This is a genomic window from Pseudomonas sp. Irchel 3H3, from assembly GCF_900187635.1.
Classification (GTDB): Bacteria; Pseudomonadota; Gammaproteobacteria; order Pseudomonadales; family Pseudomonadaceae; genus Aquipseudomonas.
Window position 1 is genome coordinate 111,958 of record NZ_FYEC01000007.1, and the last position, 112,647, is coordinate 224,604.

Sequence of the window (112,647 nt, forward strand, 5' to 3'; positions counted from 1 at the left end):
CCGGCATCTTCGCCTGGGGCCATTGGCGCAGGCTTTGCGGGTCGCGGATGTAGCGTTCGAGAAACTGCGCGCCAAAATATTCGGTAGGGCTGTAGGGGATGTTCAGGTCCGGTCCGAACTGCGCGTCACCCGCGCCGTTGAGGCGATGACAGGCCAGGCAGTTTTTCTGGAACAGGGCAAAGCCCAGGTTGATCGGGTCACGGGTGGGGAGGGCAGGGTCCGGCAGCAGGGCCGGGAAACGCTCGGCGACGGCGGCCAGGCGCTTGATGCTGGCGACCTGGAACGGCCATTGCTCAGGGCTGATCCCCGCGGCCTGGGGGTGAGTCCAGACCAGGTAGAACGGACCCGCGCTGGGTTTGCCAGGCGCCAGTGCCGGCCACGGATGCGCCGGGTCTTCAATGGCCAGCCAGGCCTGGGCGCCCTGTGTCGCGAGCAAGGGGGCCGCCGCCAGCTCTGCGGCGAAACCATCCAGGGCCACGGCCTGCAGGTGATGGTCGGCCTTGACGCCCGTCAGCAGCGCTGCCAGTGGCACCGCTCGGTAGTCCATGTCGCGTTTGTAGGAAACGTCGTCAGCAACACGGATGGTCTGTGCCAACGGATGGTGCAGCAGCTCCTCGGTCTGCCAGGTGCGGCTGTCGGCACCCAGGTCGAGCACCAGTTGTGCGGCATGCAAGGGCGTGCCGAGGAGCAAGGCTGCAAGCAGAATCAAAGCTTTCACGTGATAGCCATCCGGTCGTGGTCATGCCGCCAAGGTTGGCACAAGCACACGAGGGCGAACAGTAAGGTGTCGCAACACTTGGCGTTGGATCAGCCAATCACCTTGGTCAGGTTCGGCAGAATCAACAGCAGGGTGGTGGCGAAGAGAATGAGCCCGGCTTGACGCACTTTCGATTGTTTGAACATGGCTGACCGCCTTTTTTGTTATTTCCTGAGCGTCGAATGCTTGCCTGCAAATCTCCATCGGCAAAGCGCTGTAGGGTCCAGCTACCGGGTGCCTCGGCAAAACCCGACGACAACCTCGTAAGCTTTACCTTAGGGGCCACGCGGGCTGTGGCTTAGATCCATTTCATATCAGCTAAGCGCAAATGGCATCTAAAAAGGCATGAGGCCTATTGCCATCTGCGTGGTCGCCCTTTTGCTAGACAGTTCGCTGACCTGAAACGGTTAACCCAATTGCTGTCGACCGTTCGTCTGAGCATGAGCGTCAAGGCCATTGAGCGTATCGGTCATTGAATCCCTCACCCGTCGGCCTAAGGTGGACACTCATTGATCTTTTACCTGCCCGCCAGTACGAGGATGTCATGACCCAAGCTTTGATTTTCGATGCGATACGCACGCCCCGTGGTCGTGGCAAGGCCGATGGTGCCTTGCACAGCGTCAAGCCGGTGAACCTGCTGGCGGGCCTGCTGGGGGCGCTGCAACAACGTAGCCAGCTCGATACCAGCCAGGTTGATGACATCGTGCTCGGGTGTGTGACGCCGGTCGGCGACCAGGGCGCCGACATCGCCAAGACGGCCGCCCTGGTAGCCGATTGGGATGTCAGCGTCGCTGGCGTGCAGATCAATCGCTTCTGCGCCTCGGGTCTGGAGGCGGTGAACCTGGGGGCCATGAAAGTGCGCTCCGGGTTCGAGGACCTGGTGGTGGTCGGTGGTGTCGAGTCGATGTCGCGCGTGCCGATGGGCAGCGATGGCGGCGCCTGGGCGCTGGACCCGCAAACCAACCTGCACACTCACTTCACGCCACAGGGCGTGGGCGCCGACCTGATTGCCACGCTCGAAGGCTTCAGTCGCGAGGATGTCGACACGTTCGCCTTGCAGTCACAACTCAAGGCCGCCCGGGCGCGCGCAGCGGGGGCGTTCAACAAGTCGCTGATACCGGTGCAGGACCAGAATGGCATCGTGCTGCTCGAGCAGGATGAATTCATCCGTGCCGACACCACCCTTGAAGGCCTGGGCAAACTCAAGCCGAGCTTCGAGATGATCGGGCAGATGGGCTTCGACGCGACTGCGTTGCGGGTCTACAGCCATGTCGAGCGGATCCGTCACGTGCACACCCCGGGCAACAGTTCCGGCATCGTCGACGGGGCGGCGCTGATGCTGATCGGCTCCGAAGCCAAGGGCAAGGCGCTGGGCCTGCAGCCACGGGCACGGATCGTCGCCACCGCAGTCACCAGCACCGACCCGACCATCATGCTCACCGGCCCCGCACCGGCGACCCGCAAGGCCCTGGCCAAGGCCGGGTTGCGGGTCGAAGACATCGATCTGTTCGAGGTCAACGAAGCGTTTGCCTCGGTGGTGCTCAAGTTCATCAAGGACATGGCCATCGATCCGGGGAGGGTCAACGTCAATGGCGGCTCGATTGCCATGGGGCATCCGCTGGGCGCTACCGGCTGCGCGATTCTCGGCACCTTGCTTGATGAGCTGGAAGCGCGCCAGCAGCGTTATGGCCTGGCCACGCTCTGTGTCGGTGGCGGCATGGGTATCGCCACCATCATCGAACGCCTCTGAGCCCCCTGACTTCAAGGAAACATGTTCATGACTGATGCCATTCGTTACGAAAAAGGTCAGGACCAGATCGTGGTCCTGACCATCGATATGCCGGGCCAGAGCGCCAACACCATGAATGCGCTGTACCGCGAGGCCATGGCTGGCTGTGTCGCGCGGCTGCTCGCCGAGCAGGACAGCATCGCCGGGGTAATCATCACCTCGGCCAAGAAGACCTTTTTTGCCGGCGGCGACCTCAATGAATTGATCAAGGTCGGCAAACCCGAGGCCAAGGCGTTCTATGCCATGGTCCTGGAACTCAAAAGCCAGCTGCGCAGCCTGGAGACCCTGGGTAAACCAGTGGTCGCGGCGATCAATGGCGCGGCGCTGGGCGGTGGCTGGGAAATCTGCCTGGCCTGCCATTACCGTGTCGCCCTGGACCACAGTGCGGTGCAGATCGGCCTGCCAGAAGTCACCCTCGGCCTGTTGCCGGGCGGTGGCGGAGTGGTGCGCATGGTGCGCCTGCTGGGCCTGGAGAAAGCCCTGCCATACCTGCTCGAAGGCAAGAAAGTCCGCGCCCAGCAAGCATTGCAGGCCGGGCTGATCGATGAGTTGGCGCTGGATCACGCTGACATGCTGGCCAAGGCCCGCGCCTGGATCCTGGCCAATCCGGCGGCGGTGCAGCGCTGGGACGTCAAGGGTTACCAGATCCCCGGTGGCACGCCGGCCCATCCCAAGGTCGCGCAGATGCTGGCCATCGCCCCGTCGATTCTGCGCAGCAAGACCCAGGGTTGCCTGCCGGCACCGGAGAAAATCCTCTGCGCGGCCGTCGAGGGCGCCCAGGTGGATTTCGCTACGGCACAGTTGATCGAAACCCGTTACTTCACCGAGCTCACCACCGGCCAGGTGGCGAAGAACATGATTGGTACCTTCTGGTTCCAGCTCAATCAGATCAATGCCGGCGGTTCGCGGCCGGCGGGTTTTGCGCCGTACCAGACACGCAAGGTCGGGGTGCTCGGTGCGGGCATGATGGGCGCCGGCATTGCCTACGTCAGCGCGGTGGCGGGCATCGAGGTGGTGCTCAAGGACATCAACCTGGCGGCAGCCGAGAAGGGCAAGGCTCATTCGGCGACATTGCTCGAGCAGAAAGTCGCCCGCGGCCAGTTGAGCGCCGAGCAGCGCGACGCCACGCTGGCACGGATCACGCCCACCGAGCAGGATGCCGACCTGGCCGGTTGCGACCTGGTAATCGAAGCGGTGTTCGAAGACCGCGAACTCAAGGCCCGAGTTTCGGCGGCCGCCCAGGCAGTGGTCGGTGCCGACGCGGTGATCGCCTCCAACACCTCGACCCTGCCCATCGGCGGCCTGGCCCGGGCAGTGCCGGACCAGGGTAAATTCATTGGCCTGCACTTCTTCAGCCCGGTGGAAAAAATGCCCCTGGTGGAAATCATCAAGGGTGCTCACACCAGCGATGAAACCCTGGCCCGAGGCTTCGATTTTGTCCTGCAAATCAACAAGACCCCGATTGTGGTCAACGACAGCCGGGGGTTCTTCACTTCGCGGGTATTTGGCACCTTCACCAACGAAGGCATTGCCATGCTCGGCGAGGGTATCGCCGCGCCCATGATCGAAACCGAGGCCCGCAAGGCCGGGATGCCGATTGGCCCCCTGGCGATCTCCGACGAGGTCTCCCTGAGCCTGATGAGCCACATTCGCCAGCAGACCGCCAAGGACCTGCAAGCCGAAGGCAAGCCATTGCCAGAGCATCCGGCGTTTGCCGTGATCGATCTGTTGCTCAATGAGTACAAGCGGGCGGGCAAGGCTGCTGGCGGTGGTTTCTACGACTACCCGGCCGGCGCGCCAAAACATCTGTGGGCGCAATTGAAAACCCGCTTCGAGCAGACGGATGGGCAGATTTCGCCACAGGATGTGCGCGATCGCCTGTTGTTCGTGCAGGCCATCGAGACCGTGCGCTGTGTGGAAGAGGGCGTGTTGATGTCGACGGCCGACGCCAACATCGGTTCGATCTTCGGTATCGGCTTTGCCCCGTGGACGGGCGGGGCACTGCAGTTCATCAACCAGTATGGGCTCAAGGATTTTGTCGCCCGTGCTCGCTACCTGGCCGAGCAGTACGGTGAGCGCTTTGCGCCGCCGGCGCTGTTGCTGGAAAAAGCAGCCAAGGGCGAGCTGTTCTGAGGCGGTGAGGGCGCATCTCGGGGCTTGCCTTGCCAGGGTGTTTCAAGGCAGGCTCTGGGGTGTCAATTATTCCCATCATCGTGTCAGGTATTTTTTATGTCGCTACGCATCTGCATTCTGGAAACCGACATCCTGCGTCCAGAACTGGTCGATCAATACCAGGGTTACGGGCAGATGTTCCAGCGCCTGTTTTCCCAGCAACCGATCGCCGCCGAGTTCACCGTGTACAACGTAATGCAGGGCGAGTATCCGAGCGACGACCTGACATTCGACGCCTACCTTGTCACCGGCAGCAAGGCCGATTCGTTCGGCACCGACCCCTGGATCGAAACCCTCAGGACTTATCTGCTGGCGCGCTATGAGCGCGGCGACAAGCTGCTGGGCGTGTGCTTCGGCCATCAACTGCTGGCACTGTTGCTGGGTGGCAAGAGCGAGCGTGCGAGCCAGGGTTGGGGCGTGGGTATCCATAACTACAAAATGGCGGCCAAGGCCCCCTGGATGAGCCCGGTGCGCGAGGAGCTGACGCTGCTGATCAGCCACCAGGACCAGGTCACCGCGCTGCCGGAGAACGCCACGGTGATTGCTTCCAGCGATTTCTGCCCCTTTGCGGCGTATCACATCAACGATCAGGTGTTGTGTTTCCAGGGGCATCCCGAGTTCATCCACGACTACTCGCGGGCGTTGCTGGACATTCGCCAGCAGTTTCTCGGCGAACAGATCTACCAGCAAGGCGTTGCCAGCCTGGACCAGGACCACCATGGCAGCACCGTGGCCGAGTGGATGATGCGGTTTGTCGCGCACAAGCCTGACGCCCAGGCGTCCTGAGTACGACGTTAGTGCGGGGGTGGTTTAGTCCCACCCTCAGCCTGAATCGGTACTGAACGGCTGGGGAATCGCCCCGCATAATCGGCCATCAAGGTTTACCCTGCGCAACGCGAGGCGTAAGCTGCGCGCGTTTTCAACCTTTACGGAGACCCACAGTGGGTACTTGTTCGAGCGACAGTCGTCGGCCGGTTACGCTAACCGGCACCTTCTCGGCAAGATAACGCGCAGCCCGCTTGTGCCGTTGTCTCGCCGATAAACAGCGAGCAGCGGTTTCCTCCGGTCAAGGCCAGTCCTGGCCGACGTGTGACACCCCTCTCATCGACACTGAACAGCCTGTGTTGGCCACCTTGGGTGGACCAGACCCGCTGTCGACACGCCAGTCTTTTGCCCGGCGCGTCACCCCTGTCCCGGTTGGTTTGCGGGGCAGCGCTCGGTCGTACCGGCTTGAGGGTCTTCCTGCACTTGGCAACCCAGTCAGGAAATCTACCTATGCAAGCACTCAACAACATCAATCTCGACTCACTGGTCGACACCTTGGTCAGCCTCAGCGCCGCCTTCATCCTGGGTGGGCTGATCGGCTTCGAGCGCCAGTACCGCCAACGCACGGCGGGCCTGCGCACCAACGTACTGGTGGCCGTTGGCGCGGCGATATTTGTCGACATGGCCAACCGCCTGGCCGGCGCCGAGGGGGCCGTGCGGGTGGTGGCCTATGTGGTTTCCGGGATCGGCTTTCTCGGCGCCGGGGTGATCATGCGCGAGGAGGGCAATGTCCGCGGCCTGAATACCGCCGCTACCCTCTGGGCCTCGGCGGCAGTCGGCGCCTGTGCCGGCGCTGACCTGGTGCTCGAGGCGCTGCTGGGCACCTTGTTCGTGTTGGCGGCGAACACTTTGCTACGGCCGATCGTCAATAACATCAACCGCCAGCCGCTGGATGTGGTCTCGGCCGAAGTGACCAATATCGTCTATGTCATCGCCCAACGCTCTCGGCAAAAAGCCGTGTTGGCCCTGCTCGAAGCTGAGCTGGAACGCAGCAACTACCCGGCCAGCGACGTCGACGTGCACGCCTTTGGCAGCGATGAAGTGGAGATCGAAGCGACCCTGGCCACCACCTCGGTGGACGGCGACGAACTGGACGCCCTGGTGGCGCGCTTGAGCCTGTCGCCGCTGGTGCAACAAGCCTTCTGGAGCCCGAGCACCACCGAGTGATGGCGCCACCGCGTGCACTGGGCGGGGAATGTTGCGGCCAGACGGGATATCATGGCGTTTTGCTTGGTCTGCAGGGGTCCCCATGTACAAGGCACTGATCGTGGACGATCACCCGTTCATTCGGTCTTCAGTGAGGGTGCTGCTGGAGCAGGAACAATTTGCCGTGGTGGCCGAGGCGGGCAACGGTGCCGATGCCGTGCAACTGGCGCGCGAGCACGTGCCCGACCTGGTGTTGCTGGACATCGCCATGCCCAAGCTGGACGGCCTGGAGGTCATCAGCCGGATCAGCGCCCTGCGCCTGCCGATCAGAATCCTGGTGCTGACCTCCCAGGCCCCGCAGTTCTATGCCATGCGCTGCATGAAGGCCGGTGCTGCCGGCTACCTGTGCAAGACCGATGACGTCGGCGAACTGCGCAAGGCCATCGCCGCGGTGATGCACGGCTACACGTTTTTCCCCAACCTGGCCGACAGCTCGGTACGCCGCAGCGACGGCCAGACCAGCGAACTGGAGCTGATCCAGAGCCTGACCGACCGGGAACTGAGCATCCTCCAGCAACTGTCCAACGGCTTGAGCAACAAGCAGATCGCCGAGGCAATGCTGCTGAGCAGCAAGACCGTGAGCACCTACAAGACCCGCCTGATCGAGAAGCTCAACGTCAAGTCGGTGGTGTACCTGGCGGACTTCGCCAAACGTAACAACCTGCTGTAGATGAGGTCCATGGGAAGGTACCTGGGCGCGCTCGGCGTCGTGCTCCTGTCGCTCGCGAGCAGTCTGCTGGCGGCCGAGCCCTTGACCTACAAACTGCTGGGACGCTCCACGGTCGAGGGTTACCAGGTCGAACTCGACGACAGCGACCGGCAGTGGTTGCACAAGCAGGGCACGCTGGTGCTCGGGGCATCGGAGCCTGAGTACCCACCGTTCGGAATCACCAGCAATGGCCGCGATTATGAAGGCATCACCGCCGACTATGCGTACCTGCTCGGGCAATTGCTGGGAGTCGAGGTCAAGGTCCGCAGCTACGGCTCGCGGGGCGAAGTGATCGCGGCACTCAAGGCGCGCCAGATCGATTTTCTTGGCACCTCCAACGGCTTCGAGGTCGCCGACCCGCAGGTGGTGCTGTCCAACGCCTATGCCGATGACCAGCCGACCCTGGTCAGCCGGATCGATGCTCCCCGGGAAGTCACCCCGGACCTGGCGGGCAAGCGCCTGGCCATGGTCTATTACTACCTGCCTCCCGACCAGGTGCAGGCCTTCTACCCCAAGGCGCAGTTGCAGCTGTACCCCTCGACCCTGAGTGCGATAGGCGCGGTCGCGTTTGGCCAGGCGGATGTCTACATCGGCGACGCCATCGGCGCCAACTACCTGATTCTGAAAAACTACCTGAACAACGTGCAGTTGGTCGATTTCTCGCGCATGGAGGTCAACGATTTTTCCTTCGCCCTGGCCCGGAACAACCCGCGTTTGCTACGCCTGATCAATGCCGCATTGGCCGCCATACCCGCGGAAGAACGGCAGACCATCCTGCGGCGTTGGAATGCCGGCAGCGCCAGTCTCTCGGGGAAAAATCGCGTGCAATTCACGGCCAGCGAACAGCGCTGGATGGACGCTCATCCCCGGGTGCGGGTGGCCGTCGACAGCAGCTTTGTACCGCTGTCGTTCTACAGCAGCGAGGGTGAGTTTCGTGGGGTAACGGCTGATCTGCTGGCCAAGATCAGCCTGCGCAGCGGCTTGAAATTCGACATTCAACGAGGCTTTGCCGTGCCTGAGCTGGTCCAGCGGATCGAATCGGGCCAGGCCGATCTGCTGGTGTCCCTGACCGCGAGTGCCGAGCGAGAGGGCAAGCTGCGCTTCACCCGTCCTTATCTCAATACCCCCTACGTGCTGGTCAGCCGCACGACCGACAACGCGGCGGCGACCCTGGATGAACTGGATGGTCGGCGCTTGGTCCTGACCCAGGGCAGCGCCGTCAAGGACATGATCGCCGCGCGTTATCCGGGCATTCAGCTGCTCGAGGCAGACAACGCCCTGAAGGCCATGGCGATGGTGGCCAGCGGCGAAGTGGATGCTGCGGTCAGTGCGTTGATTACCGCGCGCTATATGATTTCCTGGCAGTACCGCGACCAATTGCAGATCACCAGTACCGTCGGCACGTCTGCGGCTTATATGGCCTTTGCCACCGGGCGCGAGGCGCGGGAGCTGCATTCGATCCTGGACAAGACCATGTTCAGCATCCCCCCGGAAGAAATGGACGAACTGACCAATCGCTGGCGCAGCGAGGTGGTGGTCGATGACAGTTACTGGCTGCGCTACCGTTCGACGATCATCCAGGGTTTTGCCATTGCCGGCCTGCTGTTGGTGGTGGCGCTGGTGTGGATCGGTTACCTGCGTCGCCTGATTCACAAACGCGAGCAGGCCGAACAGGCGCTCGGCGATCAACTGGAGTTCATGCGCGTGTTGATCGACGGTACGCCGCACCCGATCTATGTGCGCGATCGCCAGGGCTGCCTGATGGTCTGTAACAACGCCTATTTGCAGGTGTTCGGGGTTGAGCGCGAGTCGGTCGTCGGCAAGACCGTGATCACCGGCAAGCTCAAGAGCGTGGTCGAAGCCAGGGTTTTCCACGAAGAGTATCTGCAGGTGATGGCGCAGGGGTTGCCGCGAGTGCTCGATCGGCAGTTGACCCTGTCGGCCACGGATGTGCGCACCATCTATCACTGGATGCTGCCCTACCGGGGCAGCGCCGGCCAGGTCAAAGGCATTATCGGTGGCTGGATCGACGTCAGCGAGCGTCAGCAGTTGCTGGAACAGTTGCGCGAAGCCAAGGACGAGGCCGACGCGGCCAATCGGGCCAAGACCACCTTCCTGGCGACCATGAGCCACGAGATCCGCACCCCGATGAACGCGGTGATCGGCATGCTCGAACTGGCGATGAAAAAGGCCGAGCAAGGGATCATGGACCGCTTTGCCGTCGAGGTGGCCTCAGGCGCGGCGCGAGGCCTGCTGGAGTTGATCGGCGACATCCTCGACATCTCGCGTATCGAGTCCGGGCACCTGACGCTGGCGCCCGAGCGCGCCAATCTGCGCGCCCTGGTGGAGTCGGGTGCACGGATTTTCGAAGGACTGGCCCGTCAGAAGCAGTTGCACCTGCACCTGGAGGTGGATGCCGCCGCCAACCAGGATGTGCTGGTCGACCCGCTGCGCTTCAAGCAAATCATTTCCAACCTGCTGAGCAATGCCATCAAGTTCACTGAAAAGGGCCAGGTGCGCCTGCGGGTGCAGGTCACGCCGGGCGATGACGGCCAGGGGCTGACGGTGCTCGTACGGGTGGAAGATTCCGGCAGCGGGATTTGCCTGGCAGACCAGCAACGCCTGTTCAGTCCCTTCAGCCAGGCCAGCAACAACCTGCAGTCGGCGCGCAGCGGCTCCGGCCTGGGCTTGATGATCAGTCGCACGCTGTGCGAGATGATGGGCGGCACGCTGCAACTGTCCAGTGTGCTGGGCCAAGGCACGCAGATTGAGGTGGGCCTGCACTTGCCAGTTCTCGAACCCCTGGCTACCGCCCTTGAGGACAAGGAAGCGCCCGCGGCGCAGGGCCAGGAGCTGAATATCCTGGTGATTGATGACTACCCGGCCAATCGCCTGTTGTTGTCCCAGCAACTGACTTACCTGGGGCATCGGGTCAAGGAAGCGCAGGACGGCGCCCACGGCTTGTGTGTCTGGCGCAGTCAGCATTTCGATGTGGTCATCACCGACTGCAACATGCCACTGATGAACGGCTATGAACTGACCCAGGCGATTCGTGCCGAAGAGCGCGCCAGGGGCATTGAGCCCGGTCTGATCCTGGGCTTCACGGCCAACGCGCAGCCGGAGGAAAAAGTCCGTTGCCGCGAGGCCGGGATGGATGGCTGCCTGTTCAAGCCCATCAGCCTGCGGGACTTGAGTGCGTGCCTGGCGTCCGTGGCCCCGGATACCTTGCCCGTCCCGACCCTCGAGGAGCGTCGCGAGCCCACCGATGCCATCGACCTGGACAACCTCGAACAGCTGACCCGGGGTGACCGCACGGTTATCCGCAACCTGCTCGGGGACCTGGCCAGCAGCAACGAAGAGGACATGTCGCGGCTACTGAAGTTGTTCACCCGGCATGATGTCAACGGTTTGGCAGACCTGGCGCACCGGGTAAAGGGCGGGGCGCGGATCATCAAGGCGCAAGGGCTGATTCACTGTTGTGAACGTCTGGAGGCGGCCTGCGAGGGGTTCGATGAGGCGCAACTGACGGCTGCGGTAGATGCATTGCAGCAGGCCATGGAGCGCCTGGGCGAAACCCTGGAGCAACAGGTGGGCTGAGCGGCAAGGGGGGGCAGCGCGATTGCGAGGGCAAATGGGTAACTCTGGGAAATTTCCTACAAGTTTTAGGACGTTTCCTAATTAAGTTCAGGAAGCGGGCGGTGATAATCAGGTATCTTTTTTACGCAACGGGCCGCCCAAATGATACTGCCGATCAGGGTTCTGGTACTTGAGGATCACCCCTTTGTCCGCGCTGTAGCGGTCAAGATGCTCACGCAATTGGGCTGCGAGGCGGTATTCCAGGCCAGTGATGGCGAGCAGGCGCTGGCGGTCCTGGATGAAGTAGGTGCCGTGGACATTGCCCTGTGTGACCTGTGCATGGAGGGTATGGATGGCCTGGAGTTCTTCCGCCAAGTCGGGCAATCCGGGTTAGTCGGCTCGATCATCATCAGTAGTTCACTGTCGGCGGACCTGCGCCGCGCGGTGCGGCAGATCGTGGCGTTGTCGGGGCTCAGGCTGCTGGGGGATGTCGGTAAACCCTTGCATCCGCAGGCGCTGGGCCAGTTGCTGGAAAAACACCTGATCAGTCCCCGCGAAGAGCGAGTGCCGCAGCCAGCACCGCCGCCAGTCTGTGCCAACGAAGTGCGCCATGCCCTGCACGATGGTCAGTTCCAACCCTACTACCAGCCTAAAGTCGACCTGTTGAGCGGCGCGGTCTGTGGCGTGGAAGTGCTGGTGCGCTGGAATCACCCGTTTCGTGGGGTGCTGTCGCCCGTAGCGTTCCTGCCGGAGCTTGAGCGTGCCGGCTTGCTGGATTCGCTGTTGTTCACCCAGATCGACCAGGCCCTGACCCTGCAACGCCAGGCGCGTGAGCAGGGCTTTGCGGTCAACGTTGCGTTCAACCTGCACGCCCAGCAATTGGCCAATCCACAACTGGTCCCCACCATCCGCGGCATTCTTGCGCTGCAGGGCACGCCAGGCTCGAGCCTGACCTTCGAACTGACCGAAAGCGGCCTGCTGGAAGCCCCGGCTACCAGCCTTGAGAGTCTGGTGCGCTTGCGCATGATGGGCTGCCAGCTGTCGATCGATGACTTCGGTGCCGGCTTTTCCTCGTTGCAGCGCCTGTGCCAACTGCCGTTCAACGAGATCAAGCTGGACGCCGAGTTCGTCCGCACCTTTGAGGATCAGCCGCGTTGCCGGGCAGTGATCAGCAGCACCCTGGCCCTGGGGGAGGCCTTGGGCATGTCGGTGGTGATCGAAGGGGTCGAGACCGAGCAGCAGCGCCAGCAGTTGCTTGATTTGGGCTGTACCCAGGCCCAGGGCTATCTGTTTGCCCGCCCCATGAGCGGCCCCGATCTGTTGCGCTGGCTGCAGGCGTCTGCGCTCGGGCAACAAAAAACCTGATCGAGAATGGAACTGTTTCTTTAGGAATAGTCCTACAGAAACGTCGCGATGTTGCGCTTAGTCTTGCAGCCTCTTGAAAGGGCTGGTTAAAGACCGGTCGCATTGTCTTTGCAGAGTTAGTCACCATGCCAAATAAAGCCTTACGCATCCTGATCGCCGATGAGCAGCATTTTCATCGCATGAAAATCGAACGTGGCCTGAACCAGCTCGGTTACTACCGAATTGCTCCCGTGCACTCGCTCGAAGAACTGCTGATTGTGGTGGAGTACGGCTGCGAGCCCTTTGACCTGGTCATCCTCAATGCCAACCTGACCACCAGCGGCGGGCTGGACCCGTTGGGTTTGTGCCAGGACAACCTGCAGATCCGTCATGCCTTGATCTACGATGCCGAGCAGGCCGGGCTGCCCGCCCTGTATGCCGTTGCACAGCGCAAGGTGCGGCTCCACCAGGCCCGTCTACCCGACCAGGAAACCCTGGAGAGCCTGATGCGGCGGGTCGATACACCTATTCCAATGTCCGAGCGTGGACATGGCTGGCCGCGTGACAGTTTGCGCGCCTGAATAGCCTTGAACTGGACTACCGTTCGTCGGAACTGTCAGATCTGACAGGTAGTCCGGGCGTCATCCCCCGTGCAATAGTCTTGGCGCAGCCGTAGCGCCTGCGTTGGCGCACGCCGTGTACATCAGGAACTATCCATGAGCTCACTGTTGATCATCGATGATCATCCGGTAATTCGTGCCGCTCTGAAAATGATGCTTGGAGCCCTCAAGGACGCCCGCGACCGGCCGGTCTTCACGACCATCCTGGAGGCTTCCAGCGGGATTGAGGCCCTGCAGATGATTCATCAGCACGTGCCCTCGCTGCTGGTGCTCGACCTCAATATGCCAGGGCTCAGCGGGCTGGACTTTCTCAGCCGCCTGCAGCGTGAACAGATCCCTACGCGGGCGGTGGTGTTCACCGCCAACGAACCGCGGTTTTACATGGAGCGCTGCACCCGGGTCGGTGCCATGGGCTTCGTCGAAAAAACCAACGACCTGCAGGAGCTGCGCAAAGCTGTTCAAGCGCTGCTCAGTGGCTACACCTATTTCCCCCGGCTGGATACCAGCACGGTCAATCTCAGCAGCGTGCAACTCGACGAGCAGAAGATGATCGACACGCTCTCGGACCGCGAGCTGAGCATTTTCCAGGCGCTCGCCCGTGGTGTTAGCAACAAGGAAATCGCCGAGCGCCTGCACCTGAGCCACAAGACAGTCAGCACCTACAAGACCCGCCTGATCGATAAACTCAACGTGAAATCCCTGGTCCACTTGAGGGATTTTGCCCAGCGCAATCATCTGATCTGAAGGGCTATCGACATGCGCGCCTGGCTGCTGCTGTTGACGTTGCTCAACCTGTGGTGGTCGGCGAACAGCCCTGCCGCCGGACCGCAACCCTTGCAGTTGTTGGGGCGCTCGAGTGTCGAAGGTTATCGGGTCGAGCTCGCGGCAACCGACCGGCGCTGGCTGAGGACCCAGGGCCGTTTGCGGTTGGGCGCTTCGGCGCCGGATTACCCACCTTTCGAAAACACGATCAATGGGGATAATTTCGAGGGTATCACCGCCGATTTTGCCGGGTTGATCGGCCAGTTGCTGCATATCCGGGTGGAAGTCCAACGCTACGATTCGCGTCAGGCGGTGATTGCCGCGCTCAAACGGGGCGAGGTCGATCTACTGGGGGCGGCCAATGGTTTTGAAGCGGCCGACCCGCAGTTGGTGATGTCCCGCGCCTATGCCGAGGATGCGCCCATCCTGGTGACCCGCCGGGGCGACAATGCGCGCCTGGCCCCCGATCTGGCGAACCTGCGGGTGGCGATGCTCGACCATTACCTGCCGCCGCAGACTATCCGGGCCGCTTATCCCAAGGCGCACCTGGAGTTGTATCAGTCGACCTTGAACGCAGTCGGCGCGGTGGCGTTTGGCGGAGCGGATGTGTACCTGGGAGACTCCATCAGCGCCAGCTACCTGATCAACAACCACTACCTGAGCAACGTGCAACTGGCTCAATTCGCGCGGCTGGAAGTCAACCCGTTCGGCTTTGCCCTGAGTGTCGACAACCCGCGGTTGCGGCGCATCATCGACGCCGCGCTGGCGGCGATTCCCGAGCAGGAGCGCACCAGCATCCTGCGCCGCTGGAGCGCCGGCAGCAGTTTTGGCGACAACCAACAGGTGCAGTTGAGCGCGAGCGAGCAGCGATGGCTGGAGCAACACCCCCAGGTCAAGGTTGGCTTCCTGCGCAACTTCGCACCGCTATCGTATGAGGACGAAAATGCACAGTTTGCGGGGCTCGGCGCCCAGGTCCTGGACCGTATCAGCCTGCGCACCGGGCTGAAATTCCAGGCGCTGGCGGGTGACTCCCTCGGTGGCCAGATCGCCCGGCTCCAGGCCGGCGAGCTGGACGTACTGGCCGGAATCACCCCGACCCTCGAACGCCAGGCCTTGCTGCGGTTCACTCGACCTTATCTGATCAACCCTTATGTATTGGTCTGCGCGATCGGCAACCAGCCCCCGGTCACGCTCAAGGATCTGGCGGGCAAGCGGGTGGCGGTGGTCAGCCGCAACCCGCAACGCGAGCTGATCCGCAGCCAGGCCGCCAACGTGCGCTTCATCGAGGTCGACAGTCCCGCCCAGGCGATGGCGCTGGTGGCCAGCGGCGGGGCGGAGGCGGCGTTGAATACCTTGATCAGCGCGCGCTACATCATTGCCCGGCAATACCGTGACCAGCTCCAGGTGGCCAGTACCGTGGGCGCCGAACCGGTGCACATCAGCTTTGCCACGCAACGTGGGGCGGTTGAGCTGCAGTCGATCCTGAACAAGGCGTTGCTCAGTATTGCGCCGGAGGAAATGGACGAGTTGGCCAACCGCTGGCGCACTGGACAGCCGGTCAACGACAGCTATTGGGCGCGCTATCGCACCCCGATCATCCAAGGTTTTGTGGCCGCCAGCCTGTTGTTGCTGCTGGCGCTGGGCTGGATCACTTATCAGCGGCAGTTGATCCGCAAGCGGCAACTGTTGCTGGATCAAGTGCAGCAGGCCCGGGCCGACGCCGACGACGCCAACCGCGCCAAGAGCACCTTCCTGGCAACCATGAGCCATGAAATCCGCACGCCGATGAACGCGCTGATCGGCATGTTGGAGCTGGCGAGCAAAAGTGCCGAACAGGGGGTGACCGACCGCGTCGCGATCGAGGTCGCATCGAATGCCGCGCAGCACCTGCTGGAGCTGATTGGCGACATTCTCGACATCTCGCGGATCGAGTCCGGGTATTTGACCCTGGTGCCGGAGCGGACCAACCTGCGGCTGCTGGTGACATCGTTGAGTGCAGTTTTCGAAGGCCTGGCGCGGCAGAAAAACCTGGAGTGGCAGGTGGAACTGGACGTGCACTGCCAGCGTGATGTGTTGATCGACCCGATGCGTTTCAAACAGGTTCTGTCCAACCTGTTGAGCAACGCTATCAAGTTTACCCACGCCGGCTACATTCGCCTGAGGTTGCGGGTGGTACCAGGCAACATTGCCGGGCATGTGGCGGTCAAGGTGCTGATCGAGGACAGCGGAATCGGCATCAGCGCCACTGACCAACAACGCCTGTTCAGTCCCTTTGTGCAGGCAGCCCAGGGCTCGCAGCACGGGCGCAGTGGCTCGGGCCTGGGCCTGGTGATCAGCCGCTCCTTGTGCGAAATGATGGCGGGGCAACTGCAACTGAGCAGTGTGCTGGGCAGTGGTACCCGGGTCGAAGTCACCCTCGACCTACCCACGCTGCCATCCTTGAGCGAGTTGCCGCCCGGCAGCGACGTGCCGACAGCGGAACCAGGGTGCTCGTTGAATGTGCTGGTGGTGGATGACTACCCGGCCAATCGCCAGTTGCTCGCCCAACAACTGAGCCATCTGGGGCATCAGGTGCAGGTCGCCAACGATGGCGCGCAAGGGCTGCAAGCCTGGCGTGACCAGGCGTTCGACGTGGTCATCAGCGACTGCCACATGCCCGCGCTCAATGGTTATGAATTGGCGGCCGCGATCCGCGACGAAGAGCGCCGCCTGGGCTTGCCTTGCTGCCTGATCCTGGGCTTTACCGCCAACGCGCAGCCCGAGGAAAAGATCCGTTGCCTTGAGGCCGGGATGGATGATTGCCTGTTCAAGCCCATTGGCCTGCGCGACCTCGGTGCCGCCCTTGCGCGGGGCGCACTCAACCCCGACGGGCCGTTGTCGCCTGTGTCAGTCGGTGATGCCGCGGCTGGTATCGACCTCAGTGGGCTGCGGCAGATGAGCGGGGATGATCCAGCGATGATCGACGCTCTGCTGGTGCAATTGGCGGCCAGCAATGCCGAGGACATGGCGCGCCTGCAGGAACTGCATGCACGAGGCGATGTGCCAGGCTTGCTGGAACTGGCTCACCGCATCAAGGGCGGGGCAAACATGGTCAGGGCTTGGCAACTGATTCACGGTTGCGAGCTGCTCGAGTCCGCCTGCCAGGAATCCGCCGGCAGTGCGGCCCTGGAGCAGGCGGTGCAAGATCTGGGGTCGGCCATGCAACGGCTGGATCAGCACCTCAAAGGCTCAGCCACGTGAGTTAATCCCAGTCCGGAGCAATGCCTTTGGGCCAGCCTTGCTCCTACGCGATGTCGCTGTGGCTGAATTCTTCTCCCAGGAAGTCGATCAGGGCGCGCACCGACGGCAACAAACCGCGACGCGACGGGAAGATCGCATGGACAATCCCGCACTTGGGCGCCCAGCCCGGCACCAGTTCGATCAGGCGCCCGGCGGCCAGGTCGTCGCGCACCACCACGGCCGGCAGATGAGCAATTCCCAGGCCTTGCAGGACGGCCGTGCGCAGGGCGATCAAGTCGTCGGTTACCAGGCGCGGATGATGGCGGATCAGCGCAGTGGCGCCTTCCGGGCCGAACAGCTCCCACTGGTATTCCCGTTGCGCCGCGCCCCAGTGCAGGCTGGGCAGTCCGCTCAGGTCGGCGGGCAGGGCGGGCGCCGACAAGCGCTGGGCAAACGCCGGGCTGCCCACCAGCACCTGGGTGCTGTTGCCTAGCACTTTCATCACCAGGTCGGTGTTTTCCAAGGGCGGAAAACGCACGCGCAGGGCTATATCAAACCCCTCGTGGATCAAGTCGACGCGGCGGTTGGTGCTCTCGATGAACAACTCCACCAACGGGTACTTGAGCATGTAGCGAGTCAGCATTGGCCCGACCCAGGAGTTGAGCAGCGCGGTCGGACAACTGATGCGCACCAGGCCCTGGGGTTCGGAGCGATTGCGCTCGATCAGTTCGGCGGCGCTTTCCGCTTCCACGCGCATCGCCAGGCAGCGCTGGTAATAGGCCTGGCCGATTTCGGTGAGCGAGCAATGCCGGCTGGAGCGGTGGATCAGGCGCACGCCCAGGCGCTCTTCGAGCTGGGCGATACGCCGGCTGAGCTTGGATTTCGGCATGTCCAAGGCACGCCCGGCCGCGGCAAATCCGCCGTGTTCAACCACCTCGGTGAAGTAATACAGGGTGTTCAGGTCTTCCACTATCGTTCCTCAAATAGAACGCTAAGAGCGATTTTTGCAGTCTATCCCATCAAAGGTGGCGGATTTAAGCTTTGTCCATGTTCTGACTCAACCCATTCGGAGGCACCATGAAAAACATCATCGGTATCTACACCAGCCCAAAAACGCACTGGGTGGGCGATGGTTTCCCGGTTCGCACACTGTTTTCCTACGACAACCTGGGCAAGCACATCAGCCCATTCCTGCTGCTCGATCATGCCGGTCCTGCGCAATTTACCCCCACCAATGCCCGGCGCGGCGTTGGCCAGCACCCGCACCGCGGTTTTGAAACCGTGACCATCGTCTACGACGGCGAAGTGGAGCACCGCGACTCCACCGGCAGCGGCGGCAAGATCGGCCCTGGCGACGTGCAATGGATGACCGCGGCCTCCGGGATCCTGCACGAGGAGTACCACTCCGAGGCGTTCGCCAAGAAGGGCGGTACCCTGGAGATGGTCCAGCTGTGGGTCAACTTGCCCGCCAAGGACAAAATGGCCGAGGCCGGCTACCAGACGATCCTCGATGCAGACATCCCCAGCATCGCCCTGAAGAACAAGGCCGGCAGCCTGCGTCTGATTGCCGGTGAGTTCGACGGTCGCAAGGGGCCGGCGCGCACGTTCACCCCGATCGATGTCTGGGACATCCGCCTGAATGCCGACAAGGTGCTCAACCTGGACCTGCACGAAGGTCGCAACACCGCCCTGGTGGTGCTGCGCGGCACGGTTCAGGTCAACGGCCAGGAACTGGTGCGTCAAGGGCAGTTGGCGCTGTTCGAACGCAATGGCGACCAACTGAGCCTGGAGGCCAACGGCGATGCCGTGGTGCTGCTGCTCAGCGGTGAGCCAATCGACGAGCCGATCGTCGGTCACGGCCCGTTCGTGATGAACACCGAACAAGAGATTCACCAGGCGTTCGCCGACTTCCAGTCCGGACGCTTCGGCCAGATGCAGGGTTGACCCCTGCCGCGCCAGCCACTGCAACCGGCCACTGATCCGACAATTGACGGTTTGGCCCGGGTGCAGTGGTGCCGCTTCACATCATGACTACGCTCCTTGGGCTGTAAGGGTTCACAGGTAGCGAACGAACAGCCCGTGCTGGACTTCCAGCACGGGCCGGGTACCCAACGCCGACGCTCACTCGGCATCGATAACACGCGAGGACTACTGCAATGACTACTTCTTACAAGCGTCTGGACAAGGATAACGCCGCCGTTCTGTTGGTGGATCACCAGGCAGGCCTGCTGTCGCTGGTACGCGACATCGACCCCGATCGTTTCAAGAACAACGTGCTGGCCCTGGCCGACCTGGCCAAGTACTTCAAGCTGCCGACCATCCTGACCACCAGCTTTGAAACCGGCCCCAACGGTCCGCTGGTGCCCGAGCTCAAGGCACTGTTCCCGGATGCGCCGTACATTGCCCGTCCTGGCCAGATCAACGCCTGGGACAACGAAGACTTCGTCAAGGCAATCAAGGCCACTGGCAAGAAGCAACTGATCATCGCCGGTGTGGTGACTGAAGTCTGTGTGGCGTTCCCGGCTCTCTCGGCCCTGGCCGAAGGTTTTGAGGTGTTCGTGGTGACGGACGCGTCCGGCACCTTCAACGAATTGACCCGGCAATCGGCCTGGGATCGCATGTCGTCCTCAGGCGCCCAACTGATGACCTGGTTCGGCCTGGCCTGCGAGCTGCACCGCGACTGGCGCAACGATGTGGAAGGGCTGGGCACCTTGTTCTCCAACCACATCCCGGACTACCGCAACCTGATGACCAGCTACAACACCCTGACCAACAGCAAGTAACCTTGCCCGGGTGGCGTACCCCGATTCCGTACGCCATCCCTCACCCCCTGTAGGAGCAAGCTTGCTCCTACAGGTTTTTCTGCGGTCGCTTCTTTGCCTGCCCTCAATTGCTCCTACACTGTGCCCAATCCGTGCAGTCGTCACGGCATTGGCTTGGCTGGAGTGGTTCGATGCTGTCCTTTTTTACTGATCATCCGCTGATCTGCGCCTTGGCCCTGATTCTTCTCGACATGCTGTTGTGGCGGTTGCTCAGCGCCAGTAGCAGCTATTGGAAGCTGTTGGTGCGGGTGCTGATTTTCTCGCTGTTCAGCATGGTGCTGTTCAACGAAGGCCTGAACCCGCTGCAGACCGCGCCCTGGCCGGACAATGTGCCGTTGCACCTGGCGGCGACCGGCCTGCAGATCGGCTGGTGGCTGTTCGCTGCGAGAACCCTGACGGTGCTGATCGGCGCGCTGATGATGCAGCGCGTCGGGCATACCGGGCGATTGTTGCAGGACCTGCTCGGCGCGGTGATTTTCCTGATTGCGGTGATTGCCGCGCTGGCCTATGTCCTCGACCTGCCGGTCAAGGGGGTATTGGCCACCTCCGGGGCGGTGGCGATCATTGTCGGCCTGGCGCTGCAAAGTACCCTCAGTGACGTGTTCTCGGGGATCGTGCTCAACACCACTAAACCCTATCAACTCGATGACTGGATCTCCATCGACGGCATGGAAGGCCGGGTCATCGACATCGACTGGCGTGCCACGCGCCTGCAGACCTCCCAGGGCAGCATGGCGGTGATTCCCAACTCACTGGCGGCCAAGGCCAAGATCATCAACTTCAGCCGCCCGAGCGACATTTTCGGCATTGCGGTCAGCGTGCAGGTCAGCCCCCATGCCCGCCCGCAAACGGTGATCGAAGCATTGGAGCGGGCGATGCAGGGTTGCCGGCAATTGCTCGCGAAACCCGCCCCCAGCGTGGCCTTGAAAAGTGCCAGCAGCAGCGGCGTGGAGTACGAGATCAGCGCTTTTGTCAGCTCTATGCTGCACAAGCGTGAAGCGCGCAATGCCTTGTTCGACCTAGCCTTCCGGCACTTGCAGGCTTCGGGTGTGAGTCTTTTGTCCAGCGCGGAAAACCAGGCACCAGAAGGCTACTCGAGGCCGCGGGCACTGCTGGAAAGCTCGAGCATATTCTCCACCCTGCGCCCGGACGAAAAAGACACCTTCAGCCAGAACATGCAGCTCGTAACTTTGCGTGCCGGCGAGATGATCCTGCCCGCGGGCGAGGTCAGCGATCATTTGTTCATCATCGAATCGGGCGTGGTCTCGGTGAGCCTCACTCGCGACGGCAGCCCGTTCGAAGCCGGGCGCATGGGGCCGGGGGAGGTGATCGGCGAAGCCGGCATCCTTTCCGATGCCTCGCTGCCGGCGGACTTTTCGGCCAAGACCTTCTGCACCCTGTACCGCATCGAGAAGGCCTACCTCAAACCCTGCCTCGACGCCCGCCATGACATCAGCGAAGCAATCCAAGCTTTGCTCGACTACCGCTTGCACAGCGCCCAGACCCTGAGCCAGGAAGTGCCCAAGGTACTGGCGAAGAAAGGTTTTCTACAGTGGTTGCGTCGTCGCGGGTAGCCACCTTGTCAGTGGCCTTGAGTCGGGTCGTTGATCTTCCACCAGGCAGGGCAGCCATCGGTAAATGAGTGAGCCGTAGGGGCAAGCGCTGGCTGATCGGCCTGATCAAAACCGCCGAGTAACAGGGCGACAGTCGGGGCGTCGTCGAGCGCGCCGATGGAGCTGCCGCAGCGGGCGCAGAATGCCCGGCTGGAATAGTCCGATGAGCGGAAAGTAGCGGGCAGGCCACCGGGGCCCGTCCAGGTGACATTGGCGCGGGGGAACTCGACCCAGGTCGCGGTCAGCGCTCCGCTGTGCTGCTGGCAGTTCCTGCACGAACAGGTGTGGGGATTGTCCGCAGGACCCATGGCCGTGTAGCGAATCCAGCCACACAGGCACCCGCCTTGATAGCTGATGTTGGGCATGCGCACGCTCCGTGGTGAGGGTGTTCGTCAAGCAATCGGCGAGCAGAGTTCCACCAGCGTGCCGTCCGGGCAGCGCACGTAGGACACGGTTTGTCCCCAGGGTTTGTGCACCGGCACGGCGATCTCCTGGGCGCCGGCCTGCAATGCACGAGCATGGGCCGCCAGCACGTCGTCGGTGACCAGGGCGACTTCCATGCCCAGTGGTTTGGCGCTGGCGTGGGCCGAGACGTGGCCAGCGCTGAAATTCATCCCGGCCAGTTCATCGGCGGCGAAGGCCAGGGCGGTCTCGCCGGTTTCCAGTTCGCCGTAGGTGCCCGACTCATGGATGAATCGTGTGGCCAGGCCGAAGGCCGAGGAGAAGAACTCGAGGGACGCGCGAACATCGGGGACGTAGATAATCAGGTAGCCGAACTTCATCGGTGAACATTCCTTGTTGTCGTGCCGGTTGAAGCGCGAATCTAGCATGTTGCTCTGCGGGCCTGCGAGGTTCTTGCTGACGCCGTAGCGCTGCGGCAGGTCGCTGCCGGTATTTGCCGTTCTAGTGTGCAACTCCCGTTATCGGAAGTAGACGCCGGGTGTCGTACCGGTCATGGCTTTGAAAAATGCGATGAACGCGCTGTCGCTGGCAAACCCCAATTCGAAAGCGCTGTAGCTGATGTTGCGACCGGTGGCGAGCAGTTCGATGGCGCGCATCAGACGCCACTGCTGGCGCCATTGCTGATAGCCCATGCCCGTTTCCCGCTGGAATATCCGTCCAATGGTTTTGCTACTGGCACCCACTCTTGTGGCCAATACGTCTAACTGTGGCGGCAGGTCCTCGAGCGTGGTCAGCAAGGGCGCCAAACGATGATCCCAAGGCAGGGGCAATAGCATCGGCTGGAGGCTGGCCTCACGGATTTCACCCAGACACAATTGCAGCAGATGCATGAACTTGCCCTGTTGCCAGTCGGTATCGAACGGGGCCATGGCAATCGGTTCCAGCACCGCCTGCAGCAACGGGCTGACCTCGATCACGCAGACCTTGCGGGGTAACGATGCAGACAGCTGCGCAGTCAGGTAAACGGATCGGTAATCGACGCTGTGTTGCATGACTGCGCGATGGCTGACCCTTGGCGGGATCCATGCCGCGCGCGATGGGGGCAACAGGCACAGCTGTCCGGCCAGGGTGATCCGGGTGCAGCCCTGGCGGGTGAACAACAACTGCCCGCGTTCGTGCTCATGCAGGCCTGAGTCATGGTTGCCCAGGCAGGCTGCAATGCCAATGACCTCGGCGGGATATACGTCCGGGTCGAAAGATGCCTGGGCTTCAAGCCATGCCATACATTGTCCGATCTTAGTGGTTTTTTGTCCTGATCAAGATAATACGTCAACAACGCTACTTTAAAATCACCACCATTCCTTTAGGTGAGTGAGCCGTCATGGACACCAGTAATTTGCTACGCCTGGCCATTGCCCTGTTGATGTTTGGGCAGGTCGCACAAACCCTCTACAGTCCGGCGTTAACCGATATCGGACAAGTATTTCGGGTGACGCCTGCCGTCGCCGCCCAACTTCTATCAGTGTACTTTCTGGCATTCGCCGCCGGCGTGGTGGTGTGGGGGCGAGCCTGTGACCAGATCGGTCGACGACCCACGATGCTCGCGGGCCTGGCAGTGTATGCCGTCGCCTCGGTCATGGCCCTGGTGGCCAACACCTTCAGTGTTCTGCTGGCGGTGCAAGCACTGGCAGCCTTCGGTGCTGCGGTCGGTTCGGTGGGGACACAAACAGTGTTGCGGGACCTTTTCGAGGGGGCGGCGTTGGCGCGCGTGTTCTCTCTGGTCGGCATGGCCCTGGCAATCAGTCCGGCGCTGGGTCTCTTTGCCGGTATGACGCTGGTTAGCGAATTTGGCTATCGAGGTGTGCAGGTTTGTCTTTTGGTGTTGGCATTGGCCCTGGTCGCCTGGTGTGCCTGGACTTTGCCCGAGACGCGACCTGAGCGCCGTTGCGCACCCCCCCTGTTCGCAACCTTGTGGCTGATGCTCAAGGACATCGCGATCTGGCGTTCAGCATTGTTGGTGGCGGTATTCAACATTGCGCTTTTCAGCTACTACAGCCTCGCGCCCTTCGAGTTTCAACGCCTGGGACTGAGTCCGGAACTGTTTGGCTATAGCGGAGTGATTCTTGCCCTTGGATCGGGACTGGGAGCGGTGTTGAACACGCAGTTGCTCAAACGCTCTGTTAAGGGACAACACCTGATCGCGATGGCTGGGATGGTGGCGTTGCTGGGGGCGATAGGGGTACAAGGACTGCACGCCAGTGTCTGGTTCCTAGCGCCGATGTTGTTGGTGGTTATGGCGTTTGGCATGGCGATCCCCAATATCCTGGGTTCAGCACTGGCGGCTTATCGCGATCGCTTGGGGACTGCCGGCGCCTTGTTTGGATTGATGTATTACATGTTGATAGGCAGTGGCCTGATGCTCGCGGGCTGGAGTCAGAACCTGGGCGGCACGCTGCTGGCCTGCGCTGGGGTGGCGGTACTGTTGAGCTGGCAGGCCCAGCCGCTTGACCTGATCTACGACCGATAGCAGTTGTTTTTACTGGTTCGTGGGGGGATAGAAGCTGGAAGCACGCGAATGATCGTGATTGTCATATTTGCCGTGGACCTGGCTGACAAGCACCGTGAAATCCTCCCCCCGACCCTCCACAAAAAACCGCTGTGGCTTTAAAAACTCAAGATTTGAGCCAGACTTGCCGATGCAGTCCTTAACCCCCTAAGGAGCGTTGATCATGAACGGCAAGCAGATGTTGCTCGGAATCGGTTTGTACGCTGCATTCAATGGCCCGTGTATAGCTGCCAGCGCGCCTTCCCTGGGCGTTATCCACTTTCAGGGTGCGATTGTCGAACCCGCCTGCACCTCGAGCACGGGCGCGGGTGCCGTAGTGGCACTGACGGGGTGCCCGGCGCAGAGCCGGGGTACGACTATCGAGGCACGACGGGTGATGCCGGTGAGTCATGTCACGGCGCGTGACGCTTCGGCGGTCAAGGCCAAGTTGCTGTCCGATACTGGGCGGGACAGTCGGTATTTCGATCAGCAGTATCAGTTAGTGGACGAAACCGGCAAGCCGCTACGCTCGGGTAATTACCTGATCACCCTGATCATGCCTTGAGAGCGGGTACAACGAATGCAGGCAAGGGTTGAGAGGATGAGTGGTCTGGGCGGTGCATTGCCGGCATTAATAGGAAGCATTACTATTCACGCCCTCGCCACCACAGCACGCCGTGATGACCCCCAAGCTGCCCCGCAGACCCGGATTTTTCGAGCACTACGAAGAGTTGGTCGGAACCTGGACGCGCCGGTTGAGAAATCGCCAGCAAGCCGAGGACCTGGCCCACGACACCTTCGTGCGGGTGCTGGAATCCGACTCGAGCCAGGTGCAGCAGCCGCGGGCCTATTTGCACCAGACTGCGCGCAACATCGCGGTGGATGGTTATCGGCGTGAGGACCGGCGGGGCGCCATGGAGTCCGAGGCGCTGGATCCTCGTGGGTCGTCGAGCGATGACCCGGAGCACTACATGCACGCGATCCAGCTGGCAGACTGCATCGAGCGGGCGCTGTCCGAGTTGCCCGCCAACTGTCGCAAGGTGTTCATCTGGCAGAAGCTCGAAGGGCTGACCCAGGCGGAAATCGCCGAACGCCTGGGACTGTCTAAAAACATGGTGGAAAAGTATATGATCCGCACCCTGCGGCATCTACGTGAGCGCCTCGACGGGGCTGCGCCATGAACAGCCAGCCATTTCCAGCCACCGCCCGACAGGACCTTGCATGATGGATAACCATGATTGCGCGTGCGGACAGACCACGGTTCGCGACGAGGCGGCGCTGTGGTTTTCCCGTGTGCAGGATGCACCGCTGAACCCAGGCGACCAGCAACGGTTCAACGCCTGGCTGGCGCAACACCCGCAGCACCGCGACGAATATCAACTGCTGCAAGGCCTGTGGCGTGCCACCGAGCTGGTGCCCAAGGCGCGCTTGCAAGCCCTGTGCGCAACCCCACCCACGCAGCTCAAGCGCCGACCACTGCTGCAGTATGCGGTGGCAGCCAGTGTGCTGGTGGTGGCGGTGGGTTTCGGCCTGTTCAATGGCCTGGGTGGTCCGGCCAGTTACCGTGCAGAGTTTTCCACCGTCTTGGGCGAGCGACGCCAGGTGAGCTTGCCGGACGGCTCGCTGATCGAGCTGAACAGTCGCAGCCAGGTCCGGGTGAATTTCCAGGGCGACCAGCGGCGCATCGAACTGACCCAGGGCGAGGCCATGTTCAACGTCGCGCACGACAGCAGCCGGCCCTTTGTGGTGGCGGCGGGCACGGGCCAGGTGACGGTCACGGGCACTCGCTTTGATGTACGCCGCGACGCTCAGGAAACGCGGGTGGTGGTGGAGCAGGGCAGGGTCAAGGTGCAGGGGCGCGACAGTGAATTCGTCAGCCTCACGGCGGGACTGGCAACCCGGGTTGACGCTCAGGGTCGGGTCGCCCCGGCCCGGGCGGTCGATGCCCAGGCGCTGACCGCCTGGCGCAGCGGCAAGCTGGTGTTCAACGATGCCAGCCTCAGTGAAGTGGCAGCAGAAGTCTCGCGCTATCGGCAGCGGCCGTTGACCGTGGGCAGCGTAGCGGTGGGCAATCTACGCCTGAGCAGCGTGTTCAAGACTGACAACACCGAGGCCTTGCTCAAGGCCTTGCCGAGCATCCTGCCGGTGGCGATCCGGACCCGCGATGACGGCAGCCAGGAAATAATTGCGCGATAGATTCAGGTTTTTTTCGAGTTCTTCGTCTTCTTGTCCAACTGCAACTGGTTTGCATTAACAGCCGCACCTATTTGCGATCAACAGGACAAGGTTCGACGTGAAAAACCCCCGCGCGAAAAACAACAAACCCGCCACGCTTTCTTCCCGTTGGCTGCCCCTGGCGCTGGCACTGGCCGTCAATGCGGGCCTGCCGCTGGCGTATGCCGAGGCGGCTGGCGGCAATATCCAGATTCAAGCGCAACCCCTGGGGGCGGCCCTGAGCCAACTGGGTCAGCAGACCTCCCTGCAGGTGTTTTTCGATCCGCAACTGGTGGCCGGCAAGCAGGCGCCGGCGGTAGACGGCAACTTGTCGCCGGAGCAAGCCTTGCGCCAGTTGCTGCAGGGCAGCGGCCTGGAGTACTCGATCGACCAGGGTTCGGTGACCCTGAGCCCGGCCGCCACTTCGACATCCGCAGCGGGTCCGCTGGAACTGGGGGTGACCGACATCACCGTGGTCGGTGACTGGCTGGCTGACGCCAATGCGGCGGTGGTGCAGAACCACCCCGGTGCACGCACGGTGATCCGTCGTGAAGCCATGGTCGAGCAGGGTGCGATGACCGTCGGCGACGTGCTCAAGCGCGTACCCGGGGTGCAGGTCCAGGACGCCAACGGCACGGGTGGCAGTGACATCTCCCTGAACGTCGGCGTGCGCGGCCTGACCTCGCGCCTGTCACCGCGCTCCACGGTGTTGATCGACGGTGTCCCGGCCGCCTTCGCCCCTTACGGCCAGCCGCAATTGTCGATGGCGCCGATCTCTTCCGGCAACCTCGACAGCATCGACGTGGTACGGGGCGCAGGGTCGGTTCGTTATGGTCCGCAGAACGTCGGCGGGGTGATCAACTTCGTCACCCGGGCCATCCCGGAGAAAGCCACCGGGGAAATCGGCAGCACCCTGGAAACCTCCCAGCGCGGTGGCTGGAAGCACATCGACACGGCGTTTCTCGGCGGCACCGCGGACAACGGCATGGGCGTGGCACTGTTGTACTCCGGGGTCAACGGCAACGGCTATCGGCAGAGCAATAACGACAACGACATCGACGACGTGATCCTCAAGACTCACTGGGCGCCCACCGATGTCGACGATTTTTCGCTGAACTTCCACTACTACGACGCCAAGGCTGACATGCCCGGCGGGCTGACCCAGCAACAGTACGACGAAGATCCCTACCAGTCGGTGCGCGACCACGACAACTTCGCCGGTCGGCGCAAGGACGTGTCCTTCAAGTGGGCGCGGCTGATCGGCGATCGTACCCAGGCCGAAGTGCTGACCTACTACTCCGACAGTTTTCGCGGCAGCACCATCGCCGCCCGCGACCAGAAAACCCTGAGTTCCTACCCGCGCACCTACTACACCTTCGGCATCGAGCCACGGGTGTCCCATGTGTTCGATGTCGGTCCGACTTCCCAGGAAGTCAGCGTTGGTTATCGCTACCTCAAGGAGGGCATGCACGAACAGGCCAGCCGCCTGGCGCTGGTGAACAACCAGCCGGTGCAGACCCCGACCTCCGACGGCCACGTGTACCAGGACCGCACCGGCGGCACCGAAGCCAACGCGTTCTACGTCGACAACAAAATCGATGTCGGCAACTGGACCGTGACCCCGGGCATTCGTTTTGAAGACATCCGCACCGAGTGGCACGACCGCCCGGTGCTCGATACGTCGGGCAAACCGGTGCAGGAGAAACGCCGCAGCATCGACAGCCATGAACCGCTGCCGGCCTTGAGCGTGATGTATCACCTGTCCGATGCCTGGAAGCTGTTCGCCAACTACGAAACCTCGTTCGGCGCCTTGCAGTATTTCCAGCTGGGCCAGGGCGGTTCGGGTGACGAGACCGCCAGCGGCCTCAACCCGGAAAAGGCCAAGACCTACGAAATCGGTACGCGCTACAACGATGATGTGTGGGGCGCTGAAGTGACGCTGTTCTACATCGACTTCGACGAAGAGCTGCAATACATCAGCAACGATGCCGGCTGGACCAACCTGGGCGCCACCACCCACCAGGGCATTGAAGCCTCGGTGCACTACGACATGGCCGCGCTCGACCCACGGCTCGATGGCCTGACCGCCAATGCCGGGGTCACCTACACCCGCGCCGTGTATGAAGGCGAGATCCCGGGTTTCAAGGGCCGTGACCTGCCGTTCTACTCCCGTCAGGTAGCCACCGTCGGCCTGCGTTACGACGTCAACCGCTGGACCTACAACGTCGATGCGTTCGCCCAGTCCAAGCAGCACTCACCGGGCACGGCGGTGAATGCCGATGGCAGTTTCAGCGGCGACTACATCACCGAAGGCACTGCCGACGGACAGTACGGCGACATCCCGGGTTATGTGACCTGGAACGTGCGTGGCGGCTATGACTTTGGCGCGCAACTGTCGAACCTGAAGCTCGGCGCCGGGGTGAAAAACCTCTTCGACAAGCAGTACTTCACCCGCTCCAGCGACAACAATGCGGGGATGTACGTGGGTGCGCCACGGACCTTCTTCGTCCAGGCCAGCGTTGGTTTCTGATAGGCCGCAGTGCTTTCATCGCGAGCAGGCTCGCTCCCACAAACGAGCCAGCTCGCGATGCTGTCACACCTTCAACACTTTCCCGCCAATGGCCACTGCCACCAGCAACAGCGCCATCAAGCCAAAGGCAAAACTCAGGCTGCTGGCGTGGGCGACAAAACCGATCACTGCGGGCCCAACGAGGATGCCGGCATAACCCAGGGTGGTGATAGCCGGCACGGCAATGCTTTCGGGCATCACCGTCTGTTTGCCGACCGCGGTGTACAGCACCGGCACGATGTTCGAACAGCCCACGCCCAGTAGCGCATAGCCCACCAGGGCCGCTTCCCAGCTCGGGGCAAAGGTCGCCAGGAACAAGCCCGCGGCGGCGGTCAGGCCACCGAACACGATCACCCGGGTAGCGCCCAGTCGGCGGACAATCCGGTCGCCGGTCAGGCGTCCGATGGTCATGGTCAGGGCGAACGCCGCATACCCCAATCCCGCATACGCCGTGTCGATCCCACGCTCCTGGGCGAGGAATACCGCGCTCCAGTCCAGTGCCGCGCCTTCAGCCAGGAACACGATGAAGCACATGCCACCGATGAACAGCACGATCCCGTGGGGCACCGCAAACGCCGGCCCGGTGCTTTCGCTGCCGTAGGTCAGCAGATGGGGCGCGGCCTTGAACAGGGCCGCAAGGAGCATCAGGATCACCACGGCCATCGCCCCCAGCGGAGAAATGCCCAGGCCCAGCAGGGCGCTGACCCCCGCCGCGCCGACAATCCCACCGAGGCTGAACATGCCATGAAAACCCGACATCATGGTCTTGCCGCTGGCGCGCTCGACAATCACCGCCTGCAGGTTGGTCGTCGAGTCCACCGTACCCAGACCGGCACCGAACAGGAACAGCGCGCCAATCAGCAGGGGCACCGTGGACACCGTCGCCAGCAACGGCAGCGCCAGGCAGATCAGCAGCGTGCCGCCGGTCAGCACGCGCCGACAGCCGAAGCGCGTCGCCAGCACGCCGGCCAGCGGCATCGCCAGGATCGAGCCGACCCCCAGGCTCAGTAGCAGCAGGCCGAGGGTGCCTTCATCCAGCCCGGCCCGTGCCTTGGCGTAGGGCACCAGCGGCGCCCACGCGGCAATGCCAAAGCCGGCGATGAAGAATGCGATGCGGGTCGACATCTGCTCGAGGCGCCCAGGAATTACCTGGGCGGGTGACGTGATGGCGGTCATGGAAAATCCTTGGTCTTTCAATGGAAGCGACAAACAGGGGCACATCCTTGCACATCAGTGACCGTCAGACGACCTCGGGGTTCGTCACCAGGCGGTTCGTTGATCCGAGGAAATCGCCTACAGTGGGCAATCACTCCAGACTCAACCCAGGATCTGTTCATGACCTCGTTGTTTGATGCACGCGGGAACATCTATGCGGTGGTCAGCCCCCAGCAATTGCGCGAACTGGGGATCGACCTGCCTGACACCGCCGCCGAGGCGGCGCAACAACGAATGGCCTGGACTTCACGGGCGATCCTGGCCTGCTGCAGTTGGGCGACGGGCACGCGGCCAGACGGGGCCAAGGCCCATCGCAGCGATGGTTTGCTGGTCGGCCCATTTCAACAGGCCGCGCCCTTTGACCTGTTGATCGTCAACACCGACGGGACCCTGGCCGAGCGCAGCGGCAATGGCTTGACCATCTTCGCCCAGGCGCTGACCGAGCAGGGCTTGATGCTGGCCGAGGGCTGCAGTCTGCTCAAGGTCCATCATGACCAGGGCAACGCCCGGTCGCCCGTGCAAACCTCGGTACACGCGGCCGAAGTCGAGGCTGTGCAAGGGTTTTGGCTGGACCTGGGCAAGCCTCAGTTCGGCCCGCCGGCGGTGGCGGCTCAGGGAGTGTCAGCGGCGCAGTTGAATCAGCGACCACTGAGCCATGTGCCACAGCTGGCCCGGGTCAATCCTCAGTGGCAACACAGTCAATTCGTGCGCATCGGCAACCCCCATTGCGTGACGTTGGTGACCCAGGCGGACGGGCTGCCGAGCAACCTGCAGATGGCCGCTCCCGGCCTGGCGGACGACCTGACTCGCATTGCATTCGCCCCACCCAGCGGCGGGGGGCAGCCCTGTGCCGCCGGGGTCAATCTGCAATGGGCAATGCGCGAATCGGCCAACCGCCTCAGTGCCCGGGTGTTCGAACGCGGCGAAGGCCCGACCGCGTCCTCGGGCACCAGCGCCAGCGCGGTGGCCTGTGCCGCGTGGAGCGTCGGCTGGGTGACCGCGGGCACGGTAGCGGTGGTGATGCCCGGCGGCACGGCCCCAGTGTTGCTCGAAGAGCAAGACGGTGAGTTGAACCGGGTCAGCTTGTTCGGGACGGCGCGCTTGATCCGGTGAATTCAGATCCGCCATCGCGAGCAAGCTCGCACAAGGGTTAAGGCTGCCCACAAATCCCGCATACACCCAGCAAACCTTTGTAGGAGCGAGCCTGCTCGCGAAGAACCTGAGGGCGACGCGTTGTTTCAGGCAGCACGCGTTATCGTTGACGACCATCGCGAGCAGGCTCGCACAGGGTGATTTTTGCCATGCCTGGCCCCTTGTGGGAGCGAGCTTGCTCGCGATGAGGCCGATCGGATCAAGCCGAGCCAAACATCTCGACCACCGGCATCTGGCGTTTCATCAACACCTTGCCGCCGCGGATCGAGTACAGCGGCAATCCCTGGCTGCGGATCACTTCGTAGTCACTGTCGGCCGAGAGGATCAGCAGGTTGGCTGGCCGCCCCGGTTCCAGCCCGTAGCGGTCGCCCAGGGCCATGGCCTTGGCGCTGTTTTCGGTCACCAGGTCCAGCGAGCTTTGCAGGTTGCGGTAGCCGAGCATGTGGCAGATGTGCAGGCCGGCTTCCAGGACCCGCAAGATGTTGCCATTGCCCAGTGGGTACCACGGGTCGACGATCGAGTCCTGGCCAAAACACACGTTCATGCCGGCTTCGAGCAACTCGTTGACCCGGGTCACGCCCCGGCGTTTCGGGAAATTGTCGAAGCGCCCTTGCAAGTGAATGCTCTCGGTCGGGCAGGAGACAAAACTGATCCCCGAGTGCCCCAGCAGGCGAAACAGCTTGGCGCAGTAGGCGTTGTCGTAGGAGCCCATGGCCGTGGTGTGGCTGGCGGTCACCCGCGCACCCATGTCGCGGCTGCGGGCTTCTTCGGCCAGCACTTCGAGAAAGCGTGAGTGCGGGTCGTCGGTTTCGTCGCAATGCACGTCCACTAGGCAGCCGGTGCGCTCGGCCAGGTCCATCAGGAATTTCACCGAGCTGACGCCCTGGTCGCGGGTGTATTCAAAATGCGGAATGCCCCCCACCACGTCGGCGCCCAGGCGAATCGCTTCCTCCATCAGCTCGCGGCCATTGCGGTAGGACTCGATGCCTTCCTGGGGAAAGGCGACGATCTGCAGGTCGATCAGGTGCCGGCTCTCTTCGCGCACTTCGAGCATGGCCTTGAGCGCGGTCAGTTGCGGGTCGGTGACATCGACGTGGGTGCGCACATGCTGGATGCCATGGGCGGCGAGGGCGTTGATGGTCTTTTTCGCCCGGGTCTTGGTGTCTTCCTGGGTAATGGTCGCCTTACGCTCGCCCCAGCATTCGATGCCTTCGAACAGCGTGCCGCTCATGTTCCAGCGCGGCTCACCGGCGGTCAGCGTGGCGTCGAGGTGAATGTGCGGCTCGACGAAAGGCGGCACCACCAGGTTGCCGTTCGCGTCGAGGTCGTCGGGGCCCAGGGTCGGTGCCTCGGTCTGGCGGGCGATCCCGCTGATCAGGCCGTTTTCCAGGTGCAGCTCATGCAAGCCTTCACGGTTGCGCAGGCGGGCGTTGATGATGTGCATCAGGCGAATCCCTTTATAGATCTGGTAGTGCTGCGCTGGAGGTACGGGTCCCCAGGACGCAGGTCAATGCCACATACGTTAGCGCGGCAGCGCCGATCCCTACCAGCGGCGCGACCCACGGCGAGCCGAACGCGGCGAGGGTGCCGACTGCATAGGCGCCGAGTCCGGCCCAGTTGAAGGCCGGCAGCCGGGCATCGGCCAGGCGCGGATAGTGGCCACGATAACGGTAGAAGAAGTCCGCCATGATCACTCCACCAATCGGCGGAATCACCGTGCCCAACAGGATCAGGTAAGGGACCAGCATGTCGTACATGCCCAGCAGCGCCAGCAGAGTGCCGATCACGGCGCCGGCCAGGGTCACGGTTTTGCGCCGCCGGGTGCGCAACAGGTTGCAGCCGGCCACGGCGAAGTTGTAGATGGTGTTGTCCTGGGTGCTCCAGATGTTGAGCAGCAGCATGGCCATCGCAGCGATGGCGAACCCTTGCAACAGCAGGACCTCGACCACATCCGGTTGCTGATAGACGATGGCCCCATAGGCACCGATCAGGACCATCAGGCCGTTGCCAAGGAAAAACCCGATCAGGCTCGCCAGCACCGCGACCCGGGCGGAACGGGAAAAGCGGGTCCAGTTGGTGGCCTGGGTCGCACCGCTGACAAAGGTGCCGAACACCAGGGTGATGGCGGTCGACCAGTCCATGTGGCTGCTCGGCACCACTGCCAGCAGCGCGTCGAGGCCACCGATCTGCAGCGTGGAAACCCACATCGACAGCATCAGCAGCAGCATCATCGCCGGCACCGCGATGTAGGAGAGGATTTCCAGGCCGCGATAGCCGACATAGGCCGTGGCGCAGAACACCAGGCCGAACAGCACCATCAGCCCCAGCACCGTACCGTCGCTCAACTGCAAATATTTGCCCAGCACCACGGCAGCCGTGGCCGTGCCCCAGGCATACCAGCCAATCTGGGTGAAACCGAGGATCAGGTCGCTGAGCTTGCTGCCCAGTTCACCAAAGCAGAAACGTCCCATCAGCACCGAGTTGAGGCCGCTCTTGAAGGCGATGTAGCCCAGGCCTGCGGCATACATGCCCAGCAGCAAGTTGCCGAGGACAATCACCGTCATCATTTCGGCAAAACTGAATGCCACCCCGAGTTTGCCGCCGGCAAACATGGTCGCGGTAAAAAAAGTGAAGCCCAGCAGCACCATGGCAGTCGACATCAGGCCCTTGCGGGCATGCATCGGCACCTCACTGAGAGGGTAGTCATTGCCCGGATCGTTCTGCGTCATATGGCGTTCCTTGCGAGAGAGGAGGACGCGGGGGTGTTGCAGTGCTCATGCCAAAGCCGGTGATGGCCCTATTACTTATAGTCGAGCGCGGGTATTTGGCCCAAGGCGGGCTCGAAAGCGGTGCACCTGACCAAACACCGGACCCAAGTGGGAGCGCGTCTTCAGTCACAAGGAGCGCCAAACTACAGGCATAAAAAAACCACCGGGACGGTGGTTTTTTCGACTGCCTGGCTCACTCGCCGCGATAGATGCAACCGCTGGTGCAGGTCTCGTGGATGCGGATTGCACTGAGTTCCGGCAGCAGTGGCTTGAGTTCATTCCAGATGAACTTGGCCAGCACTTCACTGGTCGGGTTTTCCAGGCCAGGGATGTCGTTCAGGTAGTTGTGGTCGAGGCGCTCGTACAGCGGCTTGAAGATCGCCTTGATTTCCGAGAAGTCACGGATCCAGCCAGTGTGCGGGTCGAGGTCACCGCTCAGGTGGATCGCCACTTTGAACGAGTGGCCGTGCAGGCGCCCGCATTTGTGGCCGTCCGGAACGTGGGGCAGGCGGTGGGCGGACTCGAAGGTGAATTCTTTGAAAATTTCCACAGTGGTTTGAGCTCTGTCAGGTGGCTATCGCCCGCGGCGATGGGGCTGGCCGCGAGTTTAACAGCTTGAAATAACGCTTGCGGGAAAACACTGACTAAAGGGTCAGCAAGTGCTCGCCCAGGCGGCCGTTGGCGGCCAGTTCGAGGAACTCGTCGCCCAGGCGCTGGCTTTCCTGCATGGTGGTGCGCCAGTATTTCTGGCGGCCGGGGGCATCATCCATGAATCGCTTGAAGTCGTTGCGGTCCGGGAGTTTGCCGTAGGGCAGGCGGGCCAGGTAGTCCTTGGACGGTGCCAGCAACAGCACATCCTGCAAGCGCTGGGGGCAGGCGCGACGCCAGGGTAGGGTCTTGTCGAACCAGCCAGGAATTACCCGGTCGGTAAAGTGCGGATAAAGCACGATGTCGTCGCCGCTGTAGGGCAAATCGAGGTGGTAGTCCAGCAGGCCACCGTCGCGAAAGGTCCCGGCTCCGGCCCCCGGCAGGTCACGCACGCCCTCCATGACCATCGGGATCGAACCCGACGCGAGCAAGGCCTGGCGCAAGTTGCTGGCATTCAACGCGACATAACGCGAAGGGAAGTCGTGCAGGGCATTGAGCGGCGGCGCGAGGCGCGGATCATGGATGATCAGCCGTTCGAAATGTCGCGACAAGCGTGCGCGTCCCCGCAGGTTGTCGGCGATCACCGACGACAGCCCCAGGCCAAGGCGGCCGCGGTGATCGTCCGCCAGCAGGCCGTGGCTCCTGACCACCATGATGTTCAAACGGTAGTGGGGGTTGTCGAGGATCCGCGCATCGCGGCCATCGAGCAGTTCATCGAGCATGCGCCGCGAGCTCTGGCTGATCTGCGCCATGCTTACGCCTTTGCTGAAATGCTGTTCGGTGTAGAGCTGGCCCAGGCGCTGGATACCTTCGGCGGCGTCCGGCAAGCAAGCACTGGCGAAGCGCCAGGAACCCACCGAGGCGCCAATCAGCGAGCGCTCACGGGGCGCGGCCGGCAACCACTCGCCGAACAGCGCCAGGTCCAGGCCCTGGATGCCCAGGGCTTTGGGCCCACCGGCGGCACCGGGCAGCGTGCCCACGTGCATCGCGTTCAGGCCCTGTTGCCGAATCCGCGTGAAAGCCCGCGGTCCGGCCTTGAGGGTCAGGGCCGGGAATTTGATATGGATAGCGCTCATACAGCTCTCGCTTAGTGCAGCCAGGCTTGCGGGGCATCCTGGGGACGCCATCGCCGGCAAGCCGCGCTCCTGCTGGGTTGGTGTACGTCGTCCATCAATGATGGCGATTCAGTTTGAATTAAGTTGCTGCCGTTAGTCTGGGCCCATACCGATCTGGAGACCGCCCATGAAAACCCTGACCACCCTGTTCACCGCCAGCCTGATCGCCCTGACGGCCAGCCTGGCCCACGCCCGTGACTTGGGACCGGATGAGGCCCTGAGGTTGCGTGACGCTGGTACCATTGTGTCTTTCGAGAAGCTCAATGCCAGCGCACTGGCCAAACACCCCGGCGCGACCATCACTGAAACCGAACTGGAAGAAGAGTACGGCAAGTACATCTACCAGATCGAGTTGCGTGATCAACAAGGCATTCAGTGGGACCTGGAATTGGACGCTGTCAGCGGGCAGCTACTCAAGGATCATCAGGATACGTAATGAAGGTTAATCTGCGCGCTTATGGGCTTGGTGCCCTGGCGCTACTGGCGGTCTGCTCACTGGCAGTGGCCCGCGATCTCGATCAGGACGAAGCCCTGCGCCTGCGCCAGCAAGGGGTGATCCTGCCGCTGGAGCAACTGCTGCAGCAGGCGCTGGACCGCTACCCTGGCGCCAAGCTCCTGGAAGCGGAGCTGGAAGAGAAGCATGACGTCTACATTTATGAAGTCGAACTGCTGACCCCGCAGGGCGTGGTGCGTGAGCTGGACCTGGACGCCAGGACCGGCCGTTTACTCAAAGACAAGGAAGATTGATCGATGCGTTTGCTTCTGGTGGAAGACCACGTGCCGCTGGCCGACGAGTTGTTGGCCGGACTCAATCGCCAGGGTTACGCGGTGGACTGGCTGGCCGATGGACGCGATGCCGTGTACCAGGGCAGCAGCGAGCCCTATGACCTGATCGTCCTCGACCTCGGCTTGCCGGGCCTGCCGGGTCTGGAAGTGCTCAGCCAATGGCGCGCGGGTGGCCTGGCCACGCCGGTGCTGGTGCTGACCGCGCGCGACTCCTGGGCCGAACGCATCGAGGGGCTCAAGGCGGGCGCCGACGACTACCTGACTAAACCTTTTCACCCCGAAGAGCTGCACCTGCGGATTCAGGCGCTGCTGCGCCGTTCCCACGGCCAGGCCAATCAGCCGACGCTCAAGTCCGCCGGCCTGCACCTGGACGAGGGCCGGCAGTGCGTGGTTCGCGATGGCGCCGATATCCAGTTGACCGCCGCCGAATTCCGCCTGTTGCGCTACTTCATGCTGCACCCGCAGCAGATCCTGTCCAAAAGCCACCTGGCCGAACACCTCTACGACGGTGAAACCGAGCGCGACTCCAATGTCCTCGAAGTCCACGTCAACCACCTGCGGCGCAAGCTGGGGCGCAGCGTGATCGAAACCCGTCGAGGCCAGGGCTACCTGTTCGGTGGGCAGGCGCAGTGAGGTCGATCCAGCGGCGCTTGAGCCTGGGCCTGATCAGCGTGTTGCTGATCGTCGGCCTGGTGCTGGTGCAGACCAGCCTGTGGTTGTTCGAACAGGGGCTGCAACGCTACCTCGAAGCGGGCCTGCGCAACGACAGTGAAAACCTGCTGGTGGCCCTGGTGCGCGGCCCGCAAGGCGTGCAATTGGACGAGCGTCGCCTGTCGCCGGCCTATCAGCGGCCATTCTCCGGGCATTATTTCCGCATCGATTTTGCCGACACCCACTGGCGTTCGCGTTCGTTGTGGGACCAGGAACTGCCGTTGCTCGAGCAGCCGGGCCTGCACAGCAACCTGCAATTAGGGCCTGAGGGTCAACAGCTGCTGGTGTTGCGTTCGGACTACCGGCGTCTGGGCCAGTCGATCTCCATCAGCGTGGCCCAGGACTACACCCCGGTGCAGGAGAGCTTCCGGCGCATGCGTCAGATCGGCCTCGGCCTCGGCCTGGCCTGCCTGCTGCTGATTCTGCTGTTGCAGCGGATCACCGTGCGCCGCGCCCTGCGCCCGCTGGAAAGCGCGCGCGAGCAGATCGCCCAATTGCAACAGGGGCAACGCTCGCAACTGGACGCCCAGGTCCCCGAAGAACTGGAACCCCTGGTGGCGCAGATCAACCATCTGCTGGCGCACACCGAAGACAGCCTCAAGCGCTCGCGCAATGCCCTGGGCAACCTCGGCCATGCGCTGAAGACCCCGTTGGCGGTGTTGCTGAGCCTGGCTTCCAGCGACAAGCTGGATGCCCATCCCGAGCTGCGTAAAGTCCTGCAAACGCAACTGGAGCAGGTGCAGCAGCGCTTGAACCGTGAACTGAACCGCGCGCGACTGGCCGGTGACGCCTTACCCGGTGCGTTGTTTGATTGCGATGCCGAGCTGCCGGGGTTACTGGCTACCTTGAACATGATTCACGGCGAACACCTGGACCTCAGTTACGTCGCGCCGGCCGGTCTGCACCTGCCGTGGGATCGCGAGGACTTGCTGGAATTGCTCGGCAACTTGCTGGACAACGCCTGCAAATGGGCCGACGCCGAGGTGCGCCTGAGCGTGGCGCAGGCGCCCGAGGGCTTTGTGCTGGCGGTCGAAGACGATGGCCCGGGGATTCCCGAAGCCCAGCGCGACCAGGTATTCAGCCGCGGTACGCGCCTGGATGAACAGACCAACGGGCATGGCCTGGGCTTGGGCATCGTGCGCGATATCGTCGAGGCGTGGGGCGGGATATTGCGCTTGGAAGAAAGCCAGTGGGGCGGATTGCGGGTAGTGATCGAGTTACCCAGGATCTGATAGCCGATCAGGCCAGTGGGGCGCGTCTGTTCGCCCCACTGGCGCTGGATTACACCCGGAACTGATCCATCAGGCTCTGCTGCTGGTTGGCCAGAGTGTTGAGCGACTGGCTGACCCGCGCCGACTCATTGGCCTGGCCCGACAGCGACTCGGTCACGTCGCGGATGGTTGCCACGTTGTTATTGATCTCTTCGGCCACCGCGCTCTGTTCTTCGGCGGCACTGGCAATCTGCAGGTTCATGTCGGTAATCACCGTCACCGCGTCGCCGATCTGGCGCAGTGCGGTCACGGCCTGGCCAACCTGCTCGACGCTGCCCTGGGCCTGACGGTGGCTGTTGCCCATTGCGCCGACCACTTGTTGGGTGCCGCTTTGCAGTTGCTCGATCACCTGGCGGGTTTCCTCCACCGACTCTTGCGTGCGGCGGGCGAGGTTGCGCACCTCGTCGGCCACTACCGCAAAACCGCGCCCGGCTTCCCCGGCGCGCGCGGCCTCAATGGCGGCGTTGAGCGCCAGCAGGTTGGTCTGCTCGGCGATGGCGCGAATCACTTCCAGCACCGATCCGATTTTCTCGCTGTTGGCCGCCAGGCCTTCGACCTGGACCATGGCCGTGCTCATGTCGGCGGCCAGGCTGTCGATGCTGGCGGTGGTGCGGTCGATCACGGTCAGGCCCTGGCGGGTTGCCTGGTCCGCGTCGCGCGCCGCTTGTGCCGCCTGCGCTGCACTGCGGGCGACGTCCTGGGCGGTGGCGCTCATTTCGTGGGAGGCGGTGGCCACCTGATCGACCTGGCGATACTGCTGCTCCATCCCGGCGCTGGTCTGGGTGGCGATGGCCGAGGACTGGTCGGCGGTGCTGCGGGCGTCCTGCACCGAACGTTTGACCTCGGCGATGATCGGTTGCAGCTTGTCGAGGAAGCGGTTGAACCAGCCGGCCAGTTGCCCGAGTTCGTCCTGCTTGTCGTAGGCCAGGCGCCGGGTCAAGTCGCCTTCGCCGCTGGCGATGTCTTCGAGCATCTGGGCCACGCCGAGAATCGGCCGGGTCACGCTGCGGGCCATCAGCCACACCAGCAGCAGGCCGATGACCGCGGCTATCAGGCCCAGGCCCAACTCGATCAGGGTGCCGGTGGTGTTGGTGGCGTCGAGTTCGGCCTGCAGGGCTTGCGCCGGGCCGACCACGACCTGTTGCGGCACGTCGAGCAACACCCCCCAGGCCTTGCCGCCGGGAATCGGTTCGAACGGCGAGAGCACCTTGAGTTGCTGCTGGCTACGCAGGCTCTGGGTCTGGTTACTGGTGCCCAGCATGCGCAGCAGTTCGCTGCCGTCCTGGTCCACCGTGCCCAGGCGCTGGCTGAGTTTGCTGGCGTCCGGGCTGTAGCCGGCGAGCAGGCCGACGGGGCTGAGGATGCTGACGCTCGTCTGGCCGTCGTAGAGTTCGCGGCTCGCCTGCTGGCTGACGGCCTGCAGGCTGTTGAGGTTGATGTCCACCGACAGCGAGGCGATGACTTTGCCATCCGCCAGCAAGGGGAAGACGATGCTGGTCATCAGCACGTTCTGGCCATCGATCACATAGAAGTAGGGTTCGATCACGCAGGGCTTGAGGGTTGCGCGCGGGCAAGTGAACCAGGCATTGGCCGGTTCGCCGCTGGGGCCGGTGCTGGTGTCGGCCATGTCGCTTTCAGGCAGCGCCATTGAGTTCAACTTGCCGGCGGTCGGCTGCGACCAGTACAGGGCAAAGCGGCCCTTGTCGTTGCTGCCCAGTTCATCCTGGCCGGCAAACAGCTCATCCTTGCCATCCAGGGCGTTGGCTTCGAACACCAGCGACAGCCCGAGTAGTTGCGGGTTGGCCTGCAGCGCCGACTTGACCTGGCGGGTCAGGTCTTCGCGCAGGTCGAAGGCGTCGAGGAAACGTTTCTCGGCCTGTTCGCGCAGGAACAGTACCTGGCGCGAGAAGCCATGGCCATATTGATAGGCGTCCATGAACTGCTGGCGAATCCCCAGCGCCTGGACTTCGCCCTGGGCTTCGATGCGCGACTGGGCCGCTTCATTGAGCATGCTCATGCTCGACGCCTTGACCAGTTCGGAACTGTGCTCCATGCGATACAGCGACAGGCCCACCAGCAAGGTCACGATACCGGCCAGGCACAGCCCGGCCAGCAGGGTGATTTTCCATTGAATCGACAGCTGTCTGAGTGACATGGAGGCGCCCTTAATCGATAAATATCCAAGACCTGGACCTGTAACGGCCTCGTCAGCGCTTTCTTGAGTCCTGTACCAACTACCGCGTAGCTTTTGACAAGCGCGGCGGGCTGCGGCACAGTGCGCGCCCTCTAATAAAACCTCTATTCCATCCGGTGTCGGCCCTTGCAGCTGGCAGGCCGGACTCATCCCGTTTGCGCCGCGTTCAGCGGCGACTGTGCCTTGAGGTAACGATGATTAATGCAGTAATTGCCGCGGTCGGCATCATGCTGGTACTCAGCCTGTCCCGCGTGCATGTGGTGATCGCGCTGATCATTGGCGCCCTGGTGGGTGGCCTGACCGGCGGCCTGGGTATGGAAGCGACGCTCAAGGCCTTCAACAGTGGCCTGGGCGGCGGCGCGACCGTGGCGTTGTCCTACGCCTTGCTCGGCGCCTTTGCGGTGGCGATTGCCAAGTCTGGCCTGGCCCATGCACTGGCAGACAAGGCCCTGGCCCTGGTGGATCGGCAGGACGCCAACGGCGGCGGCCAGGTCAAGTGGTTGCTGATCGGTTTGCTCTGGGTGGTGGCGATCGCCTCGCAGAACATCCTGCCGATTCACATTGCCTTTATCCCGCTGCTGGTGCCACCGCTGCTGTATGTGCTGACCAAGTTGCAACTGGATCGCCGCTTGATCGCCTGCGTCATGACCTTCGGCTTGATCACGCCGTACATGTTCCTGCCGGTGGGGTTCGGCAATATCTTCCTTAATGAGATTCTGCTGGCCAACGTGGCCAAGAGCGGCGTCGACATCAGTGGCGTCAACGTCACCCACGCCATGGGTATTCCGGCGTTGGGCATGGTGTTCGGGTTGTTGCTGGCGTTTGTCAGCTACCGCAAGAAACGCGTGTATGACCTGGAGAAAATCGAGCGGGTCGAGCAGGTGGCAGTCCAGTACAACCCGCTGACCTTGATGGTGGCAGGGCTGGCGATTGCCGCCGCCTTCATCATCCAGTTGCTGCTGGATTCGATGATTATCGGCGCTTTGGCCGGGTTCCTGATTTTCTCGGTATCGGGTGTGGTGCGCTGGCGCGAGACCGACGATCTGTTCACCGAAGGCATGAAGATGATGGCGATGATTGGTTTCATCATGATCGCCGCCTCTGGGTTCGCCGAGGTCATGAAGGCCACCGGCGAGGTGCAGACCCTGGTTGAGACGTCGGCGGCGTGGATCGGCCACAGCAAGGGTGTCGGTGCGTTGCTGATGCTGCTGGTCGGGCTGCTGGTGACCATGGGCATCGGCTCGTCCTTTTCCACGGTGCCGATCCTGGCTGCGATCTTCGTGCCGCTGTGCGTGCAACTGGGCTTCAGTCCGTTGGCCATCGTCTGCATCGTCGGCACTGCTGGTGCGCTGGGCGACGCCGGTTCACCGGCTTCCGACTCGACCCTGGGGCCGACCTCGGGCCTGAACATCGACGGCCAGCATCACCATATCTGGGACACCGTGGTCCCGACGTTCCTGCACTACAACCTGCCGTTGCTGGCGTTTGGTTGGGTGGCGGCGATGGTGTTGTAACCCGGCAGTCAAGCTTGTTGCAGGGGCGGCGCTCGCTTGCGGCGCCCGCTTGCGGTGCTTGTATTCATCCTGGATGGGCGCGTTATCGTTGACGTTCTTCGCGAGCAAGCTCGCTCCTACAAGGGGGCTGGGTGTGTGCCTAGAGGGATTGTGTAGGCGCGAGGGCCACGATCAGCCCTTGTTCACGTCTCGCATCAACAGCCCATATTGCAAGTCCACCGCATCCGGAATCGGCAGGTAGACGATGTGGCCGTCCCCCGGTGCCACTTCCAGTGGCTCGCCTTTGGCGTTCTGCAACTGCTGCAGATCGAAGTGGAAATTGCCTTTGGGGGTCATCAGCTCCATGTGGTCGCCCAGGGCAAAGCGGTTTTTCACCTTGACCTCGGCCAGGCGTTCACGGCGCTCGCCGGTCAGCTCGCCGACGAACTGCTGGCGGTCACAGACCGAACTGCCGTTCTGGTAGTTCTGGTATTCGTCGTGGACGTGACGGCGCAGGAAACCTTCGGTGTAGCCGCGCTGGGCCAGGGATTCCAGGTCAGTCATCAGGCTGCGGTCGAACGGACGGCCGGCCACGGCGTCGTCGATTGCACGGCGGTAGACCTGGGTGGTGCGTGCGCAATAGAAGTGCGACTTGGTTCGGCCTTCGATCTTCAGCGAATGCACGCCCATGTGCGTCAGACGCTCCACGTGCTGCACGGCGCGCAGGTCCTTGGCGTTCATGATGTAGGTGCCGTGCTCATCTTCAAAGGCCGGCAGCAGTTCGTCCGGGCGATTGGCTTCCTGCAACAGGAACACCTGGTCGGTCGGTGTGCCGAGGCCCAGGGTCGGTTCCGGCGCAAACTGCTGGACGATCTGGCCCACGTGGTTTTCCGTTGCCGGCTGGGCTGCATACTTCCAGCGGCAGGCGTTGGTGCAGGAACCCTGGTTGGCATCGCGCTTGTTCATGTAGCCCGACAGCAGGCAGCGCCCGGAATAGGCCATGCACAGTGCGCCGTGGACAAACACTTCCAGCTCCATGGCCGGTACCTGCTGGCGGATCTCGGCGATTTCCTCCAGGGATAACTCGCGCGAGAGGATGATCCGGCTCAGCCCTTGCTGTTGCCAGAACTCGACACTGGCCCAGTTGACGGTATTGGCTTGCACCGAGAGGTGGATCGGCATCTGCGGGAAATGCCGGCGCACCAGCATGATCAAGCCCGGGTCGGACATGATCAGCGCGTCCGGGGCCATGGCAATCACCGGTTCGAGGTCCTTGAGAAAGGTCTTGAGCTTGGCGTTGTGCGGGGCGATGTTGATCACCACGTAAAAGCGCTTGCCCTGAGCCTGGGCCTCGCTGATCCCGAGGGCCAGGTTGGCGTGATCGAACTCATTGTTGCGCACCCGCAGGCTGTAGCGCGGCTGGCCGGCATACACCGCATCGGCACCATAGGCGAAGGCATAACGCATGTTTTTCAGGGTGCCGGCAGGGGCAAGCAGTTCGGGCGTGGCGAGAGTCATGGCAGCGTCGATCGCAAAAGGGCGCGAGGGTAGGGCAGGTGCGCCGGACGTTTATTGATCTGGATCTATGCTCGATGAAGAAATCACGGCACTCGCGCGTTGCGTGGCTGACTAACCTGTAAGGCGCAGTCGGCGTTTTTCAGACATGGATCGGACATGAACCACTCCTCGATACAGAACAAATCACTGATGGTCCTGCTGGTCCTGGTCACCCTGGCGTTTATCTGGATTCTCCTGCCGTTCTACGGTGCGGTGTTCTGGGCGGTGATCCTGGGCATCGTGTTTGCCCCGTTGCAGCATCGGCTGCAATTGAAGTTTGGCTGGCAACGTAACCTGGTCTCGCTGTTTACCCTTAGCGTGTGCCTGGTGATCGCGATCTTGCCGGTGATCATCATCAGCGCCTTGCTGGTGCAGGAGGGAGCCACGCTCTACAAGAACATCGAGAGCGGCGAACTGGACATTGCCGGCTATCTGGCGCAGTTCAAACACAGCCTGCCGCCGTATTTCCAGCACCTGCTGGATCGTTTCGGCATGGGCGACTTGAGTGGCTTGCGGGAAAAAATCGTCAAGGGGGCGATGCAGGGCAGCGAGTTTTTTGCCACCCAGGCGTTCAGCTTCGGTCAGGGCACGTTCGAGTTCCTGGTGAGTTTTTTCATCATGCTGTACCTGCTGTTCTTCTTTTTACGCGACGGCCCGGAACTGGCGCGCAAGCTGCGCACGGCAGTGCCTTTGGAAGAGCATCAAAAACGCCGCCTGCAGCTCAAGTTAAACCGCGTGGTGCGGGCCACGGTCAAAGGCAACCTGCTGGTGGCCGTCACGCAGGGCGCGCTGGGTGGGCTGATCTTCTGGTTCCTGGACATTCCCAGTGCGCTGCTCTGGGCGGTGTTGATGGCGTTTCTGTCGCTGTTGCCGGCGGTGGGGGCGGGGATTGTCTGGGCGCCCGTCGCAGCCTGGTTCCTGCTCAGTGGTGCGGTCTGGCAGGGGGTGGTCCTGGGGTTGTACGGGGTGTTCGTGATCGGCCTGGTGGATAACGTGTTGCGCCCGATCCTGGTAGGCAAGGACACCAAGATGCCGGATTACCTGATCCTGATCTCGACCCTGGGCGGCCTGGCGGTTTTCGGGCTCAATGGTTTTGTCATTGGTCCGTTGATCGCCGCACTGTTCATCTCCAGCTGGGCGCTGTACGTCGAAACCAAGCCGCGGGTGCAGTTGCCTTAAGCGCTCAGGGTAAAACTGCCGATGCGTTGCGACAGGGCCTGGGCGGCGGGCAGCGAGGTCAGCGGGCCACTGATGGCCTCGCCGTCCTGCACCACATACCAACAGGCGAGCAATCCCAGCTCTCTGAGGGGCGCGGGGACGGCGCTACCAATCACGGACATGATCTGAACCTTGGGCATAAGTACCTCCATCAATCGATGGAGCTACCTTACCGGCGCGCTGATTCCTGGGACAATCAACGCGCTCGATAGTGGACATTGACGGCGTTGGGGCGGTCAGTCGACGACCTGGTCGAGCATGTTCATGACTTCGTGTTCATTGAGCAGGCCTTTGCGCACCAGGTTCTCGGCCAGTAGCGAAAGAAACTTGGCACTGCGATGGCCCTCAAGGTGCTTGAGTTCGGTCAGTGCGCTATAGACCTTGCTGGAGGTGCAGAGTCCGACAATGCGGTGCGGGTTTTGCGTGGGCATAGAGGGTCGTCCTTGTTTTTATTAACCGTTTGTGACGGACAGAATAGAGATTGCGGTCCTGTCATGACATAAATATGACACCTGGGCGACGCAAGCCAGGCTATTCGTCGGATCCATCATGCGCCATCTTGCCGCAGGCATTGTCCCGGCAGCGACCTTGGCGAGATTTATTCAGACATGCAATCGGCTGCAAAACGGCAACAGGCCCCGCAGCGATGCGAGGCCTGGGGTTTTTATCGGCCAGCGCTTACCAGCGTGGACCGTAGTAGCGGGGCGGGCCGTAATAACCATGGGGCGGGCCGTAGTACACCGGTGCCGGGCGGTAGTAGACCGGTTGTTGCACATACACCGGCTGCGGCTGGTAGTAGACCGGCGGCGGTTGCTGGATGTACACCGGTTGCGGCTGGAGGTAGACCGGTTGCTGGACATACACGGGGCGTTGCGAGTTGGCGATCACCGAGCCTGCGACCACGGCACCGACAACCGCGCCGACTGCCGCCGGCGCACCCCATCCGTAGTAACCACCACCGTGGGCCTGGGCCTGTCCTGCGACAGCGAAGGCTCCGATCAGCAAGGCAATTGCAGGGAATTTACGGAGCATGATGGTTCCTCGTTGTGTCTCCCCGGCGCCTGGTTCTGCGATAGAGCCAGCAAGTGTCGCGGGGATATCTCTCAGACAGCGTTTTTTGGCGATTTCACGAGGCGCCTGGGTAAATTTTGTGTAAGGTCTGTAGCGCCGTCCGGACCCGGCTACGCCAACAGGGCCGGGCACCTTGTCATGATTGATCAACGTTTGCGGGCTGGCTAATCCCGTTGGTCTGAAAGTGCTTAGCGAAGGAGTTCCACATGCTGATGAACCCGAACAAAGACACCCAACTGTGCATGTCGTTGTCGGGGCGCCCCGGAAATTTCGGCCTGCGTTTCCACAACCATCTGTACGAGCAACTGGGCCTGAACTTCTACTACAAAGCGTTCAGCAGCCAGGACCTGCCGGGGGCGGTGGCGGGGATTCGCGCCCTGGGTATCCGCGGTTGTGGGGTGTCGATGCCGTTCAAGGAAGCCTGCATCGCCCTGGTCGATGAGCTGGACGCATCGGCGGCGGCCATCGCCTCGATCAACACCATCGTCAACACCAACGGTCATCTCAAGGCCTACAACACCGACTACATCGCGATCGCGCAATTACTCAAGAGCCACGCCGTGCCGCAGGCTTCAAGCTTCGCCTTGCGCGGCAGCGGTGGCATGGCCAAGGCGGTTGCCAGTGCCCTGCGCGATGGCGGCTACAGCAACGGCCTGATCGTGGCCCGCAATGCAAGTGCCGGACGCGCCCTGGCCGACTCGCTGGGGTATCGCTGGCAAGCGGAACTGGGCGAGGAGCGCCCGCAGATGCTGATCAACGTCACGCCCATTGGCATGGCCGGTGGCAGCGAGGCCGAGCAACTGGCGTTCCCGGCCGAGGTGATCGATCAGGCGCAGATCGTCTTCGATGTGGTGGCGATTCCCTCGCAAACTCCGCTGATCGTGCAGGCCCAGGCGGCTGGCAAGCAGGTGATCACCGGCCTTGAAGTCATCGCCATCCAGGCGCTGGAGCAGTTTGTGTTGTACACCGGCGTGCGCCCCAGCGAAGCGCAATTCCAGCAAGCGGTGGCGTTTGCCCGCGCCTGATCAGGCGGCGGGGCAGGGTAGACGGGCCCGGCAGGGTTACTCGAGTCGGGCCAGGCGCTCTTCAAGCGCGGCAATTCGCGCTTCCAGCTCTTCAATGCGCTCCAGGGACACACCGCTGGCGCTGCCGCGCTCCACCGGGTTCTGGCGCGCCGCGAGGATCGCTTCGATATCCGCCGGGTCGCCCAAGGCGTGCATGTAGCGGTCTTCGCGCTGGCCCGCCTGGCGCGGGATGAGCAGCGCCAGGTTACGGGCGATCAGGCGTTCCAGTTGATGCACGACTTGCTCGGCATCTTCGAAGTCGTGCATGCGGCCGCTGCGGGTCAGCAGTTCGTTGACCGTCTGCGGACCTCTTAAAAACAACAGCCCGGTCAGGATCACCTGCGCCGGCACCAACTCCAGCGCCTTGTCCAGGCGATGCTCCCAGCGATCGGCGCGGCTGCCCATCACCAATCGGGTAAAACCGCGCCCTTCAAGTGCGCGCAGGCTTTGCCCGACCTGACCCTGGCTCAGGTTCATCACCGGTTCGCGGCTGGTTTTCTGGTTGCAGGCGATAACCACGGCATTGAGGGTCAGCGGGTAGGTTTCCGGGCTGGTGGCCTGCTTCTCGATCAAGCAACCGAGGATGCGCAGCTCGGTGCTGCTCAGGCGCAAGTCTTCGGTGGAGGTCTCTTGTTCTGTGCTCATCGCGCTTTCCCTATGCAGTCGAAGCCGTCTAGCCTAATCCTTGCACAGTAAAAGACAAGCCGCACGGCGCCTCAGGCATGGCTATAATCGCGCCATCCTTCACAGCCCCCACTCTCCAGCGAGACTGCCATGACTATTTCTCTGTACGCTGCATCCGTTCCGGTCTTCAAGCAAATGCTCAACGCCCTGAGCGATGTGCTGAACAAGGCCGAGGCCCATGCCACGGCCAAGAACATCGACCCTAATGCCCTGCTGCAGGCGCGCCTGTTCCCGGACATGTTCCCGTTGGTACGTCAGGTGCAGATCGCTGTCGATTTCGCCAAGGGCGTTTCGGCCCGCCTGGCTGAAGTCGAGCTGCCGAAGTACGACGACAGCGAAGTGACCTTCGCCGAGCTGCAAGCGTTGATCGCCAAGGTCCTGGCCTTCATCGACGGCATCCAGCCTGCGCAGATCGATGGCAAGGAAGGCATCGAGATCGTTACTCGTCCAGGCACGCCTAAAGAGAAGCGCATCAGCGGCCAGTCCTACCTGCTGACCTACGGCCTGCCGCAGTTCTTCTTCCATGTCACCACCACCTACGCGATCCTGCGTCACAACGGTGTGGAAGTCGGCAAGCGCGATTACATGGGCGCGTTCTAAACCCCAGCGCAACAAAAAAGCCCGCCCCGGTGTGAACCTGGGCGGGCTTTTTGTTGAGGCGGATTTTACACGGTCTGCTCGCTGTTGGTTTCCTCGGCCATACAGGCCGCAGCGGTGAAGAGCACGTCGGTGGAGGAGTTCAGCGCGGTTTCCGCCGAGTCCTGCAACACACCGATGATGAAACCGACCGCTACCACTTGCATGGCGATTTCGCTGGGGATGCCGAACAGGCTGCAGGCCAGGGGAATCAGCAGCAGCGAGCCGCCGGCGACACCCGAGGCGCCACAGGCGCAAATGGCCGCGACAATGCTCAGCAGGATGGCGGTGGGGATGTCCACGGCAATGCCCAGGGTGTGCACAGCCGCCAGGGTCAGCACGGTGATGGTGATTGCCGCGCCGGCCATGTTGATGGTGGCGCCCAGCGGGATGGAGACCGAGTAGGTGTCTTCATGCAGGCCCAGGCGCTTGCTCAACTCCAGGTTGACTGGAATGTTGGCCGCCGAGCTGCGGGTAAAGAAGGCGGTGATCCCGCTTTCACGCAGGCAGGTCAATACCAGCGGGTAAGGGTTGCGGCGCAGTTTCCAGTAGACGATGGCTGGGTTCATCACCAGTGCCACGAACAGCATGCAGCCCAGCAGCACGGCCAGCAGGTGCAGGTAGCCGACCAGCGCGCCGAAGCCCGAAGTAGCCAGGGTCGAGGCCACCAGGCCAAAAATCCCCAGCGGTGCAAAGCGGATCACCAGGCGCACGATCAGGGTCACCCCGTTGGACAGGTCGCCCAGCACGGTGCGGGTGGTTTCGCCGGCGTGGCGGATAGCCACGCCCATGCCAATGGCCCAGGCCAGGATGCCGATGAAGTTGGCGTTCATCAGAGCGCTGACCGGGTTGTCGACCACGCTCAGCAGCAGGCTTTGCAGGACCTCGGTGATCCCGCCGGGGGCGCTGATCGCCACATCATGTGTCGCCAGTACCAGGTTCGACGGGAACAGGGTGCTGGCCACCACCGCAACCACGGCCGCAGCAAAGGTGCCCAGCAGGTAGAGGAAGAGGATCGGGCGGATGTGGGTTTCCTGGCCGTGCTTGTGGTTGGCAATCGAAGCCATGACCAGCACGAACACCAGGATTGGGGCGACGGCCTTGAGCGCCGAGACAAACACCTTGCCGATGAACGCGGTGGACTTCGCCGCATCAGGCGCAAGCAGGGCCAGGGCAATCCCGGCGATCAGGCCGATGACGATCTGGGTGACCAGGCTGGTGCGTTTGAGTCTTTGCAAAAGAGTAGGCGGGGCAGCAGTCATAGCGGTATCTCTGATTTTTTTAGGGTGCCGTGAATCCATGTGGGGCCGCCAGCAACAAACGGGCAGGCTGGCGGAACCGGCAGGCAACGCGAACTGTCCAGTCTTTCGCGGGCGCGGACTTTAGCACAGCGTAGGCCGTATCCCGCAGACCTGTGACGATCTGACGCCAGCCTGGAAGGCGGTTCGGCACATGTTGCTGCGGTACGGGGACGCATTCTGTTAAGATTCGCCATCCTTTTTTTCATCTCTGTGCAGTGAGCCCCCGGGCTATCGCTGGCGTTGTCGTTTTCTGGAGTTTTCCATGCTGTTGCCCATCCTGCTGTTGTCAGCCGCCGGATTTACCGTGCTGACCACGGAATTTGTCATTGTCGGGCTGTTGCCCTCGATTGCCCGTGACCTTGAGGTCAGCGTGTCCCAGGCGGGGCTGCTGGTGACCCTGTTCGCATTTACCGTCGCCGCCTTTGGTCCGTTCCTGACCGCGTACTGCGCGCGGTTCGAGCGTCGTCGACTGTTTATCAGCGTGCTGATTCTGTTCGGCCTGGCCAACACCCTGGCGGCCTTGGCGCCCAACATCGGGGTGATGGCCCTGGCACGGCTGATACCGGCCCTGGGGTTGCCGGTGTTCTGGGCGCTGGCCAGCGAAACGGCGGTGGACATTGTCGGGCCGCAGTACGCCGGCCGGGCGATTGCCAAGATCGGCTTCGGGATCGTCTGCGCCACGGTGTTCGGCATCCCCGTGGGCACGCTGATCTCGGATGCATTTGGCTGGCGCAGTGCGTTCGCTATCCTCGCGGTGATTGCCTTCGCCAAGGCCTTGCTGCTGTTTATCTACTTGCCCCGCACCGATCTGCACCAGCAACAGGTGAGCTTGCGCGCGCAGTTCAAGATCCTGCGCAGCCCGTTGATGCAAGGCCATGTGCTGTTGTCGATCCTGGTGTTCAGCGGCATGTTCACTGCCTACACCTACCTGGCGGATATTCTTGAGCGCCTGGCCGGCTTCAACGGCACGCTGGTGGGCTGGTGCCTGATGGGCTTCGGTGCAGTTGGCCTGATCGGCAATTCGCTGGGTGGGCGCATGGTCGACCGCCATCCGTTGATCGCGTCCATGGTGTTTTGTGGCTTCATGGTCGGCGGCATGGTGGCACTGGTGCCGAGTATCCACTCGACACTCGGGCTGGCGGCGGCGATGGGCGTGTGGGGCGTGACCCAGGCGGCGTTGTTCCTGGTCAGCCATGTGCGCCTGATGAAGGCCGCACCCCAGGCGCCGGCCTTCGCTGCGTCACTGAACATCGCCGGGGCCAACCTGGGGATCGGCCTGGGCGCGCTGGTGGGCGGGCGGGTGATCGATACCCTGGGCCTGGGTAGCCTGGGCTTTGCCGCAGCCGGGTTCATTGTGCTGTCGATCGTGCTGGCCCTGCTGCTGATGAAGTTCAAGGCGCCGGTGGCCTGCGCCTGAAGCCCTAGAGACTGGTGAACAGCTCGCGCCCCCCTTCGGTGATGGCGACGATGCCCGGGTGCTTGACCTTGCGCTCCACTGAAATGGCGTAAAACGACTCCGTCACCGCATCGGTCTGGCCAATCAACTGCACACCGTACTGGCGCCGGACCTCATCGGCGATCACGCTGGGGCCGATAAAAATCCCGCTGCCGGATTGGCCAAACGCCTGCATCAGGGCGCTGTCATCAAACTCGCCGACAATCCGCGGCTGGATTTTCTGCTCGGCGAACCAGCGTTGCAAACGACTGCGCACCACGGTTTCCTGGCCGGGAATCAGCAACGGGGCGCCGTGCAGGCAATGGGGGAAGTCGCTGCCGTAGCGTTGCGCCAGCTCCCGGGTGGCAAAAAAACTGATGCCACATTCACCGAGTTTCTGGCTGTAGCCCTTGATGTCCAGGTGCGAGGGCATGGGGCTGTCGGAAATCACCAGGTCCAGGCGCTGGATCGCCAGGTCGGCCAGCAGACGCTCCAGCTTGTCCTCACGGCAAGTAATGCGCAGCGGCTCGGTCAACTCCATGGTGGGCGCGATCAGGCGATAGACGATGGACTTGGGCACCACGTCCGCGACGCCGACTCGAAACACGATCTGCTGTTCATTGGGCTGGGCCCGCAGCAGGGCTTCCAGTTCACCTCCCAACTGAAACATCTGCTCGGCGTAGGGCAGGGCCTGGCGGCCGGCCTCGGTCAACTCCAGTTGACGCCCGACCCGGCGAAACAGCTCGATGCCATAGGTTTGTTCGAGCAGGCTGATCTGGCCGCTGATGGTCTGTGGCGTGAGGTTCAGTTGCTCGCACGCACGCACGATGCTGCCGGTCTTGGCCACGACCCAGAAGTAATGCAATTGCCGATAATTGAGCATGACGAGCGCCGATTCGTAAAAACCGAAGTATAGACGCTAAAAATACGAATTTTCCTGAAGTGTCAGTCTCCTTAGAATGCCTCGCTATCGACGGGCCGCTGTTACGGCCGTCTCTGTTCTAACGAGGAAAACCATGAAGACCTTCAAGACCCTGACGGCAGCGTCCGTACTGGCCGTTTCCGCACTGCTGTTGACGGGCTGTGACCAGGCTGAAAAAAGTGCCCAGCAATTGATGGGCAAGGCGGCCGAGTCGGCCAAGCTGGCGATCGACGAGACCCACAAGGCGGCGGAACAGGCGCTGAGCGATGCCACCGGCAATATCATCGGCAAAAAAGACAGCCCGGCCGATAGCGATAAAGAACAAAGTTCGTCGCAGGAAATCTAATCCGTTTAACACCGAGTCAGGACTGACCCATGGAATACCTTTTACAACTTGCTGCAAGCCCCACTGCCTGGGTCGCCCTGGCTACCCTGATCGTCATGGAAATCGTGCTCGGCATCGATAACCTGATCTTCATCTCGATCCTGACCAACAAACTGCCCCAGCAACATCGGGCCAAGGCGCGCCGGATCGGTATCAGCATGGCCTTGGTGCTGCGCCTGGGCCTGTTGAGCACCATCGCCTTCATCGTGCAGTTGACTGCGCCGGTGATCGAGGTGCTAGGCCACGCGTTCTCCTGGAAAGACATGATCCTGATCGCCGGTGGCTTGTTCCTGTTGTGGAAGGCCACCACGGAAATCCACCACAGCATGGACCCGGCGCCGGATGATCCGACGTCGAAAACCTCGGGTGTGACCTTGGGGTTTGCCGCGGCTATCGGCCAGATCCTGATGCTCGACCTGGTGTTCTCTATCGACAGCATCATCACCGCCGTCGGCATGACCGAGCATTTGCCGATCATGATCATCGCGGTGCTGGTGTCGGTGTTGGTGATGTTGTTGGCGGCTGAGCCTCTGGCCAAGTTCATCAATGACAACCCGACCGTGGTAATGCTGGCCCTGGGCTTCCTGATCATGATCGGCATGACCCTGATCGCCGAAGGTTTTGGCGCCCACGTACCAAAAGGCTACGTCTATGCGGCAATGGCGTTCTCGGCGGCAATCGAGGTGCTGAACATGCTGTCGCGTAAAGCTCGGCAGAAGAAGCTGGCCCAACAGGCGTAACGTCTGAAGGCAACAATCAACGGTCGTCTGCACCCAGGGTGCAGGCGGCCGTTTTGTTTTGTGGGGGGTAGTACAGCTCAATGGGCAGAGGCGTGGGGTTGCTCGGGTTTGTGCTCTGGCGTCGGGGTTTGCGGCGCACGGTAGGCGTGGTGATGCCGGCGGGTTATGCGCAATACGCCCCACAGCATGGCCGCCGCTACGGCTAGCCAGCCAATGATCAGCAGCGCAACGGTGGTGATCAGGCTCATCAGTGCCTCCTCTTTGCCCTGCATCGGGCACATGCTTCTCGCAGGTGTCAGTCTAGCCGCTGTGATGTTGCAGGCTATTGACCAATGGTCGTGAGTCACCAACCAGTTTGCTCTATCAGCCGCAGCCGACTGCCGTTTAAGGCTATACCGCTGCTATGATCAGGGGCGAAGCCGGGACGCTGACGCCTGGCACCTGAACAAGTGAGTGATGATGTTGCCGGTACTTCCTCGATTTCGCTTTGCCTTGCTGGCTACCGCCTGCGTCTTGAGCCTGGCCGGGTGTGCCGGGAGTGTGCAGCCGGAAATCAAGCGCCTGCCCGAGCGTGTCGAGCTCAGTGGCCGCTTCTATCGGGGCGACGCCTATCAGGGCGGCCCGCAGACCCTGGCCAGCCTGCTGTCGCAGCAGGGCGTGACGATTACCCCGGGATTGCTGGAAAAACCCTTGCGATTGCCCGGCGCCGAGGCGCAGTTGCAGCACAATATGCAGAAACTGGCCCGTGAATATGGGATGGTGGTCTATCCGCTGGACAGCAACCTGCCGGCACTGTTGACCCAGGTAGCCGCGGGTTACCCGGTGTGGCTGCGCTACACCGAGGGTTCGGCATTCTGGAAAGAGCCGAGGTATGCCTTGCTTGCCGGCTACAACCAACAGAAACAAACGGTGTTGCTGCGCTCGGGCCTGGAAAAGCGCCTGTTGATGGACTTCAAGTCCTTTGAGTCGGCTTTCCAGAGTGCAGGTGGCTGGGCGGTGCTGGTACAGGCACCGACGCAGATACCGGCCAAGGTTGATCGCCAGCGCTGGCTGCAGGCGGCCAATGAGCTAAGCCAGGCAGGGCGCGAAGAGGCGGCCGCCCAGGCGACCCAGGCATTGAATAGCCAGAAATGAAAAACGGCGCCCTTGGGCGCCGTTTTACTGTGGGGCGGATCAATCCGCCGTTTGTGCCACACCGCTCTGGCGGCTCTTGAGGTTCTTGTCGGCTTTGTACTGCAAGGCCACTGCCGGTACCGTGCTGCTCTTGCCGGTTTCGACCCATTGGCGGATCCGGCTGGCGTCGGCGAAGTGCGTGTACTTGCCGAAGGCATCGAGGATCACCAGCGAAACCGGGCGACCACCCATTCGGGTAATCAGTACCAGGCAATGGCCGGCCTGGTTGGTAAACCCGGTCTTGGTCAGCTGGATATCCCAATTATCCTTGCGCACCAGGTGATCGGTGTTGTGAAAGCCCAGGGTGTAGTTGGGCTTGCGGAACGCCACGGTTTTTTCCTTGGTGGTGCTCAGTTCGCTCAGTAGTGGGTACTTGCGTGCCGCCTGCACCAGTTTGCTCAGGTCGCGGGCGGTGGAGACGTTGCTGGTCGACAGGCCGGTGGGCTCGACATAGTGGGTGCTGGTCATGCCCAGCGCCTTGGCCTTGGCGTTCATGGCTGCGATAAAGGCCACGTAGCCGCCCGGGTAGTGGTGAGCCAGGCTCGCGGCGGCGCGGTTTTCCGAGGACATCAGGGTAATCAGCAGCATTTCCCTGCGTGGCAGCTCACTACCAATCTTGACCCGCGAGAACACGCCTTTCATTTCCGGGGTGTCGCTGATCGACACGGAAATGTATTCCTCCATGTTCTGTTTGGCTTCCAGCACCACCAGGCCGGTCATCAACTTGGTGACCGAGGCGATGGGTACCACCACGTCCGGGTTGCTGGCGTAGATCAGCTTGTTGGTCTGCAGGTCGATCAGCATCGCGCTGCCGGAGGCAATATGCAGTTTCGAGGTGTCGCGAGGTACTGCGGTGGTTTCTGCCGCGTTGACGCTCGGCGTCAAGACGGTGCCTGAAAATGCCAAAAAGAGACTCAGGATAGAAAGACGGATTTTCACGCGAGTGGACTCGATAAATGTGGGTATGCCGTTGTGCAACGGGCTTTTTCCAGAAAAACGTTACATTTTATGAGCGTAGCTGAGGAACTGTCGAATGTTCTTCGCTGGGCAGCGCAAAGCCCTTGTTTTCGAGTAAAAAACAGGGCTTTTCGACGAGTAGCCGCTGGCGGTGCCCAGAAACGACAAACCCCGCCAAGGGACGGGGTTTGCATTTTGAAACACCAGCTCGAGCCCAGAGTTACCCGTGCAGGGTTTCCGCGGCATACAGGGTGTTTTCCAGCAGGCAGGCACGGGTCATCGGGCCGACGCCGCCTGGCACCGGGGTGATCCAGCCAGCGCGGGGCAGGGCGGTTTCGTAGATCACGTCGCCGACCAGCTTGCCGTCGTCCTGGCGGTTGATGCCGACGTCGATCACGATCGCGCCTTCCTTGATCCACTCGCCCTTGACCAGGCCCGGCTTGCCGGCGGCCACTACCACCAGGTCGGCGCGGCCGACGTGGCCGGCCAGGTCCTTGGTGAAGCGGTGGGTCACGGTCACGGTGCAGCCGGCCAGCAGCAGTTCCATCGCCATCGGGCGACCGACAATGTTGGATGCGCCGACAATCACCGCGTCCATCCCGTAGAGATCGGCCCCGGTGCTTTCCAGCAGGGTCATGATGCCTTTAGGGGTGCACGGGCGCAGCAGGGGGATGCGCTGGGCCAGGCGGCCGACGTTATAAGGGTGGAAACCGTCGACGTCTTTGTCCGGGCGAATGCGTTCCAGCAGTTTGGAGGCGTCCAGGTGTTCCGGCAGGGGCAGCTGCAGCAGCACGCCGTCGATGTTCGGGTCTTCATTGAGACGGTCGATCAGGTCGGTCAGGGCTTGCTGGGTGGTGTCAGCGGGCAGGTCGTAGGCTTGGGAGAGGAAGCCGACCTCTTCACAGTCTTTACGCTTGTGCGAGACATAAACCTGAGAGGCGGGATCGCTGCCGACCAGGATCACCGCGAGGCCTGGCGTGCGCAGACCTTGCTGGCGACGCTCGGCAACACGTTTGGCGATCTGCTGGCGCAGGCTGGCGGCGATCGATTTGCCGTCGATTAGTTGTGCAGTCATTGCGCGTGATTAACCATCGAGAGGGGGAAGAAAAGAGAGCGCATTCTCGCATGCCAGGACGTGAGGGCAAAGGCGCTTGGTCTGCAAATTCCCCTAAGCCCTTTAATTAAATGAATTTTTCTCAAAAATCATTTGACGACCTGTAGGTGGCTCTATACTATTCGTCGCACTTGTCGGGCACAGCCTAGCACTGGTTAGGAAGGTCGAGCGGAATCAACATTCTGCAAGACTGGAAAGCACTTAGTTTGTAGTCCTCCAAGAGTACAGATTAATAAGGCGCCCGTAGCTCAGCTGGATAGAGCATCCGCCTTCTAAGCGGATGGTCGCAGGTTCGAGTCCTGCCGGGTGCGCCATTAGGCAGCTTTGGCACAAGTAACGCGATATGGTGGGCGTAGCTCAGTTGGTAGAGCACGGGATTGTGACTCCCGTTGTCGTGGGTTCGATCCCCATCGTCCACCCCATATTTCGAAAGGCGCCCGATTAACAGTCTGGCGCCTTTGCTTTAAAGGCTTCAACTCGCGGATGTGGTGGAATTGGTAGACACACTGGATTTAGGTTCCAGCGCCGCGAGGCGTAAGAGTTCGAGTCTCTTCATCCGCACCAAATAAAGCTTCATTCATGTCGGTTGGCATGGGCGGGGTTCAACGAAGAAGTGATTTGGCTTCTTTGTTACGCAATATGGTGGGCGTAGCTCAGTTGGTAGAGCACGGGATTGTGACTCCCGTTGTCGTGGGTTCGATCCCCATCGTCCACCCCATATTTCGAAAGGCGCCAGATTTAACAGTCTGGCGCCTTTTTTGTTTTTGCTGGCTAGAAAGTTCAGCGGCTGCAGGTACTGGGCCGTAGGGGCAGGGCGTTTCGTCGTATTTGTGTTTCTCGATGATGCTGCGCTGCCCGCTGTTCCTGCTCGCAGGATCGGCTGTCGGGGTCATGCCCAGTCGCCTCTTCTATATAAAGGAAGGGTTGGCGCAGAGCCCTGGCGTGATTGGCTGTATTTGCCATGGGGGCGAGGTGCTTTGTTGTATCCGCCCTTATAAATTGCCTGCTGCTTTTTTACCCGTTCTCAGTAGGGTGACTTCTTGAGTTTGACCCACTAGAATGCATGCCCTTGATTCTGGGGTCGGAAACGGCCGGCTAACGTCTGTGCAACGAGGAATATCCATGCAAGTTTCTGTTGAAAATACTTCTGCTCTTGAGCGCCGCATGAGCGTCACCGTGCCGGCTGAGCGCATCGAGACTCAGGTCAACAAGCGTCTGCAGCAGACTGCCCAAAAGGCCAAGATTGCTGGCTTCCGTCCAGGCAAAGTGCCAATGAGCGAAATCAAGCGCCGTTTCGGTGCTGATGCTCGCCAGGAAGCTGTAGGCGACGTGATCCAGTCCTCCTTCTACGAAGCTGTGGTTGAGCAGAAGCTGAACCCGGCAGGTTCGCCATCGATCGAGCCAAAATCGCTCGAAGCTGGCAAGGACCTGGAATACGTTGCTGTGTTCGAAGTGTTCCCTGAGTTCACCGTTGCCGGTTTCGAATCCATCGCAGTCGAGCGCTTGAGCGCTGACGTGGCGGACGCTGATCTGGACAAGATGCTGGACATCCTGCGCAAGCAGAACGTACGTTACGAAGCAGTCGATCGCGCTGCCCAGAACGACGACCAACTGAACATCGATTTCGTTGGCAAGGTTGACGGCGAAGTGTTTGCCGGTGGTTCCGCCAAGGGTACTCAGCTGGTGCTGGGCTCTGGCCGCATGATCCCGGGCTTCGAAGAAGGCCTGGTAGGCGCCAAGGCGGGCGAAGAGCGCGTTCTGAACCTGACCTTCCCGGAAAACTACCAGAACCTGGACCTGGCTAACAAAGCAGCCGAGTTCACCGTGACCGTGAACACTGTTTCCGAGCCGAAACTGCCTGAATTGACCGAAGAATTCTTCGCCCAGTTCGGTATCAAAGAGTCTGGCATCGACGGTTTCCGCGCCGAAGTTCGTAAGAACATGGAGCGCGAGCTGCGTCAGGCGATCAAATCCAAGGTCAAGAATCAGGTAATGGACGGTCTGCTGGCCGCCAACCCGATCGAAGTGCCCAAGGCCCTGCTGGAGAACGAAGTGAACCGTCTGCGCGTGCAGGCTGTTCAGCAGTTCGGTGGCAACATCAAGCCTGATCAACTGCCTGCCGAGCTGTTCGAAGAACAAGCCAAGCGTCGCGTTGTGCTGGGTCTGGTCGTGGCTGAAGTGGTCAAGCAATTCGACCTCAAGCCTGACGAAAACCGCGTACGTGAACTGATCCAGGAAATGGCTTCGGCCTACCAGGAGCCAGAAGCAGTAGTGTCCTGGTACTACAAAAACGACGAGCAGCTGAACGAAGTTCGTTCGGTTGTGCTGGAAGAGCAAGTTGTGGATACTGTTCTGCAGAAAGCTAGCGTGACCGACAAATCGGTCTCTTACGAAGAAGCGGTCAAGCCGGTAGAAGCTCCACAAGCCGACTGATTGTTTTTGCGTTAGAAGCACACACATAAGCCAGCCTTCGAGCTGGCTTATGCGTATTCAAGACATAACTATTTGGGAGTGACTGCAGAGCATGTTCCGTAATTCGTATATTCAGCAGAACTCTGATATCCAGGCCGCAGGCGGCCTGGTCCCGATGGTTGTCGAGCAGTCTGCTCGTGGCGAACGCGCCTATGACATCTACTCGCGCCTCCTCAAGGAGCGGGTGATTTTTCTGGTTGGTCCGGTAGAGGACTACATGGCCAACCTGATCTGTGCGCAACTGCTGTTCCTTGAAGCGGAAAACCCGGACAAGGACATCCATCTCTATATCAACTCCCCGGGCGGTTCGGTGACAGCGGGCATGTCGATCTACGACACCATGCAGTTCATCAAGCCAAACGTGTCGACTACCTGTATCGGTCAAGCGTGCAGCATGGGTGCATTCCTGCTGACGGCCGGTGCTGCCGGCAAGCGTTATTGCCTGCCGAACTCGCGTGTGATGATTCACCAGCCACTGGGTGGTTTCCAGGGCCAGGCCTCGGATATCGAAATCCATGCCAAGGAAATCCTCTTCATCCGTGAGCGTCTCAATACGCTGATGGCCAAGCATAGCGGGCACACGCTGGAAGAAATCGAGCGTGACACCAACCGCGATAACTTCATGAGTGCAGAAGCCGCGCGTGAGTACGGCCTGATCGACGAAGTGATCGCCCAGCGCCCAGCTTAAAAATAAGCAGCTCAAAATAGGCTTGGTGGGCTGGTCTGATCACCGGCGGGCTTGAAAAAGCCCGCAATAGCCTTCATCTTGTGTTGCAAGCCTATCGGATTTGGATCGAACGAATGACTGACACCCGCAACGGCGAGGACAACGGCAAGCTGCTCTATTGCTCCTTCTGTGGCAAAAGCCAGCATGAAGTGCGCAAATTGATTGCCGGCCCCTCGGTCTTTATCTGCGACGAGTGCGTCGACCTGTGCAATGACATCATCCGTGAGGAGGTGCAGGAAGCCCAGGCCGAGAGCAGCGCGCATAAATTGCCTTCGCCTAAAGAAATCAGCGGCATCCTTGATCAATATGTGATTGGTCAAGAACGTGCGAAAAAGGTTCTGGCCGTAGCGGTATACAACCACTACAAGCGCCTGAACCAGCGTGACAAGAAGAATGACGACGTCGAACTCGGCAAGAGCAACATCTTGCTGATCGGCCCGACAGGCTCGGGTAAAACCCTGCTTGCCGAAACCCTGGCTCGTCTGCTGAATGTACCGTTCACCATCGCTGACGCGACCACCCTCACCGAGGCGGGTTACGTAGGCGAAGATGTCGAGAACATCATTCAGAAGTTGCTGCAGAAGTGCGATTACGACGTAGAGAAAGCTCAAATGGGCATCGTCTACATCGATGAAATCGACAAGATTTCGCGCAAGTCTGACAACCCGTCCATCACCCGGGATGTTTCCGGTGAAGGCGTGCAGCAAGCCTTGCTCAAGTTGATCGAAGGCACGGTCGCTTCCGTTCCACCACAAGGTGGTCGCAAGCATCCGCAGCAGGAATTCCTGCAGGTCGACACTCGTAACATCCTGTTCATCTGCGGTGGTGCGTTCTCCGGTCTGGAAAAGGTTATTCAAAACCGTTCCACCAAGGGCGGCATCGGTTTCAACGCAGAAGTTCGCAGCAAGGAAGAAGGCAAAAAGGTGGGTGAGTCCCTGCGTGAAGTCGAGCCTGACGATCTGGTCAAGTTCGGTCTGATCCCGGAATTCGTTGGCCGTCTGCCGGTGCTGGCGACGCTGGACGAGCTCGACGAGGCTGCTTTGATGCAGATTCTCACCGAGCCGAAAAATGCTCTGACCAAACAGTATGCCAAGCTGTTCGAGATGGAAGGCGTTGATCTGGAGTTCCGCTCCGACGCCCTGAAATCGGTCGCCAAACGTGCCCTGGAACGCAAGACCGGTGCCCGTGGATTGCGCTCGATCCTCGAAGGTGTACTGCTCGACACTATGTACGAAATCCCCTCGCAGTCCGAGGTGAGTAAAGTAGTGATCGATGAAAGCGTTATAGAAGGCAAGTCCAAGCCACTGTATATCTATGAAAACAGTGAGCCGGCTGCCAAGGCAGCGCCAGACGCGTAAGCGTCGCACTGCTGGATAAAGAAGGGGCCTTCGGGCCCCTTTGCTTTTGTACAGGCTGTTGCCGGCTGCGATCTTTATCGAGCGCTGTTAATCAGCTTGTTTTTTTGCAAGGCAGCCCCCATCTTGGTTTCAAGCTTACTTCCATCTGTTTACGGCCTTATGGCCGCCGTAGAGGCGAAATCATGAAGACAACCATCGAATTGCCTCTCCTGCCATTGCGTGATGTCGTGGTTTATCCGCACATGGTTATCCCGCTGTTCGTGGGGCGCGAGAAATCTATCGAAGCCCTCGAGGCCGCGATGACGGGCGACAAGCAGATCCTGCTGCTGGCCCAGAGAAACCCTGCCGACGACGATCCCGGAGAAGACGCGCTGTATCGCGTCGGGACCATCGCCACCGTGCTGCAATTGCTCAAGCTGCCTGATGGCACCGTCAAGGTGCTGGTCGAGGGTGAGCAACGTGGTGCTGTCGAGCGTTTCATTGAAGTGGACGGCCACTGCCGTGCCGAAGTTTCCCTGATCGACGAAGTCGACGCGCCAGAGCGCGAGTCGGAAGTGTTCGTTCGCAGTTTGCTGTCGCAGTTCGAACAGTACGTTCAACTGGGCAAGAAAGTCCCTGCCGAAGTCCTGTCGTCGCTCAACAGCATCGACGAGCCAGGTCGCCTGGTCGATACCATGGCCGCGCACATGGCGCTGAAAATCGAGCAGAAGCAGGAAATCCTCGAGATTCTCGACCTGTCGGCCCGTGTCGAACACGTGCTGGCGTTGCTGGATGCGGAAATCGACCTGCTGCAAGTCGAAAAACGCATTCGTGGCCGGGTCAAGAAACAAATGGAGCGCAGTCAGCGCGAGTACTACCTGAATGAGCAGATGAAGGCCATTCAGAAAGAGCTCGGCGACAGCGAAGAAGGCCACAACGAAGTCGAAGAGCTGAAAAAGCGCATCGATGCCGCCGGCCTGCCAAAAGATGCACTGGCCAAGGCCCTGGCTGAGCTGAACAAGCTCAAGCAAATGTCGCCGATGTCGGCCGAAGCGACCGTAGTGCGCACCTACATCGACTGGCTGGTCCAGGTGCCTTGGAAGGCGCAGAGCAAGGTCCGCCTGGACCTGGCGCGTGCCGAAGACATTCTCGACGCCGACCACTATGGTCTGGAAGAAGTCAAAGAGCGGATCCTCGAATACCTCGCCGTGCAAAAGCGCGTGAAGAAAATTCGTGGTCCGGTGTTGTGTCTGGTCGGTCCTCCTGGGGTCGGTAAAACTTCCCTGGCCGAGTCGATTGCCCACGCCACCAACCGTAAATTTGTCCGTATGGCCCTGGGTGGCGTGCGTGACGAAGCGGAAATTCGTGGTCATCGCCGTACTTACATCGGTTCGATGCCAGGAAGATTGATTCAAAAGATGACCAAAGTAGGGGTGCGCAACCCGCTGTTCCTGCTCGATGAAATCGACAAGATGGGCAGCGACATGCGAGGCGACCCGGCATCGGCCTTGCTGGAAGTACTCGACCCCGAGCAGAACCACAATTTCAACGATCACTATCTGGAAGTCGACTACGACCTGTCCGATGTGATGTTCCTGTGCACCTCGAACTCGATGAACATTCCCGCGGCGCTGCTCGACCGTATGGAAGTGATCCGCCTGCCGGGTTACACCGAAGACGAGAAGATCAACATTGCGGTCAAATACCTGTCGCCCAAGCAGATCCAGGCCAACGGCCTGAAGAAGGGCGAGCTGGAATTTGAAGCCGAAGCGATCCGCGACATCATCCGCTACTACACCCGCGAAGCCGGTGTGCGTGGGCTGGAGCGCCAGATTGCCAAGGTCTGCCGCAAGACTGTCAAAGAGCACGCGTTGGAAAAACGCTTCTCGGTGAAGGTTACGGCCGACATGCTCGAGCACTTCCTGGGCGTGCGCAAATTCCGCTACGGCCTGGCTGAGCAGCAGGACCAGGTGGGCCAAGTGACGGGCCTGGCATGGACCCAGGTGGGCGGTGAATTGCTGACCATCGAAGCGGCCGTGGTCCCGGGCAAGGGGCAATTGATCAAGACCGGTTCGCTGGGCGATGTGATGGTCGAATCGATCACCGCAGCCCTGACGGTTGTACGCAGTCGGGCCAAGAGCCTGGGGATCCCCCTGGACTTCCATGAGAAGCGCGACACCCACATCCACATGCCGGAAGGGGCTACGCCCAAAGACGGTCCTAGTGCGGGTGTAGGCATGTGCACGGCACTGGTGTCGGCACTGACCGGGATCCCGGTACGGGCGGATGTCGCCATGACCGGCGAAATCACCCTGCGCGGTCAGGTCCTGGCCATCGGTGGCCTGAAGGAAAAACTGCTGGCGGCACATCGCGGCGGGATCAAGACGGTGATCATTCCTGAAGAGAACGTACGCGATCTGAAGGAAATTCCCGACAACATCAAGCAAGATCTTCAGATTAAACCGGTTAAATGGATTGACGAGGTCCTGCAAATTGCGCTGCAATACGCGCCGGAGCCCTTGCCCGATGTGGCTCCCGAGATAGTTGCAAAGGATGAAAAACGCGAGTCTGACTCTAAGGAAAGAATTAGCACGCATTAGTACGTATTAGCCTGGGGGGCTTCCTTGACAGTTTTTTAGAGCCCTTGATATAAAGCGGCTCTTAAGTGTCTGTAGGCCATTCAGCACTCGTTTTTGCTTTCACCAAAAAACTTAGAATCATCTCAAATAGATATAAGGGGACTTAGAGTGAACAAGTCGGAACTGATTGATGCTATCGCTGCATCCGCTGATATCCCGAAAGCTGCTGCTGGCCGTGCGCTGGACGCTGTAATCGAATCCGTCACTGGTGCCCTCAAGGCCGGCGACTCTGTAGTTCTGGTAGGTTTCGGTACTTTCTCCGTGACTGACCGTCCAGCTCGTATCGGTCGTAACCCACAGACCGGTAAGACTCTGGAAATCGCTGCTGCCAAAAAGCCAGGCTTCAAAGCCGGTAAAGCACTGAAAGAAGCTGTCAACTAAGCCTCACTCGGTTTTTTGCCTATCCGGGTCGGGGTCATGCCTGACCTGGCAGCGGGGCGGTAGTACAGGCGATTGGAATATTGCCTGGTACGCCGGGGATCGCGGGTTCGAGCCCCGTCCGCTCCGCCAGTTACGAGAAGGCGCATCCTCGGATGCGCCTTTCTTCTATCCGGATTCTACCCACGCTCCACGGTTGCCTAATTTTGAAGTTCAACCGTTTCTGGGGGACGCATGCTGCAAAATATCAGGGACAATTCACAAGGCTGGATTGCCAAGACTATTATCGGGGTCATCGTTGCACTGATGGCCTTGACCGGTGTCGATGCCATTTTCCAGGTCTCCAGTTCGAAAAACGAAGTGGCCAAGGTCAACGGTGAAGAAATCAGCCAGAACGAGCTGAGCCAGGCGGTTGATATGCAACGCCGCCAACTCATGCAACAGCTGGGCAAGGACTTCGACGCGTCCTTGCTGGATGAAAAAATGCTGCGCGAATCGGCCCTCAAAGGCCTGATCGATCGCAAACTGTTGCTGCAAGGCGCCCATGATTCGAAGTTCGCTTTCTCCGAAGCGGCTCTGGACCAAGTGATCCTGCTGACACCTGAATTCCAGGTCGATGGCAAGTTCAGTGCCGAGCGTTTTGACCAGGTGGTTCGTCAGCTGGGCTACAGCCGCCTGCAGTTCCGCGAGATGCTGGCTCAGGAAATGCTGATCGGCCAATTGCGTGCCGGCCTGGCGGGTAGCGGTTTTGTCACCGATGCCCAAGTGCTTGCCTTCGCCCGTCTGGAAAAACAGACCCGTGATTTCGCGACCCTGAACGTCAAGGCTGATCCTGCCTCGGTCAAGCTGACCGATGCCGAGGTCAAGGCTTACTACGACGAGCACGCCAAGGAATTCATGACACCTGATCAGGTAGTCATCGACTATCTGGAGTTGAAGAAGTCGTCCTTCTTCGACCAGGTCACCGTGAAAGACGAAGCGCTGCAGGATGCGTATCAGAAAGAAATCGCCAACCTGGCCGAACAACGCCGGGCTGCGCACATTCTGATCGAAGTCAACGACAAGGTGACCGAGGCGCAAGCCAAGGCCAAGATTGAAGAGGTGCAAGCGCGCCTGGCCAAGGGTGAAAGCTTCGAGGCCGCGGCCAAAGAGTTCTCCCAGGATCCGGGTTCGGCTGCCAATGGCGGTGACCTCGGTTACGCAGGCCCAGGTGTCTATGACCCGGACTTTGAAACAGCGCTGTACGCGTTGAACAAAGACCAGGTCTCGGCGCCGGTTCGCTCCAGCTTTGGTTACCACCTGATCAAGTTGCTGGGTGTTGAAGCGCCAGAAGTCCCGAGCTTCGCCAGCCTCAAGGACAAGCTGACGCGCGACCTGAAAACCCAACAGGTCGAACAACTGTTCGTCGAGGCGACCAAGCAACTGGAGGACTCCTCGTTCGAAGCCTCCGACCTGGCCCAGCCAGCAGCTGATCTGAAGCTGACCGTACACACTTCCGCGCCGTTTGGCCGTGAAGGTGGCGAAGGCGTTGCGGCCAACCGTGCCGTGATCGCTGCAGCGTTCAGTCCAGAAGTGTTGGATGAGGGTGCCAACAGCACCGCCATCGAACTGGATCCGGAAACCGTGATCGTGCTGCGCGCCAAAGAGCATCGCAAACCTGAGCAAATGCCTCTGGCCAGCGTTGATACCGTGATTCGTGCGCAATTGGTCAAGGAGCACGCCAGTGCTGCGGCCAAGACCAAGGCCGAGGAGCTGGTTAGCAGCTTGCGCGACGGCAAGACCGCGATCGACAGCCTGGGCTGGAAAGTTACCGAAGCGGCCACCCGTGGTCAGGAAGGTATCGAACCTGCTGTGCTACAAGCCTTGTTCCGCATGCCCAAGCCTGCTGCCAAGGATAAGCCGAGCTTCGACAGCGTGACCCTGGCTGATGGTAGCCTGGTGATCGTGCGCCTCAATGGGGTGAACGAAGCTGCTGCGCCTACTGACGAGGAGAAGGCTGAGTACCGCCGCTTCCTCGCGTCCCGCGTCGGCCAGCAAGACTTTGCCGCCTACCGCAAGCAGTTGGAAAGCGAGGCCGACGTCAAGCGTTACTGATGCCTGACTGACGCGTAAAGCTGCAAACAAAAACCCCGGCCACCAGGCCGGGGTTTTTTGTTGGCCGTCAATCAGCTCCGGGCGGGAAACCCATGCTGGCGGGCGTTGAAAACCACCAGCAGGCACAACAGCAGTAAGGCGCTGACCAGCCAGGGGAATGTCACGGCGCCCAGGTGCTCGAGCACCACGCCGCCGGCCAGGCCACCACCGGCCATCCCCAGGTTCCACATGGTCACCAGCATCGACTGTGCGGTATCCGCCGAGTCGCCGGCCGCTTTCGCCAGGGCGGTTTGCAGCAGGGTGCCCAGAGCGCCAAAGCCCAGGCCCCAGATGGCCACCGCGGCATAGATCAGCGGCGCCGACTCGCTGGCCGTCGCCATCAGCAGCGCCGCCACGATAAACAGCAAGCAACTGAGCAGCATCAGGGGGCGCAGCCAGCGGTCGATCAGCAGGCCAGCGATCCAGATACTCAAAAGCGCCGCGAGGCCAAACACTAGCAGCACCTGATCAGTTTGCCCGGTGAGGCCGGCGGGCTCGAGGAATGGCGCAATGTACGTGTACAGGATCGTGTGGGCCAGCACGTAGGCCAAGGTCACGAACAGCACCGCCTTCAAGCCGGGCAGGGCGATGACCTGGCGGAGCGGCAGGCGCTTGTCGGCGCTTTGTCCGGGGAAGTCCGGGACCTGCCAGCGGACCCAGGCGATCAGCGCCACGGTGATGACACTGATCAGGGCGAAGCTCGTGCGCCAACCCAGCATATTTCCCACATAGGTGCCCGCTGGAACGCCTAGGGACAGGGCCAGTGGTGCCCCCAACATGGCCACGGCGATTGCCCGTCCCTGCAGGTGAGGCGCCACCATGCGGCTGGCGTAACCGGCCAGCAGCGCCCAGAGCAACCCGGCGAAGACCCCGGCAAAAAAGCGCGCTACCAGGGTCAACCCGTAACTTTCGGACAGGGCGGTGACGCTGTTGACGATGCTGAACCCGGCAATGGCGATCAGCAGCAACGGACGGCGGCGCCAGCCGCGTGTGGCGATCACCAGCGGAATGGCTGCCAGCAACGAACCCACGGCATACAGCGTGACCAGTTGTCCGATCAGTCCGTGCGAGACATTCAGGCCCTCGCTCATGGGCAGCAGTAGACCAGCGGGCAGGGCTTCAGTCATCACGGTGATGAAGCCGGCGATGGCCAGCGCCAGCAATCCCCCTAAGGGCAGGCGTTCGGCGCGCTCCGGCGCCACCGAGGGCAAGGGCGCGAGCAGTTCGGGTTCGATCATGGGCATGAGGTCCGTTTCAGAGGGTGTGTAGATGGCGCCAAGGGTAGTGCGCTGCACGCTCTGGAAAAACAGGCTAAGGTTCCGAACTTATCGGACCTGGATGTCCGCAATGGGGGGATGGAAGAATGGATAGCCTGGGCAGTATCTCGGTGTTTGTGCAGGTCGCCGATGTTCGCAGCTTCACTGAAGCGGGGCGGGTACTGGGGATTTCGTCATCGGCGGTGGGCAAAAGCATCGCCCGCCTCGAAGAGCGGCTGACGGTACGCCTGTTTCATCGCAGCACCCGCAGCATCACCCTGACCGCCGAAGGCGCGTTGTACCTGGAGCGCTGCCGGCGCATCCTGGCGGAAGTCGAGGCGGCCGAGTTCGAGTTGTGCAGCGCCGCCAGCGCGCCGAAGGGCAAGCTCCGTATCAGCGTGCCCCAGGTGCACAGCCTGGTGATGCCGGTGCTTACCGAATTCATGCAGCGCTACCCCGAGATCGAACTCGACATCGACCTCACGGACCGCATGGTGGACGTGGTCGAGGAGGGCTTCGACGCGGTGGTGCGCACCGGCAATCCCAAGGATTCACGCCTGATGGCCCGGGCCCTGGGGCGGTTTCGCCAGGTGCTGGTCGGTACGCCGGAGTACTTTGCCGAGCATGGCACCCCGCATGTGCCCCAGGACCTGGCGACCCATGGCTGTCTGCGCCATACCTTTCATGCCAGCGGCAAACTCGAACCCTGGCCGTTGCACGGCGAGGAGGATGGCAGCGACCCGGTATTGACCACCCGCTTCATCAGCACCTCCATCGAAGCCTTGTTCCACGTCGTGCAGCAAGGCCTGGGGATTGCCTGCCTGCCGGACTTCATGGTGCGCGAGGCGGTGGCGCAGGGGCGTTTGGTGCGCGTGCTGGACACGCACCTGGAGCACCAGGGCACTTTCTGGATCCTCTGGCCGTCCAGCCGTTATGCGGCCGCCAAGGTCCGGGTGTTCATCGATCACCTGGGTGCGCGACTTTTTCCGCTAAACGATGGTCAGTAGAGGGGTCAGGTGTGCAACTCACTAATCCATGCGCCGTCACGGGGTGAACTGTTGCACAATACGCCCCGTACCGATTTCCTCAGGATGTTCAATGTTCACATCATTCCCTATGCGTACCGCGGGACTGGCGCTGGTGCTGGCTGCCGCAGCTGGTTGCGCGAAGGACCAGGCCATTTATGAGCATGAGAACTTCGACGACTCCGGAACCTTCTCGCGCAAGTATCCGGTGACCGACACCGCTTCCTGTGAAGCTGCTCGCCGGGCCTTGTTGAGCCAGGGCTACATCATCACCAGTTCCGATCCGAAACTGATCAGTGGCCACAAGAGCTTCCAGCAGACCGGCGACACCCACATGGAGATTAGTTTCAGCGTGGTCTGCGCCGAAGACAGCAGCCATCACGCGACCATGTTTGCCAACGCCTTGCAGGACCGCTACGCGTTGAAGAAGACCAACAACTCCGCCAGCCTCGGGGTAGGGGTGCTGGGGTCGGTATCGATGCCTATCGGCTCCTCCGATGATTCGATGGTCAAGGTTGCGAGTGAAACCGTCACGTCGGGTAAGTTTTATGAGCGCTTTTTTGCCCTGGTGGAATTGTTCCTGCCACCGGATGTAAAAAAGGCCGCCCATATCACCGAAAAACCCAAGACGGACCTCGGCGTACCAGAAGCCAAGCCCGCGCCAGTCACACCGACGCCTGCCGCACAACCTGCGCCAGAACCTGTGCCAGTGCCTGCCGCCGAACCCGTTGCCCCTGCGACGCCTGAGCCAACGCCCACTGCGCCGGCGGCATCCGAACCGGTAGCACCACCGCCCGAAGCCGCACCGATCACGCCTGCGAATGTCATCGAGCCCGCCCCGCAGACCGCCCCGCAACCAGCGCTGGAGCCAACACTGGAATCCATGCCGCAAGCCGTGCCGCCAGTGATCTCACCCCCGGCCAACCCAGATTCGCTGCCCGCCCCGAGCGAGCCGATCACACCTATGCCGTCCTCCGGCCAGTAACCTGTCAGCCAGCGCTGCGGCCCCTGTGGGGTAGCGCAGCCGGGCGCTTGACCTGCATCAAACTGCGCTATCCGGCGCCCATGATAAATTCTTCAGGGTCTGCTACGTTTTATTGGCAGGAGCCACCGTGTACCCGCGTCATTTTTCTTTCATGCGGGCACTTTATGCTGATGGCGTAGGTCATTGGTGCAACGGTTTTCGACACGACTAAAAGGGAATTCGCAATGGACGATTATCAAGAAGAGCTGCTGGAATATCAGGCATTCGAACTCGACCCGCTAGAGCCTGCGGACGACGCTACCGAGTTGTAGAGGAGCAACTGCAAGTTTGCAGGCGCTTCAGGCCGATTGCCGATGGCTGCGGCGAAACTCGCCGGGCGTCTGGCCGTTCCAGCGTTTGAAGGCGCGTTGAAAGGCTTCGGCCGAGGCAAACCCCAGCAAGTAGGCGATTTCGCCAAAGGCCAGTTCCGTGTCGCGGATATAGGTCATGGCCAGGTCGCGACGCGTGTCGTTGAGAATCGCGCGAAACTGCGTGCCCTCTTCAGCGAGCTTGCGGCGCAAGGTCCAGGTCGGCAACTTCAAGCGTGCCGCCACTTCTTCCAGGTCGGGTTCACGACCGCCATTGAGCAACGGCCCCAGTAGCTGCGTGATGCGTTCGCGCAGGCTCCGGGTGCGGGTCAATTGCTCCAGCTCCCGCTCACACAGCTGGAGCAGCAGGCGCCAGGTGCTGGGACAGTGCTCGGGGTTGCGTTGCGCCAGGCTGGCCTGGCTCAGGCGCAACTGGTTATGCTCGGCGCCAAACTGCAAGGCGCAGTCCCCCAGCACGGCATAGCGCTCGGCGTAGTCGGGTGCCAGGAATTCGATCTCGATGCGCTCGGCCCGCAGTGGTTGGGGGCAGAGACTTGAGAGTTGCTGCAACCAGCCGGCGATGATCGAGTCCACCACAAAACGGTTGTAGGCGTTGTACGGGCTGATGGAGTAGAACCGCAGCCAGGCCCCTTGGGTATCCTCATGGAAGCTCGACTGGCCGCGATAGTTGGAGCCATACAAGGCCTCGAACCGAATCAGGCAGCGCGCCGCTTCGCGCACCGTCGGTGCCTGGGCGGCAGTGACCCCGGCCAGCCCCGCCTGACCCAACCGACTGAGCTGGCCCATGCGTAGGCCCAGGGCTGGATCTCCCGTCATCTGGATGGCCGCGTGGCCCAGGCGCATGTAGCGCGGAATCGACAGCCGAGCGCCGGCCTCGGCCAGGCGCGCAGGGTCCAGGCCGTATTGCTCCAGCAGCGGTTGTGGGTCGCAGCCGTGACTGCGCACGGCATCCGCCAGGCTATGGACAAAGCCGACGGACAGATCCCCCAGGCGCATCGGCAGCGGTTTCATGGGTTACAACCAGATATTCAGCAAACGGGCACCGCGGGCTTCGCCATCGGCGAAGTGCTGGCCGTTGCTGCTGAGGAAACTCTGGCCGGCGCTGCCCTGGTTCCAGAACTGGCCACGCAGGAACACGCTGACCCCGGCATTGGCCAGGCTGCTCGGCGGTTGTGCGGTCAGGGTCAGGCGGTGCCAGGCCTGGCCTTCGCTGAGTTCGCCGGGCTTGAGGCTGATTTCACTGGGGGTGGAGGGCCCCTGGTAACCGCGCCAGGGTTGATCCCAGGTACTGCGGCCGGTGACGAACGCCGGTACCGCGATCAATTCGGCACCTTGGTCGTTGAGCTTGCGGTAGTTGTCCGGGTACCAGCTGTCGTTGCCGATCAGCACTCCCAGGCGTCCGGCGGGGGTCTGGATCACGTTGACGGCCCGGTCGCCACTGGGCCGGATAAACTCTTGCTCGGTGAGGGTCGGGCTCAACTGCCGTTGCGGCTGGCCGATGGGCGCACCGTCCCGGCCAAACACCAGGCTGGTGTTGTACAGCGGACCCCGGCCAATGCTCAGGGCGCCGTCTTTGATCGTCGGCTCCGGCAGCACGATGCTGCCCGCGACCAGGGTAATGTCGAATTCCCGGGCCAGGCCGCCGAACAGCGCCTGGTACTGGCGGGCCATAATCTTGGCCTTCATGCGCAGGTGGGCATCCTCCAGGCGGCTGTCACCCTGGGCGCCGATCAGCGCCCGCAGGAACGGCAGGGGGTTGCTCACCGCCAGCCAGTTCATGGCTTCCTCGAACGTGCTGGCCTGGTACAGCTCGTCCTTCTCGCCGCTGACCATCAACCAGGTGCCGATGTGCTCAGGCAGCACGACGATGGTCTTGGCGTTGAGCAGGCCTTGATCGCGCGCTTGCTGCAAGTAGGCCGCGAGCTTGCGGTGCAGGCGTTCGGGACTTTGATAGTCGGTGGGGAACAGCTCTGGCTGGATCCCCAGCAGGTTGCCCCGGTCACCGGGTACGCCCTGATCCACTGCGAGCTGGATGCGCAGGTCGGACAGGTAATGGCCCACCGGTCGTTCGGCGGTCCACATGGCGTAGGTGGTGAGGGCGGCGAGCAGGGCCATGGCGAATGTCAGGTAAAGAAGTTTGCGCATGAGAAAACTAAAGATCAGCCGTGTGCAGGGTTCGTCGACTAGGGTAGGCCCCATGCCGGCGAATGCCAAGGGGGGCTGCACATTTGGATCAGTAACTTGTCAGTTACGGTCATTGAGTGCAGGCGGGCCGGCTCTTAGTCTGTGACCCATAACCGATGGACGCCCAAGAGCGTTCGCACTTTTTCCGTGATCACTCGTTGTGGAGTTACCGATGGCCGCCGCTCACTACCCGCACCTGTTGGCCCCGCTGGACCTGGGTTTTACCACGTTGCGCAACCGCACCCTGATGGGTTCGATGCACACCGGGCTGGAAGAGAAACCGGGCGGTTTCGAGCGCATGGCGGCCTACTTTGCCGAGCGTGCCCGTGGCGGCGTTGGCCTGATGGTCACTGGCGGTATCGGCCCGAACGAAGAGGGCGGGGTGTACGGCGGCGCGGCCAAGCTGACCACCCTTGAAGAAGCGCTAAAACACCAGATCGTCACCCGTGCAGTGCATGAGGCCGGTGGCAAGATCTGCATGCAGATCCTCCACGCCGGGCGTTATGCCTACAGCCCGAAACAGGTGGCACCGAGCGCGATCCAGGCGCCGATCAACCCGTTCAAGCCCAAAGAGCTGGACGAGGAAGGTATCGAGAAACAGATCAGCGATTTCGTCACCTGCTCCGCCCTGGCGCAAACCGCCGAATACGACGGCGTCGAGATCATGGGCTCGGAAGGTTATTTCATTAACCAGTTCCTCGCCGCCCACACCAACCACCGTACCGACCGCTGGGGTGGCGCCTACGAAAACCGCATGCGCCTGCCGGTGGAAATCGTGCGCCGGGTGCGTGAAGCTGTCGGCCCGAACTTCATCATCATCTTCCGCCTGTCGATGCTCGACCTGGTGGAAGGCGGCAGCACCTGGGAAGAAATCGTGCAGTTGGCCAAGGCCATCGAGCAGGCTGGTGCAACGATCATCAACACCGGGATCGGCTGGCACGAAGCGCGGATTCCAACCATCGCCACCAAGGTGCCGCGTGCAGCCTTCAGCAAGGTCACCGCCAAGTTGCGGGGTTCGGTGGGTATTCCGCTGATCACCACCAACCGCATCAACACCCCGGAAGTCGCCGAGCAGATCCTCGCCGAAGGCGATGCCGACATGGTCTCGATGGCACGGCCGTTCCTCGCCGACCCGGAGTTCGTCAACAAGGCGGCTGCCGGGCGTGGCGATGAAATCAACACCTGCATCGGCTGCAACCAGGCCTGCCTGGACCACACCTTCGGCGGTAAGCTGACCTCCTGCCTGGTCAACCCGCGTGCCTGCCACGAAACCGAACTCAATTACCTGCCGGTGCAGCAGATCAAGAAGATCGCCGTGGTCGGCGCCGGGCCTGCGGGGCTGGCGGCCGCCACTGTTGCCGCCGAGCGCGGGCACCAGGTGACGCTGTTCGATTCGGCCAGCGAAATCGGCGGTCAGTTCAACGTCGCCAAACGTGTGCCGGGCAAGGAAGAGTTCTTCGAAACCCTGCGCTACTTCAACCGCAAGTTGCAGACCAGCCATGTCGAGCTGTGCCTGAACACTCGGGTCGATGTGCCACAACTGGTCGCCGGCGGCTACGACGAAGTGATCCTGGCCACTGGTATCGCGCCACGGCTGCCGGCGATTCCCGGCATCGACAATGCCAAGGTGCTGAGCTACCTGGATGTGATTCTGCAGCGCAAGCCGGTCGGTAAAAAAGTCGCGGTTATCGGCGCCGGCGGTATCGGATTCGACGTGTCGGAATTCCTCGTGCACCAGGGTGTGTCCACCAGTCAGGACCGCGAAGCCTTTTGGAAGGAGTGGGGCATCGACACTCAGCTGCAAGCGCGCGGTGGCGTGGCCGGCATCAAGGCCGAGCCGCATGCCCCGGCCCGCGAGGTGTTCCTGCTGCAACGCAAGAAATCCAAGGTCGGTGACGGCCTGGGCAAGACCACCGGCTGGATTCACCGCACCGGTCTGAAGAACAAGCAGGTGCAGATGCTCAACAGCGTCGAGTACCTGAAGATCGACGACGCCGGCTTGCACATTCGCATTGGTGAGACTGGCGAGCCGCAACTGTTGCCGGTGGACAACATTGTGATCTGCGCCGGCCAGGACCCGCTGCGTGAGCTGTATGACGGCCTGCTGGCCGCTGGGCAGAACGTGCACCTGATCGGCGGTGCGGACGTGGCGGCGGAGCTCGATGCCAAGCGCGCGATCAACCAGGGATCGCGTCTGGCGGCTGAGCTCTAAGCCAACCCACGTTGGCCCTGTAGCAGCTGTCGAGCCCGCGAGGCTGCGTTCGAGGACGCAGTCCTCGCCGGGTTGGCGTGGGTCCTTGGCGCCTGCTTCGCAGCCGAACGCAGCCTCGCAGGCTCGGCAGCTGCTACGAGGTGCATGGCTGGTAGACTGACGTTCCACTTCTGGTGAACGATGTTGCCGATGTTTTGCGTACCTGCCGATTGGTCTCCCCGCGCTCCCCTCGAACCCCTGCACCTGGACTGGCTCGACCGTGCCGGTGTCGAGGTCGCGGTGCTGCGCCTGGACCTGATCGACCCGCTGATCTGTGGCAACAAGTGGTTCAAGCTGATGGATCATCTCAGGCTCGCCAGCGAGGCGGGAGCGCAGGGCGTCATCAGCCTGGGCGGTGCCTGGTCCAATCACCTGCACGCCCTGGCGGCGGCCGGCAAGCGATTTGGCTTTGCCACCGTCGGCCTGTTGCGCGGGCATTCCCAGTCCAATGCCACGGTGCAAGACCTGCAGGCGTTCGGCATGCACCTGCACTGGCTGGGTTACGGCGGCTATCGAGCCCGGCATGAACCTGGGTTCTGGCAGCCGTGGTTGGCGCAGTACCCGGGGTTTGCGCCAATCCCCGAGGGCGGTGGCGGCTTGGCGGGTGCGCGGGGTTGCGGGCAACTGCTGGACCTGGTCGCTGAGCAGTTGCCTGGCCTGGGGTGGACCGATCACCACGGTTGGTGGCTGGCCTGCGGGACCGGTACCACCCTGGCGGGCCTGGTACTGGCCGAGGCGGGCAAGCATGCGGTGCAGGGTGTGTTGGCGGTGCCGGACGACCACGGTGTGGCCGGGCAGGTCGCAGCGATCCTGGCGCAGGGCGGCTGGTCAGGTGGCGACTATCGGCTGATCGATGGCAGCCGTGGCGGTTTTGCCAAGGTCGACCCGGTGCTGCTGGCGTTCATCGAGGCCACCGAGCAGGCCAGTGGTCTGCCGCTGGAGCCGCTGTACACCGGCAAGGCCTTGCTGGCGCTCAAGCAACAGGTCGAGGCGGGGCACGTGGCCCCCGGCACACGCTGGATCTTTGTGCACACCGGCGGCTTGCAGGGCCGCCGGGGATTTACCTCCCAGGCAGGTGGTTAACCGCGCTTGGGCATCATCCGTAGCAGGGTGTTGTCGCGGTAGAAATAATGGTGCGCCAGTCCGGCCACGGCATGCAGGCCGATCAGCCAGTAACCGATGGTGCCCCCCAGCACGTGCCAGCCTTCGATCTGCTTGGCCAGCTCCTTGTCTTCGCCGATCAGCATTGGCAGGTCGATGCCATAGAACATCACTTGATGGCCGGCGGCACTGGTGATCAGCCAACCGAGGATCGGCATGCCGATCATGAATACATACAGCGTGACGTGCATCAGGGTCGCCAGCAGGCTTTGCCAGCGCGGTGGAGTGGGTACGATTTTCGGTGCCACCCCCAGGCTGCGGGCGAACAGGCGCAGCCAGACCAGGACGAACACGGTCAGGCCGAGCATGAAGTGCGCTTCCTTGATCAGGGTCCGTCCGCCACTGCCTTTGGGAAAAATCCCCCGCAGTTCGATGGTGGCGTACACCACGGCCAGCAGCACCAGCATCAACCAGTGCAGTGCGATCGATACGCTGCTGTAGCGTGAGACAGAGTTCTTCCAGGGCATAGGGTTTTTTCCTCACTGTTCAGGTCACAAATCTCCATTCTTGTGCGACGGAGTGCCTTCACTGTAATCCTGTTAGGAAGGAATTGCCTGAGCCAGGTCAGGCTTTTGTCCTACGTATAGCGCTCTGTCACAGGGCTTTACCCAAAAAAAAGCGCCAGCCCCGGTCAAGGGCTGGCGCTTTGTCGGGCGCGAGGGTGATCAGCTGCTTTGTGGCATCTCACCCTGGGCCAGGCGTTTGTTGATGTCGGCGATCACCTGCGGCAGGTCGGTGATGGTGTCGATCATGTAGTGCGGGCGCGAACCTTCGAACAGGCGATGAATGCGCTCGCGCTCGATAGCCAGGGTGTCGCTGCCCAGGGCGCGATAGCCCTCGTACGTCAGGCCCAGCGCGTTGCCGGAGCAGATCAGGGCGACGGTCCACATCCCGGCGCTTCGGCCTTCGAGGATCCCGGGTACGGTGTCATCGATCTTCACGCAGGCGGCGACGTCGTTGATGCCCAGGGCGATGACGTTGGCCAGGGCCTGGGCCGGCCATGGGCGACCGTTGGGCACTTCGTCGGTGGCGACCACGTGATCGGCGATGTAGCCGTTGGTGGCTGCCAGCTCGACCACCTTGTCCATCACCTGTTTCGGATAGCCGGAGCAGGAACCGATCTTGATGCCTTGCTGGCGCAGGTTGGCAATGGTTTCCAGGGCGCCAGGGATCAGCGCCGAGTGCTCGGCGATCTTTTCGATCTGCAGCGGCATGAAACGTTGATAGATGGCGGTCACGTCATCGTCGGTCGGGGTGCGGCCAAACACCTTGCGATAACGCTCGGCCACTTGTGGCTGGTCACACAGGGTGCGGATGTGGTCCCACTTGCCCATGCCCATCGGGCCACGGGCTTCTTCGATGGAGACCTGCACGTCGAATTCGGCGAACGCCTCGACAAAGATCTGGGTCGGCGCGAACGAGCCGAAGTCGACTACGGTGCCGGCCCAGTCGAGGATGGCGGCTTGCAGTTGAGTTGGGTTGTTGTAGTTCATGGTTTGCGAATCCTGTATTTGGGAAATAGTGAACCCTGCAGCAGCTGGCGTAGCCTGCGTCCGGCTGAGCACTGAACAGTCAGATGTCGAGCACTTCCATCTCGCGCAAGACCTCGGCCACGGCGGCCACTGCGGCGCGCATCTCGGCCTGGTTGACGTGACCGATGCAGCCGACGCGGAATGTTTCGACCTGGGTCAACTTGCCCGGGTAGAGGATGAAACCCTTGGCCTTGACCCGTTCGTAGAACTCCTTGAATTGATAGCGTGGGTCCTGCGGGGCGTGAAAGGTGACGATGATCGGCGCCTGGATGGCCGTCGGCAGGAAGCTGCGCAAGCCAAGCCTGGCCATTTCTTCGAGCAGCACCTGGCAGTTGTCGGCGTAGCGTTGGTGGCGAACCGCCAAGCCGCCTTCTTCGTTGTATTGCAGCAGGGCTTCGTGGAGCGCCGCGACCACGTGGGTCGGCGGAGTGAAGCGCCACTGGCCGGTCTTGGCCATATAGCTGTGCTGGTCGAACAGATCCATGGCCAACGAATGGGAGTTGCCGGCCGCATTGGCCAGGGCGTCCTTGTTGGCGAAGACAAAACCCATGCCGGGCACGCCTTCCAGGCACTTCCCGCTGGCGGCGATCAGCGCGTCGAAGGGCACTTGCCGGGCGTCGATCGGTAGCGCACCGAACGAACTCATGGCGTCGATGATCAGGCGTTTGCCGTGCTCGGCAATGACCTGGGCAATCTCTGCCAGCGGGTTGAGAATCCCGGTGCTGGTTTCGCAGTGGATCAGCGCAACGTGGGTGATGCTGGTGTCGGCCCGCAGCAGGCGGTCGACGTCGGCGGCGGTGGTCGGCTCGTCTTCAGCGGTTTCGAAGGTGCTGAACGAGCGGCCCAGGTATTCACAGATTTTCGCCAGGCGCTTGCCGTACGCGCCGTTGATCAGCACCAGCACTTTACCGTCGCGGGGCACCAGGGTACCGATCGCCGCTTCGACGGCGAAGGTCCCGCTGCCTTGCAGGGGCACGCAGTGGTGGCTGTCGGCGCCGTTGACGATGCTCAGCAGTTGTTCGCAGAGGCTGGCGGTCAGTTGGTTGAAGCGGTCATCCCATGAACCCCAGTCGACCATCATCGCCTGGCGGGTGCGGGCCGAAGTCGTCAGTGGGCCGGGGGTGAGCAGGATGGGTTCGGCAGTGCTCATTCGCGTGTCCTCGTTATCGATGGGATGAAGCTACGGGAGATAAATTGCAATTTGCCGCGCCATCAATCAAATTGTTTGTTGTTATGCCAATCATCAGTAAGGCTTATTCATGAACCTGTTCCAGCTGCGCGCATTCGATGCGGTGGCCCGTGAGGGCAGCTTTACCCGGGCCGCTGCCCGTCTGTTCATCAGCCAGCCGGCAGTCACCGGGCACATCAAGGCGCTGGAGGAGCACTACCAGATCACGCTGCTGCGGCGCACCGCACGGCGGGTCGAACTGACGGAGGAGGGCACCAAGCTGGCGGCGATCACCCGGGCGATGTTCGGCCTGGCCGAAGAAGCCCAGGTGATGCTCGAGGCCAACCGGCAGTTGCTGACCGGGCGCCTGGAAGTGGCGGCGGACGGGCCGCACATGGTCATGCCGATGCTCGCCAGCCTGCGGGCGCGCTACCCGGGCATCACGGTCAACCTGCGCTTGGGCAACGCCCAGGAAACCCTCGCGGCGCTGCTGTCCGAGCACGCCGACGTGGCGGTCCTGACCGAAGTCGAGCCGCGCAAGGGCCTGCACCTGCAAGCCCTGAGCGAGTCGCGCATCTGCGCGCTGGTGCCCGCCGGTCACCCCTGGTCGAGCCTGGACCAGGGCATCAGCCTTGAGGCGCTGGACCAGGTGATCATGGTCCTGCGGGAGCCGAGTTCGATCACCCGCCGTACCTTTGATGAGGCCTGCAGCCAGGCGCGGATCACCCCTCGGGTGCTGCTGGAACTGGACAGCCGCGAAGCGGTGACCGAGGCGGTGGCGGCGGAACTTGGGGTCGGGGTGGTGTCGTCGGTCGAGGTCAGTCACGACCCGCGGGTGCGCGCGGTGCCGATCATCGGTGAGGGGTTGGTCAATCGGCACCTGATCGGCTGCATGCAGCGGCGCCGGGACCTGCGCCTGATCCAGGCGTTTTTTGCCCTGGCGCCCGCCTGATGGAATGTGGCGCGTCTATCGCTAGCAGGCTCACATTGATGGAGCTGAGTGGATGTCCCCCAAATCTGCGAACACCCAGAACCACTGTGGGAGCGGGCTTGCCCGCGATGGGGCCGGTCCATTCAACATCGATGGTGCCAGACATACCGCTATCGCTGGCAAGCCAGCTCCCACAGGTTGAGTGGATGTCCCCCAAATCTGCTAACACCCAGAACCACTGTGGGAGCGGGCTTGCCCGCGATGGGGCCGGCCCATTCAACATCGATGGTGCCTGACATACCGCTATCGCTGGCAATCCAGCTCCCACAGGTTGAGTGGATGTCCCCCAAATCCGCGAACACCCAGAGCCACTGTGGGAGCGGGCTTGCCCGCGATGGGGCCGGACCTGCCTACTCCAGGCTCTCACGCACCATCTGCAAAAACGTCGCCACTACGCGCCGTGAACTCTGTTCGCGCAGGCACACCAGGGTTTCGGTCAGGCGCCGGGTGCAATCGATAATCGGTAGAGCGCAAACCCGGGAGTCGGCGCCGAACTCGGCGGCCGAGACCACGCCCACGCCAATCCCGACCACTACGGCTTCCCGTGCAGCCTCACGGCCCTCCACCTGGATCGCCGGGCGAATGCGCAGGCCGGCCCGGGCCATTTCTTCTTCCAGGGTCTGGCGGGTCACCGAACCGATTTCGCGTAATACCAGCGGAGTGTCGTCCAGGTCCGCCAGGCAGATCGATTCGCGGTCGGCCCAGGGGTGGCTGCGGGAAACGAATGCCACCATCGGGTCGTTGCGCAGCGGTAGTGTCAGCAGGCGCGCATCGCTGACGTCCCGTCCGAGCAAGGCCAGGTCAGCCTGATAGTTGAACAGGCGAAACAGTGACTCGTCGGTGTTGCCGGTTTCGATCTTCACGCTGATGCCGGGATAGCGCTCGCAGAACCGGGCGATTTGCGGCAGCACGTGGACCGGGGCATCCACCGCCAGGATCAGGCTGCCGGTCTGCAGTGCCTGGGAGTCGTGCAGCAGTTCCTGGGCCTCGGCTTCGATCACGAACAGGCGTTGTGTGATGCTCAACAGGCGCTCACCCAGGTCGGTCAGGCGCACTGAGCGCTTGTTGCGATGAAACAACAACACACCAAAACGCTCTTCGAGTTTGCGCACCTGATCGGAGATTGCCGGCTGAGTCAGGAACAAGCGTTCGGCGGCTTTGGTGAAGCTGCCGTGTTTGGCCACGGCATGGAAAGCTTTGAGCTGGGCGTGGGATACCGACATCGCGTGACCTCTTACAGGCTGAGCGTATATTTGAAATACGATAAATCGATTTCTCTTATTCAACAGTAACTGTTTTTATCGTACCTAGCCCCGCAGGTCGGTCAGTCGACCCACGGCGGTGGCCATGATCCTGGCGCGCATGGAACATCTCGAGACAGCGATGGAGCAGGACTCATCTGACCGGTAACGCCCGCCCTCCAAGGGGCCCTGGCGCAGTGCTGAACAATAAAAATACAGGCGTTTGGCTTTCGGAATCTGCCGGCACACTCACACCCTGAGGTCAGATCCACCATGCAAAAGCACATCGGCACCCTCAAGCGTTGGCGCGTGCAAATCTTCGCCATTACCTGGCTCGCCTACGCGGCCTTCTACTTCACTCGCAAAGCGTTCTCCGTGGCCAAGCTGGGGATCGGTGAAGACCCTACCTTTCACCTCGACAAAATGGCCATGGCCAACCTCGACGGGCTCTACCTGGCAGCCTATGCCGTCGGCCAGTTCACCTGGGGCATCCTCGCCGATCGCTATGGGCCGCGGGTGGTGGTGTTCGGCGGATTGTTGATCTCAGCCTTGGCGGCGTTGGTGATGGGCACCTTTGCCACCTTGCCGATCTTCGCTACCTGCATGGTCATCCAGGGCCTGGCGCAGGCCACCGGGTGGTCCGGTCTGTGCAAGAACCTCGGCAGTTTCTACCCCGCCGAACAACGCGGCCGGGTGCTGGGCCTGTGGAGTTCGTGCTACGCCTTTGGCGGCCTGGTGGCTTCGCCTTTTGTCGGCTGGTGGGCCTATACCCTGGTGGGCAGTTGGCATGCGGCGTTCATTTCCAGTGCCGCGGTGGTGGCAGTGGTGGCGCTGCTGTTTTTTATCTTTCAGCGCAACCAGCCTGAAGACGTCGGCTTGCCGGCGGTGGAGCCGCAGCCGCAACTGACAGCTGCCGAGGCAGATGCGCAAAGCCGGATCAGTATGTGGGCGCCGCTGCGCGAAATCCTGCGCAACCGCACGGTGCTGACCCTGGGCCTGGCGTACTTCATGCTCAAGCCAGCGCGTTACGCGATTCTGTTGTGGGGACCAGTGATCGTCTTCGAGCAAATGCCCTCCGTGGGCAAGGTGGGGGCAGCGATCATCCCCACCGCGTTCGAGCTGGCGGGGTTGCTGGGTCCGATCATGATTGGCCTGGCCTCGGACAAACTGTTCGGTGCGCGGCGCTTGCCGGCCTGCGTCCTGAGCCTGCTGGCGCTGACCGTGTCGCTGGCGCTGTTCATGGGCGCCTTGCAGACCGGTAGCGTGTTGCTGGTAGTGGCCTTGTTGTTTGTCATGGGCCTGACCCTGTACGGACCGGACTCGATGATCAGCGGTGCGGCCGCGATTGACTTCGGCACCGCCAAGGCCGGCGCCACCGCCGCTGGTTTCGTCAACGGCTGCGGTTCGGTCGGGGCGATCCTCGGCGGCCTGCTGCCCGGCTACTTCGACACGGTCACGGTGTTCATCGTGTTTGCCGGTTGCGCGTTGTTTTCCGCCCTGGTGCTGATCCCCCACTGGAACAGCCGCCCGGCAGGGCTGCAACCTAACCGTGCGCTTGTGCCGACGGTGCCGGTAACGATTTAGCCACTGCACAGCTGATTGCTCCCTGCCGCCGCTCTTAGCCTGACCGGGGCGCCTTGCCGGCGTGGGGCAGCAACCAGTCGAACAACAGTTGGTTGTGCCCCGTGCGTGCAGACGGGCTGGTGGGCCTGGCACTCTCAATGAAGCTCAGGCGTTGCTCGCTGTTCCAGTGTTGCTGGAAGTACTCGGCCAGCGCCACGCATTGCCCCGGATACAGCAGGTACAGTTGGTCCGGGGTGCGGGCGAACTCGCAGGCCAGCTGTTTTTTCTGCGCGGGTGAAAGCGCCAGGTTACCCGACGCCAGGCTGGTGCCCTGCATGACCACGTCGCTGCGATCCAGGCCGCTCAACTCCTTGAGGCCGGGGCGCGGCATACGCACGATGTACCAGTTGGCGTGGGCCAGGCGGTCAGTGGTCGCGGGCGGGCGTTCGAACAGCGAGATTTCACCGCTCCAGCCGCTGTGCTGGGGCTGAGGCGGTCCGGGGTGTTCGAGGTGTTCGCCGCCCGGGGTGGGTGTCGGGCTGAACAGTGGGCCGGCCAAGGTGATGCTGTCTGCAGTCAAGTGCAGCACGTTGCCATTGGCTGTGAGGCTGATGGGGTGTTCTTCAGCGTGCCGTGCCGGGCCATTGCGCACCGCGCCGAGGTCGGTGGCATACAACACTGGTCGATCGGGATCGTCATCAAGGAAGCTGACCTGGACTTCGCTGCCGCCTGCGGGCACCTGCGTGGCGTGCGCGGCCACCTGGACCCTGGGCAACCAAAGCCCCGAGGGCGCGTCACCTGCGGCCTGCTCAGGCCACAACCGGACCTCCACCCGACCCAGTGCGTCGAGCACTGCCGGCTCTACTACCCGACCGATTTGCTGACCGTGGATGCGCGGCTTGGGGTGCTTGAGCGCCGGGCGGAATTCGCTGGACCAGGGAATGGCGGTGAATTGATTGCGGTAGAGGTTCGCTGAGCCTTGGTGCTCAACCTCGCAGAGCAACCACTGGTCATTGAACACCGCGACAGGATGGCCGCTGACTTGCAGGATGCCGCCACTGCACAGACCCGGCTGGGTACTGTGCCCCTGGACTTGCCGGTGCAGGCACCGCAGCCGTTCGAGCTCGCGCCGGCTCAACTGGAGCTGGTGCTGCTGGGTCAGGGTTGCCCGGGCTGTGGCCTGGGCGATTTGATTGGCGGCGTCTGCCGGCGCGGGGCGCGACTCCTGTGGTTCGCCCCGTGGCTGAACGCTGTGGCGCGGCGCGGAGTCGAGCGGGCTGTGACATTGAAACAACTGGCTGATCACCGGCTGGTCGGCACTGGGCGCAAAGGCGGTCTCTAGCGGGTGCTGGGTGAAGCTGGCGCTGTCCTCGGCGAACACCAGTACATGTCGCTCGTGCTGGTGTTCAAAGTGAAAGTGGATGCCTTCCTCTTCACACAGCCGATGCAGCAGGTGCAGGTCGGTTTCGTCGTACTGGATGCACAGCGCCCGCGGTGGGTACTCGCCATGGTGCAGCTCGAAGCGGTAACTGTCGGCGGGCAGGTTGTGCTCTTCGAGCAGCTGGTGCAGCAGTTGTGGCACGCTCAACTCACGCCGCACACGCCGTCGTGGCGTTTGCTCCAGGGCTACCAGGCGAGGTGCCAGGGTCAGACGATAAGTGATCTGCCGTGCGCTTGCCTCGATCAGAGCGGCGCACTGGACGATCCCGTGGCGACCGCAATCCGCACCCAGGCTGAGGTAGGCCGGCTGGTGCAGCCACTGCTCAAGCTGAATCGCCGGTGCGGGGCCGAGCAATTCGATCTCTAGTTGGTACAGCTGGTTGAGGGCTTCGTGCCCTTTGAACTGACGCACCGCAAAACTCAAGGCGAGCTCGGGGAGGGTCAGGGTTGGGCTCAGGCCCGGGGGGCTTTCCATGTCGTTGTGCATCACACACCCTTGTGCCTTGAAGTTCGGGACATCGAGGGTACGAAACACTGAGGGTTAATAGTCAGCCCCTAAGCGCATTTCAGAAAGCCCCTACAAGCGCTTGTGGTGATGTCGCTCATCCACTGCAGTTTTTGGTCGATTGCCAACTTTTTGCCGTATAAACTTGCGCAAAGCGTCGGCCAATAGATGTCTCGGCGCCACAGATCAAGAGAGTGAGTTATGGGCGCACAGTGGAAGGTTAAACACAAAGAAGCGGCAGCCAACGCCAAGGGGAAAATCTTCGGCAAGCTGGTGAAGGAAATCACCATTGCTGCGCGTAACGGTGCCGATACCGCAACCAACGCGCATTTGCGCCTGGTGGTGGAACAGGCCAAGAAGGCCTCGATGCCCCGTGAAACCCTGGAACGGGCGATCAAGAAGGGTTCGGGTCAACTGGGTGAGACCGTGCAGTACCACCGTGTGACCTACGAAGGGTTTGCCCCGCACCAGGTACCGCTGATCGTTGAGTGCGTGACCGACAATATCAACCGCACCGTGGCGGAAATCCGCGTGGCGTTCCGTAAGGGTCAGTTGGGGGCTTCCGGTTCCGTGGCTTGGGACTTCGACCACGTGGGCATGATCGAGGCATCGCCGGACACCCCGGACGCCGATCCGGAGATGGCTGCAATCGAAGCCGGTGCCCAGGATTTCGAACCCGCCGAAGACGGCGCGACCCTGTTCATCACCGAAGCCACCGACCTCGATTCGGTGCAGAAAGCCTTGCCGGAGCAGGGCTTCACCGTGTTGTCGGCAAAACTGGGCTACAAGCCGAAGAACCCGGTCAGCGGCTTGACTGACGCGCAGATGGAAGAAGTCGAAGCGTTCCTTGAAGGCCTGGACAACCACGACGACGTGCAGGACATGTTTGTCGGGTTGGCGGGTTGATCTGATTCGCCAGTGACACCGTCATCGCGAGCAGGCTCGCTCCCACATTAGATCGCGCCCGACCAGGCAACTCGGTCAACTGTGGGAGCGAGCCTGCTCGCTATTGACCGCGCAGCGGTCACAGACTTTCCAATTGCTCCACGACTTCGTTGAACCCGGGCCGTGCCAGCACTTGGGGCTGACAGCACTGGCGCTGCAACCTCTCCAGTACCTCGCGTCGTGCGGCACTCAGGCCGGAGTCGATCCGCGCCAGTAACTCCCCCAGCAGAATCCCGAAGGCGCGCACTTCGATGCGTTGCAGTGCGCGGGTTTCCAGGGTCTCGGCGCGGGCATGGAAGGACGCTGCGCCGAAGTCCCCCAGCAGGCAGTCGCCCTGATCGTTATACAAAGTGTTGTGGCCATACAAGTCGCCGTGGGTGATGCCCTGTCGATGCAGGTGCGCAGCGGCCGAGGCGATGCCGCGGGCGATGTTCAATGCCACTTCGGCGCTAAAGCGCGTGTCGGGCTCATACACGTCGCGGCTGCAGGAATCCAGGCTGGGCAAGGCGGCCAGGTTGCGATAACTGCGGTCGATCAACCCCATCACCAGTCCGGCCTGTTGCTGTGGATGGTCGACGATGCGCCCCAGCACGCTGATCAGCTGCGGATGAGTGCCGGCGCTGAGGCAGGCGTTCATTTCATGCAGGGGCGAACCGTCGCTGGTCATCGAGCCTTTGTAGAGTTTCACCGCGACCTGGCGCTCCGGCAGTGATGACGGCTGCCACCGTGCCTGATGAATCACCCCCGAAGCGCCTTCGCCCAGGCGCTGCTGCAGCTGCAATTGCGCCCAGGGGATGTGTGCGGTGGCGGCCAGCGCGCTGGCATCGGCCTCGGTTTCCAGCGGGTTGCCGGCATACGCCAGCCAGGCCAGGGACGGCAAGGTCAGCAACCACTGGGGCAGTTCGCTGAGTTGGTTTTCGGCAATGCGGATCAATTCCAGCCGATGGCACTGGCCCAGGCTGGCGGGCAGGCTGCGCAGCCGGTTGCCGGCGAGCATGAGTTTTTGCAGCAGCGGGCGTTGCCCCAGTTCGCTGGGCAATTGCTCCAGTTCATTGTCGGTCAGGATCAACCAGCGCAACAGTGGCGGCAGCGCCGTGGCCGGGACCCGCTGCAGGTGATTGCTCTTGAAGCCGATCATGCTCAGTTGCTGGCATTGACCCAGGCTGGCCGGCAGTTCGCGCAAGTGATTATTCGAACAGAACAGCACCCGCAAGTGGCGCAGTCGGTGCAGGTCGTCCGGCAATTGGCGCAAGGCGTTGCCGCTGAGGTTGAGCACCTCCAGCGAGTCCGCCAGGCTGTAAATTTCCTCGGGAAACTCCTCCAGGCCGCACGACAGGTCCAGTCGTTTGATCCCGGCCAACTCGCCGGATCGCAGTTGTGCAAGGGTATGCATGAACACATCCAGTCAATGGAAGAGAGGGCGGCGTCGAGCCTGCAAACGTTGGAATGATAACGGTAAACGTCCGGGTCTGGCGGCTAGAACTTCAGCGTCTGCTGGATGACCTGGGTAGCCGGGTCGCGGGCTTCGCTGACCATCGCATAGTTGTAGCCGGCCCCCGACCAGTATTGCGCCTGCAATTCACCGTCGCTGCGACTGCCTTTGGGGAGCAGGTAGTTACGCGGGCCGGGCGGGCGGATGTAGAAGCTGATCTTGCGCCCGCCTTGATCTTCATACATCACCATGGCCGCCGGGCCCTGGTCGGTGCTCAGCAAACGTGCGCTGACCGGCTGGAAACCCGCGTTGGCGAGGTCCGGCAGGCGGTTGGCGTGGGCAAAATAATGATCGAGCCAGCCCTGCATGTCGCCGTCATCGCTGACCCGATAGTCGGCCGGCAGCAGGCCTTGCTGGGCGAACATTCGGTACGCCTGCATCGCGTCAGTCATCGGCAGGGTGCCACCGCTGAGCGTCATTTGCCGTGCTTGCCAGCCACCCAGGCCGCCGACACTGACTGCGATCAGCAGCAGGGCGGCACTGGCCAGTTGGCGCCGGGACTGGCGCTTGCGGCGTTGGCGAATCAGCCCCGGGTCGAGGTCGGGGTTGTCCGGTTGTTGCAAGGCGCCGCCCAGGGCTGCCCGCAGTCGCTGGGCGTCCTGCTGCCAGGCGCGTACCTGCCCGGCCATCTGCGGATTGGCCGCCAGGTACGTCTCCACCAGGCGCCGGTCGGCATCGTTGAGCTGATGGTCGACGTAGGCGTGCAGGTCATTGACGCTGGGCGGCATGCTGATCATTTGAGTCTCCGCAGGGAAGGGCTACTGATTTCACCGTCGCTGAGCAGACGCAAAGCCTGGCGCGCCCGGGACAGACGAGACATTACGGTGCCGGTCGGGACGTCGAGGATCTCGGCGACCTCTTTATAACTCAAGCCCTCCACCGCAACCCAGAGCAACAGCGCCCGCTGCTCGGTGGGCAACCGGTCGAAGGCTTCCAGGGTGTTCTGCGCAATCACCGTGCGCTCCAGCGAAGGCTGCGGCTCGTCGCGACCGGTGAAAAACTCAAGCATCCGCGCATAACGCCGGGAGCGGCGATGGGCGTCGAGAAACTGCCGGTACAGAATCGCAAACAGCCAGGCCCGCAGATCGCCCTCCGGGTGTTTGCTGCCCCAACTCGACAGCGCACGCTCCAGGCACGACTGCACCAGATCGTCGGCGCTGCTGGAATTGCGGGTCAGCGAGACCGCAAAGCGACGCAGCCTGGGGATCAGTTCACGTAACTGTTCGTCGAGAGGGTTCATGGTGGGCGGGCCAGTCACTACGCTTGGAACCAGAGAGACGCTTGGCAGTGGAGGTTATTCCCGTGGCGCAGAAATAAACATCGGGCCATGGAATAAACGTCGACGGGCAACGTCTGCCTGATCCTTGCCACACGCCGTTCCCGGCCCTGGAGTGTTACATGGTAGATCGTTCCCCACCCCCCGACAGGCTTCCTTTAAGTCCCGTCAGCCTGGCCCTGCGCCTGGCAGCGATTGGCCTGGTGGTTGGCGCCATGGCCGTGGCCTTTGCCTACGTCAACGGTTCTCTCGACCCACAGCGCTTGACTCCCAAGGCACTGGTTAACGTGCTTGAAACCAACAACGGCGTTCACCCAGGGTTTCGCCGCAACCACGCCAAGGGGGTGTGCGTGATCGGCTATTTCGAGAGCAGCAACGAGGCGCGTGCCTATTCCACCGCGCAGGTGTTCAACGCTGCACGAACCCCGGTGGTCGGGCGGTTTGCCTTGCCCAGCGGCAATCCTTACGCACCGGATACTAGCGTGCCGATCCGTAGCCTGGCGCTGCGCTTCACTCAGGCCGATGGGCAACAATGGCGCACGGGCATGAACAGCATGCCGGTGTTCCCGGTGGGTACACCCCAGGCGTTTTATCAGTTACAGCAGGCGCAGAGCCCGGATCCTGCAACGGGCAAACCGGACCCAGCGGCCGCCCCGGCATTTTTTGCCGCGCACCCGGAAACCGCGCCGTTCCTGCGCTGGATCAAGAGCGCCAAACCCTCGGCCAGCTACGCCACCGAGACCTATAACGGCATCAATGCGTTTTATCTGGTGAATCCGGCGGGTCAACGCCAGGCCGTGCGTTGGGGGGTCGTTCCGCAGGCCCGGGACGGCGCAACCACCAGCGCCGCACAAGGCGCTGATGTTCTCGAACAGGACTTGCGCGAGCGCCTGCAGGCCGGGCCGTTGCGCTGGCAGTTGCTGATCACCCTGGCCGATCCGACGGACCCCACTGACGATGCCAGTCAAGCCTGGCCGGCTGAACGCAAGGTACTGAACGCCGGGACGCTGGTGCTGCAAAGCAGCCAGGCGCAAAACAGTGGCGAGTGCCGGGATATCAACTACGACCCGCTGATCCTGCCCAGTGGCATCGAGCCCTCGAAAGACCCGTTGCTGGCCGCGCGTTCGGCCGCCTACGCCAGCTCCTATCTGCGCCGGACCAGCGAAGTCGGTCAGTTGCCTGACGCTAAACAGGAGGCCGCCCAATGAGCGCGCAACCGAACCACTTCGCGCCCCTGGCGCGGCTGCTGCACTGGCTGATGGCATTGCTGGTGATCGCCATGCTGTTCATTGGCGCCGGCATGGTCGCCTCGGTGTCCGAGCGCCATGAATGGCTGATCCACCTGCACAAGCCGTTGGGCGTGGCGATCCTGTTGCTGGTGATCGTGCGCCTGTTCGTGCGCTTCTCGACGCGTCAACCGCCCTTGCCGGCGGACCTGCCCGGTTGGCAGGTGCTCGCGGCCAAGGCGTCCCATGGGCTGCTGTATGCCCTGATGCTGATCTTGCCAGTGCTCGGCTGGGCGATGATTTCGGCAGCGGGTGATCCGGTCACGCTGGGCATTGGCCTGCAATTGCCAGCAATCGTGCCGGCCAATGCCGCGCTGTTCGCCTTCCTGCGCAGGGCCCATGGGTACCTGGCCTACCTGCTGTTCCTCACGGTATTGCTGCACCTGGCCGCAGCGCTGTTCCACGGCTGGATCCGGCGTGACGGCGTATTGCAGAGCATGCTGTCCGGCAAGGATCACTGATCGGGCAGGGCGCTGCTGGCGAGGCCTGAGGGCCGCATGCGCTGTGGCATGCGGCCCGTTGAGCGATCAGCGCAGGGTTTTCACCAGTGCGGCGACGGTCGACAACACATCCTTGCCCAATTGCATCGAGCGCTTGCCGGACCAGCCGGTGTGGGGGTTCGGGGCGTCGTTGTGGTCCTTGAACGGCATCTCCAGGGTCAGTGACAGGCAGTCGAATTTCTGTCCGACGCTGTTGCAGGCCAGGGTCATGTTGGCTTTCCCCGGTAGGTCGCGGGTGTAGCCGTGGGTGGTCTGGAAGTCACGGGTCTGGTGTTTCAGATGGCTGCGAAAGTGCTCCTCAAGCGCAGCCAGGCGTGGCGTGTAGCCAGGGTTGCCTTCGCAGCCGGCCGTGAACACGTAGGGGATTTCTTCATCGCCATGGATATCCAGGAACAGGTCAACGCCGTATTGGTCCATGTGCTGCTGCACGAACAACACTTCCGGACTGCTTTCCTGGCTTGCGCTCTGCCAGGCACGGTTGAGGTCCTGGCCCATGGCGTTGGTGCGCAGGTGGCCGTGGAACGCCCCGTCCGGGTTCATGTTCGGCACCAGGTACAGGTCGGCACTGGCCAGCAGGCTGTTGAGCTCTGGGTCATTGTGCTGTTGCAGGCGTTCGATCACTCCCTCCATGAACCATTCGGCCATGTGTTCGCCGGGGTGTTGCTGGGCGATGATCCAGACCTTGCGCTGGCCTTCGGCGCCACTGCCTTTGCGCAACAGTTGAATGTCACGGCCCTCGACGCTCTTGCCGGTGGCCAGTAACTCGGTACCGGCCTTGCCCAGCGCCTGCTCGATCAGCCAGTCATGGCGGCCGCGGCTGTAGGGCTCGAAGTAGGCGAACCAGGCGTGAGTCTCGCGGGCTTCCAGGCTGAAGCGCAAGCAGTCGCCTTCGAAAATGGTCGGCACCCGGAACCAGTTGACGTGGTCGTAGGAGGCCACCGCCTGGTAACCGTCCCAGGCCTTGTTGTAGGAGGACTTACTGGCGTTGCTCAGGCGAAACCAGTGTTCTTCGCCCACATGCAGGCCGCTGGCCTTGAAGTGGAACCACTGGAAATGCGGGCTGCGGGTGTCGGGCTTGATGGCCAGCAAGGCCTGTAGCGGATTGCTGAGGTCCAGCACTTCGATGTTGCCGCTGTCGAAGTTGGCAGTGATATCAAAGGAGCGTTGAGCCACGGTCATAATCTCATCCTGGATATGATTTTTATGGCGCTACTTTACACGGGCGAGGGGTAAAGCCGAGGGCAATTTACCGGGAAAGGAGGGGGGCGTCGTCCTTGACGCTGCAGCAGCTTAGTGGCTATGCGATTGATTCTCAAGTGCTATTTGTCAGTGTTTAATTCGGGTTTTTGTGAGTCGTGTTGCAAAAAGGTGGTCTTTTGATATCATGCGCGCCATCGAATTTAGCAGTACCAGTCTTCATTAGCCTGAAGCCAAAGCCAGAATAACTGGCAAAAAAAAGACCCGGCAAAAAGCCGGGTCAAAAACCGTGATTAGCCTGATGAGGAGATATTCCAAGAGTCCGACCTAAGGTCCCTTGGTCTATCGACTGATCTCGCGACCAGCTGCATGCAATAATAATCATTATCATTTGCAAGTCAACTATTTTTACCCGCCTCATAGGAAATATCTTTCCTGTCGTTTTGCCAGACGCCGCGACCTGCCTCAGGTTCCGACGTTTTACCTCGGTTTCAACCGCGTAATCTCAGTAGATCCGCTCTGCGTCCAGTGACCTGTCCACCATGGCTTTTGCCATGTCGATCATGTGCACCACCGAAAACGCAAGGTCGCGGCGTGGGCCCTGCAGGTTGTCCGCTGACTCATGGGCGGAGGCGGCCGCACAGCGCAACAGGTCCGAGGCATGTGCCAGGGCCTCCTCGCGACTGACGTGAGGGCTGACATCGAAGAAGCGTTCGATGACTTGGGGATCTGAAACAGCGGGTTTCAAGTAATAGTCCAGCGCGCGTTGGGCGGCGGCGCAGTTATTGAGTGAACTGAAGTCGCTGGTGGTTTCCGACGCGGGCAGCGTGTTATCGGTGAGATCCATGGTGAGTACCTATTCCGAGGGTGGGGCCGTTGGTGTTGGTAGAGAATAGTACTAACTGTATTCATGACCAAAAATTAAATACTACAATGTGTGTGTTGAGGGTCAGCCAGCGCGAAGTATTGTTCCGCCCATGGATAAATGGATTGAATTGGTCAAGGCCAAGATGAGTGAACTACGGATCACTCAGGAAAAACTCGCAGAGCGTCTCGCCATGTCACAGGGTGGCGTCGGGCATTGGCTGAACAAGCGCCGGCAGCCCAGCCTCGATGACATGAACCGGGTGTTGCAGGAACTCGGATTGGGTTTTCTCGAGGTGGCCATGGTGCTCAGGGAGGTCGAGCAGGCGCAGGACGAGGGTGCAGAACCGGGATCGCTGGCGCAAAAGTACAACCCATACTTTCGTTACCCGGTGAGCGATTGGCGGGTCCTGTCGCAGGTGCGCGAGGCCCAGGTGCCGGCCTACGGCAACGGGCGCTCCGAGATGACGGATTACCATGCCCAGGGCGCAGCTTTCTGGTTGGTGGTGGTGGGGGATGCGATGACCGCACCCACAGGCATCAGCATTGCCCAGGACATGCTGATCCTGGTCGACCCGGCGGTGGAAGCGGTACCGGGCAAACTGGTGATCGCGCAATGGGCCGACAGCGCCGAAGCGACCTTTCGCAAGTTGATCGAGGAGGGCGGGCAACGTTATCTGGTGCCCTTGAATCCGACCTACCCCAAAGCCCTGTTTACCGAGCAGTGTCGGATCATCGGCGTGGTGGTACAGGCCACCGCGCGGTTTTAACCCGGCAGGTCCTGGCTCACAGGACCTGCCGGTGACTCGCGGTTACTCCAGCTCGACCAGCGCGCTGCCTTCGGTGACCATCTCGCCTTCCTGGCAATACAAGGCCTTGATCACGCCATCCTGGGGCGCCCGAATGCTGTGCTCCATCTTCATCGCTTCGAGCACCACCAGCGGCGCACCGGCTTCCACAGTCTGCCCAGGTTCGACCAACACCCGGACAATGCTGCCGTTCATCGGGGCGGTCAGGCCGCCTTGATGGCTGTGGCTGGCTTCAACCGCGGCAATCGGATCGTACTCGCTGATGCAACGCAACTCGCCTGCCCACTGCAGGTACAGATGCTGGTCCTGGCGAATCGCCCGCAACTGGCGGCGCAGCCCCTGATGCTCGACACGCAACTGCTCATCCTTGAGCTCGGCGGTGTGGGCGTTGGTCGGCGCCAGGGTAATGGCCCGGTCCTGGCCTTCACAGCACAGGTGCAGGGTGGTTTCAGCCGGCAAGCCGGCACGAAAGCCATTGCCGTTGGCCCAGGGTGAGCTCGGGTCGTCGCCGCGCACGTTGGGGCGCCGGCTTTGGGCGAAGGCCTGGGCGGCAGCGTGCCAGAACTCATCGCTGAGTGCCTGGGGCGCCGGCAGCAATTGTTCCTGGTAGCGTGGGATAAATCCGGTGTCCAGTTCGGCTGCGGCGAATGCCGGGTGTGCGACGATTCTGCGCAAGAAGCTGATGTTGGTCTTCAAGCCGCCAATGGCGAACTCATCGAGCATGCTCAGCAAGCGCAGGCGTGCCTGTTCGCGGTCCTCGCCCCAGGCAATCAGCTTGCCGAGCATCGGGTCATAGTACGGCGAAACCACGTCGCCTTCCTCGACGCCACTGTCAACTCGACGTCCCGGGCCCGGGGCTGATTCGCGGTACAGCGCCAGGTGCCCGGTAGCCGGCAGGAAGTCGTTGCTCGGGTCTTCGGCGTACAGACGCACTTCGATCGCATGGCCGATCAGCGGCACCTGCGCCTGGGTCATCGGCAGTGGCTCGCCCTGGGCGACGCGAATCTGCCAGGCCACCAGGTCCAGGCCGGTGATGGCTTCGGTAACCGGGTGTTCAACCTGCAGGCGGGTGTTCATTTCCATGAAGAAGAACTCGCCACGCGAGTCCAGCAGGAACTCCACGGTGCCGGCACCGACATAACCGATGGCCTGGGCAGCCCGTACCGCCGCTTCGCCCATGGCTTTACGCAGCTCGGCGCTGAGGCCGGGGGCCGGGGCTTCTTCCACCACCTTCTGGTGGCGACGCTGAATCGAGCAGTCCCGTTCGTTGAGGTACAGGCAGTTGCCGTGTTGGTCGGCGAACACCTGGATTTCCACGTGGCGCGGCTTGAGCAGGTACTTTTCCACCAGCATCCGCGAGTCGCCGAACGATGACAGCGCTTCACGCTGGGCCGAGGCCAGGGCTTCGGCCAGTTGGCTGGTGTCCTCGACCACTTTCATGCCCTTACCGCCGCCACCGGCCGTGGCCTTGAGCAGCACCGGGTAGCCGATGCGCTCGGCGGCAACGCGGAAGGTTTCCAGGTCCTGGGCTTGCCCGTGATACCCCGGGACCAGCGGCACGCCGGCGGTTTCCATCAAGGCCTTGGCGGCAGACTTGCTGCCCATGGCGTCGATGGCCGAGGCCGGTGGGCCGAGGAAAATCAGCCCGGCGTTTTCGATGGCGCGGGCAAAGCCGGCGTTCTCCGAAAGGAAGCCGTAGCCGGGGTGAATCGCCTGGGCGCCACTGGCCTTGGCCGCGGCCAGCAATTTGTCGATCTGCAGGTAGCTGTCGGCCGCTTTGCTACCGCCCAGGTCCACGCGGATATCCGCTTCGCGGCTGTGGCGTGCGTCACGGTCAGTGGCGCTGTGCACGGCCACGGTGGTCAGGCCCAGGGCCTTGGCGGTGCGCATGACCCGGCAAGCGATTTCGCCGCGGTTGGCCACCAGCAGGGTGGTGAGTACAGGTGCGCTCATCAACGCGGCTCCTTGGTGGTGGATGCTGTCTGCCAGCTCGGCGGACGTTTGTGCAGGAAGGCACGCAAGCCTTCCTGGCCTTCGGGGCTGACGCGGATCCGGGCAATGGCGTTTTCGCAGTAGCGGCGCAGGGCTGGGTTCAGTGCGCCGCTGCCGACTTCACGCAGCAATTCTTTGCTCGAGCGCATGGCTTGCGGGCTGTTGAGCAGCAGGTTGCTGATCCAGCTTTCAACCTGTGACTCCAGCTCGCTGGCCGGATAGCTTTCGCTGAGCAGGCCCAGTTCCCGGGCCCGCTGGCCACTGAAGCGCTCGGCTGTCAGCGCATAACGACGGGCTGCACGCTCACCGATGGCTTGCACGACGAAGGGGCTGATCACCGCTGGCGCCAGGCCGATGCGCACTTCCGACAGGCAGAACTGCGCGTCGTCGGTGCCGATCGCCAGGTCGCAGCAACTGACCAGGCCCACCGCGCCGCCAAAGGCCGCGCCCTGGACCACGGCCAGGGTCGGCAGCTTCAGTTTGGCCAGGTTGTACATCAACTCGGCGAGCTCGCGGGCATCGTCCAGGTTGGTGTGGTAATCGAGCTCGGCCGATTGCTGCATCCAGGCCAGGTCGGCGCCGGCACTGAAGTGCTTGCCGCGGCCGCGCACCAGCAGGAAACGCAGGCTTGGATCGGCCTGGACCTTGTCCAGCGCCAGGATCAGTTCACGAATCATCTCGGCGTTGAACGCGTTGTTCTTGGCTTCGCGGCTGAGCCAGAGCGTGGCGAAACCACGGGGATCGGTCAGCAGTTCCAGGGTATTGAAGTCGCTCATGTGTAACCTCTGCACAACTCTTCGATGCAGGCGTCGGGCTTGCCGGCGAACGTCATTGCGCTTATCTCAAGCGCTCTTTTCGCGGGTAGCCTGGCGCCTGCGGGATCACATCCGGAACACGCCAAAGCGGGTCGGTTCGACCGCTGCGTTCAGCGAAGCGGACAACGCCAGCGCCAGCACGTCACGGGTTTGCGCCGGGTCAATGACCCCGTCGTCCCACAAACGCGCACTGGAGTAGTAGGGGTGGCCCTGTTCTTCGTACTGATCGAGGATCGGTTGCTTGATCTCGGCTTCCTGGGCTGCGCTGAAGTCCTGGCCGCTGCGTTCGGCCTGCTCGCGCTTGACCTGCACCAGCACGCCAGCGGCCTGCTCGGCCCCCATCACGCCGATGCGCGCGTTGGGCCACATCCACAGGAACCGTGGATCGTAGGCGCGCCCGCACATGCCGTAGTTACCGGCGCCGAAACTGCCGCCAATGATTACCGTGAACTTTGGCACCTTGGCACAGGCCACCGCGGTCACCAGTTTGGCGCCGTGCTTGGCGATGCCGCCGGCTTCGTACTTCTGGCCGACCATGAAACCGGTGATGTTTTGCAGGAACAACAGGGGAATCCCGCGCTGGCAGGCCAGTTCGATGAAGTGCGCGCCTTTCTGCGCGGCTTCGGCGAAGAGGATGCCGTTGTTGGCGAGGATTGCGATCGGGTAACCGTGCAGATGGGCAAAACCGCACACCAGGGTGGTGCCGAACAGCGCCTTGAACTCATCGAATACCGAGCCGTCGACCAGGCGCGCGATCACTTCACGCACATCAAACGGTTGCTTGGCATCAGCCGGGACCACGCCATACAGCTCGTCGTTGGCAAACAGCGGGGCAATCGGCGTGCGTTGCTGCAGCTCGCCCAGCTTGCGCCAGTTGAGGTTGGCGACGCTGCGCCGGGCCAGGGCCAGGGCGTGTTCGTCGCTGTCGGCGTAGTGGTCGGCAACCCCGGAAATCTTGCAGTGCACATCGGCCCCGCCGAGGTCTTCGGCACTCACCACTTCACCGGTCGCGGCTTTCACCAGCGGTGGCCCGGCGAGGAAAATCGTCGCCTGCTCACGCACCATGATGGCTTCGTCGGCCATGGCCGGCACATAAGCCCCACCGGCGGTGCAGGAACCCATGACCACGGCGATCTGGGGAATGCCCATGGCGCTCATGTTGGCCTGGTTGAAGAAGATCCGGCCGAAGTGCTCACGGTCCGGGAACACCTCATCCTGGCGTGGCAGGTTGGCACCGCCGGAGTCCACCAGGTAGATGCACGGCAGGCGATTCTGCTGGGCAATGGTCTGGGCCCGCAGGTGTTTTTTCACCGTCAGTGGGTAGTAGGAGCCGCCTTTGACCGTGGCATCGTTGGCGACGATCATGCATTCGACACCTTCGACGCGGCCGATGCCGGCAATCACACCCGCTGCCGGCACGTCTTCGCCATACACCTGGTACGCCGCCAACTGGCTGATTTCCAGGAAGGGTGAGCCGGGGTCGAGCAAGCGGTTGATCCGCTCGCGGGGCAGCAGTTTACCCCGTGAGGTATGCCGCTCCTGGGCCTTGGCGCCGCCGCCTTGCTGGACCTGGGCGAGCAGGGTGTGCAGCGCGTCGACCTGGGCAAGCATCGCCGCGCTGTTACTGGCGAACTCCGCCGAACGGGGGTTGAGCTGGGTGTGCAGGATGGCCATGGACAGCTCCGTTAGCGGGTTTCGTTAAACAGTTCGCGACCGATCAGCATGCGACGGATCTCACTGGTGCCGGCACCGATTTCGTACAGCTTGGCGTCGCGCAGCAGGCGGCCGGCCGGGAATTCGTTGATATAGCCGTTGCCCCCCAGGATCTGGATCGCGTCGAGGGCCATCTGGGTGGCGCGTTCGGCGCTGTAGAGGATTACCCCGGCGGCGTCCTTGCGGGTGGTTTCGCCGCGCTCGCAGGCCTGGGCCACCGCATACAGGTAGGCGCGGCTGGCGTTGAGCTGGGTGTACATGTCGGCGACCTTGCCCTGGATCAGCTGGAATTCGCCGATGCTCTGGCCGAACTGCTTGCGGTCGTGGATGTAGGGCACGATCAGGTCCATGCAGGCTTGCATGATCCCGGTCGGGCCGCCGGACAGGACCACGCGCTCATAGTCCAGGCCGCTCATCAGGACTTTGACGCCACCGTTGAGCACGCCAAGGATGTTCTCCTGCGGGACTTCGACGTCGTCGAAGAACAGCTCGCAGGTGTTGGAGCCACGCATGCCCAGCTTGTCGAATTTGTTGCTGCGGCTGAAGCCTTTCCAGTCACGCTCGACGATGAACGCGGTGATCCCGTGCGGACCCTTTTCCAGGTCGGTCTTGGCGTAGATCACATAGGTATTGGCGTCCGGACCGTTGGTGATCCAGGTCTTGCTGCCGTTGAGCACATAGTGGTCGCCGCGTTTATCGGCACGCAGCTTCATCGATACCACGTCGGAACCGGCATTCGGCTCGCTCATGGCCAGCGCGCCGATGTGTTCGCCGCTGATCAGCTTGGGCAGGTACTTGGTTTTCTGCTCGTGGTTGCCGTTACGGTTGATCTGGTTGACGCACAGGTTGGAGTGGGCGCCGTAGGACAGGGCGACCGACGCCGAACCGCGGCTGATCTCTTCCATCGCGACCACGTGGGCCAGGTAACCGAGGCCGGCACCGCCGTACTCTTCCGCGACCGTGATGCCCAGCAGCCCCATGTCGCCGAACTTGCGCCACAGATCCGCGGGGAACAGGTTGTCGATGTCGATCTGGGCGGCGCGGGGCGCAATCTCTTTGCTGACGAATGCGCGGACCTGGTCACGCAGCATGTCGATAGTTTCGCCGAGGGCAAAGTTCAGAGACGGATAGCTCATGGGGCACCTTTAAACTTGTTTTTATCAATGGAGAATCGGCCTGCGATGCGCGCCGAGTCGACTGTCACCTTTACGTTAACGTAAACCTGAGACGAATGGCTGTCAATCGCCCTTTACGTTAACGTCAACTTGAGCGAGAGTAGAGGCAGTTCAGGTCGGGTCCGGCTGCATGATGCCGGACTTCCACACACCCGCTAATAAAGACAATAGGGGTCGTCATGGATCAACACAGTGCTCACCCACAGCACAGCTACACCCGTGGCTCACAGGACAAAGCCTTGCTGGCGATGACCATTGGCCAGGCATTCGACAACACGGTCGCCCGCAACCCGCAGGGCGAAGCGTTGGTGGTCCGCCACCAGCAGTTGCGCTACAGCTGGACGCAACTGGCCGAGGCGGTGGAGCTGCACGCCAGGGCGCTGCTGGCGCTAGGCCTGCAGGCCGGGGACCGCCTCGGTGTCTGGGCGCCCAATTGTGCCCAGTGGTGCATCAGCCAGTTCGCCAGCGCGAAGATCGGGGTGATCCTGGTCAACATCAACCCGGCCTATCGCAGCTCGGAGCTTGAGTACGTGCTCAAGCAGTCCGGTTGCCAGTGGCTGGTATGTGCCGGCTCCTTCAAGACCTCCGATTACCACGCCATGCTGCAAGGCCTGGCGCCGGAGCTGGCGCAACACCCGGTCGGCCAATTGCAGTGCGAGCGCCTGCCGCAACTGCGCGGCGTCATCAGCCTCGACCCGCAGCCACCCGCAGGCTTCCTGCCCTGGTCGCAACTGACGGAGCTGGGGGCTGGGGTGCCGCCCGAACAGCTCAAGGCGCGGCAGAACAGCCTGCATTTCGACCAGGCTGTGAACATTCAGTACACCTCCGGCACCACCGGTTTCCCCAAGGGCGCCACCCTCAGTCACTACAACATCCTCAACAATGGCTACATGGTCGGCGAAAGCCTCGGGCTGACGGCAGACGATCGCCTGGTGATCCCGGTGCCGCTGTATCACTGCTTCGGCATGGTGATGGGCAATCTGGGGTGCATCACCCATGGCACCACCATGATCTACCCCAACGACGCTTTCGACCCCTTGCTGACCCTGGAAACCGTAGCCCAGGAACAGGCCACTGGCTTGTATGGCGTGCCGACCATGTTCATCGCCATGCTCGATCACCCGCGACGCAAGGAGTTTGACCTGTCGTCCCTGCGCACCGGCATCATGGCCGGGGCGACCTGCCCGATCGAAGTGATGCGCCGGGTCATCAGCGAAATGCACATGAACGAAGTGCAGATTGCCTACGGCATGACGGAAACCAGTCCGGTGTCGTTGCAGACCGGTCCTGCGGACAATCTGGAGCTGCGGGTGACCACCGTCGGCCGCACCCAGCCGCAATTGGAAAGCAAGATCATTGATGAGGCCGGCAACCTCGTGCCCCGCGGCACCATTGGTGAACTGTGCACCCGCGGCTACAGCGTGATGCTCGGCTACTGGAACAACCCCGAAGGCACCGCTGAAGCCATCGACCAGGCGGGCTGGATGCACACCGGCGACCTGGCGACCATGAACGAAGAGGGCTACGTGTGCATTGCCGGGCGTAACAAGGACATGATCATTCGTGGCGGTGAGAATATTTACCCGCGCGAGCTGGAAGAGTTCTTCTTCACCCACCCGGCGGTGGCGGACGTGCAGGTAATTGGCATTCCGTGCGAGAAGTATGGCGAGGAGATTGTCGCCTGGATCAAGTTCCACCCCGGCCACAGCGCCAACGAGCTTGAACTGCAAACCTGGTGCAAGGAGCGCATTGCCCACTTTAAGACGCCACGTCACTTCAAGTTCGTCGAGGAGTTCCCGATGACCGTGACCGGCAAGATCCAGAAGTTCAAGATGCGCGAGATCTCTATCGAGGAGCAGCGCAAGACCAAGGGCTGACAGTGGGGGCGGGGTGCAAGCGGGCGCCGCAAGCAGGCACCCAAAGCCACTGTAGGAGCGAGCTTGCTCGCGAAGGCGATCGTACATCCAGCATGGGTGTTGAATGCATCGCCGCTATCGCGAGCAGGCCCGCTCACACGGTGGGCGATGGGCGTACCCAAACCCCAGACAGCACAAAGGGGAGCCGAAGCTCCCCTTTAATTTGTCGTTGCGTGCTCTTTTTTTATTATTAAGGGGCGGTCTATTGTTGTTTTTGGCAACCGTGGCCCTTTACCGCTGTTTTGTGCGACCCCCATGCGGGGTCAAGAGCAAACGTATTTTTTTGAGCGCTGATCTGCTTTCTCGCCAAGCGATCCAACCAGTTCGGGAGCTACCTGAAGGTAGTTTTATTGTTCTCTGCCCGGTTGCGGGTCACTGCAAGCAGCACCCTGAAAAGCACACCTTCTCCAAAAAAATCTGTTAGCTGCGTCTCTGCCGTGTTGTTTTTGTTATGTCAGAGTCGTTACGTCTTATTTTTATTAGGTTTGCCGCTTTTTTTGTTCTTGTTATGCCATAGAGATAGCAGAACTCGTGCCAACTTTTAAAATCCCTTTAAAATCAATGATTTAGTATTCTGTCGAAAAAAGCCTGACGCAAAAATCCTTCAGGTTGTTTCCGTGTTACTCGTTTTGTTGCGGGGCGGTAACACCCCGCGACACATTTACTGGGCGCTGCGGGCCTTGGCCACGCGCGAACCCGTTACTCGCCCCAGGACGTCGCAGATCTGCTGGCCGGCCACCAGCAACTGCTGCATATCCACCCCCGTCTCGATCCCCAGGCCGTTGAGCAGGTACAGCACGTCTTCGGTGGCCACGTTACCGCTGGCGCCCTTGGCGTACGGGCAACCGCCCAGGCCGGCGATGGAGCTGTCGAACACCGCGATGCCTTCCAGCAGGCTGGCATAGACGTTGGCCATGGCCTGGCCGTAGGTATCATGGAAGTGGCCGGCCAGCTTGTCCCGTGGCACCTGCGCGCCCACTACCTCGAACATCCGTCGGGTAGCGCCGGCGGTACCGGTGCCGATGGTGTCACCCAGCGACACCTCATAGCAGCCCATGGCATACAGCTCGCGGGCGACCAGGGCCACCTGCTCCGGGGCCACGTCACCTTCGTACGGACAGCCCAGCACACAGGACACGTAACCGCGCACGCTGACGCCGTGTTGGCGGGCGGCGTCCATGATCGGCACAAATCGCTCCAGGCTTTCGCTGATCGAGCAATTGATGTTGCGTTGCGAGAAGGCTTCGGAGGCGGCGGCGAACACCGCGACTTCCTTGACCCCGGCGACCATGGCGTCTTCGAACCCCCGCAGGTTGGGCGCCAGCGCGCCGTAGGTTACCCCGGGCTTGCGCTGGATTTGCGCGAACACCTCGGCGGAGCCGGCCATCTGCGGGACCCACTTGGGCGAAACGAAGCTGCCGACTTCGATGTAATCGAGGCCTGCGGCCGTCAACGCGTCGACCAGCCGCACCTTGTCGGCGACGCTGATCGGCTGGGCTTCGTTTTGCAGGCCATCGCGCGGGCCGACTTCGATCAGGCGTACATGGGAGGGGAGGGACATATCAGGTTCACCTGTGGTTAGGAGTGTGAAGGCGCGGCCTGCTGGCTCTTGAGGGTCTGTTCCAGCGCCTGGACGCAGCGCTCTTCGGCGGTGTCGAGTTCCAGCTTCATCTGTTCGATGTCCAGCAGTTGCTGTTCGAGCTGTTCACGGCGCTCGCTGATTTTTGCCAGCATGCTGTTCAACTGCTTGGTGTTACCGCTGGTGGGGTCGTAGAGTTCGATCAGTTCGCGGCATTCGGCCAGGGAAAAGCCAATGCGCTTGCCCCGCAGGATCAGCTTCAGGCTGACCTTGTCCCGAGGCGAGTAGATCCGCTCCTGCCCGCGCCGCTCGGGACTCAGCAGTCCTTGTTCTTCATAAAAGCGAATGGCGCGGGTGGTGATGTCGAGCTCGCGGGCGAGGTCGGAAATGCTGTAGGTCTGGCTGCTCATGGCGCGCTCGAAAAAGGGGCTTGGCGCTAAGCTAATGTCAGCTTGACGTAAACGTCAAGCTCCAAGCACTGCGCCAGCCCTGATTGTCCGATACCCGCCCTCAAGCTTGCTGCTTGTCCAGCTTCTTCTCGTGCGCGGTGACCTGCTGGCACAACTCGATCATCTGCTCGCGCATCCAGCGGTTGGCCGGGTCCTGGTCGGTGCTTTCGTGCCAGTACAGGTGCGTTGCCACCGGGGGCACATCGTTGACCGGCAGCAAGAATGATTGCAGTTCATGGCGGCGGGCAAAACGCTCCGGCACGGTCATCACCATGTCGGTTTGCTGCAGGACCTGGGAGGCCATCAGGTAATGCTGCGACCGCAGGGCGATCTTGCGCTGGATGCCCATCTTGCCCAGTGCCAGGTCGACATGGCCCAGGCCGCTGCGGCGGCTGGAAATATGGATGTGGGTCAGGGACAGGTAATCGTCGAGACTGAATTTTTCCTTGCCGGCCATGGGGTGGCCCTTGCGCATGGCGCAGACGTAGCGGTCTTCCATGAGTTTGACGTGGCGCACTTGCGGGTCGGTGTTGAGCGGCGCATCGACGGCGAAGTCCAGGCGGCCGGCGGCCAGTTCCTTGGTGGTTTCGCGGCGCTTGGACAGGAAACTCTCGATGATCACGCCCGGGGCCAGGCGGCGCAGGCGCTGGAACAACGGCGGCAGGATCACCGCTTCCGTGAGGTCGGTCATGCTGATGCGGTAAGTCTTGACCGCCTGCAACGGGTTGAAGATCCGACTTTCCTGGACCGATACCCGCAACAGCGAGAGCGCGTTGCGCACCGGGCCGATGATGTTCTGCGCCATCGGTGTCGGCACCATGCCCTGGGCGGTGCGCACGAACAGCGGGTCGTTGAAGGTCTCGCGCAGGCGGGCCAGAGCGTTGGACACTGCGGGTTGGGTAATGCCGACGATCTGCCCGGCACGGGTCAGGTTGGCTTCGGTGTAGATGGCATCGAAGACGATGAAAAGGTTGAGGTCGACCTTGCTCAGATTCATGTCACTACGCTCTTGTTTTAGGTGGGCTCGATAAGTCGATCATATATCGGTGATGAATGTTAATACACGCCGAGAATAGGCTAGGTAAATTATCAACGCTGATCTAGCATCAATTCATGCCCTCAAACACGACTTCATCACCTCGTCAAAAAAGGTAGCTGCCCATGGATTTCGCTTATTCGCCCAAGGTTCAGGAATTGCGTGAACGCGTGACTGCGTTCATGGATGCTTACGTTTATCCAGCCGAAGCCGTGTTTGAGCGCCAGGTCGCCGAAGGCGATCGTTGGCAGCCCACCGCGATCATGGAAGAACTGAAAAGCAAGGCCAAGGCCGAAGGCCTGTGGAACCTGTTCCTGCCGGAATCGGAACTGGGCGCCGGCCTGAGCAACCTCGAATACGCACCGTTGGCGGAGATCATGGGGCGCTCCCTGCTGGGGCCGGAACCCTTCAACTGCTCGGCGCCGGACACCGGCAATATGGAAGTGCTGGTGCGCTACGCCAACGAAGAGCAGAAACAGCGTTGGCTCGAACCGCTGCTGCGCGGCGAGATTCGTTCGGCGTTCGCCATGACCGAGCCAGACGTAGCTTCATCCGATGCCACCAACATGGCGGCCCGCGCCGAGCGCGATGGCAACCAGTGGGTAATCAATGGCAAAAAATGGTGGACCTCCGGGGCCTGCGACCCGCGCTGCAAGATTCTGATCTTCATGGGTCTGAGCAACCCGGATGCGCCGCGCCATGCGCAGCACTCGATGATCCTGGTGCCGGTGGACACCCCCGGGGTAAAAATCCTGCGTCCGCTGCCGGTGTTCGGCTACGACGATGCGCCCCACGGTCACGCCGAAGTGCTGTTCGAAAACGTCCGTGTGCCCTACGAAAACGTACTGTTGGGCGAGGGGCGTGGTTTCGAGATCGCTCAGGGTCGCCTCGGCCCGGGCCGCATTCACCACTGCATGCGTTCGATCGGGATGGCCGAGCGCGCGCTGGAATTGATGTGCAAGCGCTCGGTCAATCGCACCGCCTTCGGCAAACCGCTGGCACGCCTGGGCGGTAACATCGACAAGATTGCCGACTCGCGGATGGAAATCGACATGGCACGCCTGCTGACCCTCAAGGCTGCCTACATGATGGACACCGTGGGTAACAAAGTGGCGAAAAGCGAAATCGCCCAGATCAAGGTGGTCGCCCCGAACGTGGCCTTGCGGGTCATCGACCGGGCGATCCAGATCCATGGCGGTGCCGGGGTGTCCAACGATTTCCCGCTGGCCTACATGTACGCCATGCAACGCACCTTGCGCCTGGCCGATGGCCCGGACGAAGTGCACCGTGCGGCGATCGGCAAGTTCGAAATCGGCAAGTATGTGCCCAAGGAAATGCTCCGTAGCGGCCAGTAAACCACGCCCCTCCCGGCACCCGCCCGCGCCTATGGTGTGGGCGGGTGCTGGCGTTTCTGTCCTAGGCCGGCAGCGCCTGCTCGCCGCGACCAAAACGCTCGCGATACACCGACGGCGCCAGCCCGACCACCGTGCGAAATGCCACACGAAAACTTTCCACGCTGCGATAGCCGCACTGCTGCGCGATCTGCTCCGTGGTGTGCCGGCTGCTTTCCAGCAGTTCGCGGGCGCGGGCCAGGCGTTGCTGTTGCAGCCAGGACTTGGGCGAGGCCCCGGTGGCTTCGCTGAAACGGCGCAGGAAAGTGCGCTCGCTCATTGCTGCCTGGCTGGCCAGGTCGCGCACTTCCAGCGGTTCATGTAAACGCTCGCGAGCCCATTGCATCACCCGTGACAGATCGCTGCGGGGTGTGTGGCTGACGGGGGCGGGGATGAACTGCGCCTGGCCGCCGCTGCGTTGCGGTGACATCACCAAGCGGCGCGCCACCGAGTTGGCCACCTGGGTGCCAAAATCTCGCGCCACCAGGTGCAGGCAGGCATCGATGCCGGCGGCACTGCCGGCCGAGGAGATCAACTGGCCCGAGTCCACGTACAGCACGTCCGGGTCCACCAGGATGTTGGGGTAGCGCGCGCCCAATTCGTCGGTGTAGCGCCAGTGGGTCGTGGCGCGCAAGCCGTCGAGCAGACCGCTGGCCGCCAGGACAAATACCCCGGAACAGATCGACACCAGGCGCGCCCCGCGCCCGTGGGCCCGGCACAATGCCGCCAACAGGGCGGCGGGCACCGGATCGCTGCGGCTGCGCCAGCCGGGAATAATGATGGTGCGGGCGGTTTCCAGCAGTTCCATGCCGCCATCGGCCAATACCTGAATGCCGCCGGTAGCCCGCATCGGACCCTGGTCGACGGCGACGATCTGGTGCTGGTACCAGGGGAAGTCGAACTCGGGCCGTGCCAGGCCGAAGATCTCCACCGCAATGCCAAACTCAAAAGTGCAGAGGCCGTCGTAGGCCAGGATCGCTACAGAACCGGGGGTGCGGTGCATTTGGCGGAAAGTTCCCAGTGAGTGTCTTGTGCGCCACTGTAGCGCTTCAGGTCGATTCGATACAGTGCTGGCAAGCCCACACTTGCTTTGGAGAACACCCATGACCAGCCTGGTTCGCGCCATTCCTGCCGCCCCTTGCGCCGTTGCGCTGATGCATTTCAGCAACCGCCTGACCTTTGAAACCGATTGTTCCGACGTCTTCAGCAGCCAGGAGGCGGGTGCAGTGGATTTTGTTCTGGTGGATGTGCGTGGGCCTTTGGCTTACCAGCGCGGACATCTACCGGGGGCGATCAACATTCCCGGGCGCCTGATCACGGCCGGATTGTTGGCGGGCTACCCCAAGGACACTTTGTTCGTGGTGTATTGCGCCGGCCCCCATTGCAACGGCGCCAACAAGGCCGCGGTGAAACTGGCGGCGCTGGAGTACCCGGTCAAGGAAATGATCGGCGGTGTGACCGGGTGGCTGGATGAAGGATTCGAGTTGAGTGACGCAGGCGCAGCCCGGGCCGAGGTGGCGATTGGCTGCGAGTGTTGAGCGTGCGTTACCGGGAGGCCGCGGTTGCGGCGAGGTGCCACTGATCCAGCGTCACTTGCAGCCAGTCGTACACCTGGCGGTACGCCGCGCTGTGGTCCTGGTTGCGGGGCAGGGGCGATTCGTCGGCGAAATGGACGTTGAGCTCGGCAACCGACTCGGCATTCCATTCCGGGTGGAACTGCAAGCCGACACGGGTCGGGCCGACGTCATACATTTGCTCTGCACATATCGCGCTGCTGGCCAACAGCCGGGCAGCGGGCGGCAGGTCAATCGCGTCTTCGTGCCACTCAAGGACCTTTAATGCCGCGCCATCGGCAAAGTTTACGGCGGTCCAGCCGGTTTCAGTCGTGGCCATGCGCCGCACCTGGCCGCCCAGGCTCAGGGCCAGCAATTGCGCCCCCAGGCAGATGGCGAACACCGGCGCCCCCTGCGCCAAGCTGGCAGCCAACCACTGGCGTTCTTGCGCCAGCCACGCGGGACCGGCGTTGGATTCGTAAGGCCCTCCCAGGATAATCACCGGGGCCGCACTCGCTGCAGGCAGGTGCCCGAGGTCGGCGCGGAATATCTCCAGGGTCAGGCCCCGGGATTGCGCCCAGGTGGCAATGGCTCCCGGGCCTTCGGCAGGGTGGTGCTGAATCAACTGCAATGTATTTGAAGGTGCGGACATGGGCTGGAAACCGTCGCAGGTGAATGTCGGACTGCGCAGTCATCATGAAGCAAAGCGTGGCGCGTCTGTAGGCCATTTCAGCGCGTCGGCGCAGGGGGGCAATGACGCTCCTACCTTCGCCACTTTTCTATAACTATTTGTCGCATATACACAATTTGCTCGCTGGGTGCAGCTCTAGACTGCCGGCCACTTCGATAAATACCAGCCACAAGCTACCGTCGAAGTTGCCAATAAGAGTCTCCGCACACAGGAGTTATAAATGAAGAAGCTAGTGATGTTCGGTGCTCTGGCACTGTCCGTATTGTCCCTCTCGGCTGTAGCCGCAGACGCCAAGCCGATCCGTATCGGTATCGAAGCCGGTTACCCGCCGTTCTCGATGAAAACCCCTGACGGCAAGCTGACCGGTTTCGACGTGGACATCGGCGACGCGCTGTGCGCGCAGATGCAAGTCAAGTGCACCTGGGTCGAGCAGGAATTCGATGGCCTGATTCCCGCGCTCAAGGTCAAGAAAATCGACGCGATCCTGTCGTCCATGACCATCACTGACGACCGCAAGAAGAACGTCGACTTCAGCATCAAGTACTACCACACCCCGGCACGCTTCGTGATGAAGGCTGGATCCGACATCAAGGACCCGCTGACCGAGCTCAAGGGTAAGAAAGTCGGGGTTCTGCGTGCCAGTACCCACGACCGTTTCGCCACCGAAGTGCTGCAGCCGGCCGGTATCGTCCTGGTGCGCTACGGCTCACAGCAGGAAGTCAATTTGGACATGGTCTCCGGCCGCCTCGACGCGATGCTGGCCGACTCGGTCACCCTGGACGACGGTTTCCTGAAAACCGACGCCGGTAAAGGTTTTGCGTTTGTTGGCCCGACCTATGAAGACGCGAAGTACTTCGGCGGCGGTGCGGGCATTGCCGTGCGCAAGGGCGATAAGGAGCTGGCGGACAAGTTCAACACCGCTATCACTGAAATCCGCGCCAATGGCAAGTACAAGCAAGTACAGGACAAGTACTTCAATTTCGACGTTTACGGCGAGTAATTTCAGCGTTGGAAAAGGTGGCCACCATTGACGCGGTTGCCACTTTTTTACAAGCGCCGGAGTGCCGGCCCAGCAAAAACCACAGATCTCGGCAATACCCCCATCCCCCGTAGCAGCTGTCGAGGCTGCGTTCGAGGACGCAGTCCTCGCCGCCCTTGACCAAGGTCGCCGCACTCCGGCCTCCATCCATTCCCCACTTCCGCTCGCATGCTACGCTGCCCCGCGAACCCGCCCGATTAAAGGAAGGTCCATGCTCAAGTTGTTTGCCGTATTTCTGTTGCTGGTATCCCCGGTCGTCCAGGCCCAATCGGTGCTGCACGACGATCTGCCGCTGCAGTACCTCGAACAATCGCCCCCCGGCTCGGCCAATCAGCCGCTGGTGATTTTTCTTCATGGCTACGGCAGCAACGAGGCGGATCTGTTTAGTCTCAAGGAGGGATTGCCGGCGTCCTATACCTATTTGACAGTACGTGCGCCGCAGGTGCTGGAGCAGGGCAGTTATCAGTGGTTTCACAAGAAGGGGGACGGGGCGTACGACGGCGACAGCGATGACTTGCAGCGCAGTGCCGCGTTGCTGGCGGACTTTGTCACGAAGGCGGCGAACAAGTATCACACCACGGCCGATCGGGTATTCCTGGTGGGCTTCAGTCAGGGCGCGATCATGTCTTACGAGGTCGCGCTGCGTCATCCCACGGCGGTGCGTGGGATAGCGGCGTTGAGTGGCAAGGTGCTGCCGGTGCTGCGCAGTCAGCTCAAGGCCGACCCGGCGCAGGCCTCGCTGGCGATTTTCATCGGACACGGTACGGATGACCAGCGCTTGCCCTTCACCGATGGCAGTGACGCCAACAGCCTGTTGTCGGGGCTGGGCCTGGTGCCCGAGTTCCATGCGTATCCGGGGCTCGGGCACAGTATCAGCGAGCGGGAGATCGAGGACCTCAACGCCTGGCTGTTACGACTTAATCAGTAACTCGCCGGGTTATTTTTCGCCGAGGATGCTCTTCACCAGGGCCGCGTGTCCGGCTTGGTCGTCGGCGCGGGAGATGATCTGAATCAGCATCATCTGCGTGCCGGAGCCGGCCAGCAGGCTGGTGTTGAGGGTCGGGCCGCCGCCCTGGGTAGCGGTGAAGTCGATCTGGCGCAGGCCGAGGCCTTTGATGGTCAGGCTTTTTTCGCTTTGTTTATTGAAACCGGCCAGGGCTTCGCGTTGCTGGCTGGCGAAACCGGAGATGGACTCGTCGAGAAATACCGCGTCGTTGTCCTTGACGCTGAGGCCTTCGGGCAGGGTGTTTTCGGCGATGATCAGCACGGTTTTGCTTTGCTGATTGGTGTACATGGTGCCCTTGGCGCCGGACGTGCCATTGGACGCATCACCTCCGGGCAATGGGTTGGCAATAAAACCCTTGGGCAGGCTGAAGGTGAATTTGTTGCCCAGCACCGCGACTTTTTCCGCGGTTGCAGTCTTGGTCGTCGGCTGGCTGGCGGCGTAGACGCTGGCGGCGCCGAAGGTGGTGAGCGCTGTCAGCAACAGAACAGCGGCTTTACTGACGATAATTTTTTTCAGCAGCGACATGCGAGTCTCCGGGTGTGATCGCGCGAGGTGACGATCATCCCACGGGGTCCCTCACTCACTCCAGCACGAACTTGCCGGCGGCTCGGTTCTCAGGGTTTGACCGAAGGCGCCGTCCCGCTGCGCAGGTGTGAGGGCGCGGCCCGCCGCTTGGTTAGCAGCAGCATCACCAGCGCCACCGCCACTGCGAGCACAAAGGCCCAGCCGCCCCAGCGCGGCAAGGTCAAGGCCAGGGTCAGGCAAAAGGCCGCGAAGGCGTACATGCCGGTAGCGGTGGCGCGGAGCAGCGCGGCGGTGAATGCCGGCCCCCGGGTTTGCTGGGAGAACACCGCCATTACGCTGCCAAGCACCGGGAATACCGCGAGCAAACCGCTCCAGCGCTCACCCAGGGTGCTGGCGAACCAGGTCACCGCCAGGGTCAGCAACGCCCCGGCCAGCATGCGCAGCAACAGTTTGTCGGACTTCGGCGCGGGGCCTGCGAGCAAGGGCTGTACGGCGGGGAACAGGTGGGGTGCCGCGAGCAAGGCGGTGGCCGCAGCGATCGTCGACAACAGCAGCGACGCGGGCAGCACTGACAGCACTACCGCCACCAGGCTCCAGCTCAACAGGGCAATCAGCAACGCCGCCGGCCAGTTGCAGCGTTGCGCGGCCTGGGCGTAGACCACGCAGAAGGTAATCATCGCCGCCATGGCCGACAGCGCCGCAATCGCCGACTGGGTCGCAAATGCCGGACCTTGCTCGACCGCGAGGAAAAACAGGATCGGCCCGACCACGACCGGCAACCCCGATAGCCATCCCGCGACGCTCGGTCCCCAGCGCTTGCCGGCCAGGGAAATCAGCAGGAGAAAACCGGGGATCAGCACGAGTTTCAACAGCAGCACGGAGCGTTCCTTGTTCGATGGCGGGGCACACAGCATACAAGGCTTCGCCCTGGCGCCTGAAGCCTCTAAGCTGCAACATCACCGTTGTGCACACCTCGATCGTGCAGACGCGGCTGGTCGGCAAGGACCTGGCCAGCAAGCGGGATGCGATCAAGCTGGCAGCGGCGACTGCCGACCCGAGTGTTGGTCTGGGGGTTGTTTGTGGTGATCAGCGCGGCGAACAGTTGGCTGATCGTGCAACTGCTGCGATAAACCCGCTGCGCCTTACTGGTCCCAGTAGGGCACCGTGCCAAAACGCTCGACGAAAAAATCGATCACCGCGCGCACTTTCACCGACAAGCGTCGACTGCCAGGCCAGAGAATGGCGATCTGCTGGGGTTCGAGGCTGTTGGATGCCTGGAAGTCGCCGAGCACCTGCACCAGCTTGCCCCGGCCCAGGGCCTCGCCGATCAGCCAGGAAGGAAACATCACCAGGCCCATACCCTGTTCGGCAGCCTGGGTCAGGGTGTCGGCGTGGTTGCCGGTGAGTGGACCCCTGACCGAATAGGGGGTCCAGTCGCCCTGGTCCTGGCGGAAGAACCAGCGTTGCAGACCGGAGTCACCCTTGTAGGCCAGGCATTGGTGCCGCACCAGTTCCGCGGGATGCCGAGGGGTGCCATGGCGTGCCAGGTACGCTGGGCTGGCGGCGACGTGATAGCGCTGCGGCGCGACCACGCGGCCCTGCATGCTGGAGTCGTGCAGGGCGCCGATGCGAAACAGCAGGTCGCAGCCTTCCTGCAGCGGATCGACGTAGCGGTCGGTTTGCTGGATATCCAGTTGCAGCCGGGGATATCGCTGGCACAACTCGGCGATCCAGGGCGACAGGTGCAACTGGGCGAACACCACTGGCGCGTTGATACGCACCAGGCCACTGGGTTCGCTGGCCTGTTCCTGCAAGGCTTGTTCGGCTTCTTCCAGTTGCACCAGCACCACGCGGGCATGCTGGCCGAGCAGGCGCCCGGCTTCGGTCGGGGTCACAGCCCGGGTATGGCGGTAAAGCAATTGCTGACAGAGGGCCTGCTCCATCAACTGGATCTGCCGCGAGATCGATGAAGGCGCCACGCCTTCGCGGCGCGCGACCTCGGAAAAACTGCCGTGATCGAGAACCGCGACGAACAGCCGTAGCGCCTTGAAACTGAGTTCGTTGAGACCTTGCATGTAGCAGCCTGCTGTGCGAGTTGCGCAAAAGTGTTGTCGACAGAGTCGCATTTATCGCAAAGGTCGGGCAATTGATAATGCCCGTCATTCTTTTCACCCTTTGCAGGAGTTGTCATGTCTTCAGGTTCTATCAGTGAGGCCACCGGGGCCGCTGTCACCCCGCGGCCTAACCCACTCACCCGCCTGTTGCTGCTACCGCTGGTGATCCTCGCGGGCATGGGCCTGTCGGTGGAGGCGGGTTTGCTGGGGCCGCTGGGCGTCCAGGTGGGGCATTTGTGGGCGACCCTGAGCATTTTCGGGGTTGGCTCGGCCATCCTGTTTCTGTTGTTGCTGTTCAGCGGTCCGCAACCGGGGCCGGCACTTTGCAGCTTGCCGCGCTGGCAGTTGATCGGCGGGTTGCTCGGGCCGATGTACGTGGTGGTGCTCACCTTGGCGACCCCGGTGATCGGGATTGCCATGACGATGATTGCGATCCTCTCCGGCCAGGTTGGCAAGAGTGTGCTGATCGACCATTTCGGCTGGTTCGGGGCCGCGCGCAAACCGGTCAACCGGGAGCGCTGGTTGGCCTTGCTGCTGATCGTTGTTGCTCTTGTCCTGATTGCGCGGGGTTGAACATGAATCTGTTTGGGTTGTTGCTGGTGGTCGTCGCGGCCGGTGCGGTATTGAGTGTGCAGGCAGCGATCAACGGCCGGCTGGGCCAGGCGGTCGGTGTGTTGCGCAGTAGCCTGTTGACCTTTGTGGTGGGAGCCATCACTACCGCCTTGCTGATTCTGTTCTTCGAGCCGGCCCATGCCGTCAGCCTGCTGGAGGTGCCGAAGTGGCAGCTCAGCGGAGCGCTGTTCGGCGTGGTGTATATGCTGGTGATGGTCGGCGCCGTGCCCCGGATCGGAACGGCGGTGGCGACGGTGGCAGTGATCGTCGGCCAGTTGGGCATGGGCATGCTGATCGACAATTTCGGCTGGCTGGGTAATCCGCCCATCGAGTTGTCCACCAATCGGCTCCTGGCCATGGTCTGCCTGGGGCTGGCGCTGGTGTTGATGTACCGCAGCAGTAGTCGGCAGGCCGCCTGAGGTTTATCGACTACCCTCTATCAGGAGCGAGGGCCGCAAGGGCATGTCGGTGGGTGCGGTCAGTGCTTGAGAGGCGACATTGGGTTCGCTTCTGGACGACCACACCCATGGAGTCAGACTGATGAAAGCAGACACCTGCGCCT

101 protein-coding genes, 4 tRNA genes and 1 pseudogene (2 of these 106 cut by a window edge) are annotated in these 112,647 nt (G+C 61.9%); 59 read left to right on the plus strand and 47 right to left on the minus strand.

The features are described 5' to 3' along the window. Positions 1–718: the 5' portion of a cytochrome c gene (locus tag CKW24_RS10615; RefSeq protein WP_095167704.1), read on the minus strand. It extends 89 nt beyond the left edge of the window; the window shows 718 of its 807 coding nt (coding positions 1–718); it begins with the start codon at positions 716–718; its stop codon lies beyond the left edge, outside the window. A gap of 583 nt (positions 719–1,301) precedes the next feature. Between CKW24_RS10615 and CKW24_RS10620 the strand changes: the two genes are divergently transcribed. The 10 genes from CKW24_RS10620 (at position 1,302) to CKW24_RS10665 (ending at position 17,000) form a co-directional block, all read left to right on the plus strand. After that, positions 1,302–2,507, plus strand: coding sequence for an acetyl-CoA C-acetyltransferase (locus tag CKW24_RS10620; protein ID WP_095167706.1), 1,206 nt, complete (start codon positions 1,302–1,304; stop codon positions 2,505–2,507). Positions 2,508–2,534: 27 nt separating this feature from the next. Beyond that, the gene (locus CKW24_RS10625; RefSeq protein ID WP_095167707.1) at positions 2,535–4,679 is read left to right on the plus strand and encodes a 3-hydroxyacyl-CoA dehydrogenase NAD-binding domain-containing protein; all 2,145 of its coding nucleotides are present in this window, start codon (positions 2,535–2,537) and stop codon (positions 4,677–4,679) included. Positions 4,680–4,775: 96 nt separating this feature from the next. Then, the gene (locus tag CKW24_RS10630) at positions 4,776–5,504 is read left to right on the plus strand and encodes an amidotransferase (protein ID WP_095167709.1); all 729 of its coding nucleotides are present in this window, start codon (positions 4,776–4,778) and stop codon (positions 5,502–5,504) included. 489 nt (positions 5,505–5,993) lie between these two features. After that, positions 5,994–6,710, plus strand: coding sequence for an MgtC/SapB family protein (locus CKW24_RS10635; protein ID WP_095167711.1), 717 nt, complete (start codon positions 5,994–5,996; stop codon positions 6,708–6,710). A gap of 82 nt (positions 6,711–6,792) precedes the next feature. Then, positions 6,793–7,419 carry a response regulator transcription factor gene (locus CKW24_RS10640; protein WP_095167712.1) on the plus strand — a complete coding sequence of 209 codons (627 nt, stop codon included), beginning with the start codon at positions 6,793–6,795 and terminating at the stop codon, positions 7,417–7,419. A 9-nt stretch (positions 7,420–7,428) separates the two neighbouring features. Beyond that, positions 7,429–11,055: a transporter substrate-binding domain-containing protein gene (locus CKW24_RS10645; protein WP_095167713.1), complete on the plus strand. Its 3,627-nt coding sequence runs from the start codon at positions 7,429–7,431 to the stop codon at positions 11,053–11,055. Between the two features lie 141 nt (positions 11,056–11,196). Further along, complete coding sequence (locus tag CKW24_RS10650) at positions 11,197–12,399, plus strand: EAL domain-containing protein (protein WP_095167715.1); 1,203 nt, start codon at positions 11,197–11,199, stop codon at positions 12,397–12,399. 125 nt (positions 12,400–12,524) lie between these two features. After that, positions 12,525–12,959, plus strand: a complete 435-nt coding sequence (locus tag CKW24_RS10655; RefSeq protein WP_095167717.1) for a chemotaxis protein CheY — start codon at positions 12,525–12,527, stop codon at positions 12,957–12,959. A 135-nt stretch (positions 12,960–13,094) separates the two neighbouring features. After that, positions 13,095–13,742: a response regulator transcription factor gene (locus CKW24_RS10660; protein ID WP_095167719.1), complete on the plus strand. Its 648-nt coding sequence runs from the start codon at positions 13,095–13,097 to the stop codon at positions 13,740–13,742. A gap of 12 nt (positions 13,743–13,754) precedes the next feature. Next, positions 13,755–17,000 carry a transporter substrate-binding domain-containing protein gene (locus CKW24_RS10665; RefSeq protein WP_095167720.1) on the plus strand — a complete coding sequence of 1,082 codons (3,246 nt, stop codon included), beginning with the start codon at positions 13,755–13,757 and terminating at the stop codon, positions 16,998–17,000. 43 nt (positions 17,001–17,043) lie between these two features. On the opposite strand, the gene CKW24_RS10670 is transcribed toward CKW24_RS10665, so the two are convergent. Then, a complete protein-coding gene (locus CKW24_RS10670) occupies positions 17,044–17,952 on the minus strand; it encodes a LysR substrate-binding domain-containing protein (RefSeq protein WP_095167722.1) in 909 nt (302 codons plus the stop codon). 104 nt (positions 17,953–18,056) lie between these two features. Here CKW24_RS10670 and CKW24_RS10675 point away from each other — a divergent pair, with 104 nt between their 5' ends. The 3 genes from CKW24_RS10675 to CKW24_RS10685 all read left to right on the plus strand — a co-directional run bounded on the left by CKW24_RS10675 (position 18,057) and on the right by CKW24_RS10685 (position 21,375). Beyond that, a complete protein-coding gene (locus CKW24_RS10675; protein WP_095167724.1) occupies positions 18,057–18,923 on the plus strand; it encodes a pirin family protein in 867 nt (288 codons plus the stop codon). 212 nt (positions 18,924–19,135) lie between these two features. Next, entirely contained in the window at positions 19,136–19,762 is a 627-nt protein-coding gene (gene ycaC, locus CKW24_RS10680) for an isochorismate family cysteine hydrolase YcaC (RefSeq protein ID WP_095167725.1), read from the plus strand. A gap of 170 nt (positions 19,763–19,932) precedes the next feature. Then, positions 19,933–21,375 carry a mechanosensitive ion channel domain-containing protein gene (locus CKW24_RS10685; RefSeq protein WP_095167727.1) on the plus strand — a complete coding sequence of 481 codons (1,443 nt, stop codon included), beginning with the start codon at positions 19,933–19,935 and terminating at the stop codon, positions 21,373–21,375. Positions 21,376–21,383: 8 nt separating this feature from the next. Here CKW24_RS10685 and CKW24_RS10690 read toward each other — a convergent pair whose 3' ends face one another. The 3 genes from CKW24_RS10690 to CKW24_RS10700 all read right to left on the minus strand — a co-directional run bounded on the left by CKW24_RS10690 (position 21,384) and on the right by CKW24_RS10700 (position 23,099). Then, positions 21,384–21,779 carry a GFA family protein gene (locus CKW24_RS10690; RefSeq protein WP_095167729.1) on the minus strand — a complete coding sequence of 132 codons (396 nt, stop codon included), beginning with the start codon at positions 21,777–21,779 and terminating at the stop codon, positions 21,384–21,386. Positions 21,780–21,806: 27 nt separating this feature from the next. After that, a complete protein-coding gene (locus CKW24_RS10695; RefSeq protein WP_095167730.1) occupies positions 21,807–22,196 on the minus strand; it encodes a VOC family protein in 390 nt (129 codons plus the stop codon). Positions 22,197–22,334: 138 nt separating this feature from the next. Continuing rightward, entirely contained in the window at positions 22,335–23,099 is a 765-nt protein-coding gene (locus tag CKW24_RS10700) for a helix-turn-helix transcriptional regulator (protein ID WP_095167732.1), read from the minus strand. A gap of 98 nt (positions 23,100–23,197) precedes the next feature. Between CKW24_RS10700 and CKW24_RS10705 the strand changes: the two genes are divergently transcribed. The 5 genes from CKW24_RS10705 (at position 23,198) to CKW24_RS10725 (ending at position 29,105) form a co-directional block, all read left to right on the plus strand. Then, positions 23,198–24,343: an MFS transporter gene (locus tag CKW24_RS10705; protein ID WP_095167734.1), complete on the plus strand. Its 1,146-nt coding sequence runs from the start codon at positions 23,198–23,200 to the stop codon at positions 24,341–24,343. Positions 24,344–24,545: 202 nt separating this feature from the next. Continuing rightward, positions 24,546–24,926, plus strand: a complete 381-nt coding sequence (locus tag CKW24_RS10710) for a type 1 fimbrial protein (RefSeq protein ID WP_095167736.1) — start codon at positions 24,546–24,548, stop codon at positions 24,924–24,926. Positions 24,927–25,041: 115 nt separating this feature from the next. Then, complete coding sequence (locus tag CKW24_RS10715; protein WP_095167737.1) at positions 25,042–25,542, plus strand: sigma-70 family RNA polymerase sigma factor; 501 nt, start codon at positions 25,042–25,044, stop codon at positions 25,540–25,542. A 40-nt stretch (positions 25,543–25,582) separates the two neighbouring features. Continuing rightward, positions 25,583–26,557, plus strand: a complete 975-nt coding sequence (locus tag CKW24_RS10720) for a FecR family protein (RefSeq protein ID WP_095167738.1) — start codon at positions 25,583–25,585, stop codon at positions 26,555–26,557. 97 nt (positions 26,558–26,654) lie between these two features. Continuing rightward, positions 26,655–29,105: a TonB-dependent receptor gene (locus CKW24_RS10725; protein WP_095167739.1), complete on the plus strand. Its 2,451-nt coding sequence runs from the start codon at positions 26,655–26,657 to the stop codon at positions 29,103–29,105. Positions 29,106–29,168: 63 nt separating this feature from the next. Here the strand turns inward: CKW24_RS10725 and CKW24_RS10730 are convergent, their stop codons facing one another. Next, complete coding sequence (locus CKW24_RS10730) at positions 29,169–30,320, minus strand: MFS transporter (protein WP_095167740.1); 1,152 nt, start codon at positions 30,318–30,320, stop codon at positions 29,169–29,171. A 159-nt stretch (positions 30,321–30,479) separates the two neighbouring features. On the opposite strand from CKW24_RS10730, the gene CKW24_RS10735 reads away from it, so the two are divergent. Then, positions 30,480–31,472 (plus strand): diaminopimelate epimerase, encoded by a 993-nt coding sequence (locus tag CKW24_RS10735; protein WP_095167742.1) that lies wholly within the window; start codon positions 30,480–30,482, stop codon positions 31,470–31,472. 238 nt (positions 31,473–31,710) lie between these two features. Here CKW24_RS10735 and codA read toward each other — a convergent pair whose 3' ends face one another. The 4 genes from codA to CKW24_RS10755 all read right to left on the minus strand — a co-directional run bounded on the left by codA (position 31,711) and on the right by CKW24_RS10755 (position 36,003). Continuing rightward, positions 31,711–32,955: a cytosine deaminase gene (gene codA, locus CKW24_RS10740; protein ID WP_095167744.1), complete on the minus strand. Its 1,245-nt coding sequence runs from the start codon at positions 32,953–32,955 to the stop codon at positions 31,711–31,713. 13 nt (positions 32,956–32,968) lie between these two features. Continuing rightward, complete coding sequence (gene codB, locus CKW24_RS10745; protein ID WP_095167746.1) at positions 32,969–34,240, minus strand: cytosine permease; 1,272 nt, start codon at positions 34,238–34,240, stop codon at positions 32,969–32,971. Between the two features lie 232 nt (positions 34,241–34,472). After that, on the minus strand, positions 34,473–34,829 hold the full coding sequence (gene queD / locus CKW24_RS10750) for a 6-carboxytetrahydropterin synthase QueD (RefSeq protein WP_007955941.1): 357 nt from the start codon (positions 34,827–34,829) through the stop codon (positions 34,473–34,475). A gap of 94 nt (positions 34,830–34,923) precedes the next feature. After that, positions 34,924–36,003, minus strand: coding sequence for a patatin-like phospholipase family protein (locus CKW24_RS10755; protein WP_095167749.1), 1,080 nt, complete (start codon positions 36,001–36,003; stop codon positions 34,924–34,926). Between the two features lie 166 nt (positions 36,004–36,169). Here CKW24_RS10755 and CKW24_RS10760 point away from each other — a divergent pair, with 166 nt between their 5' ends. From CKW24_RS10760 to CKW24_RS10775, 4 genes are read left to right on the plus strand one after another with little or no spacing between them, the layout of a single operon-like run. After that, the gene (locus CKW24_RS10760) at positions 36,170–36,478 is read left to right on the plus strand and encodes a PepSY domain-containing protein (RefSeq protein WP_095167752.1); all 309 of its coding nucleotides are present in this window, start codon (positions 36,170–36,172) and stop codon (positions 36,476–36,478) included. Further along, positions 36,478–36,789 (plus strand): PepSY domain-containing protein, encoded by a 312-nt coding sequence (locus tag CKW24_RS10765; protein ID WP_095167754.1) that lies wholly within the window; start codon positions 36,478–36,480, stop codon positions 36,787–36,789. Before CKW24_RS10760 ends, CKW24_RS10765 begins: the two co-directional genes overlap by 1 nt. Before the next feature lie 3 nt (positions 36,790–36,792). Then, positions 36,793–37,461 carry a response regulator transcription factor gene (locus CKW24_RS10770; RefSeq protein ID WP_095167756.1) on the plus strand — a complete coding sequence of 223 codons (669 nt, stop codon included), beginning with the start codon at positions 36,793–36,795 and terminating at the stop codon, positions 37,459–37,461. Beyond that, on the plus strand, positions 37,458–38,771 hold the full coding sequence (locus CKW24_RS10775) for a sensor histidine kinase (protein WP_095167758.1): 1,314 nt from the start codon (positions 37,458–37,460) through the stop codon (positions 38,769–38,771). The genes CKW24_RS10770 and CKW24_RS10775 overlap by 4 nt, the downstream gene beginning before the upstream one ends. Before the next feature lie 49 nt (positions 38,772–38,820). Here CKW24_RS10775 and CKW24_RS28630 read toward each other — a convergent pair whose 3' ends face one another. Both CKW24_RS28630 and CKW24_RS28635 read right to left on the minus strand, forming a co-directional pair. After that, the gene (locus CKW24_RS28630; protein ID WP_371917584.1) at positions 38,821–39,576 is read right to left on the minus strand and encodes a methyl-accepting chemotaxis protein; all 756 of its coding nucleotides are present in this window, start codon (positions 39,574–39,576) and stop codon (positions 38,821–38,823) included. A gap of 102 nt (positions 39,577–39,678) precedes the next feature. Next, a pseudogene (locus CKW24_RS28635) lies at positions 39,679–41,154 on the minus strand (HAMP domain-containing protein); the annotation flags it as partial. A gap of 47 nt (positions 41,155–41,201) precedes the next feature. On the opposite strand from CKW24_RS28635, the gene CKW24_RS10785 reads away from it, so the two are divergent. After that, positions 41,202–42,518 carry a Na+/H+ antiporter family protein gene (locus CKW24_RS10785; RefSeq protein WP_177440618.1) on the plus strand — a complete coding sequence of 439 codons (1,317 nt, stop codon included), beginning with the start codon at positions 41,202–41,204 and terminating at the stop codon, positions 42,516–42,518. Between the two features lie 171 nt (positions 42,519–42,689). Here the strand turns inward: CKW24_RS10785 and yegQ are convergent, their stop codons facing one another. Continuing rightward, positions 42,690–44,015, minus strand: coding sequence for a tRNA 5-hydroxyuridine modification protein YegQ (yegQ, locus tag CKW24_RS10790; RefSeq protein ID WP_095167763.1), 1,326 nt, complete (start codon positions 44,013–44,015; stop codon positions 42,690–42,692). A 156-nt stretch (positions 44,016–44,171) separates the two neighbouring features. Here yegQ and CKW24_RS10795 point away from each other — a divergent pair, with 156 nt between their 5' ends. Beyond that, positions 44,172–45,233 (plus strand): AI-2E family transporter, encoded by a 1,062-nt coding sequence (locus CKW24_RS10795; RefSeq protein WP_095167765.1) that lies wholly within the window; start codon positions 44,172–44,174, stop codon positions 45,231–45,233. Here the strand turns inward: CKW24_RS10795 and CKW24_RS10800 are convergent. The 3 genes from CKW24_RS10800 to CKW24_RS10810 all read right to left on the minus strand — a co-directional run bounded on the left by CKW24_RS10800 (position 45,230) and on the right by CKW24_RS10810 (position 46,304). After that, the gene (locus CKW24_RS10800) at positions 45,230–45,412 is read right to left on the minus strand and encodes a hypothetical protein (RefSeq protein WP_095167766.1); all 183 of its coding nucleotides are present in this window, start codon (positions 45,410–45,412) and stop codon (positions 45,230–45,232) included. The two genes, CKW24_RS10795 and CKW24_RS10800, sit on opposite strands and share 4 nt — an antisense overlap. Positions 45,413–45,508: 96 nt before the next feature. Continuing rightward, positions 45,509–45,703: a hypothetical protein gene (locus CKW24_RS10805; protein WP_095167768.1), complete on the minus strand. Its 195-nt coding sequence runs from the start codon at positions 45,701–45,703 to the stop codon at positions 45,509–45,511. Positions 45,704–45,950: 247 nt separating this feature from the next. Beyond that, positions 45,951–46,304, minus strand: a complete 354-nt coding sequence (locus tag CKW24_RS10810) for a hypothetical protein (protein WP_095167770.1) — start codon at positions 46,302–46,304, stop codon at positions 45,951–45,953. 245 nt (positions 46,305–46,549) lie between these two features. On the opposite strand from CKW24_RS10810, the gene CKW24_RS10815 reads away from it, so the two are divergent. Further along, entirely contained in the window at positions 46,550–47,368 is an 819-nt protein-coding gene (locus tag CKW24_RS10815; RefSeq protein WP_095167771.1) for a shikimate 5-dehydrogenase, read from the plus strand. A 36-nt stretch (positions 47,369–47,404) separates the two neighbouring features. Here the strand turns inward: CKW24_RS10815 and CKW24_RS10820 are convergent, their stop codons facing one another. Further along, positions 47,405–48,052 carry a YceH family protein gene (locus CKW24_RS10820; RefSeq protein WP_095167773.1) on the minus strand — a complete coding sequence of 216 codons (648 nt, stop codon included), beginning with the start codon at positions 48,050–48,052 and terminating at the stop codon, positions 47,405–47,407. Between the two features lie 129 nt (positions 48,053–48,181). Here CKW24_RS10820 and CKW24_RS10825 point away from each other — a divergent pair, with 129 nt between their 5' ends. Beyond that, positions 48,182–48,691, plus strand: a complete 510-nt coding sequence (locus CKW24_RS10825; RefSeq protein ID WP_095167775.1) for a DUF1993 family protein — start codon at positions 48,182–48,184, stop codon at positions 48,689–48,691. 65 nt (positions 48,692–48,756) lie between these two features. On the opposite strand, the gene sstT is transcribed toward CKW24_RS10825, so the two are convergent. After that, positions 48,757–49,989: a serine/threonine transporter SstT gene (gene sstT, locus CKW24_RS10830; RefSeq protein WP_095167777.1), complete on the minus strand. Its 1,233-nt coding sequence runs from the start codon at positions 49,987–49,989 to the stop codon at positions 48,757–48,759. Between the two features lie 301 nt (positions 49,990–50,290). On the opposite strand from sstT, the gene CKW24_RS10835 reads away from it, so the two are divergent. Beyond that, complete coding sequence (locus CKW24_RS10835) at positions 50,291–51,445, plus strand: MFS transporter (protein ID WP_095167779.1); 1,155 nt, start codon at positions 50,291–50,293, stop codon at positions 51,443–51,445. A gap of 4 nt (positions 51,446–51,449) precedes the next feature. Here CKW24_RS10835 and nhaR read toward each other — a convergent pair whose 3' ends face one another. Further along, the gene (gene nhaR, locus CKW24_RS10840) at positions 51,450–52,346 is read right to left on the minus strand and encodes a transcriptional activator NhaR (RefSeq protein ID WP_095167780.1); all 897 of its coding nucleotides are present in this window, start codon (positions 52,344–52,346) and stop codon (positions 51,450–51,452) included. Positions 52,347–52,479: 133 nt separating this feature from the next. On the opposite strand from nhaR, the gene CKW24_RS10845 reads away from it, so the two are divergent. Then, a complete protein-coding gene (locus CKW24_RS10845) occupies positions 52,480–52,731 on the plus strand; it encodes a hypothetical protein (RefSeq protein ID WP_095167782.1) in 252 nt (83 codons plus the stop codon). Positions 52,732–52,760: 29 nt separating this feature from the next. Beyond that, positions 52,761–53,510: a TerC family protein gene (locus CKW24_RS10850; RefSeq protein ID WP_095167784.1), complete on the plus strand. Its 750-nt coding sequence runs from the start codon at positions 52,761–52,763 to the stop codon at positions 53,508–53,510. A gap of 77 nt (positions 53,511–53,587) precedes the next feature. On the opposite strand, the gene CKW24_RS10855 is transcribed toward CKW24_RS10850, so the two are convergent. After that, positions 53,588–53,791 (minus strand): hypothetical protein, encoded by a 204-nt coding sequence (locus CKW24_RS10855; protein ID WP_095167786.1) that lies wholly within the window; start codon positions 53,789–53,791, stop codon positions 53,588–53,590. 175 nt (positions 53,792–53,966) lie between these two features. On the opposite strand from CKW24_RS10855, the gene CKW24_RS10860 reads away from it, so the two are divergent. Then, positions 53,967–54,644, plus strand: a complete 678-nt coding sequence (locus CKW24_RS10860) for a hypothetical protein (protein WP_095167788.1) — start codon at positions 53,967–53,969, stop codon at positions 54,642–54,644. Between the two features lie 39 nt (positions 54,645–54,683). On the opposite strand, the gene pbpG is transcribed toward CKW24_RS10860, so the two are convergent. Next, the gene (gene pbpG, locus CKW24_RS10865) at positions 54,684–55,622 is read right to left on the minus strand and encodes a D-alanyl-D-alanine endopeptidase (protein WP_095167790.1); all 939 of its coding nucleotides are present in this window, start codon (positions 55,620–55,622) and stop codon (positions 54,684–54,686) included. 238 nt (positions 55,623–55,860) lie between these two features. Beyond that, complete coding sequence (folD, locus tag CKW24_RS10870; RefSeq protein WP_095167791.1) at positions 55,861–56,715, minus strand: bifunctional methylenetetrahydrofolate dehydrogenase/methenyltetrahydrofolate cyclohydrolase FolD; 855 nt, start codon at positions 56,713–56,715, stop codon at positions 55,861–55,863. A gap of 276 nt (positions 56,716–56,991) precedes the next feature. On the opposite strand from folD, the gene CKW24_RS10875 reads away from it, so the two are divergent. The 10 genes from CKW24_RS10875 (at position 56,992) to CKW24_RS10920 (ending at position 66,401) form a co-directional block, all read left to right on the plus strand. Further along, positions 56,992–57,068, plus strand: a tRNA-Arg gene (locus CKW24_RS10875). A gap of 32 nt (positions 57,069–57,100) precedes the next feature. Next, a tRNA-His gene (locus tag CKW24_RS10880) sits at positions 57,101–57,176 on the plus strand. A gap of 57 nt (positions 57,177–57,233) precedes the next feature. Then, positions 57,234–57,318: transfer RNA gene (locus CKW24_RS10885), tRNA-Leu, on the plus strand. Positions 57,319–57,396: 78 nt separating this feature from the next. Beyond that, positions 57,397–57,472, plus strand: a tRNA-His gene (locus tag CKW24_RS10890). A 404-nt stretch (positions 57,473–57,876) separates the two neighbouring features. After that, a complete protein-coding gene (gene tig, locus CKW24_RS10895) occupies positions 57,877–59,187 on the plus strand; it encodes a trigger factor (RefSeq protein ID WP_095167793.1) in 1,311 nt (436 codons plus the stop codon). 91 nt (positions 59,188–59,278) lie between these two features. Continuing rightward, positions 59,279–59,914 carry an ATP-dependent Clp endopeptidase proteolytic subunit ClpP gene (gene clpP / locus CKW24_RS10900; RefSeq protein WP_095167796.1) on the plus strand — a complete coding sequence of 212 codons (636 nt, stop codon included), beginning with the start codon at positions 59,279–59,281 and terminating at the stop codon, positions 59,912–59,914. A 113-nt stretch (positions 59,915–60,027) separates the two neighbouring features. Then, the gene (gene clpX, locus CKW24_RS10905; protein ID WP_095167797.1) at positions 60,028–61,311 is read left to right on the plus strand and encodes an ATP-dependent Clp protease ATP-binding subunit ClpX; all 1,284 of its coding nucleotides are present in this window, start codon (positions 60,028–60,030) and stop codon (positions 61,309–61,311) included. Between the two features lie 182 nt (positions 61,312–61,493). Further along, positions 61,494–63,890, plus strand: coding sequence for an endopeptidase La (gene lon / locus CKW24_RS10910; RefSeq protein WP_095167799.1), 2,397 nt, complete (start codon positions 61,494–61,496; stop codon positions 63,888–63,890). A 147-nt stretch (positions 63,891–64,037) separates the two neighbouring features. Continuing rightward, positions 64,038–64,310 carry an HU family DNA-binding protein gene (locus CKW24_RS10915; RefSeq protein ID WP_002552737.1) on the plus strand — a complete coding sequence of 91 codons (273 nt, stop codon included), beginning with the start codon at positions 64,038–64,040 and terminating at the stop codon, positions 64,308–64,310. A gap of 231 nt (positions 64,311–64,541) precedes the next feature. After that, positions 64,542–66,401 (plus strand): SurA N-terminal domain-containing protein, encoded by a 1,860-nt coding sequence (locus tag CKW24_RS10920; protein ID WP_095167801.1) that lies wholly within the window; start codon positions 64,542–64,544, stop codon positions 66,399–66,401. 71 nt (positions 66,402–66,472) lie between these two features. Here CKW24_RS10920 and CKW24_RS10925 read toward each other — a convergent pair whose 3' ends face one another. Further along, positions 66,473–67,678 carry an MFS transporter gene (locus CKW24_RS10925; RefSeq protein WP_095167802.1) on the minus strand — a complete coding sequence of 402 codons (1,206 nt, stop codon included), beginning with the start codon at positions 67,676–67,678 and terminating at the stop codon, positions 66,473–66,475. A 125-nt stretch (positions 67,679–67,803) separates the two neighbouring features. Between CKW24_RS10925 and CKW24_RS10930 the strand changes: the two genes are divergently transcribed. Continuing rightward, entirely contained in the window at positions 67,804–68,703 is a 900-nt protein-coding gene (locus tag CKW24_RS10930) for a LysR substrate-binding domain-containing protein (protein WP_095167804.1), read from the plus strand. Positions 68,704–68,794: 91 nt separating this feature from the next. Further along, entirely contained in the window at positions 68,795–69,706 is a 912-nt protein-coding gene (locus CKW24_RS10935) for a DUF2242 domain-containing protein (RefSeq protein ID WP_095167806.1), read from the plus strand. A gap of 338 nt (positions 69,707–70,044) precedes the next feature. On the opposite strand, the gene CKW24_RS10940 is transcribed toward CKW24_RS10935, so the two are convergent. After that, positions 70,045–71,085 (minus strand): AraC family transcriptional regulator, encoded by a 1,041-nt coding sequence (locus CKW24_RS10940; RefSeq protein ID WP_095167808.1) that lies wholly within the window; start codon positions 71,083–71,085, stop codon positions 70,045–70,047. 3 nt (positions 71,086–71,088) lie between these two features. Continuing rightward, positions 71,089–72,219, minus strand: coding sequence for a carbon-nitrogen hydrolase family protein (locus tag CKW24_RS10945; protein WP_095167810.1), 1,131 nt, complete (start codon positions 72,217–72,219; stop codon positions 71,089–71,091). Positions 72,220–72,430: 211 nt separating this feature from the next. Between CKW24_RS10945 and CKW24_RS10950 the strand changes: the two genes are divergently transcribed. Both CKW24_RS10950 and CKW24_RS10955 read left to right on the plus strand, forming a co-directional pair. Beyond that, positions 72,431–74,470 carry an NADPH-dependent 2,4-dienoyl-CoA reductase gene (locus CKW24_RS10950; protein WP_095167811.1) on the plus strand — a complete coding sequence of 680 codons (2,040 nt, stop codon included), beginning with the start codon at positions 72,431–72,433 and terminating at the stop codon, positions 74,468–74,470. Positions 74,471–74,659: 189 nt separating this feature from the next. Then, positions 74,660–75,592, plus strand: a complete 933-nt coding sequence (locus tag CKW24_RS10955) for a 1-aminocyclopropane-1-carboxylate deaminase/D-cysteine desulfhydrase (protein WP_095167813.1) — start codon at positions 74,660–74,662, stop codon at positions 75,590–75,592. Here the strand turns inward: CKW24_RS10955 and CKW24_RS10960 are convergent. The 3 genes from CKW24_RS10960 to CKW24_RS10970 all read right to left on the minus strand — a co-directional run bounded on the left by CKW24_RS10960 (position 75,589) and on the right by CKW24_RS10970 (position 78,352). Next, positions 75,589–76,137 (minus strand): cytochrome b, encoded by a 549-nt coding sequence (locus CKW24_RS10960; RefSeq protein WP_095167815.1) that lies wholly within the window; start codon positions 76,135–76,137, stop codon positions 75,589–75,591. The genes CKW24_RS10955 and CKW24_RS10960 overlap by 4 nt on opposite strands. 198 nt (positions 76,138–76,335) lie before the next feature. Next, on the minus strand, positions 76,336–77,163 hold the full coding sequence (gene phnX, locus CKW24_RS10965) for a phosphonoacetaldehyde hydrolase (RefSeq protein WP_095167817.1): 828 nt from the start codon (positions 77,161–77,163) through the stop codon (positions 76,336–76,338). A 79-nt stretch (positions 77,164–77,242) separates the two neighbouring features. Then, on the minus strand, positions 77,243–78,352 hold the full coding sequence (locus CKW24_RS10970; RefSeq protein WP_095167819.1) for a 2-aminoethylphosphonate--pyruvate transaminase: 1,110 nt from the start codon (positions 78,350–78,352) through the stop codon (positions 77,243–77,245). 109 nt (positions 78,353–78,461) lie between these two features. On the opposite strand from CKW24_RS10970, the gene CKW24_RS10975 reads away from it, so the two are divergent. Next, the gene (locus tag CKW24_RS10975; protein ID WP_095167820.1) at positions 78,462–79,322 is read left to right on the plus strand and encodes a LysR substrate-binding domain-containing protein; all 861 of its coding nucleotides are present in this window, start codon (positions 78,462–78,464) and stop codon (positions 79,320–79,322) included. 389 nt (positions 79,323–79,711) lie between these two features. On the opposite strand, the gene CKW24_RS10980 is transcribed toward CKW24_RS10975, so the two are convergent. Beyond that, the gene (locus tag CKW24_RS10980; RefSeq protein ID WP_095167822.1) at positions 79,712–80,584 is read right to left on the minus strand and encodes a LysR family transcriptional regulator; all 873 of its coding nucleotides are present in this window, start codon (positions 80,582–80,584) and stop codon (positions 79,712–79,714) included. Positions 80,585–80,875: 291 nt separating this feature from the next. Here CKW24_RS10980 and CKW24_RS10985 point away from each other — a divergent pair, with 291 nt between their 5' ends. Next, the gene (locus tag CKW24_RS10985; RefSeq protein WP_095167824.1) at positions 80,876–82,186 is read left to right on the plus strand and encodes an MFS transporter; all 1,311 of its coding nucleotides are present in this window, start codon (positions 80,876–80,878) and stop codon (positions 82,184–82,186) included. A 34-nt stretch (positions 82,187–82,220) separates the two neighbouring features. Here the strand turns inward: CKW24_RS10985 and CKW24_RS10990 are convergent, their stop codons facing one another. After that, positions 82,221–84,080: a type VI secretion system Vgr family protein gene (locus CKW24_RS10990; RefSeq protein WP_159987278.1), complete on the minus strand. Its 1,860-nt coding sequence runs from the start codon at positions 84,078–84,080 to the stop codon at positions 82,221–82,223. 231 nt (positions 84,081–84,311) lie between these two features. On the opposite strand from CKW24_RS10990, the gene CKW24_RS10995 reads away from it, so the two are divergent. Further along, positions 84,312–85,016 carry a YebC/PmpR family DNA-binding transcriptional regulator gene (locus tag CKW24_RS10995; protein ID WP_095167828.1) on the plus strand — a complete coding sequence of 235 codons (705 nt, stop codon included), beginning with the start codon at positions 84,312–84,314 and terminating at the stop codon, positions 85,014–85,016. A gap of 118 nt (positions 85,017–85,134) precedes the next feature. Here CKW24_RS10995 and CKW24_RS11000 read toward each other — a convergent pair whose 3' ends face one another. The 3 genes from CKW24_RS11000 to CKW24_RS11010 form a co-directional block, all read right to left on the minus strand. Next, on the minus strand, positions 85,135–86,448 hold the full coding sequence (locus tag CKW24_RS11000; protein ID WP_095167830.1) for a leucine-rich repeat-containing protein kinase family protein: 1,314 nt from the start codon (positions 86,446–86,448) through the stop codon (positions 85,135–85,137). 83 nt (positions 86,449–86,531) lie between these two features. Beyond that, positions 86,532–87,284, minus strand: coding sequence for an anti-sigma factor (locus CKW24_RS11005; protein ID WP_095167832.1), 753 nt, complete (start codon positions 87,282–87,284; stop codon positions 86,532–86,534). Next, positions 87,281–87,787, minus strand: coding sequence for a sigma-70 family RNA polymerase sigma factor (locus CKW24_RS11010; RefSeq protein WP_095167833.1), 507 nt, complete (start codon positions 87,785–87,787; stop codon positions 87,281–87,283). The genes CKW24_RS11005 and CKW24_RS11010 overlap by 4 nt, the downstream gene beginning before the upstream one ends. A gap of 158 nt (positions 87,788–87,945) precedes the next feature. Between CKW24_RS11010 and CKW24_RS11015 the strand changes: the two genes are divergently transcribed. Together CKW24_RS11015 and CKW24_RS11020 are read left to right on the plus strand one after the other, a co-directional pair. Then, positions 87,946–89,031 (plus strand): catalase family peroxidase, encoded by a 1,086-nt coding sequence (locus tag CKW24_RS11015; protein ID WP_095167834.1) that lies wholly within the window; start codon positions 87,946–87,948, stop codon positions 89,029–89,031. Then, complete coding sequence (locus tag CKW24_RS11020) at positions 89,028–89,570, plus strand: cytochrome b (protein ID WP_095167835.1); 543 nt, start codon at positions 89,028–89,030, stop codon at positions 89,568–89,570. The genes CKW24_RS11015 and CKW24_RS11020 overlap by 4 nt, the downstream gene beginning before the upstream one ends. A gap of 66 nt (positions 89,571–89,636) precedes the next feature. Here the strand turns inward: CKW24_RS11020 and CKW24_RS11025 are convergent, their stop codons facing one another. After that, positions 89,637–90,788 (minus strand): M14-type cytosolic carboxypeptidase, encoded by a 1,152-nt coding sequence (locus CKW24_RS11025; protein ID WP_095167837.1) that lies wholly within the window; start codon positions 90,786–90,788, stop codon positions 89,637–89,639. A gap of 523 nt (positions 90,789–91,311) precedes the next feature. Continuing rightward, positions 91,312–91,653: a DUF6124 family protein gene (locus tag CKW24_RS11030; RefSeq protein ID WP_095167838.1), complete on the minus strand. Its 342-nt coding sequence runs from the start codon at positions 91,651–91,653 to the stop codon at positions 91,312–91,314. 130 nt (positions 91,654–91,783) lie between these two features. Here CKW24_RS11030 and CKW24_RS11035 point away from each other — a divergent pair, with 130 nt between their 5' ends. Next, positions 91,784–92,440: a S24 family peptidase gene (locus CKW24_RS11035; protein ID WP_095167840.1), complete on the plus strand. Its 657-nt coding sequence runs from the start codon at positions 91,784–91,786 to the stop codon at positions 92,438–92,440. Between the two features lie 42 nt (positions 92,441–92,482). Here CKW24_RS11035 and CKW24_RS11040 read toward each other — a convergent pair whose 3' ends face one another. The 4 genes from CKW24_RS11040 to CKW24_RS11055 all read right to left on the minus strand — a co-directional run bounded on the left by CKW24_RS11040 (position 92,483) and on the right by CKW24_RS11055 (position 98,135). Beyond that, complete coding sequence (locus CKW24_RS11040) at positions 92,483–94,432, minus strand: acetyl/propionyl/methylcrotonyl-CoA carboxylase subunit alpha (protein ID WP_095167842.1); 1,950 nt, start codon at positions 94,430–94,432, stop codon at positions 92,483–92,485. Beyond that, a complete protein-coding gene (locus tag CKW24_RS11045) occupies positions 94,432–95,247 on the minus strand; it encodes a gamma-carboxygeranoyl-CoA hydratase (RefSeq protein ID WP_095167844.1) in 816 nt (271 codons plus the stop codon). The genes CKW24_RS11040 and CKW24_RS11045 overlap by 1 nt, the downstream gene beginning before the upstream one ends. A 105-nt stretch (positions 95,248–95,352) precedes the next feature. Beyond that, entirely contained in the window at positions 95,353–96,960 is a 1,608-nt protein-coding gene (locus tag CKW24_RS11050; protein ID WP_095167845.1) for a carboxyl transferase domain-containing protein, read from the minus strand. A gap of 11 nt (positions 96,961–96,971) precedes the next feature. Next, positions 96,972–98,135 (minus strand): isovaleryl-CoA dehydrogenase, encoded by a 1,164-nt coding sequence (locus tag CKW24_RS11055; RefSeq protein ID WP_095167847.1) that lies wholly within the window; start codon positions 98,133–98,135, stop codon positions 96,972–96,974. Between the two features lie 218 nt (positions 98,136–98,353). Between CKW24_RS11055 and CKW24_RS11060 the strand changes: the two genes are divergently transcribed. Beyond that, positions 98,354–100,051, plus strand: coding sequence for an AMP-binding protein (locus CKW24_RS11060; RefSeq protein ID WP_095167849.1), 1,698 nt, complete (start codon positions 98,354–98,356; stop codon positions 100,049–100,051). A 700-nt stretch (positions 100,052–100,751) separates the two neighbouring features. On the opposite strand, the gene CKW24_RS11065 is transcribed toward CKW24_RS11060, so the two are convergent. The 3 genes from CKW24_RS11065 to CKW24_RS11075 form a co-directional block, all read right to left on the minus strand. Beyond that, a complete protein-coding gene (locus CKW24_RS11065) occupies positions 100,752–101,651 on the minus strand; it encodes a hydroxymethylglutaryl-CoA lyase (RefSeq protein WP_095167850.1) in 900 nt (299 codons plus the stop codon). 17 nt (positions 101,652–101,668) lie between these two features. Then, the gene (locus tag CKW24_RS11070) at positions 101,669–102,079 is read right to left on the minus strand and encodes a MerR family DNA-binding transcriptional regulator (protein WP_095167852.1); all 411 of its coding nucleotides are present in this window, start codon (positions 102,077–102,079) and stop codon (positions 101,669–101,671) included. Positions 102,080–102,179: 100 nt separating this feature from the next. Then, entirely contained in the window at positions 102,180–103,115 is a 936-nt protein-coding gene (locus CKW24_RS11075; RefSeq protein ID WP_095167854.1) for a LysR family transcriptional regulator, read from the minus strand. A 164-nt stretch (positions 103,116–103,279) separates the two neighbouring features. Between CKW24_RS11075 and CKW24_RS11080 the strand changes: the two genes are divergently transcribed. After that, positions 103,280–104,509 (plus strand): acyl-CoA dehydrogenase, encoded by a 1,230-nt coding sequence (locus CKW24_RS11080; protein WP_095167855.1) that lies wholly within the window; start codon positions 103,280–103,282, stop codon positions 104,507–104,509. 61 nt (positions 104,510–104,570) lie between these two features. On the opposite strand, the gene ftrA is transcribed toward CKW24_RS11080, so the two are convergent. Further along, positions 104,571–105,548: a transcriptional regulator FtrA gene (ftrA, locus tag CKW24_RS11085; protein ID WP_095167857.1), complete on the minus strand. Its 978-nt coding sequence runs from the start codon at positions 105,546–105,548 to the stop codon at positions 104,571–104,573. A gap of 100 nt (positions 105,549–105,648) precedes the next feature. On the opposite strand from ftrA, the gene CKW24_RS11090 reads away from it, so the two are divergent. Continuing rightward, a complete protein-coding gene (locus tag CKW24_RS11090) occupies positions 105,649–106,083 on the plus strand; it encodes a rhodanese-like domain-containing protein (RefSeq protein ID WP_095167859.1) in 435 nt (144 codons plus the stop codon). Positions 106,084–106,090: 7 nt separating this feature from the next. Here the strand turns inward: CKW24_RS11090 and CKW24_RS11095 are convergent, their stop codons facing one another. After that, positions 106,091–106,750: a type 1 glutamine amidotransferase gene (locus tag CKW24_RS11095; RefSeq protein WP_095167860.1), complete on the minus strand. Its 660-nt coding sequence runs from the start codon at positions 106,748–106,750 to the stop codon at positions 106,091–106,093. Between the two features lie 259 nt (positions 106,751–107,009). Between CKW24_RS11095 and CKW24_RS11100 the strand changes: the two genes are divergently transcribed. Beyond that, the gene (locus tag CKW24_RS11100) at positions 107,010–107,789 is read left to right on the plus strand and encodes an ABC transporter substrate-binding protein (protein ID WP_095167862.1); all 780 of its coding nucleotides are present in this window, start codon (positions 107,010–107,012) and stop codon (positions 107,787–107,789) included. Between the two features lie 250 nt (positions 107,790–108,039). Continuing rightward, the gene (locus tag CKW24_RS11105; protein WP_095167864.1) at positions 108,040–108,756 is read left to right on the plus strand and encodes an alpha/beta hydrolase; all 717 of its coding nucleotides are present in this window, start codon (positions 108,040–108,042) and stop codon (positions 108,754–108,756) included. Between the two features lie 9 nt (positions 108,757–108,765). Here the strand turns inward: CKW24_RS11105 and CKW24_RS11110 are convergent, their stop codons facing one another. The 3 genes from CKW24_RS11110 to CKW24_RS11120 all read right to left on the minus strand — a co-directional run bounded on the left by CKW24_RS11110 (position 108,766) and on the right by CKW24_RS11120 (position 111,434). Beyond that, a complete protein-coding gene (locus CKW24_RS11110; protein ID WP_095167865.1) occupies positions 108,766–109,359 on the minus strand; it encodes a hypothetical protein in 594 nt (197 codons plus the stop codon). Between the two features lie 89 nt (positions 109,360–109,448). Further along, positions 109,449–110,237 (minus strand): hypothetical protein, encoded by a 789-nt coding sequence (locus CKW24_RS11115; protein WP_095167867.1) that lies wholly within the window; start codon positions 110,235–110,237, stop codon positions 109,449–109,451. A 264-nt stretch (positions 110,238–110,501) separates the two neighbouring features. Then, entirely contained in the window at positions 110,502–111,434 is a 933-nt protein-coding gene (locus CKW24_RS11120; protein ID WP_095167869.1) for a LysR family transcriptional regulator, read from the minus strand. A gap of 114 nt (positions 111,435–111,548) precedes the next feature. Between CKW24_RS11120 and CKW24_RS11125 the strand changes: the two genes are divergently transcribed. From CKW24_RS11125 to CKW24_RS11135, 3 genes are all read left to right on the plus strand, one after another. Then, the gene (locus CKW24_RS11125) at positions 111,549–112,046 is read left to right on the plus strand and encodes a DMT family transporter (protein ID WP_256585451.1); all 498 of its coding nucleotides are present in this window, start codon (positions 111,549–111,551) and stop codon (positions 112,044–112,046) included. A gap of 2 nt (positions 112,047–112,048) precedes the next feature. Beyond that, complete coding sequence (locus CKW24_RS11130) at positions 112,049–112,504, plus strand: DMT family transporter (protein ID WP_095167871.1); 456 nt, start codon at positions 112,049–112,051, stop codon at positions 112,502–112,504. 121 nt (positions 112,505–112,625) lie between these two features. Continuing rightward, positions 112,626–112,647 carry the 5' end (the start) of a metallothionein gene (locus CKW24_RS11135; protein WP_095167873.1) on the plus strand. Its footprint extends 146 nt past the window's final position, so only the first 22 of its 168 coding nucleotides appear in the window; its start codon is at positions 112,626–112,628; its stop codon lies beyond the right edge, outside the window.

What these genes read in the sequence shown, in the direction of transcription:
- CKW24_RS10690 (WP_095167729.1), bottom strand. Translation starts at nt 21,779, where the DNA reads ATGCCCAACATCAGCTATCAAGGCGGGTGCCTGTGTGGCTGGATTCGC.
- CKW24_RS10715 (WP_095167737.1), top strand. Translation starts at nt 25,042, where the DNA reads ATGACCCCCAAGCTGCCCCGCAGACCCGGATTTTTCGAGCACTACGAA.
- CKW24_RS10810 (WP_095167770.1), bottom strand. Translation starts at nt 46,304, where the DNA reads ATGCTCCGTAAATTCCCTGCAATTGCCTTGCTGATCGGAGCCTTCGCT.
- CKW24_RS10845 (WP_095167782.1), top strand. Translation starts at nt 52,480, where the DNA reads ATGAAGACCTTCAAGACCCTGACGGCAGCGTCCGTACTGGCCGTTTCC.
- CKW24_RS11130 (WP_095167871.1), top strand. Translation starts at nt 112,049, where the DNA reads ATGAATCTGTTTGGGTTGTTGCTGGTGGTCGTCGCGGCCGGTGCGGTA.
- CKW24_RS10820 (WP_095167773.1), bottom strand. Translation starts at nt 48,052, where the DNA reads ATGAGCACAGAACAAGAGACCTCCACCGAAGACTTGCGCCTGAGCAGC.
- CKW24_RS11095 (WP_095167860.1), bottom strand. Translation starts at nt 106,750, where the DNA reads ATGTCCGCACCTTCAAATACATTGCAGTTGATTCAGCACCACCCTGCC.
- CKW24_RS10945 (WP_095167810.1), bottom strand. Translation starts at nt 72,219, where the DNA reads ATGCGCAAACTTCTTTACCTGACATTCGCCATGGCCCTGCTCGCCGCC.
- codB (WP_095167746.1), bottom strand. Translation starts at nt 34,240, where the DNA reads ATGACGCAGAACGATCCGGGCAATGACTACCCTCTCAGTGAGGTGCCG.
- CKW24_RS10675 (WP_095167724.1), top strand. Translation starts at nt 18,057, where the DNA reads ATGAAAAACATCATCGGTATCTACACCAGCCCAAAAACGCACTGGGTG.
- nhaR (WP_095167780.1), bottom strand. Translation starts at nt 52,346, where the DNA reads ATGCTCAATTATCGGCAATTGCATTACTTCTGGGTCGTGGCCAAGACC.
- CKW24_RS10735 (WP_095167742.1), top strand. Translation starts at nt 30,480, where the DNA reads ATGACCTCGTTGTTTGATGCACGCGGGAACATCTATGCGGTGGTCAGC.
- CKW24_RS10660 (WP_095167719.1), top strand. Translation starts at nt 13,095, where the DNA reads ATGAGCTCACTGTTGATCATCGATGATCATCCGGTAATTCGTGCCGCT.
- CKW24_RS11035 (WP_095167840.1), top strand. Translation starts at nt 91,784, where the DNA reads ATGGATAAATGGATTGAATTGGTCAAGGCCAAGATGAGTGAACTACGG.
- CKW24_RS10710 (WP_095167736.1), top strand. Translation starts at nt 24,546, where the DNA reads ATGAACGGCAAGCAGATGTTGCTCGGAATCGGTTTGTACGCTGCATTC.
- CKW24_RS10625 (WP_095167707.1), top strand. Translation starts at nt 2,535, where the DNA reads ATGACTGATGCCATTCGTTACGAAAAAGGTCAGGACCAGATCGTGGTC.
- codA (WP_095167744.1), bottom strand. Translation starts at nt 32,955, where the DNA reads ATGCACATCATCAACGCCCGCCTGCGCAACCGTGAAGGCTTGCATGAG.
- CKW24_RS10955 (WP_095167813.1), top strand. Translation starts at nt 74,660, where the DNA reads ATGTTTTGCGTACCTGCCGATTGGTCTCCCCGCGCTCCCCTCGAACCC.
- CKW24_RS10770 (WP_095167756.1), top strand. Translation starts at nt 36,793, where the DNA reads ATGCGTTTGCTTCTGGTGGAAGACCACGTGCCGCTGGCCGACGAGTTG.
- CKW24_RS10980 (WP_095167822.1), bottom strand. Translation starts at nt 80,584, where the DNA reads ATGTCGGTATCCCACGCCCAGCTCAAAGCTTTCCATGCCGTGGCCAAA.
- sstT (WP_095167777.1), bottom strand. Translation starts at nt 49,989, where the DNA reads ATGACTGCTGCCCCGCCTACTCTTTTGCAAAGACTCAAACGCACCAGC.
- CKW24_RS11045 (WP_095167844.1), bottom strand. Translation starts at nt 95,247, where the DNA reads ATGAGCGACTTCAATACCCTGGAACTGCTGACCGATCCCCGTGGTTTC.
- CKW24_RS11080 (WP_095167855.1), top strand. Translation starts at nt 103,280, where the DNA reads ATGGATTTCGCTTATTCGCCCAAGGTTCAGGAATTGCGTGAACGCGTG.
- CKW24_RS11020 (WP_095167835.1), top strand. Translation starts at nt 89,028, where the DNA reads ATGAGCGCGCAACCGAACCACTTCGCGCCCCTGGCGCGGCTGCTGCAC.
- CKW24_RS10640 (WP_095167712.1), top strand. Translation starts at nt 6,793, where the DNA reads ATGTACAAGGCACTGATCGTGGACGATCACCCGTTCATTCGGTCTTCA.
- phnX (WP_095167817.1), bottom strand. Translation starts at nt 77,163, where the DNA reads ATGAACTACAACAACCCAACTCAACTGCAAGCCGCCATCCTCGACTGG.
- CKW24_RS10940 (WP_095167808.1), bottom strand. Translation starts at nt 71,085, where the DNA reads ATGAAACCGCTGCCGATGCGCCTGGGGGATCTGTCCGTCGGCTTTGTC.
- CKW24_RS10825 (WP_095167775.1), top strand. Translation starts at nt 48,182, where the DNA reads ATGACTATTTCTCTGTACGCTGCATCCGTTCCGGTCTTCAAGCAAATG.
- CKW24_RS10860 (WP_095167788.1), top strand. Translation starts at nt 53,967, where the DNA reads ATGATGTTGCCGGTACTTCCTCGATTTCGCTTTGCCTTGCTGGCTACC.
- CKW24_RS10855 (WP_095167786.1), bottom strand. Translation starts at nt 53,791, where the DNA reads ATGTGCCCGATGCAGGGCAAAGAGGAGGCACTGATGAGCCTGATCACC.
- CKW24_RS10705 (WP_095167734.1), top strand. Translation starts at nt 23,198, where the DNA reads ATGGACACCAGTAATTTGCTACGCCTGGCCATTGCCCTGTTGATGTTT.
- CKW24_RS11100 (WP_095167862.1), top strand. Translation starts at nt 107,010, where the DNA reads ATGAAGAAGCTAGTGATGTTCGGTGCTCTGGCACTGTCCGTATTGTCC.
- CKW24_RS11055 (WP_095167847.1), bottom strand. Translation starts at nt 98,135, where the DNA reads ATGAGCTATCCGTCTCTGAACTTTGCCCTCGGCGAAACTATCGACATG.
- CKW24_RS10835 (WP_095167779.1), top strand. Translation starts at nt 50,291, where the DNA reads ATGCTGTTGCCCATCCTGCTGTTGTCAGCCGCCGGATTTACCGTGCTG.
- CKW24_RS10795 (WP_095167765.1), top strand. Translation starts at nt 44,172, where the DNA reads ATGAACCACTCCTCGATACAGAACAAATCACTGATGGTCCTGCTGGTC.
- CKW24_RS10630 (WP_095167709.1), top strand. Translation starts at nt 4,776, where the DNA reads ATGTCGCTACGCATCTGCATTCTGGAAACCGACATCCTGCGTCCAGAA.
- CKW24_RS10650 (WP_095167715.1), top strand. Translation starts at nt 11,197, where the DNA reads ATGATACTGCCGATCAGGGTTCTGGTACTTGAGGATCACCCCTTTGTC.
- CKW24_RS11060 (WP_095167849.1), top strand. Translation starts at nt 98,354, where the DNA reads ATGGATCAACACAGTGCTCACCCACAGCACAGCTACACCCGTGGCTCA.
- CKW24_RS11015 (WP_095167834.1), top strand. Translation starts at nt 87,946, where the DNA reads ATGGTAGATCGTTCCCCACCCCCCGACAGGCTTCCTTTAAGTCCCGTC.
- CKW24_RS10995 (WP_095167828.1), top strand. Translation starts at nt 84,312, where the DNA reads ATGGGCGCACAGTGGAAGGTTAAACACAAAGAAGCGGCAGCCAACGCC.
- CKW24_RS11070 (WP_095167852.1), bottom strand. Translation starts at nt 102,079, where the DNA reads ATGAGCAGCCAGACCTACAGCATTTCCGACCTCGCCCGCGAGCTCGAC.
- CKW24_RS10930 (WP_095167804.1), top strand. Translation starts at nt 67,804, where the DNA reads ATGGATAGCCTGGGCAGTATCTCGGTGTTTGTGCAGGTCGCCGATGTT.
- CKW24_RS11030 (WP_095167838.1), bottom strand. Translation starts at nt 91,653, where the DNA reads ATGGATCTCACCGATAACACGCTGCCCGCGTCGGAAACCACCAGCGAC.
- CKW24_RS11050 (WP_095167845.1), bottom strand. Translation starts at nt 96,960, where the DNA reads ATGGCCATCCTGCACACCCAGCTCAACCCCCGTTCGGCGGAGTTCGCC.
- CKW24_RS10925 (WP_095167802.1), bottom strand. Translation starts at nt 67,678, where the DNA reads ATGATCGAACCCGAACTGCTCGCGCCCTTGCCCTCGGTGGCGCCGGAG.
- CKW24_RS10700 (WP_095167732.1), bottom strand. Translation starts at nt 23,099, where the DNA reads ATGGCATGGCTTGAAGCCCAGGCATCTTTCGACCCGGACGTATATCCC.
- CKW24_RS10635 (WP_095167711.1), top strand. Translation starts at nt 5,994, where the DNA reads ATGCAAGCACTCAACAACATCAATCTCGACTCACTGGTCGACACCTTG.
- clpX (WP_095167797.1), top strand. Translation starts at nt 60,028, where the DNA reads ATGACTGACACCCGCAACGGCGAGGACAACGGCAAGCTGCTCTATTGC.
- ycaC (WP_095167725.1), top strand. Translation starts at nt 19,136, where the DNA reads ATGACTACTTCTTACAAGCGTCTGGACAAGGATAACGCCGCCGTTCTG.
- CKW24_RS11120 (WP_095167869.1), bottom strand. Translation starts at nt 111,434, where the DNA reads ATGCAAGGTCTCAACGAACTCAGTTTCAAGGCGCTACGGCTGTTCGTC.
- CKW24_RS10730 (WP_095167740.1), bottom strand. Translation starts at nt 30,320, where the DNA reads ATGACCGCCATCACGTCACCCGCCCAGGTAATTCCTGGGCGCCTCGAG.
- CKW24_RS10805 (WP_095167768.1), bottom strand. Translation starts at nt 45,703, where the DNA reads ATGCCCACGCAAAACCCGCACCGCATTGTCGGACTCTGCACCTCCAGC.
- CKW24_RS10760 (WP_095167752.1), top strand. Translation starts at nt 36,170, where the DNA reads ATGAAAACCCTGACCACCCTGTTCACCGCCAGCCTGATCGCCCTGACG.
- CKW24_RS11040 (WP_095167842.1), bottom strand. Translation starts at nt 94,432, where the DNA reads ATGAGCGCACCTGTACTCACCACCCTGCTGGTGGCCAACCGCGGCGAA.
- CKW24_RS11065 (WP_095167850.1), bottom strand. Translation starts at nt 101,651, where the DNA reads ATGTCCCTCCCCTCCCATGTACGCCTGATCGAAGTCGGCCCGCGCGAT.
- CKW24_RS10655 (WP_095167717.1), top strand. Translation starts at nt 12,525, where the DNA reads ATGCCAAATAAAGCCTTACGCATCCTGATCGCCGATGAGCAGCATTTT.
- CKW24_RS10685 (WP_095167727.1), top strand. Translation starts at nt 19,933, where the DNA reads ATGCTGTCCTTTTTTACTGATCATCCGCTGATCTGCGCCTTGGCCCTG.
- CKW24_RS11005 (WP_095167832.1), bottom strand. Translation starts at nt 87,284, where the DNA reads ATGATCAGCATGCCGCCCAGCGTCAATGACCTGCACGCCTACGTCGAC.
- CKW24_RS10950 (WP_095167811.1), top strand. Translation starts at nt 72,431, where the DNA reads ATGGCCGCCGCTCACTACCCGCACCTGTTGGCCCCGCTGGACCTGGGT.
- CKW24_RS10800 (WP_095167766.1), bottom strand. Translation starts at nt 45,412, where the DNA reads ATGCCCAAGGTTCAGATCATGTCCGTGATTGGTAGCGCCGTCCCCGCG.
- CKW24_RS10850 (WP_095167784.1), top strand. Translation starts at nt 52,761, where the DNA reads ATGGAATACCTTTTACAACTTGCTGCAAGCCCCACTGCCTGGGTCGCC.
- CKW24_RS11105 (WP_095167864.1), top strand. Translation starts at nt 108,040, where the DNA reads ATGCTCAAGTTGTTTGCCGTATTTCTGTTGCTGGTATCCCCGGTCGTC.
- CKW24_RS11075 (WP_095167854.1), bottom strand. Translation starts at nt 103,115, where the DNA reads ATGAATCTGAGCAAGGTCGACCTCAACCTTTTCATCGTCTTCGATGCC.
- CKW24_RS10960 (WP_095167815.1), bottom strand. Translation starts at nt 76,137, where the DNA reads ATGCCCTGGAAGAACTCTGTCTCACGCTACAGCAGCGTATCGATCGCA.
- CKW24_RS10695 (WP_095167730.1), bottom strand. Translation starts at nt 22,196, where the DNA reads ATGAAGTTCGGCTACCTGATTATCTACGTCCCCGATGTTCGCGCGTCC.
- CKW24_RS10970 (WP_095167819.1), bottom strand. Translation starts at nt 78,352, where the DNA reads ATGAGCACTGCCGAACCCATCCTGCTCACCCCCGGCCCACTGACGACT.
- yegQ (WP_095167763.1), bottom strand. Translation starts at nt 44,015, where the DNA reads ATGACTCTCGCCACGCCCGAACTGCTTGCCCCTGCCGGCACCCTGAAA.
- CKW24_RS10765 (WP_095167754.1), top strand. Translation starts at nt 36,478, where the DNA reads ATGAAGGTTAATCTGCGCGCTTATGGGCTTGGTGCCCTGGCGCTACTG.
- CKW24_RS11125 (WP_256585451.1), top strand. Translation starts at nt 111,549, where the DNA reads ATGTCTTCAGGTTCTATCAGTGAGGCCACCGGGGCCGCTGTCACCCCG.
- CKW24_RS11010 (WP_095167833.1), bottom strand. Translation starts at nt 87,787, where the DNA reads ATGAACCCTCTCGACGAACAGTTACGTGAACTGATCCCCAGGCTGCGT.
- CKW24_RS28630 (WP_371917584.1), bottom strand. Translation starts at nt 39,576, where the DNA reads ATGGAGCAGCAGTATCGCCAGGTCGATCAGGTGGCCACCGCCTCCCAC.
- CKW24_RS11090 (WP_095167859.1), top strand. Translation starts at nt 105,649, where the DNA reads ATGACCAGCCTGGTTCGCGCCATTCCTGCCGCCCCTTGCGCCGTTGCG.
- CKW24_RS10975 (WP_095167820.1), top strand. Translation starts at nt 78,462, where the DNA reads ATGAACCTGTTCCAGCTGCGCGCATTCGATGCGGTGGCCCGTGAGGGC.
- CKW24_RS10990 (WP_159987278.1), bottom strand. Translation starts at nt 84,080, where the DNA reads ATGGAAAGCCCCCCGGGCCTGAGCCCAACCCTGACCCTCCCCGAGCTC.
- CKW24_RS10985 (WP_095167824.1), top strand. Translation starts at nt 80,876, where the DNA reads ATGCAAAAGCACATCGGCACCCTCAAGCGTTGGCGCGTGCAAATCTTC.
- clpP (WP_095167796.1), top strand. Translation starts at nt 59,279, where the DNA reads ATGTTCCGTAATTCGTATATTCAGCAGAACTCTGATATCCAGGCCGCA.
- folD (WP_095167791.1), bottom strand. Translation starts at nt 56,715, where the DNA reads ATGACTGCACAACTAATCGACGGCAAATCGATCGCCGCCAGCCTGCGC.
- tig (WP_095167793.1), top strand. Translation starts at nt 57,877, where the DNA reads ATGCAAGTTTCTGTTGAAAATACTTCTGCTCTTGAGCGCCGCATGAGC.
- CKW24_RS10935 (WP_095167806.1), top strand. Translation starts at nt 68,795, where the DNA reads ATGTTCACATCATTCCCTATGCGTACCGCGGGACTGGCGCTGGTGCTG.
- CKW24_RS10920 (WP_095167801.1), top strand. Translation starts at nt 64,542, where the DNA reads ATGCTGCAAAATATCAGGGACAATTCACAAGGCTGGATTGCCAAGACT.
- lon (WP_095167799.1), top strand. Translation starts at nt 61,494, where the DNA reads ATGAAGACAACCATCGAATTGCCTCTCCTGCCATTGCGTGATGTCGTG.
- CKW24_RS10755 (WP_095167749.1), bottom strand. Translation starts at nt 36,003, where the DNA reads ATGAGCGCTATCCATATCAAATTCCCGGCCCTGACCCTCAAGGCCGGA.
- CKW24_RS10620 (WP_095167706.1), top strand. Translation starts at nt 1,302, where the DNA reads ATGACCCAAGCTTTGATTTTCGATGCGATACGCACGCCCCGTGGTCGT.
- CKW24_RS10645 (WP_095167713.1), top strand. Translation starts at nt 7,429, where the DNA reads ATGGGAAGGTACCTGGGCGCGCTCGGCGTCGTGCTCCTGTCGCTCGCG.
- CKW24_RS10815 (WP_095167771.1), top strand. Translation starts at nt 46,550, where the DNA reads ATGCTGATGAACCCGAACAAAGACACCCAACTGTGCATGTCGTTGTCG.
- CKW24_RS11110 (WP_095167865.1), bottom strand. Translation starts at nt 109,359, where the DNA reads ATGTCGCTGCTGAAAAAAATTATCGTCAGTAAAGCCGCTGTTCTGTTG.
- CKW24_RS11025 (WP_095167837.1), bottom strand. Translation starts at nt 90,788, where the DNA reads ATGACCGTGGCTCAACGCTCCTTTGATATCACTGCCAACTTCGACAGC.
- ftrA (WP_095167857.1), bottom strand. Translation starts at nt 105,548, where the DNA reads ATGCACCGCACCCCCGGTTCTGTAGCGATCCTGGCCTACGACGGCCTC.
- CKW24_RS10720 (WP_095167738.1), top strand. Translation starts at nt 25,583, where the DNA reads ATGATGGATAACCATGATTGCGCGTGCGGACAGACCACGGTTCGCGAC.
- CKW24_RS11000 (WP_095167830.1), bottom strand. Translation starts at nt 86,448, where the DNA reads ATGCATACCCTTGCACAACTGCGATCCGGCGAGTTGGCCGGGATCAAA.
- CKW24_RS10665 (WP_095167720.1), top strand. Translation starts at nt 13,755, where the DNA reads ATGCGCGCCTGGCTGCTGCTGTTGACGTTGCTCAACCTGTGGTGGTCG.